The sequence below is a fragment of the Chelatococcus sp. YT9 genome, from assembly GCF_018398315.1.
Taxonomy (GTDB): Bacteria; Pseudomonadota; Alphaproteobacteria; order Rhizobiales; family Beijerinckiaceae; genus Chelatococcus.
Map to the genome: position 1 here is coordinate 1,895,881 of NZ_JAHBRW010000002.1, position 115,343 is coordinate 2,011,223.

Here is a 115,343-nt window from a genome sequence, read left to right on the forward strand (position 1 = left end):
GCGAGATGGTGAAGGCCGAGGCGATGGTCCCGGCAAGGCTGGCGGCGCCGCCGAAGACGACCACGAGAAAGGTGTCGACGATGTAGAGCTGGCCTGCGGTTGGCCCCGTGGAGCCGATCATCGTGAAGGCCGAGCCGGCGATGCCGGCAATGCCGCAACCGATGCCGAAGGTGTAACGATCGACTTTCTCGGTGTTGATGCCCACCGCGCCCGCCATTACACGGTTCTGCACCACGGCACGCACCTGCATGCCCCAGCGCGAGCGATACATCATGACAGCGACGGCGATCGTGATGATGGTCGTCAGGGCCATCACGAAGAGGCCGTTGATCTGGATCTCGATGACATCCGTCACCGGAAGCGAGCCCAGCATCCACTGAGGCAGCTCCACGCCGACCTCGCGCGGACCGAAAACCGACCGGTAGAACTGCTGCAGGATGAGCGAGAGCCCCCAGGTGGCCAGCAGCGTATCCAGCGGTCGCTTGTAGAGCCGTCTGATCATCAGCCACTCCACGGCGACACCGAGGGCGCCGGAGGCAAGGAAGGCCAGGATCATCGCGATGAAGAAGTAGATCGGGACAAGCGCTGGCAGATAGCTGTGAAAGAAGGTGGAGCACATCCAGGTCACATAGGCGCCCAGAATCATGAATTCGCCATGGGCCATGTTGATGACGCCCATCTGGCCAAAGATGATGGCAAGCCCCAGCGCCATCAATAGAAATACCGAAAATAAGATAAGGCCGGCGAAGCCCTGCATCACAAATATCGATGTAAGCTCGCCGAGCGAATAATCGCCGAACATCTCAGCCTCCCGGCCAATGGACTGATGGGGACGATCGTCAATGGGTGAAGGCACGACTTGGGTGAAGACACGACTTACCGCCGCCCAGGCATGAAGCCTGGGCGACCTCCCCCCAGCGTTTCCCGTCTCGATTAGGTCAGCCTTCCCAGCGGCTTATTGGCACCGCTCTATTGGTAGCCCTTGGGAAATGGATCCGGCTCCATCAGCTCGGCTGTCTCGTAGATCACATCATACTGTCCATCGGGGCGCGCGCGTCCAACCCGGGTCTTCGACCACAGGTGGTGATTGGGATGGATTTTGACATAGCCTTCCGGCGCCTGCTTGAATTCCACCCCGGCGGACGCTTCCGCGATCTTGTCCACGTCGAAGGACCCCGCCTTCTCCACCGTCAGTTTCCACAGCCAGGGCCCGAGATAGGCCGCCTGCGTGACGTCACCGATAACGGTTTTTTCGCCCCACATCTTCTTGAAAGCGGAGACGAACTGCTTGTTGTTCGGATTATCGAGCGACTGGAAATACTTCATGCAGGCATAGGCGCCCGCGATGTTTTCACCGCCGATACCATCGATCTCGTCTTCCGTGACCGAAATCGTGACCAGCGTCTGCTTGTTGAGGTCGATACCGGCCGCCTTGAGCTGCTTGTAGAAAGCGACGTTCGAACCACCCACGATAATGGCGTAGATCACGTCCGGCTTCGTCAATTTGATCTTGTTGATGACGGAATTGAACTGCGTATGCCCGAGCGGGAAATATTCCTCGCCGACAACCTTCGTTTTGAGGACGTTCTCGATGTGCTTACGCGCGATCTTGTTGGACGTACGCGGCCAGATATAATCCGAGCCGAGCAGGTAGAAGGTCTTGGCTCCTTTTTCTTTGGAGACCCAATCGAGGCCGGCGAGGATCTGCTGCGTCGCCTCCTGGCCCGTATAGATGACGTTCTTTGACTGCTCCAGTCCTTCATAGAAGGTCGGATAGTAGAGCATGCCGTTATATTGCTCGAAGACGGGCAAAACCGCCTTTCGGGAGGCCGAGGTCCAGCAGCCCATAACCGCCGCGCATTTATCGTTGACGAGCAGCTTCTTCGCCTTTTCGGCAAAGGTCGGCCAATCGCTGCCGCCGTCTTCCTGGATGAACTTGATCTTGCGCCCGAGGACGCCGCCTTCGGCGTTGATCTGCTCGATGGCGAGCTTCTCTGCCTGGACAGAACCCGTTTCAGAGATAGCCATCGTACCCGTTACGGAGTGCAGGATGCCGACGGTGACCTCAGTATCGGTAACGGCAAGGCCGGTCGTGTTGACTGCGGAGGTCGCTGGCGCCTGCGCGAGGGCAGTCCGTGGCAAGGCAAGGCCGGCAAATGGCATGGCGGCCATGCCGAGAAGCATCCTGCGTCGAAGATCTGATTGCGGACGATCCTTATCGTACGCCATGGCAACTTACCCCTCTTGATGTTTTGGGAGCAGGGTCTCGTGCCCCGCGACGCCATCATCGTTGGATAAATGCCGCAGTGCAGCAATACGTAGGATCACGTATACTGCACCGCGAAACACCTGACATACTGGTGCCGGATAACAGGGGGCGGACAGGTATGAGCGGCCAGCAGCGGATCGACCGGGTCCGTCGCGAATATAATCAATGGGTCACGAACCAGACCCTCGAGGATTTCGCGTTGCGATTCACGGCCAAGCGTGCGCGCCGGTGGTCGCCGTTACGCGTCGCCAATACGGCGCTCGGCGCGATCTCGTTTCTTGCCCTGGAGGCGATCGGCGCCGCGACCACGCTCAGCTATGGCTTCACCAACGCGAGCCTTGCGATCCTAGCGGTCAGCACCCTGATTTTCATGACGGGCGTGCCGATTTCCTATTACGCGTCGCGCTATGGCGTGGATATTGACCTGCTGACGCGCGGCGCCGGTTTCGGATACATCGGCTCGACGATCACATCGCTGATCTACGCGTCGTTCACTTTCATCTTCTTCGCCATAGAGGCCGTCATCCTCGCCATCGCAATCGAGATGATGACGGGTCTACCACGGGCCATCGGCTACCTGGTCAGCGCGCTCGTCGTCATCCCGCTTGTCACGCACGGCATCACCCTTATCAGCCGCTTCCAACTGTGGACTCAGCCGCTCTGGATCGTCCTGCAGATCGCCCCCTTCGTCGCCATCATGCATTATGAGCCGGATGTACTGTCAGACTGGACGGGTTTTACCGGGCGCCACGGTGACCTCGGCGGGGGCTTCTCGCTGATCCTGTTCGGCGCCGCCTCCAGCGTCATGTTCTCGCTCGTCGCGCAGATCGGCGAGCAGGTCGACTTCCTGCGCTTCCTGCCGCGGGAGCGCAGCGGAAAGCGGTGGGCCTGGTGGCTGGCCTTGGTTTCCGCGGGACCTGGATGGATCATCATCGGCGCGCTGAAGATGCTCGCCGGTTCTTTCCTCGCCGTCTACGCGCTGAAGCAGGGCGTGACCGAGGAGCAGGCCGTCGAACCGGCCGAAATGTATGTGACGGCCTTCGAGACCATCTTCGGCGATCCACGCGTCGCGCTCTATATCGCCTGTGCCTTCGTCATCCTGTGCCAGCTCAAGATCAATGTGACGAACGCCTATGCCGGATCTATCGCCTGGTCGAACTTCTTTTCTCGCCTCACCCACAGCCATCCCGGCCGTGTGGTATGGCTGGTGTTCAACCTGGGCGTAGCCGTTCTTCTCATGGAGCTCGGCGTCTACCGCGCGCTGGAAAACACCCTCGCACTCTATTCGAATGTCGCCATCGGCTGGGTCGGGGCCATCGTTGCCGATCTCGTCATCAACAAGCCGCTGAAGCTCTCGCCTGCGCATATCGAGTTCAAGCGCGCCCACCTCTACGACATCAACCCCGTCGGCGTCGGCGCTATGCTGATTGCGACCACCGTCGGCATATCGACCTTTTTCGGCCTCGCGGGCGAACTGGCAAAGGCGCTATCGCCCTTTCTGGCGCTCGGCGCCGCTCTCGTCACGGCACCGCTCATCGCCTGGGCGACGAGCGGGAGATATTATCTCGCGCGTACGCCCAAGAAGAGTTGGCAGAAGCGCGACTCGATCAAGTGCTGCATCTGCGAGCACGCCTTCGAGCCCGAGGACATGGCCTCCTGCCCGGCCTATGCAGGCCCGATCTGCTCCCTCTGCTGCTCGCTGGACGCCCGCTGCGACGATCTCTGCAAGCCACACGCGCGCTATCCCGTGCAGATGCGAGCTGCGCTCACACGAATCTTGCCCTCAAAGCTGCATGGCTGGCTGACAGCCGATGTCACCTATTTTCTGGGTGTGTTCTTCCTGGCGGGCGGCGTCATCGCCCTTACACTCACCCTCATCTATCTGCAGAGCACCAGCGATCCATCCGTTGACCCGGCCATCGCCGCCGGCCTTCTCTGGAAAGCCTTCTTCGTTCTCGCCATCATCATCGGCGTAGCTGCCTGGCTATTCGTCCTCGTTCAAGCGAGCCGCACCGCGGCCCAGGAAGAATCCCGCCGGCAGACGACACTCCTGATGAACGAGATCGAGGCGCACAACCGTACTGATGCTGCTCTGCAGCGCGCCAAGGATGCGGCCGAAGCCGCCAACCACGCCAAGAGCCGTTACGTTGTGGGGCTGAGCCACGAGCTGCGGACGCCGCTCAACGCCATCGTCGGCTATGCGCAGATCCTCGAGAATGACACCGCGATCGCCGCAAAGCAGCGCGGGCAGATCCATGTCGTCCGTCGCAGTGCCGATCACCTGTCTGGTCTGATCGACGGCATCCTCGACATATCCAAGATCGAGGCCGGCCGGCTTGATCTCTCACGCGACGAAATCCCCCTGGTCGAATTCCTCGACCAGATCGTCGGCATGTTCAAGCTGCAAGCTGCCGCCAAGGGCCTCCAATTCTGCTTCGACCGACCCGCGAACCTGCCCGCGGTCGTCTATGCCGATGGCAACCGCCTGCGCCAGGTCCTGATCAACCTTCTCTCGAACGCCATCAAGTTTACCGTGGAAGGCAAGGTGACCTTCGCCCTCGCCTACAGGAGCCCGGTCGCCGAGTTCACCATCGCGGATACCGGGCCGGGCATCCCGGCGGCAGATCTGGAGCGAATCTTCGAGCCCTTCGAGCGGGGCGCGGGGCGTCCCGGTCAAATGCCGCCCGGCACGGGGCTTGGACTGACCATCTCGAAGCTTCTCGCCGGCGTGATGGGCGGCAGCATCACCGTGACGAGCGAGCCCGGCATAGGCACTGCCTTCAAGGTCAAGCTGCTCTTGTCGGAAGTGGCGGATCCCCGCCCGATCATCGGGAGCGAGGATCATATCACCGGCTATGTCGGTCCGCGGCGGACGATCTTCGTGGTCGATGACGACCCAGTCCACCACGATCTCATGCGTGAGATTCTCGGTCCTCTCGGCTTCATCATTCTCCATGCGACCCATGGCGAAGCTTGTATCGACATGGCGCACCACGTCCGTCCGGATCTCTTCCTGATCGACGTCTCCATGGCTGGCATGGATGGCTGGGCCCTGGCGCAAGCCCTGCGCGAACAGGGCCAGGATCAGGCGCGCATCGTCATGTTTTCGGCCAGCGCCGTGGAAGCCTACAGAGCCGCAATGGCCCGCCCCTTCCATGATGGATATCTGCTGAAGCCCGTCGAGATCCGCCAGCTCCTCCGCGAAGTCCAGATCCAACTCGGGCTCGAATGGGAGCACGGGGACGATCCCACAGCAACCCTGGCACAAGCTCCCACCGGTCGCTCTCCCCTCCATGCCGCCGACGTCGCTGATCTCAGGCGCCTTGGAGAACTTGGCCATATACGTGGCTTGCAGTCCAGACTGGACGTGATCGGGCGCGCGAACCCCGCGCAACGCGGGACCGTTGCCGAACTCACGCGTCTCGTTGACACGATCGATCTTCCCGGCTTCATGACCGCTCTCGACGTGATGGATCAGCATGACGCATAGCCACGACAGCCGTCGCATCGCCCTTGTGGTCGACGATTCGCCCGAGACCCTGCGTTTACTGACAGACGCTCTCGACGCGGCAGGCTTCACCGTCATGGTGGCGCTCGACGGCGAATCCGCCCTGAAGATTGCGGGGCACATCACCCCGGATGTGGTGCTGCTCGACGCGGTCATGCCCGGGATGAGCGGTTTCACGGCGTGCCGGCGCCTGAAGCAGGAGCCCCCGCTTGCGCATGTCCCGGTCATCTTCATGACCGGATTGACCGAGACCGCTCATATTCTCGAGGGATTGGCCGCTGGCGGCGTCGACTATGTTACCAAGCCGATCGTCATAGACGAGATGCTGGCCCGGATCCGCGTCCATTCGACCAATGCGCGCCTCACCGCAAGCGCGCAGGCCGCCCTCGATACGTCCGGCCGGACCCTGCTCGCCGTCGATATCTCCGGCGACGTCCTCTGGCTCACACCTGTCGCGCGCAAGCGGCTTGGCCCGACCCTCGTTAAGGGCAAGGCGCGACCGTCGGCCCTGCCCGCCGGCCTGGCGCGCTGGCTCCGGGATGTCGCTGCAATTTCCGAGAGTGAGCGCCAAAGGGAACTCGTCACGCCCCTACCCGGCGACCCAAGCTCCACACTGACATTCGTCGGCCGCATGGGGGAGGACGAGTATCTGCTCCGGCTTGGGTCTGGACAGGTCGAGGATGCTCCCGCACGGCTGCGACAGAGCTTCGACCTGACACACCGCGAGGGCGAGGTGCTCTGGTGGATCGCCGCCGGCAAGTCCAACCGCGACATTGCCGCGATCCTCTCCCTGAGCCCGCGCACGGTCGACAAGCATCTGGAGCAGGTCTACCTGAAGCTGCGCGTCGAGAACCGCACAGCGGCCGCCACACTTGCGCTGCGATCGCTCGGCCAGTTGTAGCGAAAGCCACCACCACTACCGGCGCCGAGACGCATCATGCGACAGGCTTCCCGTTCCGGCTTCACAGCAGGTTCTTGTGGAACCGGCCGTCCTTCATGATGGCCATAAAATTCCTCTGCGGATCCTCAAGCAACCGGATGTCGTCGACCGGGTTGCCTGCCACCACGAGCAAATCTGCCAACGCGCCTTCTGTGACGATACCGAGCTTCCCAGGATAGGGATTGCGAAGGTTGGACAGCGACAGGAGCGCGGCATTGCCGGAGGTGGCCATCTGCAGGGCTTCGGCGTTGCTATACCAGTTGGCGAGATGGGTGAGCATCACGTTCTGACGCGGCCCCAGTTCCGGGGAGAACAACACATCGGAACCCCAGGCGGTCTTGATGCCAAGGCGGCGCGCGAATTCATAGATGCGCGGCGTGCCCGCGAAGAGCTGCTGAGCGCGCTCCACGCCTGGCCCGGTCTGTGAGGCGGCGTCCGCCATGGTGAGGAAGGGCTGCGTGCTAAGCCACGCGCCCTTTTCCGCAATCAGGCGCGCCGTCGCCTCATCCATCAAATGGGCATGCTCGATCGACATGACGCCCGCAGCCAGAGCACGCTGAATAGCGCGCGGCGTGTAGGCGTGCACCGCCACATAGGTGTTCCAGTCCATGGCGACATCGACCGCCGCGCGGAGCTCTGCTTCGCTGAAGGTGATCATGTCGAGCGGACTGCGAGGCGAGGACACCCCGCCACCGCCTACCAGCTTGACTTGCGAGGCACCCTGGAGAAGCTGCTCGCGCACGCGCATTTTCAGATCATCGATGCCGTCGACGATCGCGGATCCGCCCGTCAATTCGCCTTTGCTCAACTGGCCGCCATCGCGCGGAATCTCGCTGGGTAGTCGCAGATCGCTGTGTCCGCCGGAGGTGGTGATCATTGCCCCGGACGGAAAAATACGCGGCCCCGGAATGAGGCCTGCGTCGATTGCCTGCTTGAACGAGAACACCGGCCCGCCAAGATCACGAACCGTCGTGAATCCGCGCATCAGGGTACGTTCTGCCTCAGCAGTCGAGATCGCGTAAATGATGCCTGGATCACCATTGAGCAAGATGTTCAGCGGCACCGCGGCGAAGATCGCATGCCAATGCGCGTCTATCAGACCGGGAATGACAACGCCGTTGCGGCACGCGATGATGGTGGCATCTTTGGGTGCGGGCGCATTGGTGAAATCGATCGACGCGATTCGGTTACCCTCGACCAAGATCTGGACGCCGTCCCTGACCGTTCCTGAAACGCTGTCGAACAGGCGTGCCTCGCGAAGGAGGATCTGACCGGGCGTTTGCGCAAGGGTGGTGCGGGGCAACACACTCGCAGCCGCCGTGGCCGCGGCCGCGCCGAGAAGACCGCGCCTCGAAAGCATATCGAGGCGCTGAGAAGCTTTTCGCAAATCGGGGTTGTGACAGGCACATCCGGCGCCATGGACGAGATGACCGTATTTCTGGCCGAACCGCTGCATTGTCTCACTCCCAACTGGTGATCGGCACGGTACCGATCTCGCCTATTCGATGATCGTGTCACCGCCGACTGGTTCGGCGCTGTCGAAGATCATGAACACGATCGGGATACCCGGCTCGGCCGTAGCGTCCGTGCGGCGCGCACCAACCCGGCCGCCCCGCGGAGCCCTATATTCTGCAACGACCTCGCCGAAGGTATTGCGTTGGATTGCAACCTTCTGTCCCGCTTCGACCGCATCGTTGAGCTTCACCAGCAGTTCGACGAAACCGCCATGGGACGCGATGATCGCCAGCATGCCGTCGGCGACGAAGACCTTCGAATCTTCTCCAGTGCGGCCTATCGGGCCGGCAATGATGCGGTGATGCTTGAGAACGTTCATCGTCCCCTCGACGAACAGTGCGATCATATCGAGGTCAAAGATGCGCGGCCGGCCGATCTCTGGCGTGAAGGCCGGAATGCCCGCAGCGATCAACGCATTGGCGAGGAGGCCGGGCTCGGCCGCGTTGTCGAAGATCTGCTCGATTGGATAGAGTTCGGCCATCGCCTTCACCTCGGGCAGGTCCATCCTGGCCAGATGAAACGCGGTCATGTCCATGCCTGTGGCCGATGTGTGGAAATCGATCCCGTAGTCGAGGTTCGCACGCAGCAGCCTGTTGAAGACAAGGCCGGCATGGCGGGTGGGAGCGTCCGGCGCGTCCTCGTCTCCCGGGAAGAGCCGGTTGATATCGATGAGGTCGATGCCTCGCCCGGAATTCGGCCAGCGTCGCTCCATCGCCTCAATAGCCGGTCGCGAAACGTCGAACACGGCAATTACCGTACCGGACATTTGCCCAGGATCGAGCTGGCTCATCACGGTCTGCAAGGTGTGAACCGGGCTCATCTCATCGCCATGAACACCGCTGATCAGACCCACGCGCTTGCCCGGAGCAGCCCCCTTCGCCACCATCACCGACACATACCAATGCTGACCCGTCGGCATCTGCACACCCTGGAAGTAGAAGCTGTGCTTGCCGGGGGCGAGGTCAGAAACGTCGAGCGCACTGATCACACGTTTGCCGTCGATGACGTCGCCGGTAAAGACTGTGCCGGTATTGCCGCTGGGTGCCCCCCCCAGATGGTGCGGGGGCTTGCGCCTGCGCCGCGCCCACTCCCATGCCCGCGACAGCACCGACCGCCGCGACTGAAGCCATCATGAAATCACGGCGGCCTAGATGTTCAGATGGTCCATCGGTCATTTTGCTGCCCTGCATATCAGCGTGAACATCAAAGTGAGTAACCGGTATCACGTGTGATCGGCAGCGGGAAACCCAGCTGGCTCGAAGCCTTTGCCGCAGAAGCCTGGACGGAGGGGAATGCACATCCCTAAGGGCAATCCCGCCCAAAAGTGCATCGGTTCGCTTACTCGCGATGACGTGGAACGGCAGGCGCAGTCAAATCACCCGTGCGCCGAGGATTGGCGCGGACTTGTGGATGATCGGTCACTTGGAGGGGTGAGGATGGCGCCCGTCGTAAATAGCGAAGGCCTGTTTCAACGCGAGTACGGCAGTGCGGATTTCCTCCTCCGAGAACGCGGCGAAGCCCAGCACCAAGCCACTCTGAATTGGCGTCTCGATGGCGTAGCTCGATATCGCGTTGGCTTCCAAGCCTTGGGCCGCGGCGATCTGGGACAGGACCACGTCGTCTTCCGCCCCCTTAAGCCAGGCAGCCACTTGCATACCGGTTTCTACCGGCGCGACGGTAATGCGTTCGCCAAGCTGCTTGTTGAGCGCATCGAGCAGCGCGGTCTGCCTTGGCGCGTAGAGTTTGCGCATGCGAGCCAGATGCCGCGAAAAATAACCGCTGTTCATGAAATCGCTGGTGAGGCGCTGATCGAACATGGGGTATCGGCCGGCCACGGCGCGCGCGCCGACGCAGGCCTCGAGGATCGCATCGGGCACGACGGCGTAACCCAGACGCAGAGATGGGAAAAGCACCTTCCCGAATGTTCCGATATGAATAACCAGATTATTCTCGTCGAGAGTATGCAGGCTAGGCAGCGGGCGCCCACTATATCGTAACTCGCTATCGTAGTCCGCTTCGATAATCCATGCGTGACGCATCTTGGCCCAGTCGATCAACTTCCTCCGCCTCTCGATGCTGAGTGTAACACTGCACGGAAACTGGTTCGAAGGGAAAACATAAGCAGCTCGCGCGTCGGGATGGCTCGCGATTGCTTCCTCGACACACATGCCATGGGCATCGACACGAACGGGATAGACCTTGTTGGAGTGGGTGGCGAGTGACGCAAAGGTGCCCTTGTAGCAGGGATCCTCGCAAAGAATGGGATCCTCCTTGCCGATGACGACGCGCAACACGACGTCGAGAGCCTGGTCGGCGCCGGCGAAGATCAGGATATTGTCCGCCCGGCACTGCACACCACGCGCCAGCCCGAGATGACGCGCCAGCGCCTCGCGCAAAGCCGGATCGCCGCTGGCGCTGCCCTCGCCAAGCAACTCACGCTGGGCCGAATGGGGCAAGTTGCGCAGATTGCGCATGGTCAGTTCGGTCCATTGGCGAATCGGGAAGGCGTCAATGGCCGGAAAATTGGAGCGAAACGGCTTCGCGGGAAGGGAGAGCTGAAGCGCTTGGTTGAGGCTCTGGTAACGATCCAGGTTTGGCGTCTCCGGCAAGGCACCGGCGACGGTGCCACTTTTGTGAACGGGCGATGCCGAGGTGGGCGAAGGGCTCAACACAGCCGAAACATCACTCGACACGAAGGTGCCAGATCCGCGCCCGGCGGTCAGGAGGCCATCGAGCGTCAGATGTTCATAAGCCATCAACACGGTATTTCGGGATACAGCGAGCTTTTGCGACAAGGCCCGCGTCGAGGGCAGGCGCATCCCAGGCTTGAGTACGCCGTCCGCCACCATCTGGGTCAACCGTTCGCAGACCTGTTGGTAAAGTGGCGCCTCTGATTTCGCATCAAGCGGTACCATCAGATCAAGAGCACCGCCGTTGCGATGACGCGCACTACCCACGTTCCGCCTTCCTTTCAATCATCCCCCAGCCCTTCAAAGTGGCACCATCAACTTGGCCCCAAAGCGGCCCTTGTCAACTCCCCGCCGCCTGAGCCAAGTCTACGTTGGAGATTGCGCGAGCGTCCGCATCGATGAGGCGACAGGGCGAAGCCACCTGTGAGCCAAGGCCCGATCGGCGTGGACCACTATCCGCTGATATCTCGGTTTATGATGAGGTTTAAGTACAGTGCAACGTGTACGAACGGGTGTCGAAGTCGGAGGGACCTTCACGGACCTCGTTGCCTTCGAGGGTGACGAGATCATCGTCCACAAGGTCCAGAGCACGCCCAAATCTCCTGATAAGGGCGTGTTCAACGCCCTTGAACAAGCCGGGCTCACCTTTTCCCACATAGAGGATTTCGGCCACGGCTCCACCGTCGCGACGAACGCGGTTCTGGAGCGCAAGGGCGCTCGCATCGCTTTCGTCACGACACGTGGCTTCCGTGATCTCCTCCTGCTCCAGCGCCATGACCGCAGCGCAATCTACGAGCTTGCCTATCAGAAGGCCGTCCCGGTCGTCCGCCGCAGGGACTGCTTTGAGATCTCCGAGCGTGTCCTTGCTGACGGCACCGTCGAGCAGACGCTTGCGCTGGCCGAGGAGGGCGAAGCTCTGGTCGCCCAGCTGAAGGCTGGCGACTATGCGGCGGTGGCGCTCTGCCTGCTCAATTCCTACGCCAATCCCGCGCATGAAATCGCCCTGACAAGCTATCTCCAGGACGCTCTCCCGGGCCTCCTGATCACGCGATCCTCAGTGGTGGCACGTGAGTTCCGCGAATATGAGCGGGCGTCCACGACAGCCTTGTCGGCCTATGTCCAGCCTGTCATCGACAGCTACCTCAAGCGGGTCGAGCAGCGCCTTGACGACGAAGGCTTCCACGGCCGTTTCACGGTGATGCAATCCAACGGCGGACGCTTGCCGGCTTCCGCCATGCGCGAGAATGCCATCACGGCGCTGTTTTCGGGCCCCGCCGCGGGCGTGGTCGGCGCGACCCGACAGGTCGCGAAGTCGGGCTATGGCAATCTGATCACCTTCGACATGGGGGGCACAAGCGCCGATGTCTGCCTTGTCAAGGACGGCAAACCATCGCTGGTGCATGAAACCGCGATCGACCGGCTGCCCGTGCAAGCGCCCATTCTCGATATCGTCACGGTGGGTGGCGGCGGTGGCAGCATCATCTGGATTGACGACGGTGGCATGCTGCGGGTCGGCCCGCAGAGTGCTGGCGGTGATCCCGGCCCCGCCTGCTACGGCTATGGCGGAACCGTGCCGACGATCACGGACGCGCAGGTCATCTGCGGGGCGGTGCGGCCGGAATCGTTCCTGGGTGGGCGCATGAAGCTCGACATCGAGGCCGCGAAAGCAGCGTTGGCTCCAGTCGCCGCTCGCTTCGGCACCAGCATCGAGGGCCTCGCGGACAGCGCCATCAAGCTTGTGAACGCCAATATTGTTCGCGCCATCCAGCTCGTCTCGACCGAGCGTGGCCATGACCCGCGCGATTTCGTGCTGGTACCCTTCGGAGGCGGAGGGCCGCTGCATGCCGCCAGCATCGCCGACGAGCTCGGCATCCGAACGGTCGTCATCGCGCCCAATCCCGGCGTGCTCTCAGCCTACGGTCTCCTCGCATCGGACTACATCAAATTTGCCAGCGCAACCCGCAAGATGCCGCTCGCCGAGGCCGAAACAGCTGGTCGCGCCGTACTGGATGAGCTGCGTGCCGCGTTGACGGCGGATTTCAAGACGATGGAGCTCAAGGGCGAGATCGCCTTTTCCTATATCCTCGACATGCGCTTCGTCGGCCAAGCCTTTGAGGTTCAGGTCGAGATCGACAGTGACCTCAAGGGGCTCGACCGCGCAGCCTTGCTGGATGCCTTCTCGGACACGCATCAGAAGGTCTACAATCACGGCGCCGACGCCGACCGGCCCGTCGAGATCGTCGCCTTCCGCGCGGTGGCCACGGTGGCGGCCGAGGCCATGCCGCGCTTGCGCTTCAAGCCCTCCGACAAGGGCGCCGAAGGTATCTTTCCACTCTTCTCGGAACGGGCATGGCACGACTGCCGACATATCGGCGGCGCCCAGCTGCGCGATGGTGAGCTGAGAGGCCCGCTGATCATTTCGGGAAGTACGTCGACCACATTCGTTCCGGAAGGCTGGGCCGTCAAACTCGACTCCGCGGATAACCTGATCATGTCGAGGGACAACTGATGGCTATCGACCCCACCGACTACGCCGTCCTCAGCCAGGCCTTCGTCGCCGCAGCCAGGGAAATGGGCGGAAAGCTCATTCGTGCGGGCTACTCGACGATCCTTCGCGAGGCGAAGGATGGCTCAACCGGGATCATCGATCGCAAGGGCCGGGTTGTCGCGCAATCGGAATTAATTCCGATGCACCTCGGCTCCATGGGCGCCGTGCTGGAGCCCTGTCTCCAGCTTTATCCCATCGAGACGCTGGAGGAAGGTGACTTCCTCATCAACAACGATCCCTATCACGGGGGGCAGCATCTCCAGGACATCTTCATTTTCACGCCCGTGTTCTTCGAGGGTGAGATTGTCGGCTTCACCGCCTCGGTCGCTCATCACGTCGATATTGGTGGCGCTGAACTCGGCCTCAACATGGCCGCCAAGGAAGTGTATCAGGAAGGCGTTCGCATACCGCCAACGCGCTACAACCTGAAGCGTGACTGGCATGGGGGCAGTTTTCAGCGCCTGCTGGCGGCCAATTTCCGCGCGCCGGACCAGACACTCGGCGACCTCAACGCCCAGTTTGCCGCCAATGCTATCGGCAGCCTGCGTCTGCAGCAGCTTTGTGCCAAATACGGCGCGGCCGTCGTCATGGAGGCGATGGACGAGCTCATGAACTACTCCGAGCGGCGCATCCGGGCGGCCATCAAGGATGTGCCGGATGGTGTCTATGTCGGCGAGGACTGGCTGGACGATTCCTACCCTGGCGGCGCACCCCTGCTCATCCGCGCCAAACTCACAGTGACAGGCGATGCCCTGTCGGTCGATTTCGAAGGAACGGCCGAACAGGTGGAAGGCAACATCAACTGCCCGATTTCCTCAACAATCTCCTCGGCCGTCTGCTGCGTCAAGGCCGTGCTGACCAGCCCGGACATCCCGCTCAACGATGGCGTCACGCGCGTCTTCGAGATCAAGGCGCCTTACGGGAGCATTCTGAACCCCCACCCGCCAGCGGCGGTGCGTGCCCGCACGATGTCGGCGAACCGCGCCTGGTCAGCCGTCATGAAGGCGCTGGCGCAAGTCGCGCCCGATGCGGTGATCGCCGGCGGCGCTGATACGACGACAGCCTTCTGCCTCACCCATCGCAGCGGCGACAAGGTGTCGATCTTCATCGAACCGCTCGGCGGCGGATTTGGCGCGACCAGCCGGCAGGATGGCTGTGACGCGATCGACGCAGCCATGTCGAATTGCGCCAACACGCCCATCGAAGCCATCGACGCCGGGTTCGATTTCTTCCGTATTCGCAGTTACAAGCTCGAGCCTGACTCCTTCGGCGCAGGCCGATTTCGCGGGGGCGCAGGGTTCAGCCGCAGGTTCGAGATCCTTAAGGAAGGCGTCGGATTCGGGATTTATTCCGACCACTACGTGCTCAGCGCACAGGGGCTGGACGGTGGCCAGCCAGGCCAGCCCGGCTTCTGCCGGGTCATTCGCGGCGACGAGGTCTTCAATCTTCCCTCGAAGGGCTCCTTCACCCTTCTTCCGGGCGACTTCCTTGAAGTCGGCTTCCCCGGCGGGGCGGGCTATGGCCCGCCGGAAGAACGGTCCCGCGCTCTGATCGAACAAGACATTGAGGACGGCCTGCAGACTGTCTGAATGCAGCCATCCGAACCCCAGATCCCATGGAAGAAACTCTGCCGACATGATCACTGGCATCATCAAGCTCAATCGGAGCCTTGCGGAGCTCGGCGCGCCGGGAGCGCTCCTGCACGCTTCCTCGCTTCCCGCGACCAGCCAAGGCCGCGCCCTTACCCATGAACTCTTTCGCGACGAGACGAGCGTGCTCAGCGTGGCGACATCCGAATGGGCCGGTGCATTCGCGGCTGCCATCGACCAGCCGTTCCATGAACTTCGCCTCATCGTCAGCGGACGCGCAACACTCACCGGCGTCGACGGGCAAGCCGCGCCGGTCGACACGGGCGAAGCGGTCATCCTGCCCGCGGGCACGCCCGTGAACTGGCGTCAGACCGACAACACCGCCTTCTACTCGGTCCGCTTCACACCGCAGGCCCCTGCGGCCGGTGGGACGCGCGGCGCCATCACCATCAAGCCGCGCAGCATCATGGACATGCGCCCGAGCGCCGCGCCGGCCGCAAACCTCCTCCTCGGTGAGGTCCCGCAACAGGAGTCCCATCCCATCTTCGTTGATGAGACGGGGCAGTGGTCCGTCGGCGTGTGGCGCAGCACAGCCTACCATCGCATGATCGTTCCCTTCCCGAAGCATGAGTTCATGTACCTGCTGGGCGGCGCAGTGAACTTCACGAATGCCGAAGGTGAACATGCGTCTTTCTCCGAGGGCGACACGTTCTTCCTCCCCAAATCCACCGTGTGCGATTGGAAGACCGGTGGAATGTGGAAGCTCTACTGCATTTACGACCCGAAATAGCTAGCTCCTTAGCGCGAATTACTCAGATCCATGCATCATGTCGGCATCATAGGCTTGGGAATGGCGGTTAGACGGCACGTGGCGGCGCTGAGCAGCCTGCGTGACCGCGTCCATGTCGCCGCCGCCTGGAGCCCCACCACGGCGCGGCGCGATGCCTTTGCGGCTACGTATGGGCTGCCGGTAGTCGACGATGTCGCTGCCATTCTCGAGGACAGGAGAATTGATCTTGTTTTCGTGCTGACCCCGCCGCTGTCGCATCTCGATGTTGTCGAACGCTGCGCTCGCGCGGGGAAGGCTATTTTGCTCGAAAAGCCCGCTGACGTGACGGCTGAACGTGCAAAAGCGCTCGTGGCTCTCTGCCATAATTTGGGGGTTCGCCTCGCCGTATGTTTCCAGAACAGGTTTCGCGACACCTACAGGCACCTTGAGAGCATCATCAAAGAGAAGCGCCTCGGCACCCTGATTGCCGCCTCGGCCTACGTACCATGGTGGCGTTCGGCCGCATATTATGCGGAAAAAGGGCGCGGCCAGAAAGCCCATGATGGTGGAGGCGTCCTGCTCAACCAAGGCATCCACACGCTCGACCAGCTCGTCCAGCTGGCCGGCATACCCTTCGAGGTTTCGGCTTACTGCGCAACAAGCCCGATGAGGGCCATCGACACCGAAGACATCGCTGTCGCTGCCTTGCGCTGGGAGACTGGTACGTTGGGGACCATCCAGGCGACCACGGCCGCTTTTCCGGGCACGCCGGAGCGTATTGAGCTGATCGGAACAGCCGGCACGGCCATTCTCACGCGGGGCGAGCTATCCGCTCGTTTCCATGATGGCCAATCCATCCACGCGCGAGAAGCCGATCTCCCACCAGCCGAGGACATCCTTCCACACATCCGGATCATCAGCGACATGCTGGATGCGATGGAAAATAACCGGGAACCGCTTACGAGTGGCGCAAGATCGATTGGGGTACAAAGTCTTGTCGATGCAATGCTCAAATCCGCACAGGAAGGTTCTTCCGTATATGTGTCTTGAAAATATGACGATAGAAAAATATGGATCGAAATCGATTTAATCTTCGCGATTATATTATACAGATAACCTCTGATCCAAAACGGAATTCCAATGGGGAAAACCTCGCTGTCAAGGGAGTCGATCATGCGTAATACAATACCTGGCCAATCATTCAAGCAGGTGCTACGACGTGTTGCGCGTACCGCCGTTCTTGCTTTCGCCGCTTCCAGCGCAGCCATTGCCGCCGCTCATGCGGCAGAGATCAAAATGGTCATGCCTGGAAACTTCGCCAGCATTGACCCGCATCCGGCTACGGCGGTAGCGCTCAATCTCTCGCTCGCGAGCCATATCTACGATTCGCTGATCGTCATGGACCGCGATTCCAAGCTCTCACCTGGCCTGGCCACTTCCTGGAAGCCGATCGACGACCACACCTGGCGCTTTGAACTTCGCCCGAATGTCCGTTTCCCCAACGGCGAGTTGGTGACCCCGGAAGTGATCCGCTGGAACCTTGAACGCATGCGCGCCCCTGAAACGCGCGCGATCAACGCCGTGCGCTATTCTCTGATCAAGGAGATCAAGGAAGTCGGGCCGAACACGTTCGACATCATCACCGAGAAGCCCTTCCCCGCCCTCCCGGCCCAGCTCACGATGTTCTACATTATGTCCCCTACCTGGGCGAAGACCCATGATCCGGCTTACCAGGCCGAGGGGACCGGTCCTTACAAGATGGTCGAGTATAAGGCCGGCGATCGCATCGTCCTCAAGGCAAAGGATGACTACTGGGGTAAAAAGCCGCCTTTCGAGGACGTGACATTCCGCATCATCCCGGAGCCCGCCAGCCGTATCTCGGCATTGCTGGCCGGTGAGGTGGATGTCATCACCATCATCCCGACCGAGGAAGTCGATCGCATCAACAAGAGCGGCCGCGCGACAGCCGGTTCCTTCCCGAGCAACCGTTCCATCATCATCAAATTCGATAGCCTGAAGGCGCCGTTCAAGGACAACAACAAGCTGCGCCAGGCCATCAATTATGCCGTTGACAAGGACGCGATCCGCGAAGCCGTGTGGGGCGGTCAGGGCGCGACCAGCAACTGCCAGATCCTGAACTCGCTCTATTTCGGCTACAACGAGGACCTCAAGCCTTATCCCTATGATCCGGCGAAGGCCAAGAAGCTCCTCTCGGAGGCTGGATATCCCAACGGGCTGACCATCAATTTCGAAGTGCCGCGCGGCCGCTTCCTCGGTGCCGAGGACATTTCGCAGGCCGTCGCCGCACAGCTGGGCGAGATCGGCATCAAGGTCAACATCATCGAGATGGAGTTCTCGAGCTACTTCTCGAAGCTGCAGGCTGGCGGCATGGCCAACCTCGGCTATATGGGCACGGCGTGGCCGACGCTGGATGCGGACGGCGCGCTCACTGCTCTCCTGCCCGGCTTCCCTGACGCCTACTACGAGAACGACGAGTTCGTCGCCCTGATGGATCAGGCGCGCGTGGAAATGGACGTCGAGAAGCGCAAGGACCTGTACAAGAAGGCCACGGCCTCGATGTGCGAGAACCCTCCGGTGCTGTTCATGTATGATCAGCCCACCACTTACGCTGTCTCCAACCGCGTGAAGGGCAAGGCCCGTCCCGATGACTGGATGCGCGCCTGGGAATATGAGCCGGCGAAGCCCTGATCAGGCGAGGCCAACGGGACGGAGCGTTTGCCAAACCTTTCGTGCCGTTCCCAATAGGCCGCGCGGGGCTTGACCGCGCGGTCCCAAGCCGCTTTCTGCGAGGCTCGTACGCAGGTTTCATCGTTCATCCAATCCGACCATCCGATCCGGGGGATGACCACATGAGGACGGAATCGACCACATGCTCCGTTATGTTTCCCAGAGGCTCCTCGAGGGCGTCGGCGTCGTGTTCGGCGTGCTCACAGTGGTCTTCTTGGTCACACGGATGTTGGGCGATCCAGCGGCCCTGCTCCTGCCGCCCGGCAGCAGCCAAGCCGACATCCTGCGGTTCCGCGAGCAGCTCGGCCTCGACCTGCCCCTCTTCCAGCAGTACCTGACCTATCTTGGGCAGGTCCTGACCGGCAATTTCGGGAACTCCTACGTCCACTATCGTCCGGCGTTCCAGGTCATCCTCGAACGCATGCCCGCTACGGTGGGCCTTGCAACGACGGCGTTGGTCATCGGCGTTGTACTTGGCGGCATACTCGGTACACTCGCGGCCTATTTCCGGGACAGCCCCATCTCGACCTTGATCATGCTGCTTGCCCTCATCGGGCAGGCGACACCGATATTCTGGCTCGGCCTCATCCTCATCGACGTCTTTGCCGTATCGCTGCAATGGCTGCCGACCGGCGGGACCGGCGGCTTCTCGCATTTCATTCTCCCCGCCATCACGTTGAGCATGTTCACGGGGGCGTCTGTCGCCCGCCTCCTGCGATCGAGCCTCGTCGACGTCCTGAACGAAGACTACATGCGGACCGCCGAATCAAAGGGTTTGAAGGGTCGGATTGTCCTGTTTCGCCATGCCCTGCGGAACGCCCTGATCCCGACGATCACCATGGTCGGCATCATCGCAGGCGAGCTTCTCGGCGGCGCCGTCATCACAGAGACGGTGTTTGCCTGGCCGGGCGTCGGGCTCGCAATCGTCGAGGCCATCCAGATCAACGACTATCCCGTCATCCAGGCCGGGGTCGTCCTGCTCGCGGTGATCTTCGTGATCGTCAGCATCACGGTTGACCTGCTGTATCTGGCCCTCGACCCCCGCATTCGGCTCACCGCGCAATGAGAGCCGCCATGTCTGATCGCGCAAGCCCTGGCTCCGGCCTTTCACCCGCACGGTATACAAGGAATTTGGCCCAATGAGTGTCGGTTCGGGCGAACTCAGCACCAGCGCTCAGCCATCGGCCGCGGCCGCACCTCCGCAAGCCCGGACACGCCGCTCGCGGCTCCCTGGCATGGCACGGCACTGGGGTGGCCTACTCGGGCTCGTCATCATCGCCTGCGTGGTTTTGGCAGCATTGCTCGCGCCTTATCTGACCGACTACAACCCCGTTAAAATGGATCTGAAGAGCAAGCTGATCGCGCCAACGTGGTTTGGCCCGGGTGGCCATCCTCTCGGCACAGACCAACTCGGCCGCGACGTGCTCAGCCGGATGCTGTTCGGCAGCCATGCGACGCTGCTCGTCAGTTTTTCGGCCGTGCTGATCAGCGCTGGCGTCGGCGTGCTGCTCGGCCTTGTCGCGGGATACCTCGGCGGCTTCACCGATCGCGTCGTGATGCGCCTCTCCGATATCCAGATGGCCTTTCCCGTCATGCTGCTTGCCCTCATGGTGATGGCGGTGGTCGGTCCATCAACGCTCACTCTGATCGCAGTGCTCGCCTTGACCGGCTGGACGCGCTTCGCTCGCGTCATCCGTGGCGAGGTCCTGTCACTGCGTGGGCGCGAGTTCGTGCTCTCGGCCGAGGCCGCCGGCGCGGGCCCCCTACGGATGCTGGGACGTCATCTGCTCCCCAATGTCATGACGCCTGTCGTCGTCATCGCGACGCTGGAACTTGCACGTATCATCCTGATGGAATCCGCCCTGAACTTCCTCGGCCTGGGTGTCCAGCCACCAACGCCTAGCTGGGGACGCATGCTGGCCGACGGCCGCCAGTACATGGCGACCGCCTGGTGGCTTGCGACAGTACCCGGAATGGCAATCATGCTGACGGTCGTGGGCGTCAGCCTCGTCGGCGACTGGCTGCGCGACTACTACGACCCTAAGCTCAAGGGAGGCCGCTGATGAGCCTGTTGACCGACGCGGCCAACGCCTCCGCGGCAACACCTGCCGCCCGCACTCCCGGCGACACTCCGATCCTCGACGTCTCGGGCCTGACCGTCAAGTTCCACACGCCGGTCGGCACCGTCCACGCCGTCAGTGACGTGACCTATTCCGTAAAGCGGGGGGAGACCCTTGGGATCGTCGGAGAAAGCGGCAGCGGCAAGAGCGTGCACGCCTTGTCCATGCTGCGCCTCGTCAAGTCCCATGCGGGTCGGAGCGTCTCGGGACGTGTCAGGTTCGAGGGGACTGATCTTCTCACACTCGACATGACGGCGTTGCGGGCTATTCGCGGCGGCGGCATTGGTTTCGTGTTCCAGGATCCGATGACCTCGCTCAACCCCGTGCTGACAATCGGCCGGCAGCTGACCGAAAGCCTCGAGGAGCATCTTGGATTGCGCGGTCAGGCCGCGTTCGATCGCGCCGTCGAGATCCTCGATATGGTGCGCATCACGGAACCGAAGCGCCGGATGTCGCAGTATCCGCACGAATTATCCGGCGGCATGCGACAGCGCGTGATGATCGGCATCGCGCTGGCCTGCAAGCCACGTCTCCTGATCGCCGATGAGCCCACTACCGCGCTGGATGTGACAGTCCAGGCCGAGATCGTGTCCCTGGTGGCCGAAATTCAACGCGAGCTGCATATGGCGGTTATCTGGATCACTCATGACCTCGGCGTGGTCGCTGGCATGGCGGACACCCTGCAGGTCATGTATGCGGGTCGTGTCCTGGAGCGCGGCCCCGTCGAGGAGGTTTTCCGCGATCCGCGGAATGCCTATACGGCAGGCCTCCTGCAGGCAGCTCTCCTGCAGCCGGTCGGGCCCGTCGGCAAACGGCGCCTCAACACGATCAAGGGCTCACCACCGGATCTCCGCGATCCGCCACCCGGTGATCCGTTCGCACCCCGAAATCCATACGCCACACCGCGCTGCTGGCAGGAGATGCCGCCGCTGGCGCCGGTTCCCGGTGGCAGCCCCGCGCATCTGGCCGCGGCATGGTACGACCTTCGCAACGCCGTGAGGGCCGCGCCATGATGTCATCACCGGATGCGACACAGGCGCTCCTCAGTGTCCGCAATCTTCAGAAATCCTACCCCGTGAAACGCCGCTCGCTGTTCGATAAGCCGAGCCGCAACGTCGTCCTGCATGACATCAATTTCGACGTCTATCCCAATGAAATTCTTGGCCTTGTCGGCGAGTCCGGCAGCGGCAAGAGCACCATTGGGCGTTCGGTCCTGATGTTGCCGCCGCCCACGGCGGGGTCCGTGCGCTTCGAAGGTAGGGAGATGAATGGGCTTTCCCGACGGGATCTGCGGCAAGCCCGGCGCAGCATGCAGATCGTGTTTCAAGACCCCTATGCCGCGCTCGACCCGCGCATGCGGATTGGCGACTTCATCGCCGAGCCAATCGATATCCATGAGGGCGTCAGGGGCAGCGAGCGTGGCGATCGCGTCGCGACCTTGCTAAGGAAAGTTGGGCTCGACCCGGCCGTCGGCCGGCGCTATCCGCATGAATTTTCCGGAGGGCAGCGCCAGCGTATCGCAATCGCGAGGGCAATCAGCCTCAATCCACGATTTATCGTCGCGGACGAGCCGATTTCGGCGCTCGACGTGTCGATCCAGGCGCAAATTCTCAATCTGCTCATGGATCTTCGAGATGAGACAGATCTCTCTTACCTCTTCATCTCGCACGACCTGAGAGTGGTGAAATATTTCTGCGATCGTGTCGCTGTTCTACGTAAAGGCCGCGTCGTGGAGCTGGCACCGGCTGATGAACTATTTCAGAATGCTCGTCATCCCTATACCAGGCGACTGCTTTCCGCCATTCCGATACCAGATCCTCAGCAAACGCAACTGCTCATGAAATCTCCAATCGGCGCTGTGCTCGACGATATGGACGCGCCCTTGCGTGAAGTGTCTCCAGGACATCTTGCTGCGGTCCCTTAGGCGCTGTGCGGCACGCCGCTCCAGCCCGGCGATGACGCGCAGGAGCAAGGTTCCGCAAACATGATGATCGGCGCACAGAGCAAGCCGGCAGACTGACTTCGCCGGCCACGGCCAAGAGCCAGCTCTCAGACGCCGCACGTTCGCGACGAACAGACTTACTCTAGCCGACGCGATTGATACCCTCCGGCGCTGAGTGCCTCGCAAAAACCAGGCTTTCCTCGAGTTCCTCGCGCATCTTGTCCAGATGCCTGATGGCATCCTGCAGGTGGGAGCCGGCCATGCGCTGGGAAATTGCACTCATGCTGAGGGCGGCAAAGGGCCTGCCGCTTCCGTCGCACAAGGCCGTGGCAACCGTTGTTGCACCAAGCTCAGTGAGCCGCCTGATCGCATGTCCCGAGGCGGCGGTTTCCTCCATCTCGGCGAGGAGAATTTCAACCGGGCGCCCGGCATCCCGATAAGCCGCCTTGTTGCGGACGAGAAGCGCCATCGCCTCGTCCTTCGGTAAGCGCGCAAGGACTGCCAAGCCGCCGGCGCCAAGACCGAGTAGCCGGCGCGTGCCGACCTCTGTGAGCAGGGTCTTGACCGGGAAAGAGCCAGAGGTCCGACTGACACACAGCATCTCCGCTCCGGTACGCCGAAGGAAGAACGCCGTGTCACCGGTGAGTTCCGCAAGACGCTCGGTCGCAGCCCGCGCGACAGTTTCCAGATCCGGCGGCGGTCCCAGCTGCATGCAGAGCTGCTGCAGGAGTGGTCCCAACACATATCGCCGGTCCGATGAGCGCTGACGGGCCAGCCCGACATCGACAAGCGCCCGCAACATGCGATGAACTGTCGGCCCGGTTAGTCCTGTGGCCTCTGACAGCTCGGTCATCCCGCTTCCAAGGCTGTTCCGGTTGGCAAGCTCCTTCAGGATCGCCACAGCACGGTAGATGGATTGAGCCCCCTGCTCCATACGCCGCTCCACATTATGGAGTAAAAATAAGATTCGTCCATGTCCATTGACATGATTGCCCATATTATGGTGATCTTCCGCAAGAAAGCAACAAGCAATCCATAATATGGAGTTTATGATGCTGATGCATACCCCGGTCAATACCTCTGCGGGCGCCCGGTTCCGCCAGGCACTTGTTGAGGAACAACCGCTTCAGATCGTCGGCGCGATCAATGCCTATACCGCCATGATGGCCAAGCGGGTGGGGTACAAGGCGATCTATCTCGCTGGCGCCGGCGTCGCCAACGCCAGTTACGGCCTCCCGGATCTCGGAATCACGACCATCAACGATGTCCTCGCCGATCTGCGTAAGGTGTCGGATGCGAGCGACCTGCCTGTGCTCGTCGATGTCGACACAGGCTTCGGCGGCGCCTACTCGATCGCCCGTCTCGTGCGCGGCCTGATCAAGGATGGTGCGGGCGCGATGCATATGGAAGATCAGGTCGCGCTGAAGCGCTGCGGTCATCGCCCGGGTAAAGCGATCGTCTCGAAGGATGAGATGCTCGACCGCGTCAAGGCCGCCGTCGACGCGCGCTATGACGAAAACTTCGTCATCGTCGCCCGTACTGATGCTCTTGCGATCGAGGGTCTCGACGGCGCCATCGAGCGCGCCTGCGCCTACATCGAGGCAGGCGCGGACATGATCTTCGCTGAAGCTTTCACGGATCTCGACCAATACCGCCAACTCGCCAAGGCCCTGAACAAGCCCTATTCAGTCCTCGCCAACATCACCGAGTTTTCGAGGACCCCGAATTTCACGACGCAAGAGTTGCGCGAGGCCAATGTGTCAGCCGCGCTCTACCCGCTGTCGGCAGCGAGGGCGATGAATGCCGCTGCGCTCAATGTCTATGAGACCATCCGGCACGAAGGAACGCAGAAGGGCGTTCTCGATCGGATGCAGACGCGCGAGCAGCTCTACGACTACCTCGACTATCATGCCTATGAACGCAAGATCGACGAACTCTTCGCCGCCAAGCAAGGCTGACGGTGAGCACCGCCGGCTCCAACGCGGGCCGGCGCATCCACTAACGAAATTCTAGGGAGGAAGACATGAGGCTATTGGTCAAGGCGGCGCAGTGTGCAGCCCTCAGCGCTGCTATCGGCCTTAGCGCGGTGGGGATTGCCGGCGCGGAATCGTTCCCGAAGGGTCCCGTGCGCTTCATCGTGCCGTTCAACGCAGGCGGCGGCACCGACGTCGTGGCGCGCGTCGTCGCCGAGGAGATGTCCAAGAACCTCGGCCAGCCGGTTCTCGTCGACAACCGTCCCGGCGCGCAGGGTATCGCCGGAACCAAGGTTGGCGCTATGTCTGCCCCCGATGGCCAGACCATCACCTTCGTGCTGCAGGCGACCCTCGCGCTCAATCCGAATCTTTACAAGGCGACGAACTACGATCCCGTGAAGGACTTCGCGCCGATCTCGCAACTGTCCGCGGCTCCGTATCTGATCGTGGTCAATCCCAGCCTTGGTGTGAAGGATATCAAGTCCCTGGTGGCAAAGGCAAAGGAAGCTCCTGGCAAAATCAACTACGCCAGTGGCGCGGCCGCCGCCCATCTCGCCTCTCTGCTGTTCCAGAAGACGGTGGGTATAAAAATGACGCATATCCCTTATTCCGGCTCCGGTCAGGCTCTGACCGACTTGTTGGCAGGCCGGGTCGGGGTGATGCTCTCGAGCCCGGTTTCCGTTCTGTCGCACATCAAATCCGGTGCGCTTGTGCCACTCGCGGTGACAAGCACGGAGCGCATCCCCTCCCTGCCTGACGTGCCGACCGTCGCCGAGCTGGGCTATCCCGAGTTTGATGTCTCCGGCTGGTATGGCGTCGCGGCTCCCGCCGGCACCGACCCGGCTGTGGTTAGCCGGCTTAACGAGGCCGTCGCCAAGGCTCTCGCCCAGGAAAGCGTGCGCGAGAGCCTCATGAAGGCCGGGGTCGAAGCCAAGGGCTCGACGCCTCAGGAGTTCAAGGCGCTCATCGATGCAGAGATCAAGCGCTGGACCGCACTCATCAAGGAAGAAGGCATCCCTGCCGAATAAGGCTTGGGGGCGCCGGCGCGCTCCCTCTCCCTCAGGTCTCATCAGGAGTTTGCACCGTGCCTCACGCATGGATCGAAGTTTCAGCCAATATTGCCGACGAGCCGGAAATCAGGCAGCTCAAGGAACTCGTTTACGAAGCTGCGCTGGAAACCGGGATTTTTCCCCTCGGCGGGGTGCGCGTGCGCTTCCAGGTGATCGACGACTATCTCGTTGGCGATCGTCACCCGGACAACGCCTTCGTGCACATCGTCCTGCGGATTGGCGCCGGCCGCGACCTCGTCACACGAAAACGCGCTGCTGATGCGGTGTTCGAGCGGGTGTGCACCTTGCTCAAGCCGCTGAATGCGCGCGCGCCGCTCGCCGTAGCCTTCGAGGTCCAGGAGATGAGCGAAGACCTCAACTACAAGTTCAACAATCTGCACGAGCACATCAAGAAGCGGTCGGCGGCCTGAAGCCGCCCGCCAGCTCACGCTCGCGGTATCGCCGAAGGGAGTTTGTCCATGCCGATTACCAAGGACGGCATTGGCGGGATCTTGTTCATCGCCATTGGTCTGACAGCGCTCATGATAGCGCGTCACTATCCGACGGGCTCCGCGCTCAGCATGGGACCGGGCTTCGTACCGATGATCGTTTCCTCGCTTTTGCTGGGATTGGGCGTCCTCCTGTTCTGCCGGAGTATTCTACAGCGCAACGAGACCCAGGAGCGCGTGACGATCGCGTGGCGCCCGCTCCTTCTCGTCACAGGGGCCATCGTCGGCTTCGCCTTGCTCATTCAGTTCGGACTTGTCGTGGCCGTGACCTACCTGGTGATCGCCGCCTGGATTGCCGATCCCAATAGGTCGAGCCGAGCCCTGCCCATCCTCATCGTGGTCGGAATCGGCATGACCGTTCTGATTTTCAAGATCGGTCTCCAACTCCCAATTTCTCTGTGAGGCGGACATGCTCGACGGTCTGATACTCGGCTTCCAGGTCGCCTTGTCGCTCGACAACCTGCTCTACTGCATGATCGGGGTCACGCTCGGCACGTTCATCGGCATGTTGCCTGGGGTCGGGCCGCTGGTGACGATCGCCATGCTGCTACCCATGACTTATGGGCTCACGCCGGTCGCCTCGATGATCATGCTGGCAGGCATCTACTATGGCGCTTCCTATGGTGGCTCATCCACCGCCATCCTCGTTAATTTGCCGGGGGAGTCCTCCTCTGTCGTCACCTGTATCGACGGCTACCAGATGGCACGCAAGGGCCGCGCAGGCGCAGCGCTCGCCATCGCCGCCATCGGCTCTTTTGTGGCCGGCTGCATCGGCACCTTCGGCATCGCCCTCTTCGCACCGATGCTCGGCAGGGCCGCGCTCGCTTTCGGACCAGCCGAATATGCATCACTCATCGTGATGGCCCTGGTGGCGACGTCCGTGCTCGTGCAGGGCGCCTTGGTGAAGGGCCTGCTGATGGCCCTGCTCGGCATTCTCATCGGGCTTGTCGGCATGGATGTGAATTCCGGCGCAATGCGCTTCACGTTCGGCCTGCCGTCGCTGATGGAGGGGATCGACTTCGTTGTCGTGGCGGTCGGCACCTTCGCCTTCGCGGAGATCATCCGGGAACTGCGCCCATCAAAGGACGAGGCACCCGGTCAGGTGGCCCCCGTGGGCTCGCTGATGCCGACGGCAGAGGAACTGCGTCAATCCGTGAAGCCTATTCTGCGCGGTACCAGCGTCGGCATGATCTGCGGCATTCTTCCGGGGATCGGCGCCACCGTCAGCTCCTTCGCCTCTTACATCCTCGAAAAACGTTGCGCCAAGGATCCAAGCCGTTTTGGCCAGGGCGCCATCGAAGGTGTCGCCGGTCCTGAATCGGCGAATAACGCCGCGTCCCAGACGACCTTCATACCGACGCTGACCCTCGGCGTTCCCGGAAGCGCCACCATGGCACTGATGCTGGGCGCGCTGATGATCCACGGCATCACGCCCGGCCCCAATATCATCACCGAGCGGCCGTCGCTGTTCTGGGGCCTCGTCGCCAGCATGTGGGTCGGCAATCTGATGCTGGTGATCCTCAATCTGCCGCTGATCCGGCTGTGGATCGTGCTGCTGAAGGTTCCCTACTCCTGGCTATTCCCGATGATTCTCATCCTCTCGTGCCTCGGCATCTACACGCTGTCGAACGAGCCGATGGACGTGCTGCTCGGTGCCGGCTTCGGTATCTTCGGGTACGTCGTTCTGCAGCTCGGCTTCTCGCTGGCGCCCTTCATCCTTGGTCTCGTACTTGGACCGATGCTGGAAGAAAATCTGCGCCGCGCGCTCCTGATTTCCCACGGTGACCCCCGGATCTTCATCGAGAGCCCGATCAGCGCGGGTTTCCTGCTCGCCTCGGCGGTGATGCTCGCGCTTCTGGTGCTTCCAGCCGTGCGCCGCTCCAAGCCTCATCTTGAGCAGGAAGCCTGAATAGCCCCCCGGAACGGTCGGCTCCTCACCTTCTCCGCCTTTCTCAGGACCTTAGCTATGAAACTTCTCAGCTTTACCGCCGGCAATCACGAAAGCTTCGGCGTGGAACACGCGCGCGGAATCGCGGACCTCGGCGCGCGGACAAGCTTTTCCTCCATGCGCGCGCTCATTGCGGCCCCGGAGGGGCTTCAAGCTGCCCGGCGCGTCGCCACAGAAGCGCCGGTCGACTTCGCGCGCAACGAAATCCGCTATCGGATCCCTGTCCCCGATGCCGACAAGATCATCTGCATCGGTGTGAACTATCCGGACCGCAACGCCGAGTATAAGGACGGATCGGAAACCCCGAAATATCCAAGTATGTTCTTGCGCACTCGCGGATCTTTCACTGGTCACGGCGAGCCATTGATGTTGCCACCGGAATCACCGCAGTTCGACTATGAGGGCGAGATCGTTGTCGTCATCGGCAAGGCTGGCCGCCGCATCGCGAGCGAGAACGCGCTCTCGCATATCTTCGGCGTCAGCATCTGCAACGAGGGCAGCGTCCGCGACTGGATGCGCCACGCGAAGTTCAACGTGACCCAGGGCAAGAACTTCGAGAAGTCGGGTAGCATCGGTCCCTGGGTGGTCCCCGTGGGCGACGCGGGTGAGCTCAAGGAATTGCGCCTCTCCGCGTTTGTCAACGACGAGCTTCGCCAGGACGATGTGGCGGGCCGTATGCTCTTCCCGCTCGACTATCTCATCAGCTATATCTCCGCCTTCACCGCGCTCCTGCCCGGAGACATCATCGTCACCGGCACCCCGACAGGCTCGGGCGCGCGCTTTGATCCGCCGCGCTACCTGGTGGATGGCGATGTCGTCCGGGTCAGCGTTTCGGGGATCGGCACCCTCGAAAACCGCGTGCTGCGTGAGGCCGTTTAAACAGAGACCTCCCATGCTAAGCGAGAGCGACATTTCAACGGCTGCGATGGATCTGGTGAACGCCGAGAAGGAGCGGCGCCAGATCACCCTGCTGAGCCTGCGCCATCCCCAGATGGAGATGGCGGATGCTTACCGCATCCAGGATGCATTCGTCGCTGCCAAATGCGCGGAGGGGGATCGCCACGTTGGCTGGAAGATCGGCCTCACCTCCCGCGCGATGCAGCAAGCCCTCGCCATCGACATACCGGATTCAGGGTACCTGCTGGCCAGCATGCGGTTTGACGATGGCGCCACCATTCCCGTCGGGCGCTTTATCCAGCCGCGCGTGGAGGCCGAGCTCGCCTTCGTGATGAAGCGGGATCCGGGCGTAGGCGCGAGCGTGCATGAGGTCTTGGACGCCACCGACCATGTCGTGCCGGTGCTTGAGATCCTCGACACACGCATCCAGCGCCGTGATCCCGCGACCGGGACGCTTCGAAACGTCTGCGACACGATTGCCGACAACGCGGCCAATGCCGGATACCTGCTCGGCGGGCGTCCCATACGCCCAGGGGATCTCGATCTGCGCTGGGCAGGAGCGATCGTCTCACGAAACGCAGTAGTGGAAGAAACGGGTCTTGGTGCCGGTGTGCTCAATCACCCTGCCAAGGGCATCGCCTGGCTCGCCGACCGGCTGGCCACCAACGGTCACAGGCTTGAAGCCGGACAGATCGTGCTGAGCGGCTCGTTTGTCCGCCCGGTCGAGTGTCCGCCCGGCTCGACGATCAATGCCGACTATGGCCCGCTCGGCACCATTGCCTGCCATTTTGCCTGAGAGGTTTGAATGCCCGCTCCCGCAAACCCCTTCAAGGCAGCATTGGTCGCGCGACTGCGCCAGACAGGCCTTTGGCTAGCGCTCGGCAATGCGCTGAGCGCCGAGCTGGTGGCGCGTGTCGGCTATGACTGGCTAGTGATCGATCTGGAGCACGCGCCGAATGATCTGCGTTCGGCGGTCGCGCAGATGCAGGCCATAGCGCCTTATCCGGTAGAGGCGGTGATCCGGCCGCCGATCGGCGAGACATGGATGCTCAAGCAGCTGCTTGACGGCGGTGCACGAACCTTTCTCATTCCGATGGTGGAAAGCGCGGCCCAGGCGCGCGATCTCGTGGCAGCGGTGCGCTATCCTCCCCACGGGGTTCGTGGTGTGGGCGCGGCATTGGCGCGCGCCTCGGGCTTCGGCGACATCGGAGATTACCTCAAAACCGCGAATGACGAGATCTGCCTGTTGACGCAGATCGAATCCGCCCGCGGTGTAGCCGCCATCGAGGACATCGCGGCGATCGAAGGCGTGGACGGGCTCTTCATCGGCCCCGCCGATCTCGCGGCGGATCTCGGCTATCTCGGTCAGCCTGGACATGAGGCCGTGCGAGTGGCGGTGTGCGACGCTTTGCGGCGCATCAAGGCGGCAGGCAAGCCGGCCGGGATTCTGACGTCCGATCCCGAGCTGCTTAAGCTTTATACCGCAGCAGGCGCGGACTTCGTGGCGATTGGTTCAGACGTCGGTTTCCTGCGCGAGGCGGCCAGTTTGCAGCTGAAAAATTACAATTCAGCATAGGTTGATATCAGAGTACCCGCAGCATCAACCCACTTATTGCGCGAACATAACTTATACTTGTCGACCATTGCACTTTATAACCGAGCGAGCGAAGCGGATTGCTCCGCACGCCGGTTTGGATTTTCACTTCAGCCCAACCCCGCTGGAACGTGGGCCTTTCGTACATCGGCGAGCTCCCGTGCGAGTGTCGCGACAAGTTCAGCAGCACGGAGGGTCCGCGCGAGCGGCGCGCCTTGCCCGGCCCAGTGCGCACCGAAGCCGTGCTCCCCTTTTGCCTTGGCTGCTGCGTGCAAGGCCTTTCCGGCGTCATAGGCGATGGGATAGTCGGGCGGATGCCGCCCTGACGTAAGCTCGTGCAAAGCCGTGAAGCGGTTAGCCAAGGCCCGCGCCGGCCGGCCTGAGATGAGGTGTGTGAGGCGGGTATGATACGCCCCTTCGCCGATCAGAGCTTTACGATAACCTTCATCGGCTGCGGACTCTGGGCAAGGCACGAACGCAGTGCCGAGCTGGGCCGCGACAGCCCCGAGATCAAGCGCGGCGGCGATGCCCGCGCCATCCATGATGCCGCCGGCAGCAATAACGGGCACATTGGTGTGTCGCACGAGCTGCCGTGTCAGGGCAAAGGTGCCCAAACCATCGTCCGGCGCTTTGGGATCGAACATGCCGCGATGCCCCCCTGCCTCAATCCCCTGCGCCACAATAGCATCGATGCCAGCAGCCTCGATCTTGCGCGCTTCATCGAGGCTGGTAGCCGTTGCGAAAAGCGTGATCCCCGCCGACTTCAGGGCAGCAATCGTCTCAGACGGCGGCAAACCAAAATGCAGGCTGACAACCGCTGGCTTCGTCGCCAGCAACAGCGCCAGCATGTCCGCATCGTCTGCGAAGCTCTTATAGATCGTATGCAGCGTCGCGGGTACTTTGGCATCGAACTCGGCAAAAAGCGGGGCTAACCACTCGAGCCAGGCCGCCTCACGGGCGGGATCGGCTATCGCTGCGCCATGCACGAAGACATTGACGTTGAACGCGCGCTCGGTCCTGCCACGCAGTTCCTCGATCATCCTGCTGGCGCCAGCAGCATCCGTGGCACCGATGCCGATGGAACCAAGCCCTCCGGCATTCGACACCGCTGCAGCCAGAGCGGGTGTCGAAACTCCTGCCATCGGCGCCTGAACGATCGGCAATGACACTCCGAGCTTGTCCAGCATTTCCTTCTCCCTTGAAAAGCCAATACGTCATCGCGGGGCCAGACGATCGAGGCCGACGCGACGGAGCGAAAACTTGGCGCTCCCAGTCCCCGCCTTGCCAGCCAGGCGCGGCAGCCTCCAGCACTCCTGGTGACTACCAATCAAGCGCAAGGAGTACTGTCATGCCGTGCTCGCGCCGGACAGAGCCTTTCAAATCGGGACTGAACCTTCGTCCCCATCGACATCCGGCTTGATTTTATTCTCGAAATAAGAATACCTATTATCAAACATTCCGCAATGGAGAATTTTGGGGTGAACCTCGCGGCACTGGCGGTATTTCGGACCGTTGCTCGGGAACAAAGTGTCACCCGAGCTGCCGAACTGCTCGGGCGCGTGCCATCGAATGTCACGACGCGCATACAGCAGCTCGAGACTGAAATCGGCGTGCCGCTGTTCCGACGTGATCAGAAGCGCATGATGCTGACAAAGGAGGGGGAGACGTATCTCGATTATGCTGCCCGCATTCTGAACCTTGCGGAAGAGGCGCAACAGGTCGTCAATCCAACGGTGCCGACTGGCACATTACGTGTCGGCTCGATGGAGAGTACGGTCGCAAGCCGACTGCCCTTACCGCTCGCGAGCTACAATAAACGATGGCCTCAGGTGACGATCGATCTTTCGACGGCGCCGACCCGGCAACTCATCGAGGCGCTATTGGCGCATCACATCGATTGCGCCCTCATAGCCGTGCCAGCAGGAGAATGGTGGCTCGCACCGGACGCTCTGGACAAGGTTCCGGTTTTTCAGGAGGAATTGACGCTCCTTCTACCACCGGGTCATCCGCAAGTCCGTCATGCCCATGAGCTCAAGCCGAAGGCCCTGGCTGCCTTTGCTCCGGGCTGCACATACCGCATGCTGGCGGAGGAATGGTTGACGGGCGTTGGTTCACACAACGAGCCGCTCCGGGTCCATGAGGTGAAATCATACCATGCAATGTTCGCCTGCACCGCTGCGGGCTCCTGCATCAGCATCATGCCCCGTAGTGTTGTGGAGCTCATGCGCCACCTTGGACCTGTGGAAGAGCAAACGCTCATGACGGTCGACACCTATCTGGCTTGCCGCCCCGGCTACTCAACGCCGGCGTTCTCTGAATTCCGTAAGACGCTCGAGGCATTCTCGGACGTCAAGGATCCTAGCGCTGTAAAACAAGCCTAACGGTCGTAATAGTCGCCACAGTCATTTCGCGGTTGGCCGGCCTCCCCGCCACGTGACCCGCGCCGGCCTGACACAGCCGACCCGGCGAGCTTCGGTTCTGCCACCCATTCGACCCCATCAGTCCAGAAGGCGGGCATTCCCGATCGCCAACGCGAGCCCGCATGCCGTCATCGCGGCGCCGGCGACGGCCAGTGCGGGAAAGCCAAAGCCATGGTCGATCAGGGCTCCCCCGACGGCGGCGCCACCGGCATTGCCGAGATTGAACCCAGCGATGTTCAACGACGAGGCGAGCGCGGGCGCCGCCGGCGAGGAGAGCACCACCCGCGTCTGCAACGGTGCAATCGTTGCAAAAGCCGCGACGCCCCAGCAGAACAACAAGAGGTACGTCGGAGCTAGGTGAAACATCGCCCAGCCGAACAATAGCTGGATGAGCGACAGCGCCACCAGGATGGCGATCAATGAGGGCATCAGCGCGCGATCCGCGAGCCGACCACCCACGGGATTGCCGAGGGTGAGCCCCGCCCCGAAAACGAGAAGGGCAATGGCTACCGTATCCGGGGACATCCCTGTCGCGTCACGGAGAATGGGGGCAATGAAGGTGAGGATGACGAAGACGCCCCCGAAGCCGAATACCGTCGTGCCGAGGGCCATCCACAAGCCAGGATTGCGCAAGGCGGTGAATTCGGACGCAAACCCATCCGACGAAGGGGCCGGCATCGGACGGATCAACATGGCGATCGCGACAGCGGCCAGTCCGCCAATGGCGCTGACGCACCAGAACGTGGCGCGCCAGCCGAACATCTGCCCGACGGCCGTTCCGCCCGGGACCCCAAGGATGTTGGCCAGCGCCAAACCGGTAAACATCAGGGCAATGGCGCTGGCCTGCCGCTCCGCCGGGACCAGGCTGGCGGCAACCACCGCCCCCACGCCAAAGAAGGTGCCATGGCAAAGCGCGGCGACGACGCGCGCGACCATCAGCACAGCGTAGTTCGGCGCCACGGCGGCGATGACATTCCCGGCGATGAACAGGCCCATAAGGCCGAGCAGAAGAGACTTGCGCTCGAGGCGGAGGGTGCCCAGCGTCAACACCGGCGCGCCCACCACCACGCCCAGTGCATAGCCGGCAACGAGAAACCCGGCAGCCGGGATGGAGACCTGGAGATCCGTCGCGATCTCCGGCAGAAGCCCCATGATCACGAATTCCGTGGTACCGATTGCGAAAGCTGCCGCAGTCAAGGCGTAGATCTGCAGCGGGAGCGGTGCCCGGGCGGCGCGGTCAGCGGAAGCGGTCATGTTACAGTCTCCTCCGCGCCGCGACGGCACTGGATGCCAGTGGCCTTCGTGGATCCGGCGCCGCCTCGTTGCGTCGCTGCAAGTCATGGTGTGAAAGGTTCAAGAAGTCCGTAGGCCCGAGCGCAAGAACGAAGAGGGCTCAGCCCTTGAACTCAAGAATATAAAGACCGCCATTGTAATCGTTGGTGTAGACCAGCCCAGTCTTGTCGACATAGACATCGCAGTTCTGTATCACCTTCTTGCGGTTGGGGCGCCGATCCACAAGCCGGGCGGGCTCGGGGGGCACAAACGCCCCGACTTCCTCGGGACGGTAGGGATTGCGGATATCGAAGACGCGAACGCCGGCGTTCTGGTAGGTCGCGAAGATGAGCTCCGAGCTGACAAAGCCGTCAGGCCGGTTTTCGTAGATGTTGTGCGGCCCGAAATGGCCGCCCTTCGATCTGTAATCGGCCTCAGCTGGTTCAGGAAAAGTTGAGATGCTGATGGGATTGCCGGGGTCACGCATGTCGAACAACCAGATCGGCTTGAAACCGTCCTCGTAGTTGTCCAGAACCGCCTCGTCAGCCACGACAAGAAGATCTCGATCCGGCAGCATCAAGCAATTGTGCGTGCCACCATTGAAGGGGGGGGACCAGTTCTTGTGCAACTTCAGCGCGGGCTTGGTGGGATCCTTGACATCGATGATGACGAGACCCGCGTCGCGCCAGGCTCCATAGGCGGTATCACCCGACACGGTGGCATGATGGAGCCCTGCACGCCTGTCAGACGCCGGGACCTCCCCGGCGGCCTCGTTCATGCCCGGAAGCCAATACCGTCCCGCCTCCACGGGATTGGCTGGGTCGGACATATCAATAGTGATGAAGATGTAGTCGGTGAAGCCATCGAGAAGAGCCGAGGCGTAGGCGTAGCGTCCCCCAGTGTACCAGATGCGGTGAATGCCTCCGCCGTTGACGGGCATGAAGCCGATCTTGCGAGGCTTCCCCGGTGTGGAGATGTCGTAAACGCTCATCCCCGCGGTCCAGTCGCGCTCCGTCACTGCGCCCGACGCTGTGCCAACCTTCTTGCCGATCTGGCCCGTATAGTAGGCCTTCTCGTCCTGAAATTCGGCTGAGGCGAACATGTCCTTGGCGTTGATCACCAAGAGCAGGTCGCCATAGGTCTGCAGATGGATGTTCCACGTATTGGGTGGCGCTGCTATATATTCGACAGCGATTGGATTACGCGGATCGCGCACGTCGATCACGCTGAAACCTTTTGAGAACATGTGGCCGGTATAGGCATAGCCTTTATTGACCATCAGCTGCACACCGTCAGGCCTGCCGCCCTGGTCGCTATGACCGATGAGCGTCATGTTCTTCGAGAAATCAGGCGTTGGAAGATGCGACGCAGGCATGGGTGAACGTCCTGTTGTTCGGTGTCGGAAGGCATGCACGAAACGCGGCGATCGTTGGAGGCGGCATGAGCCGCCTCCGCGGTCCTCGGGCTACTTCACGCCCCAGATCTTGGCGTAGGCATCGGCGTAGCCGTTGCCCGGATCATAGATGTTCTTCGGGCCACCGTCGGATTCGATATTGGATTTGAGAAAGAGGTGGGCTGGAGCAACGAAGCCGCTTTCCTTTTCCTTGTTAAGGGCGCGGTTTGCTTCATCGACGATCTGCCACCCCTGAAGGATCAGCGGCTCCGCCACGGTCGCGGCCTGATATTCACCAGCGCGGATGCGCTGGAACGCGACCTCGCTGCCGTCACCGGCGGAGATGGCGACCGGATTGTCGCTGCCGCCGAGGCCGGCAGCTGAAAGAGACGGTGCCATGAAATCGAACGTGAGGTCGTTGATGCTCAGCGAGGTCGTCCATTGCTTGCCGTGGCGCTGGAGCAGAGACGTCGTGAGCTGGGGCATGCGGTTCGATGCGTCCGCCAGCGGGGTGTCAACAATCTCAAGGACCTTGCTGTCGCCGCAGGCCTTGATGACCTCCGCCATCGCGTTGGATTTTCTGACGGCGATTTCGTAGGTGCTGTCGGTGAAGATAACGGCACCGACCTTGCCGTTGAGCTCGGCGCACGGATATGACGCCGCCGCGCGCGCGACCTCGAGCGGATCGGTGGTGATGTTGGTGAAGATCGGCAGCTTATCGTGCGGGCCAGATTTGCCGTAGGCGTGCCAGCCGATGACGACGATGCCCTGCTTGGCCGCTTCTTCGATGACCGCGGCCTGCTCCGTCGCGTCGATGCCGCCGAGGACGATGACGTCGGGCTTGGACGCGATCGCCTGATTGAGCGCCGTCGCGCGGCCCGCGACAGAGCCCTGACCGTCGCTTTCTTTGTAGGTCCAGCCAATCCGCGCCGCGGCTGCCTTGACCCCCTCGCCCGCGCCTCGGGCGCCGCCGTTGCGCTGATCGGTGGATACATAAATGATGCTTTTGCCCGGCAGGGCTTTCGGCCCCGTGGTCGGGCCGCTCCAGGGCGCATTCGGCGCGCTCAGTTTGGCGACGAAATCTTTTGCGTCCGATACCGCATCGGCCGATGCGGTGGCGATGCCCAGGACCGAGGCCAAGGCCGAGAGCAGGCCACAGGTTGCGGCGCACTTCAGTTTTCCGGCAGTTTTCATTATGTCTTTCCTCCCGACGTTTATTATCTCCGATAGGTGAATCCCATTTCATCTATCGGCAGATCGATGAATAGCCTGGGGTGAACTCGGTACACGTCGCGCAACAAATCGGCCGTGACGCTTTTGTGCGTAACCGGCAAGTCCAATCGCGATCAGCAAGGTCACGCCATTGAAAAGTGGCTCGATGTAGAAGGCGCCGCCGAATTGCTGAATACCTGAAATACCCACCGCGAGGATCGCGACGCCGACGATCGTGCCCCAGACATTCACTCGCCCGGGGGTGATCGTGGTCGATCCGAGAAAAGCCCCCACAAGCGCCGGCAGCAGATACTCGAGGCCGACGCTCGCCTGACCGATCCGCAAGCGAGCCGCCAGCAGGAGGCCCGCCAGAGCCCCCAGCAATCCTGCCGCGACGAAAGCCCCGATGATGAAGCGCCTGTTCGGAATACCGTTGAGTTCTGCGGCGCGCGGGTTCGCGCCGATCGCGTAGAGACAACGGCCAATCGGCGTATAAGCCATGATGATCCACATCACCACGCTGATGATCAGAACATAGAACGCGACGACAGGGATGCCGAAAGGCTGCCAGGAATAGAGCCCCGTGAAACCTGACGGTAGCATACCGACGATCTGGCGCCCCTCCGTGTACCAGAGGGCGATGGCATAGAGCACCGTGCCCGTGCCGAGCGTCGCAATGAAGGAATCGATGCGCGCGATTTCCACGAGGAGGCCATTCAGCAATCCCAACAGGCACCCGGCCATGAGGACGATGAGAACGGCTACCGGCCAAGGCAATCCCAGACGGGTCTGCAAAGCGATTGCCAGTATATGCCATAAGACGATGCCATAACCGACCGTCAGATCGATGCGCCCCGCAGCCATCGGGATCATCGCGGCCAGCGACAGAATGGCAATGATGGCCTTATCTCCCAATATTGAGCGCAAATTCAACATGGTCGGGAATGTATTCGGCAACAGCACCGAGAAAATAGCGATCAAGAGCAGCGTGCAGATCAAAAGCCCGTAAACCGGAATGAGTCTTCTGATCTTCTGACCAAGCGACATCTGTTCCAGCTCAACAATGGTCGGCTCCAACGCTGTCGATTTGATCGATTGCATATGGCTATCGCCCCCCTGCCTGAATCAAAGCCCCGCTGGCCGAAGAACTATCCGCCATGGACGAGGCCAGAGTGACCGCCTCCACGCTCATGGCCTCCGCGCCGATCTCGCTCTCCAGCTTCCCGCCCCTGAATACGAGAGCGCGGTGGCAAATGGCTGCGACCTCTTCAAAGTCCGTTGAAATCAGCACGATCGCCCGGCCCGCCTGAAGCTGTCGCGCCAGCAACCTGTAGATCTCGTTCTTGGCGCCCACATCGACACCGGCCGTCGGATCTTCGAGGATGAGTACGTCTGGCGTGATACGTATCCACCTTGAGAGCACGACCTTTTGCTGGTTGCCGCCGGACAGACTTTCGATGGGCGCCTCTGGCTCGTTCGGAACGAGTCCGACGTGCCGGCCGGCCTCCCGACATTCCTTCGCCTCGTCCCTCGGCGAACGCCACGAGAAAAGGCGGCTGCCCACGGCCAGGGGATTGAGATACATGTTTTCCCGAATAGAAAGCCCTGGAGCAATCGATTCCGCGAGGCGGTCAGCCCCGATCATCCCCAAGCCCCCGGCGATCGAGCGGCTGGGCGAGGCATGGTCGAGCAGCTTGCCACAGACGGTAATGTCGCCGGCCAACTTCGGCTCATCACCGATCAGGATCCGGCTGACCACCTCGTGACCGGCACCGCGCAGGCCGACAAGGCCAACAATCTCTCCCCGCCGCACCGAGAAAGAAACAGGGCCGACGTTCTCACCCGTGATCTCCCGACACTCCAACACCGCATCCGACGTCGGGGGTGGCGGCAATACGAAGGTATTCTCAAGTGCGCGCCCCATGATGGCGGCTACGAGGCTCTTGGGATCCGCCTGCGCGGTCCGGCGCGCGTCCGCCACTCGCCCGTCGCGCAGCACCAGAAGGCAATCCGAAATCGCGAAGATCTCGTCGAGCCGATGCGAGACGTAAATCATGCTGACACCGCGCTTCTTCAGCGCGCGCAGGACAGAAAACAGCACCTCCACGTCGTCCTTCGGCAAACTGGCCGTCGGCTCGTCAAGAACCAGTATGCTCGCGCCAACGCCTACCGCGCGCGCGATGGCTACGAGAGACTTTTCCGTGCGCGACAGGTCGCTCACCCTTTTTCGCGGATCAATGGCAGGCGCGATATCGCGAAGTGATTGACGCGCCTGCTCCTCGACACTGCCCCAGTCGATGAGCCCCAACCGTCGCTTGAAGCCTTGCGCCAAGGCTATGTTTTCCGCGACCGTCATCCATTCGATGAGCCCAAGGTCCTGGTGCACGAAGGCGATCGCGTAACGGTCGCGTCGTAGATCGTGAGGCTTTCCGTCAAGCAGCACCTCGCCGCTGTCGGCGGTGATGACGCCCGCGAGGATCTTAACGAGAGTGGATTTGCCGGCGCCGTTCTGGCCGAGCAGGGCGAGAATTTCACCGCGCGGCAACGTCAGATCCACATTCTGCACGGCCTTCGTGGCGCCGAACGCCTTGCAGAGGCCCCTTATCGTCAAGGCATCGGACGCAGTCGCGCTGGCCAGATGTGCCGCCCCTGTCGTCATTGCCGCGCCCCTCCCGAGTGGCCCCAACCGAACAACAATGTGATATTGGCTATTTTTCGAAAAAAATATACGAACAATCTTATTTTGGCCAGCGTTCCGTGACAAAGAATTGGGCGACATTGCCGCTCGCAAGCGGGCGAGCGTTGGCATCAATCATGGAGGCCATACTGACGAAAGGCGTAAGCACCGCCGCGAGGCTCGAACGGACGACGCAGCCGTTCGCGCTCATTGCGAGCCCCGCAAGGAAGTTCGTCCAGAACGGTTCCGGGGAGCTTTCCGTCGCTGCCATCGAATGCGACAGGTGGAGCGAATCCTCGAGGGGTGATCGCCTTCACAAGATGATTTTGGTCGTCCGTGGCCAGATTGACGTTGAGGGAGAAGCAGGAGGTTGGCTCGTCGTGCCCAACCACATGATCTTCATTCCCGCGGACCGGGCCTTTAATCTACGCACCTCAGACGGCCTGCGCGCCCATGTGGCGTTTCTCGCGCCGGAAGACCATCCCTGGCACCATCACGGCTGCTGGGTCACCCAGGCCAACCCTCTGGTTCACGAACTGCTCACGCTCATGCTCAGCATGTCGGAGAGGGCTCCCGAAACGGGATCGACCCTGCGCCAATTGTTCAGAACGTTGTCGCACCTTTGCCAGGAATGGTTCTCCAACCCAAAGATGCTATGGTTGCCAGTCGCCAAGTCAGACGAAATGCGGCGTCTCATCAGCTATATCAGCACCCATCTGGCCGACGTGACAGTGGCGTCGGCCTGCGCCGCCTGTCGGCTGGCGCCGCGAACGATGCAGCGCCTCTCTCAGGAAGAATTCTCATTTGGACTGAAATCGCTGATCATTGAGGTTCGAATGATGCGCGCGATGGAACTCCTGGCGCAGGACAGCATGCCCATCGAGACTGTCGCCCAGAGCGTCGGCTATGCGAGCGTCAGCTCATTCACCACTGCCTTCACCAACCGCGCCGGCCATTCACCCGGCGAATATCGGCAGCGCAACCGTGCAGCGCTGCAATCCTGCGGGATCTAGATGGCCAGGTGTGCGGCAACGCGACCAAAATTGGCCCCCGCGCAACACTGGGTAGAGAACGCGGTATGAGGGCTCGCTGCGGCTTCCCACCGTCCAGGGAAAGAGTTTGGCCGGTGATGTGAGGTGATTTTTCATCCGCCAGGAACAGAACTGCCGCCGCGATTCGCAAGGTTTCGCCCAGCGCCGGGATGGCACGGAGCGTGCCCTGTTGGAGCCGGCGACCAGCCGCCGCGACCAAACTCAGGAGAAAGCTCCGCTCAGACGCGGGCTTGCCTCTCGAATCCAGCGCAGCAACAGATGCGAGACAGATCCTAGGCTTTATCGAACCAGGCGCGCCACTGCGGCCATTGCGCGATCATATCGGCGACATAGGCGTAGCCCTCGCCCGCAGGATTGCTGCCATCGCCTGCCTGGGTGAGCGTCATCCAGCGCGGATCTTCCATCAGCGGCGTGTGGAGATCCAGAAACGGCACACCGATTTCAGCAGCAACTTCGGCATATCGGGCGTTGTATTCAGCCTGCCGCGCGTTTGAGAAGCGATACTGAGGGCCGCTCAACAGTTGCGGATAGGGCAGCGCATCGTTCATCGGTATAAGCCCGATCCACAAAGTCGGGAGCCATTGCGATGCCTCCCGGAGAATGGCACGTGCATTGGCCGCCGACTCCTCCAACGGCACTTCAATCCCCCGGCCGACTTCCTCCTTGGCGTCGTTACCCCCAAACATGAAGACAAGCCGGCCGTTGGCGCCGGCTGGAATCCTGGCCTCGCATTCGCGGCGCCAGCGTTCGGCGATCATTCGGGTGGAGTTCCCGCGAATGCCGAGGTTGTACAGGGATATGTCGTGATTTTTCGCCCACTCTCCCGCCACGAGGCGCCCGGTCCAACCGAGCGCCGTCTCATCGCCGGCACCTACGGTGAAAGCGTCGCCGATGAAGCAGATGCGGCTGAAACTGGTCCGGCTTGGAGGAAAGGTCTTCATCATGCGTTCTCGCTTGAGTTGTGCGCGATCAACGTCCGCTGCGCGTTGCACCCGGGTTCCGCGGGCCACTGAGCTGCAGCGGCATGCTGGACAACTCCGTGATTTCGCGTGCAGCCTTTATAATTTCCGCGGCCATCGCGGATCTCAGCGCATCATCGGCAGCGTGGTCGGGAAATGAAACGGATATACTGATATCCGGCTGGCTTGCGTTGCGGGCCGTGATGACCGCTCCGATGGACGTGATACCCGGCGCTGTTGCGCAGGCAACCTGGATCCACCCCGCCTCTCGGCAACGCCTTACATCCTTCAACGTATCGGCAAGGGGGATCGCCTCGCCGGTGACAGGATGAACAACGGACGCCCCAAGCCGCTCGGCGACAACCGCGTCTTCACAGTTTGACAACAAGGACAGACCAAGCGCCGTCTGCTCTGCCGGAAGACGCGAGCCGACATCAAGCACAAGCCGGAGCGGATGGCTGCCCTGCCACTGACGAAGCACGACAACGTCAGCGCCGTCGAGGATGCCAGCGTAGGCCGTGAACCCGAATGTCTCGACAAGGCGTAACAAAGAACGATCGACGAGGTCGAGCACGCTATGTGTCGAGACATAAAGCCCGCCGAGCTGAAGCAATAATGGGCCTACGCTATACTCCCTGCCGCCATCCTGCCGCTCTAAGATCCCGCCCTCGCTCAAAGTCTTCAAAAGCCGCGAGACCGTGCTTTTGGGAATGTCCAGCTCAGCTGCGGCATCCGATACCCGAAGCGTCGGCTTCTGAGGCGAGAGCGATTGCAAAATTCGGATGGCGCTTTCCAGACTGCTCATTATTGCGTCAACCCTGTGATTGTTTCATCTGAAGCAACTGGTTGACAGATTTGGTACAAGATGAGCAGTCTAGCGTCAAGTTGAACCCGCCGCTGCACCGATCGCTCGCAATTCGATCGGTGTGTGGTCCGGTATCGCCAAAATGGAGCATGGGGAATGGTCGGATTTGCAAGGCTAGCGGCAATCGCCCTGGGCTTAGGAGCGGCAGGATTGGGTATGCTGACGCCACTGGCCGTCAAGGCACAGGAGCCTCTGGTGGTGGTAGCCTCAGGCGGGGTGTGGCTCGAGTCAGCCAAAAAGAACTTCGCAACCTGTTATAAGGAGCGAACGGGGCAGTCGCCGGAAATCCTTGTCCTCAATTCGAGCGATGTCATGAGCAAGATCAGGGCGAATCCCAAAAATCCGCCTATCCATGTCGCTCTGCTCAGCGAAATCGACGCCATTCGGGCCGGCCGCGAAGGGCTGCTCGACAAGCTCGACGCCGCCAAGGCGCCAAACCTCAAGGATGTTCCACAGATCTTTCGTGAACAGTGGGACGACTTCGCCACAATTCAGAACTTCGGCGCCATGATTGTCCTTTATAACAAAGACAAGATCCCGACGCCCCCTGCTGATTGGAAGACACTGATCGACGACGTCATTGCCGGCAAGTTCGGCGATCGAGTGTCGTTTCCCGCAGTGACGATGGCCTGGGGACCCATGTTCACCTGGTTTCTCAGCACCCTTTACGGCGGCGACGAGAATGTCGTCTTCGAGAAATACAAGGCGATGGCGCCGCATGTGGCGAAGTTCTGGACATCGCCTGTCGATGCCATGAACATGTTCGCGGCGAAGGAAATTGACCTGCTCGTTTACTGGGACGGGCGTGCGTATTCATTTGCCAACGAGAATAAATGGGCCGGCGCCTACATTCCGGAGCCCGGCGCCTTCCAGTCGGCCGCCATGCTGGCGAAGGTCAAGAACGCGCCGGAATCGGCCTGGACATATATTGACTGCGTCCTGTCGCCGAAGGCCCAGCTGGGCCATGCCGAAACCATCATCTATCCCGTCGTCAATTCCAAGGTCGTCTACCCCGACGCCCTGAAAGCGCAGCTAACTCCGCTCGAGAAGGTGCGTCAGCCTGACTTCAAATCCTTCATCGACAAGATCCCGGCTTGGATTGATCGCTGGAACAAGGAAATCCGCTGATATGGCCCCCGCTAACGGCAGCACTCTGCGATGACGGAAGCAGCTCGTATGAGGCCGGGTGTTGCACCCGGTCTCCTTCTGTCGCTGCCGGCGGTCGTATTCCTTCTTGCCTTCTTCATCGGCCCCCTTGCGCTGAACACGGGGCGCAGTCTTGAGACGCCGGACGGCCTCGGAATCTATCAATATGCGCGCGCTCTCGGCGACCAATATTATCTAGGTGTACTCGGTGTCACGATCGCCCTGAGCATAGCGGTGACTTTGGCAACGCTTGCGCTGGGTTATCCAATGGCTCTTGCCATCGCGCGCTCCTCAGGCCGCACGAAAAGCCTCCTCATCTTCTTGATCGTCACACCACTTCTCATCAATGTGGTAGTCCGTACTTTCGGCTGGATGATCATCCTGGGCCGCAGTGGCGTCATCAATGCGATCCTCAAGGCGCTTAACCTCGATACCGTGAACATCGGCAGCGGCTGGTTTGCGATATGGCTGGCGCTGGTCCATGTCCTCCTCCCCTTCATGGTCTTGTCCATTGCAAGCACGCTCGAAGGTATCGACGGCGCTCTTGAGGAGGCCGCGGCAACCCTTGGAGCTTCGCCTTTCCGGAGCTTCGTTCATGTTGTCCTGCCTCTGAGCGCGCAGGGCGTGATGACAGGCATGCTGCTTGTCTTTGCTTTGAGCATGGGCAGTTTCGTGACAGTCATGCTCATGGGCAGCAACGCGACGATGGTTCTGCCACTCCTCATCTATCAACAACTCAATCTTGCATCGGATTGGCCGTTTGCCGCCGCTCTCGGCAACATCTTGCTCATCACCGCAGTCGCCGTGATCGCCCTCCAGTTGCGCCTCGCCAGATCGAGGGCTAGTCGATGAGACAGGTTGAGAAGCTCGGCAAGGGCTTGAGGACCTACGTCGTCCTCGCTGGTCTGTTCATCATGGCGCCGCAGGCGATCGTTTTTGTGGTCGCCTTTTCGTCAGCGAGCTTTGTGTCTTTTCCGCCTCCCGGCTTTTCGCTGAGGTGGTTCGAACAGGTTCTTGCAGACCCGACATTCATGCGGCCCATGTGGAACAGCGTCGTTCTGGGATTGCTGGCGACGGTCTTTGCCGCCATTGTCGCGGTGCCCGCCGCGATCGCGCTCGTGCGGTACCCCTTTCGGTTCTCTACGGCGATCCAGACCTTTCTCTTGTCGCCGCTTAGCATGCCAGCGCTCATCTTGGCGATCGCGTTGCTGTTCTATCTCAACGCCATCGGGCTCGGTAATACGTTCGCAGGCTTGGTCATTGGCCATGTCGTGATCACGATTCCTTATCTCCTGCGCACGATCGTGGCCGTTTATGCCAGTACAGACCCGCGCATCGAGGAAGCCGCCTATACTCTCGGCTCACCGCCGCTCGCGACCTTCTGGCATGTCACGTTACCTATGCTGCGACCCGCTTTGTTTGCGGGCGGGATGTTCGCCTTTCTGATTTCCTTCGACGAGGTCGCGATTTCGCTGCTGCTGTCCAACGCGCGTTCGATGACGCTTCCGGTTGCGATACTCGGCTATCTCGTCAACAACTACGATCCCGCTGTCGCGGCGATTTCCGTGGTCAAGATGATCATTGTCATCATTGGGCTCATCGCTCTCGAATACACCTATGGACTGCGTAATCTTACCTTGCCGAGCAACCAGGAACAGCGCCGCAATGGCTGAATCTGCTTCCCGCCCGTCGCGCGGACGCATCGCAATCCGGGATGTCGCCAAATCATATGATGGCGCCCCCGCCCTACGCGATATCAATCTCGAGGCGGCGCCTGGGGAATTTATCGCTCTGCTCGGCCCGTCAGGCTGTGGCAAGACGACCTTGTTGCGGTGTATCGCAGGCCTTATCAACGTAGATCGCGGTGACATCCGCGTTGATGATCGTTCGCTCGTCGAAACGGCGCCCTGGAAACGCGACATCAGCGTCGTTTTCCAAAGCTATGCGCTCTTTCCCCACATGAGCGTCGCACAAAATGTCGCCTTCGGCCTCAAGATGAGGCGGCAGGACAAGACCCAGATTGCGAAGCGCGTCGCCCACGCCTTGGATCTCGTTCAGATGACGGCCTTCGCCGAAAGGCGGCCCGCGCAGCTCTCAGGTGGCCAGCAGCAACGCGTGGCGCTGGCGAGGGCCATCGTCGTGGAACCGACGATCCTGCTGCTCGATGAACCTCTTGCAGCGCTTGATGCGAAGCTCAGAGCGTCTGTTCAGATTGAGATACGCAGTCTACAGAAAAGACTCGGCGTCACGACGATACTCGTCACGCACGATCAGGCGGAGGCAATGACGATGTCGGATCGCATTGCCGTGATGAATGCCGGGCGAATCGAACAGATCGGCAAACCACTCGATCTCTACAACCGGCCGGCCACACCATTCGTGGCCGATTTCGTCGGAGAGACCAACAGGCTTCATGGTGAGATCAGGCCGAACTCTACAGCCGGGGCGACGTTCCACGTCAACGGGTCCGCGCACGGATTCCCCCTCCCACCAGCGCAGCTGTCTCCCGGCCCCGCCACCCTTATGATACGCCCGGAGAACATCCGCCTCAGGCACGAGGCGGCGGGGCTGCCGGGCACGGTGGAACATACCGCGCTCATCGGTGATCGGTTTCAGATCACCGTGTCTGCTCTCGGCCTCAGCCTACGCGCGACGATACTGAACAACATTGCAGCAGGTCGCATTCCCGCGCCCGGAGATAGCGTCTCGGTGGCGTGGCGTGCAGAAGACGCGCTGGCCTTCCCCGGCCATGTCTGAGCTCCGGTATCGGAACTTGGGAGAAGTCTGCTCATCGCGTTGTGCCGGGATCATCCACATAGCGCTTTTCAAGACCGTCCCAATAGGACTTGCGCACCACGTTCTGCCGATCCTCAAAAGTCGCCAGCCGATGAAGCAGTGTCTCTACACCCCCTTCCGTGCGAATTCCTGATAAAACATCGCGAATAGCCACGATCGAAGCCTGGAGCGCCGCGTTGGCATAAAGAACGAGCGAAAACCCGATGTCCCTCAACGCGGCTTGAGAGAGAAGCGGCGTTTTGCCGCCAATCACCAGGTTGATGACTTGAGGGGCCGGGAGGCGTTTCACGATCTCCCGCAGCTGGGCCTCGCTTGTCGGGGCCTCGACGAATGTAATATCAGCGCCCGCCTCGATATAGGCTGCGGCTCGGTCCAGCGCTGCCTCGAGACCTTCAACGGCATAGGCGTCCGTTCTCGCGATAATCAGGAGGTCTTCCGTCGACCGGCTATCGACCGCCGCCTTGACCTTTTCACACATCTCGGCCTGCGGAATGACGGATTTGCCCGCGAAATGTCCGCAGCGCTTCGGAAACTCCTGGTCCTCGATCTGCAGGGCATTGGCCCCGGCGCGCTCAAGCAAGCGGACCGTTCGGATCATGTTCAAGGGATTGCCGAAGCCCGTGTCGGCGTCAACGATGAGCGGCAGATCACAACAGTCGGAAATGGCCGCTACCGTATTCGCGACCTCCGTCACAGTCGTAAGGCCGATGTCGGGTACCCCGTAGCCGGTATTGGCAATGCCGGCTCCCGTGACATAGACGGTTTCGTATCCAAGATCCTCCGCGATCCGCGCCGTGAGCGCGTTGGCAGCGCCAGGCGCGAGCAACGCCCGGCGTTCCTCCACGGCCCCGCGAAGTCTTCTTCCACGTTCAAGATGCGTCATGCGCCTGTCGCCTGTGCCTAATCACCATTCCAGGTCAACTTTCTGAACCATCGGACATTTTGTCAACAAATTTGCCTAGCATGCCGCTTTCTCTCGGGAATTTGTGCCATGCCACGCATTTCTGTCGACAGTAATGCTTGTCAGCCTTCGGCTGCTGATTGTCGACATCTCATTGGCGTTCCCCTAAATTCCCGGCATGGACGACACTGTGGGCAGCATGTTTTCGGACGACGCGGATGACGACGGGCAAACATTATCAGATCGGGCCTTCCGCCAGATCAGTGACGCAATCGTGCGCGGCGAGATCGAGCCTGGAGCAAAGCTGAGCGAGCCTGATTTATCGCGCCGTCTCGGCGTCAGTCGCGGGCCCCTGCGCGAGGCGATCAGACGCTTGGAAGAGCGACGCCTCGTGACCCGCTCACCGCGCCTCGGAGCTCGCGTCGTCGTCATCACCCCAGAGATGATCAGCGAAACTTTCGCCATCCGTGAAGTTCTCGAGGGCCTGGCGGCACGCGAGGCGGCGGCGCGGATCACAGACGTCCAGGTGGACGAGCTCTACGCCATGCTCCAGACGCACGAAGTACAGCTCGATCTGGATTCAAGAGCCTATGTTCAGAACGGCGCCGACGAGGACTTCCATTTCGCGATCGTGCGCTATAGTGGGAGCGCGAGCCTTTTTCATCTCTTATGCGATGAATACTACCAGTTGATCCGTCTTTACCGGTATCAGCACGCTATCGTAAGCGGACGCGCGCAGCGTGCGTTCATCGAGCACCAGCGTATCGCAGCCGCGATTGCTGACCGTGATGCGGATTTGGCGGAGATGTTGATGCGCAGGCATATCCAGGCTTCGCGTGCCAACATGGAGAAGGCTCTCGCGGCTCGTGCGGAACACGTTGGAGACAAAGCTTCGACACCACGACGGCGCAAGAGCTAATCTCAAGTGAGACACCTGCGGTGCAGTCTTCAGGCCGCGGGGCTCGCCGACCGAGCCATCAAGCCGCCAGCGAGGGGATGCGTCCGGGCGCTTCGGACCGATGTCGGCACGCCGATCCTGTGCTAACCGAACACTCTGTCGAGACCATATGTGTCGCGCCGCATCACAGACCTGTGACGCGGCGCGCGGATTTCAAACGGATCCCAAGGAGGAAGACCAGTTCCTCCCGGTCGCTTTGCGAACCCGTGAGGGCTCACGTGCCGCTCATCGGCGAGAGGCGGCAAGTAATGGCAGCGGCTCGGCCCGGCCCACGATAAAAGCATAGGAAAATGCGCCGAGAACCGCGAAGCCCGCCGCCACCGCAAAGGACGGCGTGTAGTCTCCATGGAACTTGTCGAGCAGGAATCCAAACATGAACGGGCTGACGATGCCGGCGATATTGGACGCGAAGTTCTGGATACCACCGATCGAGGCGACGTGGTGTGAGCTCGGCGCCACATCGGCCGGCAGCGACCAGATGCCGGTCGCGGCGACGGCGAGGCTGCTGTAGGAAATGGCGAGGAAGAACAGCGCCATATAGATCGAAGACGCAAAGGCAGCGGGCAGGATGGCCGCCCCGCCCAGCAGTCCGCCCACCATCACGACCTTGCGCACCACGGTGACATTGGCGCCGCCCCGGATGAGACGGTCGGCGTAGGCGCCGGCCGCCCATGCCGCCACGACCGCTGCAAGCCCGGGTAGCATGCCGAGCGTGCCGAGCTGTGCCAGATTGAGACCTCGGGCGTTCTTGAGATAGTCGGGGAACCAGGTCAGGAAGAAGTAGATGACGAAGTTCAGGCAGAAGAAGCCTAGCATCATCCCCCAGACCGTGCGGTAGCGGAACAATTGGGACCAGCGGATCTTGGCGGCCTCGCTGTCGTCGCTCGCCTCGCTCCGGCTGCCGTTCTCGGCGATATACTGGCGCTCAAGATCATTGGCAGATGAATGCTCGGTTGGATCGCGATAGTACCAATACCAGACGCCGGCCCAGATGAGACCAACCACACCCAGAACGACGAAGGAGTAGTGCCACGTGGTCAGGGCGATCAGGCTGGTCACGATCGGAAGCGACAGGACCGTCCCCACGCGCGAGCCGGAATCGATCACCGCCGTTGAGAATGCGCGCTCGCCGACCGGAAACCAGCGGGAAGCAGCCTTTGTGGCGCTCGGATAGGCCGGCGCCTCACCGGCGCCCAGCATGAAGCGGAAGGCGAAGAACCCCCAGAAGCTCTTGGCGAGCGGCGTCAACGCGGTGAAGATCGACCACCAGATCGCTGCGAGCGTGAAAGCCCGGCGCGATCCGACCTTGTCCGTGAACCAGCCGGCCAGCAGCATCATGCCGTCGTAGGCCCAGAAGAAAGCCCCCAGAATAAGGCCTTTTTCGGTGTTCGAGAGATTGAGCTGGAGCTCGGCGTCGATATAAGGCAGGGCCACGCTCATATTGGCCCTGTCGAGATAGTTGATGACAAGCCCAAAGAAACACAACGTCAATATGACGTAGCGAATCCGCGTGGCGCCGGCAGGCGCTTTGGCGCTGCCCCTGGCGGGTGCGACATGCTTCATGAGAAGCTCCCTTGAGTATTTCCTATGACCCTCGCCAGCTCTTGGTGACCGGCCCACGCCGGCCACCGCGATGTCTTGCAACGAGGGAATTCATTGTGCCTGCAAGCCAAAAAAACGGTCCGTCGGAAGCCGTCAGCCTCCGAAACGATAGTTCTCAAGGCTCTCAGGCTTCATCTCGATCGAAAACCCAGGCGCGCTCGGCGGCATATAGGCCGCATCGCGCACGACACACGGATCCTTGAAGTGCTCGTGCAGATGATCGACATATTCAATGACCCGCCCTTCGCGCGTGCCCGCGACACAGACGAAGTCGATCATCGACAAGTGTTGCACGTATTCACACAAGCCGACACCACCCGCGTGCGGACAAACGGGCAGGCCGTATTTGGCGGCCATCAGTAGAATGGCCAGAACTTCGTTCACGCCGCCGAGGCGGCACGAGTCGATCTGCACCACGTCGATCGCGCCGCGCATGATGAACTGCTTGAACATGATGCGGTTCTGGCACATCTCGCCGGTCGCCACCTTGACCGGGTCGACCCCTTCTCGAATTTTCCGGTGGCCCTCGATATCGTCGGGACTCGTTGGCTCCTCGATGAACCAGGGCTGAGCAAACGCCAGCTGGCGGACGTGCTCGATAGCCTCGCCTACCTCCCAGACCTGGTTGGCGTCAATCATCAATTGCCGGTCCGGCCCGATGACCTCCCGCGCGATGCGCAGGCGACGCTTGTCGTCCTCGATATCCCGGCCAACCTTTAGCTTCACATGGTTGAAGCCTTGGTCGACGGCCTCCTGGCACAATCGACGCAACTTCTCGTCATCATAGCCGAGCCAGCCGGCCGAAGTCGTGTAGCAGGGATAGCCTTCACGTTCGAGAACGGCGATCCGCTCCGCCTTCCCGGGTTCCTTCTCCCGAAGCATGGCCAAGGCCTCGTCAGGCGTAATGCAATCCGTAAGGTAGCGGAAATCAATGGTCCGGACGAACTCCTCCGGCGTCATATCGGCAACGAGGCGCCACACCGGCTTGCCCGCCATCTTGGCGATGAGGTCCCACATGGCATTGACGACAGCCCCAGTGGCGAGATGGATAGCCCCCTTGTCCGGGCCGATCCAGCGCAGCTGACTGTCGGATGTGACATGCCGCCAGAAAGAACCGAGGTCCGCCTGCACATCCTCGAGCGACAGTCCAACGACGAGATGCGCCATGGCCTTAATCGCGGCGCAGCAAATTTCGTTACCCCGGCCGATGGTGAACGTCAGTCCATGGCCCTCGAGGTCAGGACGGTCCGTCTTCAGAATAACGTAGGCCGCGGAATAGTCCGGATCGGGATTCATGGCATCCGATCCATCGAGGTGCTGGGAAGTCGGAAAGCGAAGATCAAGCACCTTGAGGTCGACGATCTTGGTCATGACGATTCTCCGATACGGCGCCGGAGTGCGCCGATCACGCACGCAAAGCAAGGCTCCCGACCATCATCAGCTAGGCCAAACAGGCCATATCGCGCTCATGAGAATGCGCTTCTCGTTTAGGTACACGGTACCGCCTCCCTTACAAGCACGCATCATCGTCGTTGACGGACCAAATATGAACATTATATTCATATGTCAATAAACGACCGCGCCTACGACGTGCGAGGGGGGACCGGGTTGACAAGCGCCATCGACGATTCCAGCAAGACGATGAGCCGTGAGGAGCTCTATCGCGCACCGGCGCTCGACAAGGGCCTCGATATTCTGGAACTGCTGGCCTCGCGCTCCGATGCGCTGACCCGAGCGGAAATCGTCAAGGAGCTGGGTCGCGGCGCGAGCGAGATCTACCGGATGCTCGAGCGGCTGGTCGCCCGGGGATACGTCTACCGATCAGTTGAGGGAGATCGGTTCTCACTGAGTATGAAACTCTTCGTGCTTGGCCAGCACCATCCGCCTCTGCGGCGCCTCACGTCACGCGCGGCTCCCATGATGGATGCGTTCGCGCTGGAGGCCGGCCAGTCCTGCCATCTTGTGGTGCGAGAGCGCGACGCCGCCGTCGTCGTAGCCAATGCAGCCGCGTCGGGTGACTGGGTATTCACCGTCCGTGTCGGCACTCCGATCGATCTGCTGGCGACGAGTTCAGGCCAACTTTTCCTCGCCTTCCAGGACCACCAGTCCCGATCGGAGCTTGTTGCGCATTGGAGGGGCACGGAAAGAGAAGACGCCTTCCGCAAGCTCGAACCGCTGTTGAGCGACTATCACGAGGCGGGTTATCGCATCGACAAGAGCCAGCAGATATTCGGCGTGAGTGACATCAGCGTGCCCATCCTTTCGTCGGAGGGTCATGCGATTGCAATACTGACTTGTCCCTACATCCAGAGGATGGGCGAGCAGCCTGCCGATATGCAGCGCACACTCGCAATGCTGCAGGGCGTCGCCCGCGAGCTCAGCGTATAGAGAATTGGCGGAAAGGCGGGGCACGCCCAGCCGCATCCTCCCCGTACATTCACGCCGCGCTCGCCGGCAATCATAGGCACAACTGCGTCCGATTCAGGCGCCGCCCTGCCCCGCAGCGCAGAGCATGATCATCTCGACTTTGAGATCGGGGCTCGCCAGTCTGGCCTCGAAACACGCCCGGGCCGGAGGCGTGACGTCTGCGACCCACTCGTCCCACACGGCATTCACCGCGTCCTTGTCATTCATATCGGCGACGATGATCGCGACGAACAGGAGCTTGTCTTTGCCGCTGCCGATCTCGGCGAGCCTGCCCTCAGCCTTCGCGAACAGCTGGCGCGCCTGGTCTCCCGCGGGTAACGTACCGTCGTAAGGCGCCTGCGGCGTGACCGCGAAATACCCGACGCCATTATGGGTCACGGCGATGCTCGCCCGTGCGCCGACGCCGAAATGCTGAACAAGATTGGATATATCGCTCGTCGTCATCGTCTTCCTCTCTCAGCAGGCTGACGCCCGGCGCCTGCCTGCAGCGCCCTCGTAGCTCAGGAACGAGCCGGTCTCAAGCTTCACAGGGCGAGACCGATTAGGCCGTCCGGTTCAAGGAGCGCGATTGCCATGGCCAAGTTTGCCGGACAGCTCCCGCGCGCCTTCAACGACGATCTTGGCCAGCCTCATTTGCTGCTCCTCATCAAAGCGATATTTAGGAATTGCGATATTGAGGACCGTGGCAACCTTGCCGTTGAAATCATAGGCCGCCGCTGCGACGCCGCAGGATTCGAGTTCGTTCTCCTCGAAATTGAGCGCATAGCCGCTGTGCCGTATCCGGGCGATTTCAGCCGCCATCCTCTCGGGATCGACAATCGTATACTCGGTAAAGCGCTCAAGCGGCGCCGCCAGAATGGGGCGCACCTCACTGTCGGGAAGAAACGCCAGGAAGATTTTACCAACCGCTGTGGAGTGAGCAGGCACCGCCTTGCCGCGCCATGTGTAGTGCACAACGGTTCGCGTTCCCAGGACCTGCTCCACCATGACCGCTTCCTGCCCGTTCCAGAGGGCAAGACTGACCGTCTCGCCTGTCGTATTGGCGATACGCTCCAGCACCGGCCGGCCTATGGCGATAACATCCATCGCGCCGAGCATGGGCCCGGCGAGCGCGACGACCCCAAGCCCGAGACTGATCCGGCCGTGGGTAGCGTCGCGCTGAATGAAATGATGATTTTCGAGGGTCCGGAGAAGACGCGAGACCGTGCTCTTGTGCAGGCCGATGCGCCGCGCGAGTTCGTTGACGCCCAGCGGTTCGGCACTCGTCGCGAGCGTTTTCAACACGGCCAAGGCATGATCGACCGCCGCGATGCTTTGGAATCCCCCCTGCCTCTCCGCCACCCTTCGATCCAAGCTGCCCTCCATTAATGCCTCTCGCTTTTTGCATGGCAGCGCGAAAGTCACGTTGACAATCATTTTAGCTCTAGTTTAGATTTGTTGAAGACGCAACAGTGTTGCGAGTGTCGCAACACCTAAGAATACTGCTGCAGCATCGAATGATCTGCAAGTAGATGAGCGCAGACGGGAACGATATTTCATTCGCTGTTCATTCGGATAAAGAAATCCGACGTATTCTTTTAGCGTACACAGTCAATATCCGATCTTCCGGAATATTGTGATCTGGTGAATTGGTTTGAATTCTAGGTGGATTTTCGTGTCGTCGCGCCGACGGAATTTTTTACACCCATACCGCGTTTGAGGCGAACTTATAAAGATACCATCGGCGTGAACTGACGGTCTTTGGGACCAAGCAACCAGACCACGGCGTGTGACAACCAGCCAGCCGACGAGAGAGATAACACCCGATGGATCTCTTATTGCAGGTAATCACCAACGGGTTAACTGTGGGCGGGACCTATGCGCTGGGTGCGATCGGTGTATCCCTTGTATTCGGCGTCCTGAATATTATCAACTTTGGGCAAGGCGCTTCCTATACGGTCGCGGCGTACATTGCGATGATCCTCATGGTCAGCGCGGGGGCTCCCGTTGTCCTCGCATTTGCCGGTGGCATCATCGCGGCTTTTGTTGTCGGCTGGATTGTCGAGCGCATCGCCGTGAGGCCCCTCAGGGACCAGCCATTGCTGATGTCGCTGATTACGACTATGGGCCTCGGGCTCATTATCGAAAACCTGGCCCATTTCATCTTTGGTCCGCAAACGCAGCCGCTTTCTCCGACCCTCACCGCGGATGTGTTCCAGCTTGGCATGATCACGGTGAGCACATGGGAACTCGTGACGCTCGCGGTGGTCGTCGCAGCCATCGCTTGCCTGCACTATGTGCTGCATCACACGGACTTCGGTACGGCGGTGCGTGCGGTCGCCGAGGACAGGCGCGCCGCGCAGCTCCTTGGCATTGATGTCGATCGCCTGATCGTGGTGTCCTTCTGCATTGCCTCCGCGATGGGGGGCGCAGCGGGTGTGCTCGGCGCAGCACTTTACAATTCGATCTATCCTACCATGGGTTCGCTCAGCATGACGAAGGCCTTCGCGGCCTCCGTGCTCGGTGGGATGGAGCAGATCGCGGGAGCCATCGTCGGCGGTCTCCTGCTCGGGATAGCTGAATCCGTCACGAGCGTCTATTTCTCCTCAGCCTGGCGCGACGCCATCGCCTTCGGTCTTCTCGTCGCCGTGCTGGTCGTCAAGCCGACGGGGTTGCTCGGTCGGCGCGGACTTGACAAGGTCGAGCGGACGAACCTCAGCATTTTCCCGCTTCCCCCCGTGCCTAAGCTTGATCTGCGGCAGCCCCTGCTGGTGCTGCCCATTGTCATTGCAGCTGCATTACCCCTGGTCGTCACGGACGCGTATTACCTGCGCGTTCTCACCATCATGGCAATGTCCGGCACGATCGCCCTCAGTCTTAACCTCATCGCGGGCTTTGCCGGGCTCATTTCCCTAGGGCACGCTGCCTTCTATGGCTTCGGCGCCTACGCAACCGCCATCCTGAGCACAAGGTATGGCGTGCCGACCTGGATCAGCATGGGCCTTGCCATTGCCGCCACTGGGGTCTTCGGGGCCCTGTTCGCCTGGCCAATGATGCGCCTGCGTGGTCACTACGTCGCCATGGGAACTTTCGGCTTGTCCGGTGTTGTCTGGATGGTCATGCTGAACTGGATAGACCTCACCCGCGGCCCGATGGGTATTCGTGCCATTCCCGCGCCGAGCTTCTTCGGAAACGAGCTGCGAGGCGTAGGATTTTACTATCTTATACTGGTAATTCTGATCATCTCGACCCTGGTGGTTCTCGCACTGCTCAATTCACCGTTCGGCCGCGCCCTGCGTGCCATGCGTGACGACGAACTGGGAATGGCAAGTGTTGGTGTCGACCCACGCGTCGTGAAGGCGAAAGTGTTCATCGTTTCGGCGGCGATCGCTGGCGCAGCCGGCGCATTCTGGGCGCATTACATCAGCTTCATCAGCCCGGACAGCTTCACCCCCGTCGTCTCCATCTCGTACCTCGCGATGGTTGTGCTGGGCGGCCTCGGCAGCGTGCCAGGCGCCATCTTCGGCGGGGCTGTCCTTGCCGCACTTCCCGAGCTCCTACGCTTCGCTTCCGAATACAGGCTCGCGATTTACGGACTGATCATGGTCCTCATCATCCTTTTCCGGCCGCAGGGCCTCCTCGGCCGGCGTCACGGCACGCCCAAACGCAAGGCGCCCATGGCACGCAGCGCAGTCGTGAAGGAGGTCGGTTGATGGAAAACGCCCTCCTCGCGGTCACCGATCTGAGCCGGCGCTTTGGTGGGCTGACCGCAGTCGATGGCTTGAGCTTTCACGTCAATGACGGCGAAATCGTCAGCATCATCGGCCCCAACGGCGCCGGCAAGACAACCGCGTTCAATCTCATCACCTGCATCTATCCGCCCTCCGCAGGCGCGATTTCCTTCGATGGTTCGAGCCTTGTCGGACTCCCGCTGCATCGCATCGCCGCAGCCGGCATAGGCCGAACGTTCCAGAACCTTCGCGTGTTCGCCAATCTGACCGCACGTGAAAATGTACTCGTCGGCCTGACCCGGCAGGCGCGCGCCTCATTTCTGGAAACCCTGTTTCACGGCGGGCGCGTCCGTGCGGAGGAAAAGCAGCTTGCAGCGGAAGCAGATCGCCTGATCGCGCTGCTTGAGCTCGGGCCGGTGGCGGACCAGTTGGTGCGCAATCTCCCTTACGGCGACCAGCGGCGCGTCGAGATCGCCCGTGCCCTGGCTACCAATCCCCGAATCCTTCTCCTCGACGAACCCGCCGCCGGGATGACACCGCCGGAAATCGAAGACCTGAACCTGCTCATCAGACGTCTGCGGGACGAACTCGGAAAGACCGTGCTCATGGTCGAGCATCACATGAGCCTGGTGATGGAGATCTCGGATCGCATCATCGTCATGGATCAGGGGCGCAAGATCGCCGAAGGCACGCCGGACGAGGTGCGCAGCAATCCGCTCGTCATCAGCGCCTATCTCGGATCGGGAGTAGTCTAGCGATGTTGCTCGAAACGCGCGATCTCCACGTCTCCTACGGGCCCATCGTTGCCGTCCGCGGTGTGTCTCTCGCCATTCCCCAGGGCCACATCGTCTCGATCGTGGGCGCGAACGGCGCCGGCAAAAGCACGATTGTACGCGCCATCTCCGGCGAACTGACCCCCGCGCGCGGCGAGGTGGTCTATCGCGGCAGTTCCCTCACCGGTATGCCAGCCTTCCAGGTGGCGCGTCAGGGCATCGTGCAATGTCCCGAGGGGCGGCGCGTCTTTGCCGGCCTCTCGGTGATGGAAAACCTGCGTCTCGGCGCCTATGGGCGGGGACAACTCGCGCAAGCCACCAAGACCCTGGAGCGCATCTTCACGATCTTTCCACGGCTGAAGGAACGGCGGACGCAGACGGCCGGCACCCTGTCGGGCGGCGAACAGCAAATGCTCGCCATCGGCCGGGCGATGATGGCCGCGCCGGACATTCTGCTTCTCGATGAACCCTCCCTCGGCCTGGCACCGATCCTCGTGCAGGCGATGTTCGAAGCAATTCGCGCCATCAATGCTGGTGGCACCTCCGTCCTGCTCATCGAGCAGAACGCGTTCATGGCTCTCAACGTCGCGCATTACGCCTATGTGCTCAGAACCGGGACAGTCGTCGCCGAGGGCCCGGGCACCGACCTTCTCAAGGATGAAGACACCATCCGTGCGTACCTCGGCTGACATTCCGATCCGAACGTCCGCACAAAACTGGAAATGACACGACAGATGGACACGACCCTTTCGATAGCGATCGACGTCGGCGGAACCTTCACCGATGTCGTGGGTATGACGGACGGCGGCGAGATGACCCTGATCAAGGTTCCGAGCACGCCTGCCAATCCCTCCCTTGGTGTTGTCGACGGCATGACGCGCCTGCTCGGTGGAACAGCCCTCACGCCCGCCAACGTCACGCGTTTCATTCATGGCACCACCGTCGCAACCAATGCGGTCGTGGAACAGAAAGGCGCCGTGACCGGACTTCTCACCACCGAAGGCTTCGAGGACGTGCTGGTCATCGGGCGTCAGAAGCGCTCCGAACTCTATAACCTCTTCATAGACGCCGAAACGCCAGGCTTTCTCGCGCCACGTCGGCGGCGCATCGGCATCCGCGAACGCATTGCGGCCGATGGCTCCATCCTCAAGCCACTTGATGAGGACGGCGTACGCGCCGCCGTGCGCGAGCTGGTTGAAAGCCAGGGCGCCGAGGTCATCTCGGTCTGCTACCTGTTCTCGTTTCTTCATCCCGCCCATGAATTGCGGACGAAGGCCATCATCAACGAGATGTATCCGCATCTGCCGGTTTCGCTGTCGTCGGCCATCGACCCTACCTTCCGCGAATACGAGCGAACACTGGTGACGACTTTCGACGCCTATGTCCGCCCGAAGGTCGCCAACTACATCGATGCATTGGAAGGCAAGCTCACTGAGACGGGCGTGCCGGCGCGACTTGAAATCATGCAATCCCGCGGCGGCATCGCGGCCGCACGCACGGCGGTCGAGCGACCGGTCAGCCTGCTGCGCTCGGGCCCGGCCGCCGGCGTCGTCGCCGCGCAGATGGTGGGAGAGCTGTGCGGTGAAAAGAACCTGATCTCCAACGACATCGGCGGCACGACGGCCGACATCGGCCTCGTCGTCGACGGCAAGCCGCTGACCTCGGCAGAAGGCAAGGTGCTTAAATACCCGCTACGTATCCCCATGCTCGATGTCGTCTCGATCGGCGCCGGCGGCGGCAGCATCGCCTGGCTCGACGAAGCGTCCAGCCTGCATGTCGGGCCGCAGAGTGCGGGCTCCGTGCCCGGGCCGGCCTGCTATGGCCAGGGCGGCACGGAGCCGACCGTAACCGATGCCTCGATCGTGCTCGGCTATCTCAATGCGGACTACTTCGCGGGCGGCCATGTCAAGCTCGACTCCTCCGCTTCCCACCGGGTCATCGAGACCATGGGCGCGCGCCTCGGCATGAGCAAGGTGCGCGTCGCGCATGGTATCCATACCATCCTCAACAACCGCATGGCCGACGAGATCCGCCTGCTCACCATCGCGCGCGGCTATGATCCGCGCGAATTCGCCCTGATCGTTTTGGGCGGCGCGGGCCCTCTGCATGGCAGCGCGCTGGCGCGTGCATTGCGCATCCCCCGCGTCATCGTTCCGTTCGCCCCGGGCGTTCTCTCCGCATTCGGGCTCCTCGTGTCCGACATCGAGCACGATCATACCGCGTCGTTCCGCCAGCCGGCGACGGGGCTCCCCTTCACGGAGCTGGCCGAAGCGTTCGACAGGCTGGACCGTGCCGGGCGGGAGCGCATGAGGCAGGAAAACATCGCCGACGCACGCGTGGGCGTGCGCCGTTATGCCGAGATGCGCTACGTGGGCCAGTCCTACGAGCTGGAGATCCCGATCACAGCAAGTTTCGACGACGCGTTGATCGACGGCCTCATCGCGGCCTTCCACGAACATCACGAGCGGGTCTATCGGCAACGCAATCCCGCGGCCGCGGTCGAATTCGTCAATCTGCGCACTGTGCATTTCGCAACGGTTCCCAAAATCCGCCTCGAGCCCCCGAAGCCCGGCCCGTCTTGGGAGAAGGCACAGCGCGGCGTCCGCGCGGTCTACCTCAGCGATCAGGATCGCCACGTCGACATCCCGGTCTATCGTCGCGATCAGCTACCGATAGGCGTCAGGCAGGCAGGGCCGTTCATCGTCGAACAGCTGGATAGCACCACAGTCGTGCTGCCGGGTGAAACCGCCTTGGTCGAGCCCAACGGCAATATCATCGTGGAGATGCCGACCGATGCGTGATCCGACGCCAGAACCTTGGACGCTCGGGCCGGTGGTGGTCACCGGTGGCACGGGCCACGTGGGTCTTGCGATAGCGGAAGCCTTCGTGGCGGCTGGCGCGACGACCATTGCCATCGGCTCGACCGAGGCCCGCGCCACGGCCGCGGGCGCGCGCCTCGCTTCCCTTGGCGATGGTCATGGCCTCGCAGCCGATATGGGCGATCCGACCACCGTCAGCCGGGTGCTCGACGACATCACCCAACGCTTCGGCACTCCGGCTGTGCTCGTCAACGGCGCCGGCATCAACTTTAACCGCATGATCCGCGACATAACGGAGGCCGAGTTCGACCGCCTCTTCCGGGTCAACGTCAAGGCGATGCTCTTCACCAGCCGCGATGCCTGCGAGCGCATGGCGAAGGCCGGCATCCCCGGTCGCGTCGTCAACATCACCTCCGGCAACTATCGCTACGCCCGGCCCGACGCGGCGCTCTACAGCGCGACCAAGGCGGCCATGGAGATGCTGACCCGGGGGCTGGCGCTGGAATACGGTGCTTTCGGCATTGCCATCAACGCAGTCGCTCCGGGGCTGGTCGATCGGCCGGGCTTCACCGATCCGGCCTTTCTGAGGGTCGCGGACTACTATCGCAGCCAGAGTGCCAACCACGTCTTGGCGACGCCCGAAGCCGTCGCCGGCGCCGTGATGTTCCTTGCTTCCGCGGGCGCCGCGGCTATCGCCGGCGACACCATCGTCATCGACGGCGGCTTCTCCGCCGGCCGACTAGACTTCCCGCGCCGCTCATCCTGAAGGATCCGTGATGATGCTCAACAAGACCGAAGCTCGCGGCGACAGCCTGACCGTCGATCCCATCACCCTGGAGGTGATCCGCAACCGCCTCGATGTCGTCGCCGCGGAGATGGAGGGCACGCTGATCCGCAGCGCCTTTTCAGTCGTTCTGAAGGAGGGAGCCGACTGCTCCTGCGCGTTGTTCACCGTGAGCGGCGACACCATGGCCCAGTCGGTCGCGCTACCGCAGCACCTCGGGGTGCTGGCCGCCACAGTGAAGTCGCTGCTGCGCGCCTTTCCTCCGGAGACGATGGAGGAAGGCGACGTCTACATCATGAACGATCCCTACGATGGCGGCACGCATCTGCCTGACATCACCGCGCTGACGCCGGTATTTTCATCAGGACGCTGCGTCGCGATGGCGGCCTCCATGGCCCACCATTCCGATCTCGGCGGCATGGCGATCGGCAGCCTGCCACCGGACGCCACGGAGCTCTTCCAGGAAGGTATCGTCCTGCCACCAATCAAGCTGATCGCGCGCGGCGTATTCGACGAGCAGATCCGCGGCATTCTCTTGAAGAACGTGCGCATGCCGGCCTTCCTGGAAGCAGACCTCGGCGCGCAGTTCGCCTCGATCAAGATCGGTGCAGCGCGGTTCGCCGAAATTTGCGAGGAGTTCGGCGAGGACACCGTGCTCGCCTATATCGATGAACTGATGGACCGCTCGGAAGCACTCACTCGCGCTCGCATCGCCGAGATCCCCGACGGGAGTTATACCTTCATCGACTATATCGACAACGACGGCATCGTGCTCGACAAGCGTGTCAAGATCCAAGCGACCTTGACCATCAAGGGCTCCGACATCCATGTCGACTTCACAGGCACGGATCCACAGGTGGCTGGCGCCGCCAATGCCGCCTTCTCCCATGCCGCCTGCGTCACCTATTACTGCGTGCGCTGCATCACCGACCCGCGCCTGCCCAACAATGCCGGCTGCTTCCGCCCGATCAGCGTGAGCCTGCCGGCTGGTACCCTGGTCAATCCGCGCCATCCGGCGCCGGTCAACGCCCGTACCATGACAGTGTGCCGCATGACGGATGTCATCTTCGGCTGCCTCGCGCAGGCAGCGCCGGAACGGGTCCGGGCCTCTTCCAGCGGCATGCAGGGCGTCAGCTTCTCCGGACGTCGTGCCTCCGACGGCCGCGCCTATGTCTATCTGGAACTCTTCTGCGGTGGCATGGGCGCGCGACCGACGAAGGACGGCGTGGATTATATCGAGACTGACATCACCAACATGATGAATGCGCCGACCGAGGCGGTGGAGCTCGAATATCCGCTGCGCATCCATTCAATGCGGTTGAAGACCGACTCCGGCGGTGCGGGCCTCCATCGCGGAGGCCTCGGCATGCGCAAGGTCTTCGAGGTGGTCGAAGGCCCGCTCGAGGTCACCCATCGCGGTGATCGCCATTTCTCACGCCCCTGGGGTCTGAAGGGCGGCAGGCCCGCCATGCCCTGGTCTTCGGTCATCAAGCGCACCGACGGCAGTGAGCACAAGGTGCCCGCGCGTGAACGCTTCACGCTGCGCACCGGCGACATCCTGGTGTCGGACACGGCGGGCGGCGGCGGCTATGGCGATCCATTGAACCGCCCTGCCGCCCGCGTCGCCAATGATGTGGCCGAGGCGCAGATCTCCCTCCCCGCCGCGCGGACAGACTATGGCGTCGTCCTTGATGAGGCCCTCCACGTCGATGTTGCCGCGACCGAAGCGCTGCGGGCTCGCATGACGGCCGAACGCGGCGCCATCACCTGGACTTTTGATCGCGGCGAGGACGGTCGCGACTGACCAACACGGCAGTGACCACCAAGACACCACAGGAGCAACAGATGACCGACCTTTCCACCACGGCCGCAGCTGATATTCAGGTCAGCGAGCGCCTGCAGAGCATCCGCGTCAAGACCGACTATCTCGGCAATTACCAGAGCGTCAATCACGTACGCGACCTCCCTCCGATCTATGTCGATGAGCCGGTCGAGCTCGGCGGCAAGGACAGCGGCCCAACGCCGCTCGAAATGACCCTATGCGCGCTGAACTCCTGCACGGCCATGATCATGAACATCCTGCGCAAGGAGATGAAGTTCGAGATCACCGGCGTGCGCCTCGAAGCTGTCGCCCAACATGACGTTCGCCGTGCCGAGATGCGGCGCACCGGCAAGCTGTTCTCGCAGGTCGAGCCTATTGCTTACCACTATCACAAGATTGACCAGAAGGTTTTCATGAAGACGCCGGAGTCCGACGAGCGCCTTGCGAAGTTCCGCTCTGAGGTCGAGCGGCTTTGCCCCCTTTATCATCTTATGACTGATGCAAAGGTCAATATCGTCTCGGAATGGGTACGCGAATAGATCTGCATGAATTCGAGGAAGAACACAGTCGATATGTTCGAGATACGATAACAGTCTGGCGCCTCGCGCCTCGCCATCCAGAAGGGGACCTGACATGTCGCTTACGAGAAGACATATTGTAAAACTTGCGACGGCCGGCGCAGCGGCAGGCCTTTTCCCTGCCGCAACCTTCGCGCAGGGCGCGAAGAAGACGCTCACGCTTGGCCTCTCCGCGCCCATCACAGGTAATCAGGCGCAATATGGCGAGGATATCAAACGGGGCGCGGAACTTGCGATCGCCGAACTCAACGCCAAAAACACTGTCCCGGAAACCACATTTCAGCTCGCCGTAGAAGATTCGAAGGGCGATCCGCAGGAAGCGGCCAATGTTGCGCAGAAATTCGCCGCGCGTGGCGACATCACGGCGGTGATCGGCGACTTCTCGAGCACCGCGTCGCTGGCGGCCGCGCCGATCTATCAGCGCGCCGGCATCATCATGATCACGCCGACCGCCTCGCATCCTGATATTACCAAGACAGGCAACTTCATCTTCCGGAATACGCCGATTGCCGCCACCGAGGCGGATGCCACAACGGACTGGGGCACCAAGGACCTCGGTTTCAAGAAAATCGCCATTGTCGGCCGCAACGATGACTATGGCCGCGTCTATGGCGAGTTGTTCAAGAAGCGCGCTGTCGCCAACGGTGCGACTGTCGTCGGCGAGGACTATATCAACGCCGAAACTCCGGATCTGAAACCAACGATCACAAGCCTGCGCGCCCGTCAGCCTGACTGCGTGCTGCTGGCACTGTTCCAGGTGGAGGCGGCGCTTCTTTTCCGGCAGTCTCGCGAGATGAACTTCCGCCCCACCTTCATGTCTGGTGCCGGGCTGTTCAATCCGCAGGTCATCAGCCTCGCGCGTGAAGCCGCGAATGGCCTCCTTCTCGTCTCGACCTATCATCCCGCGTCCGATCGCGCGGAGGTGAAGAGCTTTGTCGATCTCTTCAAATCCAAGTATTCGACTGTCCCGAGCAAGTTTTCGGCCCATGCCTTCGATGCAGTAAGCCTGATCGCGAATGCGGTGAAAACAGCGGGCTCGCCGAACACCACGCGGATCCGTGATGCGCTTGCCGCAACCAAGGATTTCGCCGGCGTCACGGGCGTGATCTCGATCGATCCCGACCGCGAGATCATCCTCGCCCTGCAACGCGTCATGGTGAAGAACGAGGAGTTCGTGCCCTGGGTGAAGTCCTGACCATGGCCGGGACAGAGCGTCCCGTCGCCATCGTGACAGGCGCGGCCCAAGGCATGGGCCGCGCCCACCTGGTGGGATTGAGCCGGGCGGGCTTCCGGGTCGCATGCGTGGATCACGCCGCCGATGCGCTCAAGGCTGTTGTCGCGAACTTGGGCGCGGAGGCTCCGGATCTTCTCTGCGCCCAGGCCGACGTGACGTCGGAGGCGGCGATTGCTGAAAGCTTCTCCCGCCTCATCGAGGAAGCCGGACGCTGCGACGTGCTCGTCAACAATGCCGGCGGCGCCACGACGGGAAAGGGCCTTGCGGACATGACACTTGGCGAGTTCGAGGCGGAACTCCGCCTCAATCTCACCAGCCAGTTCCTCTGTATTCGCGCCGTGCTGCCAGCCATGAAACGGCAAGGCGCCGGCAGCATCATCAATATCGCCTCGACATCCGTCTTCAGCGGCATCACGGCCGCGCTTCACCGGTCGTCGTCGTCGGCCAATCTCGTCGGCTATGTCGCGGCCAAGGGAGGCGTCGTCGGCCTGACGCGGGCACTGGCGCGGGAGCTCGGACCGACAGGGATCCGCGTCAATGCGGTGGCCCCCGGTTTCACACCGACACCACGCGTCAAGGCGGCATTCCCCGCGGAGGCGGTTGCGCGGATGGTCAGCGACCAGGCCTTCGCGCGTGTGCAGGAGCCCGATGACGCAACGGGCGCCGTCGTTTTCCTCGCCTCGTCCGCATCACGTTTCGTGACGGGCCAGGTCATCCGCGTCGATGGCGGAGGGAGCATGGGATGAAGGGACTATTGGACGACAAGACGATCATCATCACGGGCGCGGGCTCGAATGTCGGCCGCGCCGCCGAGCAGCTGTTCCTCGCGCACGGCGCGCGCCTCGCCCTGGTTGATCGCGATATAAGCCGCGTCAGCACGACATCGGACGCACCTCCGGACAATCGTCTCGTCATCGCAGCCGATTTGACGGATGCCGCCGCCAATGAGCGTGTGGTCGGGCAGGTCGTCGCGCATTTCGGCCGGATCGACGGCCTTTGCAATACGTTCGGGATCGACCCGCCCATGGCAAAGGGCACCCTCGACACGAGTGAAGCGGACTGGAACAGGATCATCGCGGTCAATCTCACAGCCGTATTCCTGGCCTGCCGCGCCGTGTTGCCAGCCATGCGCGCCGGCGGAGGCGGAAGCATCGTCAACATCGGCTCGCAGGGCTCGTTGCTGACGCTGCCGGGCATGACCGCCTATGGCGTTTCAAAGGCCGGCGTTCTGCAGCTCACGCGTCAGATTGCCTCCGACCACGGCGCCGACGGCATCCGCGCCAATTGCATCTGCCCCAGTGGCTTGGAGCAGCCCTCCGCCGACCGTCTCCAGATCCTCACGGATGAGCAGTTGGCGCGCCGCGCGGATGCGATGAAGCGGCTCTCACCCCTCGGGCGCGTGTGCACACCGGATGACGTTGCCAAGGCCATGCTGTTCTTCGTCAGCGATCTCTCATCCTTTACGACCGCCGCGGCGCTCCCGGTGGAAGGTGGCGGCACCGCCGTCATCCGTTTCTAGGCGCTCCACTCCGGCGGGGTCGGAGCGGGGCTCCAGGATATTGTTTTGACGCATGATCTTCCGAGAGGCCGAACCGCATTTCGGGATCATGCCGCAGCACCGGGAAGGCGTCACCATGCGTTGGGGACTGATAGGTGCGGGCGCCCATGCCCTGCAGAAAATCGCGCCTGCGTTGGAAAGTGCAAAAGGCGCGAGCCTGAGGGGCGCGCTTGGCAGCTCGCCTGAGAAATCCGCGCGTTTTGCGGCCGAAGCCGGCGGCATCGCTTATCCCTCGCTGGAGGCGATGCTGGGAGATGGCGAGATCGATGCCGTCTTCATCGCTACCCCCAACGACCAGCACCGCGAACAAACCGAGAAGGCAGCCGCGGCAGGCAAGCATGTTCTCGTCGAGAAGCCGATGGCGCTAACCGAAAGTGACTGCCAGGCGATGATTTCTGCTTGCGAACGGGGCGGTGTCGCGCTCGGCATCGGCTTTCAGCAACGCCATGCACCGGTGCATCGTGCCTTGCGCGAACTCATCGCCTCTGGCGAACTCGGCGATATCGTTCTGGTGCGCGGCGAGTGGCACACGGCCTACGGCCCATGGACGAACTGGCGCGCCGATCCGGCGAAATCAGGCTCCGATATTCTCGGCGCCGTCGGCGTTCATGTCTTCGATCTCCTCGGTTTCCTGGTCGGCGCCGATGTCGCGGAGACCGCTTCCATCGTCGATCGCGCGGCCGATACGGGCCTCGACCAGACCATCGCCGCCGCGTTGCGCTACGCGAATGGTGCGATGGGAACCGTGACGATCACACGGCGCGCCCGGGCCGCCCTCAATAGCATCCACGTGCTGGGCACGAAGGGAGCGGCGAGCGGCATAGGCACGCTCGGGATGGCACCGACCGGGCGCCTCGAGATCACCCGCGAAGGGCGCAGCGAGACCCGCGAGTTTCCGGTGGTCGATCTCTATGCCGCGCAATTCGAGGCTTTTGCCGAGGCGGTCGCGGCGGGACGCCCACCCTCGGCGAGCGGCGTGGACGGGTTGAAGTCGGTCGCGCTGTCGGCCCGGCTTCTGAAGGCGTAAGACCATGGCAACGCGCTATACCGCCAGTCACTGGGGGCTCTATGAGATCGAAGAGCCGGGCAACGGCCGGCCCGAGCTGCGTCCCTTCAGCGGCGATCCGGATCCCTCTCCTATCGGGCTCGACCAACTGGGCAACGCCGTCGCGCGGCTGCGCGTCGCGCGGCCTGCCATACGCCGCTCATTCCTGGAGAAGGGACCTGGAGCTCGGCCTGACCAACGTGGCCGCGAACCTTTTGTCGAAGTCTCGTGGGAGGAAGCCCTCGATCTTGTCGCCGGGGAGCTCACGCGCATTCGGGCAGAGCACGGCAATGAGGCGATATTCGGCGGTTCCTATGGGTGGTCGAGCGCCGGCCGCTTCCACCATGCCCAGAGCCAGGTGCACCGCTTCCTCAATACGATCGGCGGCTATGTTCGGCATGTCGATACCTACAGCCTAGCCGCCGGCCGGGTGATCATGCCGCATGTGGTGGGGCCTATCGACGATCTCCACGCCGAACATACGTCCTGGGACGTCCTCGCCGCGCATACACGTCTCTTCGTCTCCTTTGGCGGTGTGCCGCTGAAAAACTCACGCGTCTCTCCCGGCGGCGCGGGGCGACACCGCGTCAAGGAGGCGCTGGCGGCCATGGCCGCGCGCGGCACCCGCTTCATCAACATCAGCCCCGTCCGCGAAAATCTGGTCACCGACGGTGATGTGGAATGGATCCCGATCCGGCCCAACACCGACATATCCGTCATGCTCGCGCTTGCCTACCAGCTCTTCATGACGGGGCAAGCGGACGAAGCGTTTCTGGCGCGCTGCTGCGTGGGTGGCGACGCCTTCCGCGACTATGTGCTTGGTTTGTCCGACGGCACTGCGAAGACGCCGACCTGGGCGGAGACGCTGTCCGGGGTGCCGGCGGCAAGGATCATCGAGCTTGCCCAGGAGATGGCCGGGACACGCACCCTCCTCAACGTCGCCTGGTCCCTCCAGCGCGCCGAGCACGGCGAACAACCGTTCTGGGGCATCGTGGCGCTCGCCTGCGTGCTCGGGCAGGTCGGCCTGCCCGGCGGTGGTTTCGGGCTCGGCTATGGCGCCATGAACGCCATCGGCAGCCCGCATCCTCGCCTGAAAGGCCCGTCCCTTCCGCAGGGCCACAATCCCGTCACCACCTTCATCCCCGTGGCACGCATCGCCGACATGCTTCTCAACCCCGGTGACCGCTTCACCTACGAGGGAAAAACGTATCGCTATCCGGACATCCGGCTCATCTACTGGGCCGGCGGCAATCCCTACCATCACCACCAGGACCTGGCACGCCTGCGCCGGGCCTGGGCCAAGCCCGACACCATCATCGTCCATGAGCAGTTCTGGAATGCGCATGCGCGCATGGCGGATATCGTGCTGCCCGCGACCTTGGCGGCTGAGCGCAACGACATAGCCTTCGCCACGCGCGAAGGAGTGCTGGTCGCGATGCACAAGGCCGCCTCGGCCCATGCGGAAGCGCGCGACGACTTCGCGATCTTCAGCGATCTTGCCGGCCGCCTCGGCGCTGGCGCGGCCTTCACCGAGGGGCTGGACGAGAGGGCGTGGCTCGCGCGCCTCTACGAGACCTTCGTGGCGAGCGCTGAAGCCAACGGCATCGTCGTGCCCGACTTTCCGACCTTCTGGGAACGCGGCTTCATCGACCTCGCCACCTACGACCACCCCGTCGTTTTTCTCGACGAGTTTCGCCGCGATCCCGTGGCCCACCCGCGGCCCACGTCATCAGGGCGTATCGAACTCTTCTCCGCGACGGTCGCCGCCGCCGGAGCCGCAGACTGCCCCGGACATCCCGCCTGGCTGCCCCCCACCGAGTGGCTGGGCGCGCCGGCCGCCGCGCATTGGCCGATCCACCTTGTGTCGGACCAGCCGGCGCGCCGGCTGCACAGCCAGCTCGACCATGCGCCGTGGAGCGTCGCCGGAAAAGCCGGTGGCCGCGAGGTCGTTCTGATCAACACCATGGACGCGGCCGCGAGAGACATCGCCGATGGCGACGTTGTCGAGATCTTCAATGGCCGAGGCACCGTGCAGGCGGTGGCCGCGGTCAGCGAGGATATCGTGGCGGGGGCCGCCCGCCTCGCGACAGGGGCATGGATCGATCCGGCCGAAGACATCGACGCGCATGGCAATCCTAATGTCCTGACGGCCGATCGGCCGGCATCAAGCTTCTCGCAAGGCTGTGCCGCGCTGAGCTGCCTCGTCGAAATCCGGCGTTGCGCGGCGCCTCTCCCGCCGACAGCGCACAAGCTCCCTCCCCTCATTCACGACAACGGCGTCCGCAACGCGCGCTGATATCCCGAGGAACACGCCATGACGACCACCCCAAACGCGCCGCATCTGCCTGAGAAATCGGATCTGCCAAGCCGCCATGTCACCCTCGGCGTCGAGCGGGCACCGCATCGCTCGTTTTATTACGCGATGGGCCTTGGACCCGATGAGGTCGCGAAGCCGTTCGTGGGCGTTGTCAGTTGCTGGAACGAGGCCGCGCCCTGCAACATCGCGCTTGATCGCCAGGCGGCCGCCGTGAAGGCTGGTGTTGCCGAATGCGGCGGCCTCCCGCGCGAATTCTGCACGATCACGGTGACCGATAGCCTTGCCATGGGCCATGAGGGCATGAAGTCCTCGCTGGTCAGCCGCGAAGTCATCGCCGATTCCGTGGAAGTTTTCATACGCGGCCACTCCTATGATGCGCTCGTCTGCGTCGGCAGTTGCGACAAGTCCTTGCCCGGAATGATGATGGCCATGCTGCGGCTCAACATCCCAGCCCTCTTTCTCTACGGCGGCTCCATTCTGCCGGGCCGCCATCGGGGCCGCGACGTCACCGTGCAGGACGTCTTCGAGGCGGTGGGCGCGCGGCAGGCCGGCACCATGACCGACGAGGAACTGCATGAGCTGGAATGCGTGGCCTGCCCCTCGGCTGGCACCTGCGGCGGGCAATATACGGCCAATACCATGGCTTGCGTGTCCGAGGCCCTGGGCGTTGCCTTGCCGGGCTCAGCCTCGCCGCCAGCCGTCTATGAAAGCCGCGACCGGGTAGCGCGCCAGAGTGGTCGCTCCGTCATGGATCTCCTGTCCCATCGCATACGGCCCCGCGATATCGTGACCCGCAAGGCGCTGGAAAATGCCGCGCGGGTCGTCGCGGCCTCCGGGGGCTCGACCAACGCGGTTCTGCATCTCCCCGCCATCGCCAACGAAGCCGGCGTCGACTTCACCCTTGATGACATCGGCCGCATCTTCGCGACGACCCCCTATCTTACGAGCCTGAAGCCCGGCGGCAAATATGTCGCAAAGGATCTTTACGATGTCGGGGGCGTCCCGGTGATCATGAAGGCCCTGCTCGACGCCGGACTTCTGCACGGTGATTGCCTGACCGTGTCCGGCAAGACGGTGGCGGAGAACCTGGCCGAGACCCTGGTGCCACCGGGGCAGGATGTGGTGAAGCCCGTCAGCGAGGCCTATTCGCCGACCGGCGGCCTGGTCGTGCTCAAGGGCAACCTTGCTCCGGAGGGAGCCATCGTGAAGGTGGCCGGGCTCACGACCTCGATCTTCAAGGGAACGGCGCGCTGCTTTGAATCCGAAGAAGAGTGCTTCGCGGCGGTCGAAAGCCGCGCCTACAAGGATGGGGACGTTCTGGTCATTCGTTACGAGGGACCGCGCGGCGGGCCAGGTATGCGCGAGATGCTGTCGACTACGGCGGCGCTCGCCGGCCAGAACGTCGGCGATCGTGTCGCCCTGATCACCGACGGCCGCTTTTCCGGCGCGACGCGCGGCATCAGCGTCGGCCACATCTCGCCGGAAGCCGCCGTCGGCGGCCCCATCGCACTGCTGCGTGACGGGGATACCATCATTATCGATGGAGAGCGGGGCCAGCTCAGCGTGGATGTGACGGATGAGGAATTGGCGGAGCGCAGGAAGGCGTGGGTGCCGCGCCAGACGCGCTACGGCAGCGGCGCGCTGTGGCGCTTCGCCCAGCTCGCGAGCTCCGCCGCGACCGGCGCGGTGACGCACCCGGGTGCGAAGGCCGAAGTCTTCGACTATTCTGAGATTTAGGGCGGAGTTTCGTCGCGATTGGTCGCTACACCACCCCCGTCATGACCGGGCGCGTCACTGCAGTCCGGCCTGGCCGGCTCCAGCGTGTCCGACGCGTGCCTCGGCAACAGTCGAGTTTCGTGGCCCGCCCGATCGAGACCAGCACCTCACCGTCCTTCGGGGCCTCGCACCAACGGGCTGCGCGGACGCTACGAACACGCGGTCTGACATGAAGCCTCGTCGGACTGTTCCCCTCCCGATTGGCCGTCATGTTCGTGGTACCCGGGCTCGGGCCCTTCGGCCCGCCTTGGAATGACACAGGGGCTCCGTATAAGATCCGCATGGTTTAACAACCTCGCGTGTGACTTAAGCCCCCGTCATGATAAAGACCCTGCCCATTGGTTGAGGCAGGGTTTTTCATGCTCGGCCCGGCCTGTTTCTTTATGAGATTTTTATATCCGCGGCTTTCCGGCGCTCTCGAACCTTTATGGCCTTCAGTGCCATATATCCGGCCATGCCGATGGCCACGGCCGCCGGGCGTGGAGGCCTTGATATGGATGTTATTTTTATTGGAGTATCGGTATTTTTCTTCCTACTTGCATATTCCTATACTTGGATATGCGACGCACTCTAAAGAGTATGCGACATGCTGCTTGAATACACCTTGGGCGGTGCGGTAGCCCTCCTTCTCACTGCCTATCTGACCTACGCTCTCGTTCGCCCCGAGCGGTTTTAGCGCCAGGCTGAGCCGGCGCCCGCGCAGTTCTCGTGATCAACCTTGCCATCGCACGGCATGGGTCGGAGAAGCCCGCGCTTCGCGGTGGGATCCGGGCGTCGTTGGCTGTGCGCGAAGACCAAACAAGCGAAAGCAATGATCATGACCCTTAACGGGTGGATACAAATCATCGTCTACTGCGGGATCATCATCCTGCTGGTCAAACCCCTCGGCAACTATCTGACCCGCATCTTCAACGGTGAGCGGACTTGGTTGAGCACGGCATTGGGGCCGCTTGAGCGTGGCCTCTACCGCTTGGCCGGCACGCGAGATCAGGACGAACACCATTGGACAACCTACACGGCCGCACTTCTATTGTTCAATGTCGCAGGATTGATCGTCCTCTACATGGTGCAACGCCTGCAGGATATCCTCCCCTTCAATCCGGCGGGAATGGCTGCCATTCCGCCGGATCTCGCCTTCAACACCGCGGCGAGCTTTGTCACCAACACCAACTGGCAGTCCTATGGTGGCGAGACCACCATGTCCTATCTGACGCAGATGGTGGGCCTGAACGTGCAGAATTTCGTTTCAGCCGCGACCGGAATTGCTATCTCCATTGCGCTGATACGAGCCTTTTCAAGAAAATCCGCCAGAACTCTCGGTAATTTCTGGTTCGACCTCACGCGTTCCATTCTCTACATCCTGCTGCCGATCTGCGCGGTGGGTACACTCGTTCTGGTCTGGCAGGGTGTGCCGCAGAACCTCTCGCCTTATACGGTCGCGACGACGCTGGAAGGCGCGCAGCAGACGATCGCGCAGGGTCCCGTCGCCTCGCAGATGATGATCAAGCATCTCGGAACGAACGGTGGAGGCTTCTTCAACGCCAATGCGGCCCACCCCTTCGAGAACCCAACTGCGCTGACCAATCTCATCCACATGGTCGCAATCCTCGCGATCGGCGCGGCGCTCACCAACGTGTTCGGCCGGATGGTCGGTGATCAGCGGCAAGGCTGGGCGATCTTCGCCGCCATGGGTGTGCTTTTCATCACGGGCGTCGTGGTCTGCTACTGGGCCGAGGCCGCCGGCAATCCCCTCGTCCATGCCCTCGGCATCGACGGCGGCAACATGGAAGGCAAGGAGGTCCGCTTCGGCATCGCCCTGTCGGCGCTGTTCGCGGTTATCACCACCGCCGCGTCCTGCGGCGCGGTCATCGCCATGCATGACAGCTTCATGGCTCTCGGCGGCATGGTGCCCCTCGTCAACATGATGCTTGGTGAGATCATTGTCGGCGGGGTCGGCGCCGGGCTCTATGGCATCATGCTGTTCGTGGTCGTGGCGATCTTCGTGGCCGGTCTCATGGTCGGCCGCACGCCGGAGTATCTCGGCAAGAAGATCGAGGCGAAGGAGGTCAAGATGGCGATGCTCGCCCTGCTCATCCTGCCACTTCTCATGCTGGGCTTCACAGCGATCGCGACCGTGCTTCCGGCAGGCCTCGCCGGCATCGCCAATCCCGGCCCCCACGGCTTCTCCGAAATCCTCTATGCCTATGTATCGGCGGCGGCGAACAATGGCTCGGCCTTCGGCGGCCTCACCGCCAATACACCCTGGTACACGGTCAGCCTTGGCCTTGCGATGCTGCTCGGCCGCTTCTTCATGATCGTGCCGGTGATGGCCCTGGCGGGATCGCTCGTCGGCAAGAAAGCCGCACCGCCGTCGGCCGGGACGTTCCCGACCCACGGGCCGCTCTTCGTCGGCCTCCTCATCGGGGTCATCGTCATCATGGGCGGCCTGGAATTCTTCCCGGCGCTGGCGCTGGGGCCGATCGTCGAACATCTCGCCATGCTCGGGGGAAAGGCATTCTGATGACAGCCGCTTACCGTCCGCGCGCCTCGAGCATCATCATCGCGATGATGCTCGTCACCCTCGCGATCGCATTTCTCATCGCAACGTTTGCCACCCTCCTGGCCGCTGCGTGATCCGGCCGCTAGGCGCTGGACCATTCGCTGGAGCCTCTCATGAGCCAGTCCAAATCCACGAGCCTGATCGATGCTCGTATCCTTGTTCCCGCTCTCGGCGATGCCGTGCGCAAACTCAATCCGCGCAGCCTCGCGCGCAACCCGGTGATGTTCGTCGTGGCGGTCGTATCGGCACTCACCACTATTCTGTTGATCCGCGATATCGCGATCGGTGGGCAGGACGTCGCCTTCTCCTTCCAGATCACGCTCTGGCTGTGGTTCACGGTCCTGTTCGCCAACTTTGCCGAGGCGGTCGCCGAAGGACGCGGCAAGGCGCAGGCGGATTCGCTGCGTCGCACGCGCAGCGAAACGCAGGCCAAGCTGCTGACCGGCGAGAGCCGCGCCGGCTACAAGCTCGTGCCGGGAGCGAGCCTGAAGGTCGGTGATTGCGTGCTGGTCGAGGCAGGAGACATCATTCCCTCCGACGGCGAGGTCATCGAGGGTGTCGCCTCGGTGAACGAGGCGGCGATCACGGGCGAATCCGCGCCCGTGATCCGCGAGTCCGGTGGTGATCGCTCGGCCGTGACCGGAGGCACACAGGTCCTGTCCGACTGGATCCGCGTGCGTATCACGGCGGCCGCCGGCTCGACCTTCATCGACCGGATGATCGCGCTCGTCGAGGGCGCGGAGCGCCAGAAGACGCCGAACGAGATCGCCCTCAACATCCTGCTCGCCGGCATGACCTTGATCTTCGTCTTCGCCGTGGTGACCATCCCGAGCTTTGCCGCCTATGCCGGCGGCTACATTCCGGTGATCGTGCTCGTCGCCCTGTTCGTCACGCTCATTCCGACCACCATCGGCGCGCTGCTGTCGGCCATCGGCATCGCCGGCATGGATCGCCTGGTGCGCTTCAACGTGCTCGCCATGTCCGGCCGGGCTGTGGAGGCGGCCGGCGACGTCGATACCCTCCTGCTCGACAAGACCGGCACGATCACGCTCGGCAACCGGCAGGCGACCGACTTTCGGCCGCTGCGCGGCATCAACGAAGAAGAGCTCGCCGATGCGGCTCAGCTCGCCTCCCTGGCCGACGAGACGCCGGAAGGTCGCTCGATCGTCGTCCTGGCCAAGGAGAAATACGGGATACGGGCGAGGGACATGGCGAGCCTGCACGCCACCTTCGTGCCCTTCACCGCGCAGAGCCGCATGAGCGGCGTCGATCACGACGGCACGACCATCCGCAAGGGCGCCGTCGACGCAGTGCTCAAATATGTCGGAGACGCGGGCCTCACCGCGGGCCGGCCGCCCGCCAGCGCCGACAGCCTACGTGAGATCCGCGCCATCGCCGACGAGATCGCGCGGGCGGGCGGCACGCCGCTCGCCGTCGTGAAGGACGGCCGGCTGCTCGGCGTCATTCACCTGAAGGACATCGTCAAGGGTGGCATTCGCGAGCGTTTCGCGGAACTGAGGCGGATGGGCATCCGCACTGTCATGATCACCGGCGACAACCCGATGACTGCCGCTGCCATCGCCGCCGAAGCGGGCGTCGACGATTTCCTCGCCCAGGCGACACCGGAGAACAAGCTCTCCCTCATCCGCGAGGAGCAGGCCAAGGGCAAGCTCGTCGCGATGTGCGGCGACGGCACGAACGACGCCCCCGCACTCGCCCAGGCGGATGTCGGCGTCGCCATGAACACCGGAACGGTGGCCGCGCGCGAAGCCGGCAATATGGTCGATCTCGATAGCGACCCGACGAAGCTCATCGAGATCGTCGAGATCGGCAAGCAGCTCCTGATGACCCGAGGCGCACTGACGACCTTCTCCATCGCCAATGACGTCGCGAAGTATTTCGCGATCATTCCGGCGATGTTCCTGGCGTTCTACCCGCAACTCGGCGCGCTTAACATCATGGGCCTCGCGACGCCCCAGAGCGCCATCCTGTCCGCCATCATCTTCAACGCGCTCATCATCATCGCGCTGATCCCGCTGTCGCTGAAAGGCGTGAGATATCGCGCCGTCGGCGCCGGCAGTCTCCTGTCGCGCAACCTCCTCATTTACGGCCTCGGCGGTGTGATCGTCCCGTTCATCGGTATCAAGGCGATAGACCTCGTCATCACCGGCCTCGGCCTCGTCTGAAGGACAGCCACCATGTTCAAGCAACTGCGCCCCGCGCTCGTGATGATCACGGCCTTCACGGTGCTCACAGGTCTCATCTATCCGCTCGGAATGACAGGCATCGCCCAGGCTCTGTTTCCCTATCAAGCCGGCGGCAGCCTCGTGGAGCGTGACGGCAAGGTGATCGGCTCCGCCCTGATCGGACAGGCCTTCACAAGCGACCGTTATTTCCACAGCCGCCCATCCGCCGCCGGGGCCGGCTATGACGCCGCGAATTCGAGCGGCTCGAACCTCGGCCCGACCAACGCAAAATTGATTTCGCGCATCAAGGCCGAAGCGGAGGCGCTGCGGACGAGCAACCCGCAGGCGGATATCCCGATGGATCTGGTGACAGCCTCGGGCAGCGGCCTCGATCCCCATATCTCGCCGGAAGCGGCTTATTTCCAGGCAGCGCGCGTCGCCAAGGCGCGCGGCCTGGAAGAGGCCGCCGTCCGCGCTGTCATCGCCCGCCATGTCGAGGGCCGCCAATTCGGGCTGCTCGGCGAGCCTGTCATCAATGTGCTCGCCCTCAATCTGGACCTTGACGGTACGGTTGCGCGTTAAGATCCCGTGTGGGATCGCAGGACCTGGATCGCCGCGAGGATTAAGCTAGACGTGATGCCTGAGGAAATCACCAATCGTGAAGGCCGCCCCTCGCCGGATGCGCTCCTCCAGGCAGTGTCCGTGGGCACGCGCGGGCGGCTGAAGATCTTCCTCGGCGCGGCCCCCGGTGTCGGCAAGACCTACGAGATGCTGAGCGCCGGCCAAGCGGCAAAAGCCGACGGCATCGACGTTGTCGTGGGCATCGTCGAGACCCATGGGCGCAGGGAGACGGAGGCCCTGCTCCCGGGGCTCGAAATGGTGCCGCGCGCGCGCATCGCCTACAAGGGGCAGATCCTTGAGGAGATGGACCTCGATGCCTTGATCGCCCGGCGGCCGGCGCTCGTCCTTGTCGATGAGCTCGCCCATACCAACGCGCCGGGCAGCCGCCATCCCAAGCGCTATCTCGACGTCCAGGAGCTGCTCGATCGTGGCATCGATGTCTTCACGACACTCAACATCCAGCATGTCGAGAGCTTGAACGATGTGGTCGCGCAGATCACGCGGATCCGCGTGCGGGAGACCGTACCGGATTCGATCATCGATCGCGCCGACAATATCGAGATCATCGACATCACACCCGATGATCTCATCAAGCGCCTCAACGAAGGCAAGGTCTATCTGCCCAAGACGGCGAAGCGGGCTACCGCAAACTATTTCTCTCCCGGCAACCTCACCGCCCTGCGCGAGCTGGCCCTGCGCCGCACAGCGCAACGGGTCGACGACCAGTTGCTCAGCCACATGCAGGCGCATGCCATTCCCGGCCCGTGGTCGGCGGGGGATCGGGTGCTTGTGTGCGTGGACCAGCAGGCGCGCGGCCCTTCGCTGGTGCGCTATGCGCGGCGGCAGGCAGACCGGCTGCGCGCGCCCTGGGCCGCGCTCCATATCGAGACCGGCGGTTCGACCACCTTTTCCGAGACAGAGCGGGACCAGATCGCAACCACGCTGAGGCTCGCCGAACAGCTCGGCGGCGAAGCACTCACCATACCGGGCCAGGATGTGGCGCAGGATATCCTGCACTATGCGACGGCCAACAACTTCAACCACGTGGTGATCGGCACGCCCAAAAAGCCGCGCTGGCGGGAGCTCTTGTTCGGCTCGGTCTCCCACGATCTCATCCGCGACGCTGGCGACATCAGCATCCACGTGATCTCCGGCGACGAGAGGGAGGTCTCGCCCGGTCGCGGCGTCCGCGTGGTCGAGCCGCGCGGGCTCAACGTCAGGCCCTTCGGCCTGGCGCTTGTCCACATCGCGATCGCCACCGTATTCGGGTCGTTGCTCACCCACATTCTCGACGTGCGCAACATCGCGCTCGTCTTCCTGATGGCGGTGCTCACAGCCGCGGTCACGGCGGGGTTGGGGCCTGCGCTTTTTGCTTCGATTGTCGGTGCGCTGGCGTTCAATTTCTTCTTCCTGCCGCCACTTTATACTCTCGACATCGGTGATCCTGAGAGCGTCATCGCGCTCTTCTTCTATCTTGGCGTCGCCGTCATTGCGAGCAATCTGACGGCGCGCGTGCAGCGTCAGGCGACAGCCGCTCGCCAGCGCGCCCGCACCACGGAAGATCTTTATCTTTTCTCGAAGAAGCTTGCGGGCGCGGGTACGCTCGATGACGTGCTGTGGGCGACCGCCCATCAGATGGCCGCCATGCTCAAGCTGCGTGTGGTCATTCTTCTGCCGGAGGACGATACCATCGCCGTCAGGGCCGGTTATCCTCCTGATGATACGCTCGTCGATGCCGACATCGCCGCCGCGCGCTGGGCCTGGGAGCACGACCGGCCGGCCGGTCGTGGCGCGGATACGCTTCCCGGCGCCAAGCGCCTCTACCTGCCATTAAAGACCGGCCGCAAGCCTGTCGGGGTGGTCGGGCTCGACAATGACCGCCAGGGCCCGCTCCTGACGCCGGAGCAAAGGCGCCTGTTCGATGCCCTCGCCGACCAGGCAGCGGTTGCCATCGAGCGCATCGAGCTCGTTGCCGACGTCGACCGCGCCCGTCTCGCCGCCGAAGCCGACAGGCTGCGCTCCGCCCTGCTCACCTCAATATCGCACGATCTCAAGACCCCCCTTGCCGCCATCATGGGCGCGGCCGGCACGCTGCGCGACTATGGCGGGTCCCTGCCTGTCGGCGATCAGGCGGACCTTCTTACCACCGTCGTTGATGAATCGGAGCGACTGAACCGCTTCATCGGCAACCTCCTCGACATGACGCGTATCGAATCCGGCGCCATGGCGCCGAACACGTCGCTGCATTATGTCGGCGACATAGTGGGTGCGGCCGTGCGGCGCGCCGCGAAGATACTCACCAACCACCGCATCATCATCAATATTCCACCAGCGCTTCCCATGGTGAAGCTGGACGCGGTTCTGTTCGAGCAGGTTCTCTTCAACCTGATCGACAATGCCACGAAATACGCGCCGGCGGGCTCGTTGATCCGCATTCAGGGATCAGCTGAGGGCGGCTTCCTGTCGTTGCACGTGATCGACGAGGGACCGGGCATTCCGCCTGGCGATCTCGAACGGATCTTCGATACCTTCTACCGCGTGGCGAAGACTGATCGGGTTTTGGCGGGCACCGGTCTAGGCCTCACCATTTGCCGCGGCTTCGTCGAGGCCATGGGGGGAACCATCACGGCGATGAACAGGACAGATCGCTTGGGAGCGATCTTCCTCATCCGCCTGCCCCTGGTGAATGACACGCCGGAGATGGACGATCTGCGATGACGACAACCGCTGTGAAGATCCTCGTCGTGGACGACGAGCCGCCGATCCGCAAACTCCTGCGGCTTGGATTGACGGCCGAAGGCTTTGCGGTGAGCGAGGCCGCCAGCGCTCAGGCTGCGGCTGAAGCCATCGAGACCGACGCACCGGATCTCGTCATCCTCGATCTCGGATTGCCGGACAAGCCGGGCCATGTGCTGCTGGAAAGCTGGCAGGCGACGCGACCCGCGACACCTGTGATCGTCTTGTCCAGCAGGACTGACGAGACCGGCATCGTCCAGGCTCTGGAACAGGGCGCTGCCGACTATGTGACCAAGCCTTTTGGGATGCGCGAACTCGTCGCGCGCATCCGGGTGGCATTGCGCCACAAGCTGCAGCAACAGGGCGAGAAGCCCATTTTTCAGACGGGGGAGCTCTCGGTCGATCTCGTGAGGCGGATCGTCCGGATCGCCGGCCAGGAGGTAAAGCTCTCGCCCAAGGAATACGAGATCCTCCGGGTTCTCGTGCAGCATGCCGGCAAGGTGCTGACCCACCAATACCTGCTCAAGGAAGTTTGGGGCGCCTCGGCGGACGTCCAATATCTGCGCGTCTATGTTCGCCAGATTCGCCAGAAGATCGAAGCCGCGCCCGACCAGCCGCATTATCTCATCACGGAAACCGGCATCGGCTACCGCCTGCGCGATGCCGATCAAGCGTGATCATTCCGCCACGAATGGCCATGACGGCCACAACGGATTCTGACATACCACGGGTCAATCGATGAAAATTGCGCAGTTTCTAAATCCGCAGGACGTCATCTCCAATCTGGCAGCCACCAGCAAGCCGCAGCTCCTCACAGCCCTGGCACGGCTTGCGGCGAGCAAGCTCAAGGTGGACGAGGAGGGCATCGCCAGCGCGTTGATGCAGCGTGAGGCCCTGGGCTCCACCGGGATCGGCGATGGAACCGCCCTGCCCCATGCCACGATTGCCGGCATCGCCGCGCCCTTCGGGCTTTTCGTGCGACTGCAGAAAGCTATAGATTTTGAAGCCGTCGACGAGGTGCCAGTCACGCTCGTCTGTCTGCTGCTCCTGCCGCCGGAACGCAGCGCAGCCCATCTCAGTGCCCTTGCGGCTATGGCTAGAAAGCTGAGCTCAAAGGAACGTCGCGCAAAGCTCCGTGGCGCAAAATCGTCCGACGCGCTTTACGCGATCCTGACAGAGGAGGACTGATCTCGTGTGGGACAGTTGCTGCTGGTCACGTGATCAGAGCCGTCTCGTTCTTGCGGGACAGGCCGCAGGCTTGAGCCTGGGGACCAAACTGGCGCCGCATTGAAAACGAGCGATGGTGCGCTCGCGTTTTCCCGCATCGGGGCACCGGTTCTGGTCCTGGATGCTCCACTGACACGACACTCTGGGACGACGAGCGGCTCCAGCGCGCCAGATACATCGCAGCCTCTCCCGGCTATGCGATCTGCTTGCGGTATTGAACGAACCCAGAGCGTTCAGCCACCTTGTCGTAGAGCATCATCGCTTGGCTGTTCGTCTCGTGAGTCAACCAATAGACCCGGGGCGATCCCACCTTCTGAGCTTCCCCGTAAACCGCTTCGATCAGCTGACGGCCTATGCCGAGGCCTCGCGCGCTAGGGCTGGTGAACAGGTCCTGCAGATAACAGACCGGGGCGATCATGCTGGTGTTGCGGTGGAAAATGTAATGGACCAGGCCAAGCAACTGACCCTCACGCTCGGCGACGTGGGCATGCACCGGCTCGTAATGATCAAAGAAGCGTTGCCAGGTTGCGTGGGTCACGTCCGGGGGAACGACGCGCTCGTAGAAGCTGTTGTAACCTTCCCAAAGTGGGAGCCACTGATCCCTGTCATCGTGCATGATGGGCCGGATGGTCGCGTCTGTCATGCTCATATCCTTGCGGTCAAAGGCCGAAAGTGCCTGCGTGCATCGGGCGGCATGCCCTCCAATATAGATGCCCCCGATGAGATCGGGCCTGAAAAGAAAGCTGTATGGGCGCCAAAGAAGCTGTCCGGAATTCGCGTGCTGAACGTCGCGGGCCCGATTACAATGCTCTGAACGCAACGCAATGATGGCCAACAGCAATGACGACGCTTCTCGGGGTTTCCGGCAGCCTGCGCAAGGGATCTTACAACACTGCCCTGCTGCGAGCCGCCGGGGAGCTTGTTCCCGAAGGCGCATCCCTCGTCGTCGGAACCATCCAGGGCATCCCCCTTTATAACGCCGATGACGAGGAAGAGCATGGCATCCCCCCGGCCGTTCATATCCTGAAGGAACAGCTCGCAGCCGCCGATGGTCTGCTCATGTTCACCCCAGAATACAACAATGGCTTGCCGGGTGTCTTCAAGAACGCCATCGACTGGCTAACGCGCCCGAACTCTGACATCGATCGCCTGTTCAAGGGCAAGCCTGTCGCGATCGTCGGAGCCTCGCCGGGCGGTTTCGGCACCATTCTCAGCCAGAGCGCTTGGCTGCCCGTGCTGCACACCCTGGGGACCAAGCCGTGGTTCGGCGGGCGGCTTCTGGTCTCCCGGGCGCATACGATTTTCAATGCTGATGGCGAGCTGCAGGACGAAGCGATCAAGCAGCGCCTCGCCCAGTTCCTCGCGGGATTCGCCGCCTTCGCCAATCCCGGCGCGTGACCCCTGGTCCGATCAGGTGAAGGCGTGAGACCGCGCGAGGCGCTCGCCCCAGCCCTCACCCTCGACCCACCGAAGTAACCCATCTCGGGTCGCCGTTGACGGATCCCGCAGCGCTATCGCTTTCCAGCCCAGGCAGAGCATGCAGGAGAGCACCGGCGCCTTCCCGATGAACGGCACATGCGCGATGGCGTCGAGGGTCGGCATCCCTGTGCCAAGCATCAGCACCGCGTCAATGTCCTGGCCCTCAAGGCTTCTGACCGCCTTCTCGGCCGCCATTGCATCGAGGCTATAGATCGGGTGGAAATCGCTCGATTCGCGGTAGGCGCTCGCCTCGGCCGCCACGGTGAAGCCGCGCGATTCCCAGTAGCTTGCACTCTCGGCGTCAAGGGCCGAGTTATAAGGGGAGACAAGGCCGATCCGCTTCGCGCCCAAGGCCCGTAACGCATCGACAGAGGCGGTCGCCCCAGTGAAGGCGGGAACACCCGCGCGCGTTTCAATATCGGAGATCAACGCGTCTTCGCTATCCTTGCCTATCAGATAGGACGCTCCCGTGCAGGCGATTGCAATCCCATTGATGGGCGCGTTCGCGAACTGCGCCAAAGGCGCAGGAAACTGGGCCATATAGTCAAGCAGCCGCGCCGTGATGGTATCCTTTCCGCTCACCATCCGCGCATTGATCCAGGCGTAGCCCGGGGGGGTCAGCAGGGCAATTTCCGGTTCGACCGTGGTGTTGGCCTGGGGCGTGAAGACGCCAAGAAGCCCCTTCGGTGCATAGGCGACTGACATGGCACTCAATTCCTCGCGATCGGCGCTCGCCATCAAAAATAAATTTGCCACGGAAAATGTATTCCGTTTAGTTGTATTAAACAACAGACATCTTATTCGCCGGAATGGGAATGCATCGCCATGATTGAGACCGCGGCTCCAAGGGCACGCGCTATCGAGAGACAGGCCAGCGGGGTTGCGCCAAGCCAGGGCGCTATCCGGATGGAGCAGTTGGAAAAGTGGTATGGGACGCGTGATGCCAGGGTGCACGCGCTTGCGCCGACTGACCTCACGATCCCGGAGGGCGAGCTTCTTGTGCTGCTCGGCCCGTCCGGCTGTGGGAAGACCACGCTGCTGCGCATGATCGGCGGATTGATCGAGCCGACGTCGGGCAACCTCCTGGTCGAGGGCCGCCCTCTTTGGCGAGACGGCGCTCGGCAAAACGAGGTCCTGTCCGAACTCGGGATGGTGTTCCAGGAGGCCAATCTCTTCCCCTGGCTCACGATCGAGGACAACGTCGCGCTGCCGCTCGAACTGAAGGGCGTCCCGAAGGCCGAACGTCGCGCGGCCGCAGCGAAATTGCTCAAGATGGTAGGCATCGGCGGCTTCGAGAAGCGCTGGCCACGGGAGCTCTCAGGCGGCATGCGCCAACGCGCGGCCATCGCGCGGGCCCTATCCTACGACCCGCACATCCTCCTGATGGACGAGCCGTTCGGCGCCCTCGACGCCATGACGCGAGACCAGATGAATCTTGAACTGCAGCGCATCTGGAGCGAGACCGGCAAGACCGTGGTTCTGGTGACACATTCGATCAGCGAAGCGGTGTTCCTGGCTGACCGGATCGTCCTCTTGTCGCCGCGGCCGGGAAAGATCGACACGATTGTCGATGTCGACCTGCCGAGGCCAAGGACGGGCGAGACACAAGGCTCGCCGGCCTTCCAGGACTATGTCCGCAGGCTACATCACCGCCTGGCCGAGATTTCCTGAAACCCGTCACGCCGCTTCGACTTTGCGCAGGAGCGCATGATGAATAAGCAGTCCATCTTCCATCCCTCCAATAGGACCAAGCTCCTTCCCTACGTCACGACGCCGGTGCTGGTGGTCCTGATCATCCTGATCTGGCACAGCTACGTTGCGATATCGGGGGTTTCGCCCTTCATCCTGCCGAGCCCTCGATCGGTTTGGACGGCCTGGGTCGCCATGCTTTACGACCCGCGCGCGTGGAACCACACCCTCATGACGGTCTATGCGACGCTTACGGGCTTCGCCTGGGCGCTTGTCATCGGGGTCGGGCTGGGGGTTCTGATCGGCCGTTTCCGGTGGCTTGAACAAACGCTCAATCCGTTCATCGTAGCGACGCAGGTGGTGCCGAAGGTCGCCTTCGTGCCCCTGTTCGTCGTCTGGTTCGGCTTCGGACTCACCTCCAAGGTCATTGTCGCCGCGGTCCTCGCCTTCTTCCCCATCCTCACCAATACGGTGCTAGGGGTGAAATCGGTCGACGCCGGTCATCGAGATGTCGCCACCAGCCTCAATGCAACAAGCTGGCAGCGTTTCCGCCGGCTCGAGCTGCCCTCTTCCCTTCCCTATATCCTGACCGGCATGGAGGTCGGCATCGTGCTCGCCATCATCGGCGCGATCGTCGGGGAATATCTCGGCGGGACGCAGGGCCTCGGCTATATGATGATCGCCCGCATGAACGCCTTCGCGACCAACGAACTCTTTGCGGTCATCATCCATATGACGCTGCTCGGCTTCATCTTCTATTTCGCCATCGGCGCCCTGCGCCGCGTCCTCATTCCGTGGCACCAGTCCACTCAGCGCTGACACCGGGCGCCGGCCAGACCGGCGTCCCATTCATGGCACGGCCATTGACGTGGCGCCTGCTTGCATGACAATGCGCCCGATTGAAATGAGGCGGCGCTGTCTGCCGCCCAGGGACGGATGATGGTGGACACAAGCAAGGAGATCGCAAAAGGACGCCGCGCCGGCCAGCCTCGCATCCAGCCCCTCTACCACCAGATCTACATTCACCTTCGTCAACTGCTGACAGAGACTGAACTCGACACCAGCAAGGCGCTTCCGTCTGAACCCGCGCTTGCCGCCCGTTATGGCGTGAGCCGGGTGACAATCCGCAAAACCCTTGACCAGTTGGAGAGCGAGGGGTTGGTCAACCGCGTTCATGGCAAGGGAACCTTCCCTGCTCGCGCCTCCGGCCCCCAGGACAAGGCGAATATATCGAGCGGGCTCGACAACCTGCTGTCATTCGAGGCGCGCACCAGCGCGGTCAATCTCGGCTGGGAGATGGTAACGGCCGATGAGCCCATCGCGCGGCAGCTGGATAGCCGCGTCTGCCTGCGCATCACACGCCTGCGCAGCCGCGAGGGCGCGCCCATGTCATTTACAACGCTGCATGTTCCCGAGCGTTACGCGCATCTCCTCAACGAGGAAGAGACAGCGGACGAGCCCATCGTGCGGGCGCTGGACCGGAAGGGCGTCTCCGCCCAGCGCGCCGAACAGGTCATTAGCGCCATAGCCGCGTCGGCCATGTTGGCCCGCCAGCTTCACGTGAAGGCGGGATCGCCCCTCATCGTCATGCGGCGTGTGCTCTTCGACCAGAGCCACGTCCCGGTGCTCCACCAGGAAAGCCGCTATCCGCCGGATCGATTCGAGTATCGTATGACGCTCAGCCGCCTGAGCGTCGGGCCCGTCGCACAATGGGGCCCGACTGCATGAGATCCAAGGACCAAGGTCGGGACGAGGCGTCCAGTCGCATCAGCTCTTGAGAGCCTGGTCGATATAGGTGTTGGTATAGAAGACCTCCGGATTGGTCTCCTTGGACATGTCGGAGGCACGCAGGGTCGCCAGTCCCTCGGCCCATAGCTTCGGCACATTGCGCATGAGATTATCGCGGCCCTGGGACAGCCAGAGTTCATTGGCAGACGTTTTCACGATCGCCGCGAGTTCCTGCTTGTTATCGAGACGAGCAATCTCGAACATCTTGGCGGCACGATCGAAGATCGGCCCTGTGGGCTGTGTGATCAGCTCGTCCACCGATCCCTTGAGCGCCCGCAGAATCCGAACAAACTGATCGGGGTTCTTGTCCAGCGCTTCGCGCGTGGCGGCGTAACCCTGCCCCGGCATCGGCGCATAGCGATCCGTCGACCATACCTCGATTGGCTCACCCATCTCTCGCAGAGCCACAACCACATTGATCGAGCAGATGAAGCAATCGATACGGCCCGCCTTGACGAACTGGAGCGCTGCCGGCGTATCGCCCGACACCTCCCGCTTCACCTCGGATGGGGCAATCCCGACTTTGTGGAGCATGAGGTCGAGGAAGATCTCCGTCGATCCACCGACGGATACGAGACCAACCGTCTTGCCCTTCAGGTCTTCCGCGCCCTTGATCGGCTTCGCCTTAGGCGACACCACATGGAACGTGGAGCCCTGGTAGAGCGTCGAGATGCAGACGAGATTTGCGGGAGAAGCGGCCATGGCCCGCATTTGCTCGATCGAGGAAATGCGGATGAGGGCTGTCTTGCCGGCGATGAGCTGCTGCAGCGCCTGCGAGCCGCCGCGCCCGGCCTGAAGATCGACGTCCAGTCCTTCCTTCGCAAAGAAGCCACCCGACACGGCATTCATCATTTCGATGAAATTCGGCCCAAAGGCGAAGGGCGTCAGGATGGTGATCTTGCTTTTCTCCTGCGCCCGGAGAATGGCGGGCGCACTGAACATGGTGGCCCCGGCTAGGGCGGTTTTCAAAACGAGGCGACGCGTTGGCATGATGTCCTCACTCTGGTGTTATTGTCGGCTTCAGGATTTCATCCCGATCTTTTTCACGGTGATCGGGGCGGTGGGAACAGTGACTGTTTTGATCTCGGTGTAGAATTGCTCGCTGGCTTGGCCGCCCTCCCGGCCGACACCAGAATCCTTGTAGCCGCCGAAGGGCGCGCGCAGCTCGCGCGTCATTGTCGTGTTCACCCAGACAACGCCCGATTTCAGGTCGCGCGTAGCGGCCTCGACTGTCGGCAGGTGATCCGACCAGAGATAAGACACGAGCCCGAATGTCGTGTCATTGGCCATTCGCATCGCCTCGTCGTAGCTATCGAAGGTGAGGAACGCAGCAAAGGGGCCGAAGATTTCGTCCTGGCAAACGCGCGCGTCGTTCGAGCGGGCAAGCACTGCCGTCGGTTCCACGAAATAGCCGCCCGCGAGATCGCCCTCCATGGTCGCAGCGACTCCACCGGTCAACACCTCCGCGCCCTCGGCACGGGCAATATCCGCAAAGGACAACACGCGGTCGCGATGGGCGGCTGACGCCAGCGGACCAAGCTCGGTCGCATCAAGCATGGGATCTCCGATCCGGATCTGGCGTGCACGCGCAACGAAGCGGGCGATGAAGTCATCCGCGATCGAACGCTCCAACAGAATGCGTGATCCCGCAAGGCATTGCTGGCCATTATTCGAGTAAATGCTCACCAGCGCCGCATCGAGCGCCCGGTCGATGTCGGCCGAGGCAAAGATGATGTTGGCGCTCTTCCCCCCAAGCTCCAACGTGCAGGGCTTCAGGCGCTGTGCGGCGAGCGCCATGATGTGGCGGCCGGTCTCCGTGCCTCCGGTGAAACTCACACGGTCAATGCCGGGATGTTTCACCAGGGCCTCGCCGGTGACAGGCCCCCGGCCATTGACGATATTTACGACGCCCGGCGGAAGGCCGGCCTCGTGCAGGAGTTCGACGAAGCGACGCAACGCCAGCGGTGTTTGCTCCGAAGGCTTCAGCACGCAGGTATTGCCGAATGCGATTGCCGCAGCCACCTTCATCGAGGCAAGGGCAGTCGGCGCGTTCCAGGGTGCAATGAGGGCAGCGACACCAACCGGTTCGCGCACCACAAGGGAGCGATAGCCGGCGCTCTGATCGTAGACGTCCCCCTTCGTCTGCCCGATATATTCGGCAAAGAACCGAAAGTTATAAGCAGCACGCTTGATCTGGCGCTCGCGCAACTCCCGCATCGAGACGCCGAGATTGAGGCATTCGAGCCGCGCCAGTTCCTCCGCATGATCGAGGATCCGCGCGTTGATCGCGAGCAGCATCTCCTGGCGCTTCTCGACCGGAAGACGCGCCCAGGCGCCGTCATCAAAAACGCGACGGGCTGCCTGAACTGCGAGATCGACCTCGGCGGCGTCCGCCTCCAGGAGCTCGGCGATCTGGCCGCCCGTGGCAGGGTAATAGACCGGCATCCGATAGCCCGACGCAGGCAGAACCCGGCCATCAATGAGGCTTGTGACCTCGGTCGTATGAAGCGTGATCGGCGCGATAGCGTTCATTGCGTCAAACCATCAGCAGGCCGCCGTTCACGTGCAGGGTCTGGCCCGTCACGTACGCGGAGGCGTTGGAAAGGAGAAAGAGAATGGGCCCGACGACGTCTTCGGCGGTTGCAAGCCGCCCCAGAGGCACGGTCCGCAGATAGGCGTCGAGGTCGAGGCGCGTGGGCTTGCCATCGTCATCGCCACCGCGCCCCGTGCCACCTCGAAGGAAGGCGGTATCCACGGCCGAGGGGGCGACCGCATTCGCGCGAACATGGGGCGCGCCTTCCTGAGCGAGGAGCCGCGTCAGAGCGAGTACGCCAGCCTTCGAGACAGAGTAGGGCCCATAGCCCGGCGTTGGCTTAAGTGCGAGACCTGATGATGTGTTGACGATCGCTGGCGCCGTACCCCGCCGCAACAGAGGCATCGCGGCCCGTGCAATATGGAAGGCCGATAGCAGATTGCCATCGATCACTTCCTGCCAAAGCTCATCCGGCATCTCAGCGATCGGATGCCGCTCCCGCGCGAAGCCGACGAGGTTGACGAGCCCGTCGAGTGCGTCGACACGCTGCGCCACAGCCGTGAAGGCCTCTTTTACTGAGGCGCCGTCACTGGCGTCGAAGGCGAAGGCCGGCACGCCGGAGGGCGGTCGTTGCCGCTCGATGGAAGCTGCGAGATCGAGGACAACCGGAGCAGCCTGGCGATCGAGAAGCGCCCGGACAAGCGCCCGGCCGATGCCGCCACACCCACCGGCAACGACGATCCGCCGCCCTGTCCAATCACCGTCCATTCCGCTCTGCCTCGCCGCGATCGCGCAACTCGTGCTTGATCGTCGTCCCTAAGTTGTTTTATTGATAATACAACACAAGAGCGCGTCAAGCCTGAAGAACCGAGATGAAGGCGAAGATGGATAGAATCACGCGGTACGACTGCGATGTGGTGGTCGTCGGCGGTGGCCCTGTTGGCCTCTGCCTTGCCTTGCTGCTTGCCAGGAAAGGCATCGAAGTCACCGTTGTGGAAAAGGAGCCGGACGTCTCCCTCGACCTTCGAGCCTCCACCTTTCATCCACCGACGCTCGATATGTTGGAGGGACTCGGCCTTGCTGAGACTCTGGTGGCGCAGGGGCTCGTCTGCCCGCATTGGCAGATCAGGCTACATCCCGACGGCGACAGGGCGATTTTCGACCTTTCCGTGCTGGACAAGGACACGACGCATCCCTACCGCCTGCAATGTGAGCAGTGGAAACTCTCGCTCGCTCTCATGGACGCGCTGAAGAAGGAGCCCCGGGCACGCGTCCTATTCAGCCGTGAAGTGACAGGCTTCCTCCAGGATGAAGACGGCGTGACGGTATCGCTCGACAGCGGCGAGGGAGCAGACCACGGCAATGCGAAAGGCAATGGGGAGACCATCCGGGCGCGGCTCGTGGCCGGAACGGACGGCGCGCGGAGTACAATCCGCAAGGAACTTGGCCTCGAATTCGCTGGGCTGACCTATCCCGAAACAACGCTGCTCGTCACGACTCACTTCCCGTTCGAGGAGCATCTGGAAGGGATTTCCAACGTCTCCTATTGCTGGAAGGCGGATGGCAATTTTGCGCTTCTGAAGGTGCCCGGCCGCTGGCGCGTTTCGATCTATCCGCGCGAGGACCTGCCGATCGAGGAGCAGCTGACCGAAGAGGCCATCGAGGCGAGCCTGCAGGTCATCGTGCCGCGCAGCGAGCGGTATGAGGTGATCGAGAAGCGGCCGTACCGCGTCCACCAGCGCATCGTCCCGTCCTATGTTCACGGACGGGTCGTGCTGGCGGGCGATGCCGCCCATCTCAATTCACCCTCCGGCGGCATGGGGCTGAACGGCGGCATCCACGATGCCTTCGAGCTGGCCGCCGCGCTCACCGCGATCCTGCAGGACCACGCCCCCCTGGATCGCCTTGACCTTTATGATCGCCGCCGCAGGCCAATCGCCCGTGATCAGATTCTCGCCCAGGCCGACGCCAACCGGGCACGCATGCGAGAAAAGGACCCGGAAAAGCGCCGCGAGATCCTTGCGAACCTGCAGGCGATCACCCGGGATCCCGAGCGGCTCTACGCCCATGTCCTGAAGAGCTCCATGATCGACGGCCTGCGCTTGGCAGCCGCCATCCAGTGAGATTCGGGGGAGCGATGCATAACGTCAGCATTCCGCAGTCGGTCGTTGCACGCGTGGTGGCCCGCCGCGGCACGGCGCATCCCTATGCGAACTTCGATCCCAACCGCACGGCCCTTGTCGTCATTGACATGCAGAACGCCTTCATGATGCCGGAGGTCGCGCATGCGCTCTGCGCCAATGCGTCCGCCATCGTGCCGAACATCAACCGGCTGGCAGCGGCCCTGCGCGAGGCCGGCGGCAAGGTGTTCTGGATCAAGAACACCCACGACGAGGCCTGCTTCACCGAATGGTCCGTGATGTACGACCTTCTCCTGCCCGCCATGCGCGCCAGGCGGGTCGCGGCGATGACGGAGGGCTCGGTGGGGCATGAGCTGTGGGCCGGGCTCGATGTGCGGCCGGAGGACGCAATCGTCCGCAAATCGCGCTATTCCGCCTTCATCCAGGGCTCGTCCGATCTGGCGGAACGGCTGCGGGCGCAAGGGCTCGATACCGTGCTCATCACCGGCACCGTCACCAACACCTGCTGCGAGAGTTCCGCGCGGGATGCCATGATGCTTAATTTCAAGACCATCATGGTGACCGATGGCAATGCAGCCCACACCGATGAGGAACACAACGCCTCCCTCACCGGCTTCTACCTCAATTTCGGCGACGTCATGTCGACCGATGAGCTTGTGGCGGCGATGACAGCGCGTCGATAGGAACCGCCGGCCCTGATCCCTCCCCCTTTGGGGAGGGTGGCCTCGCGTCAGCGAGGTCGGGGGGGTACGGGCCGGGAACGATCCTCCACCCGCGATACAGCTGTTGCCGCTTTCCTCCGGGTCCGAGCCAGTCGCTCCCCACCCAGCGCCTGCGCCGCCACCCTCCCCAGGGGGGAGGGATCAGCGGCGCGGATGACAACAACGTCGCTTCCGCGCCGCAGCGGACTTGCTGCCGCCGCCTCATCCGGCACTTGACGACGCTTCAACCGACCAGTCCGCAAGGTGAGCCGAGATCGCCTCTTCCAGGGCCGCATGGGCCTTGTCCGACTGCGCTGCGAGCGCAGACACGGCCTGCGCGTCAGCATCAAGCCGCGCCTCGGCCGCGCCGATTTCGCGCAGGATGGCCTCGGGCGCCGGCCCGCCGTAGATGCCGCGGCGGCGCACGAAGGCGGCCGGGTCCATGGCGTCGGCGAAGACCGCTTCCGGCAGTTTTGGCGCGGCGATCCCCAGCGTCTCGGCGGCCCTGTCGAGGGAGGCCGACGTTGCCTTGTCCGGCGTCACGCCTGCCTCGATGTTCTGGCGCACGAAGACGCTGACGATCTGGTGCGAGGTCCGCCAGTCGATCGCCCGCTCGCGCACCAGCGCCGAGGCGAGATCCGTGACCTGCGCCCAATTGGCGCCTGCGAGCGTCCGCATGCGCTCCACGCGCACCTTGAGGTCGCGCATCAGCGGCCCCAAGGTCTCCAGCCGCACGCCGAGGCCGCGGCCGAGGTCCCAGAGAATGGCCTGGCTGTTGCGCCGCTCCATGATGGGGAAACCCGTCGGCCCCTTCTCTGCCATCATCACGGTCGCGACAATGCCCAGAGACTGGGCGGCGACGCCCTTGATGTCCTCGAGCCCGTCGGGGTTCTTCTTCTGCGGCATGATGCTGCTCGTGCCGCAATAGCGGTCCGGCAGTTCCACCATGGCGAATTCCACGGTCGACCAGAGGAAGAGGTCGTCCGCCAGCCGCCCGATGTTCTGCGCGAGCACGGCGAGCACGCCGGCATAATCCATCTCAAGGTCGTGGCTGAGGATGGCGTCCATCGTGTGCGACAGCGGTGCGTCGAAGCCGAGGAGATCCGAGATGCGATGGCGATTGAGCGGAAAATCGCTGCCGGTCATGATCGCAGCGCCCGCCGGAGAGCGGTTCACCCTGCCGTAGAAGGACAGGAGCCGCTGGGTGTCACGGGCGAAGACCTCCTCGAACATCGTCAGCCAATGCGCGAAGGTCGTCGGCTGGGCGTGCTGGCCGTGCGTGTAGCCCGGCATCACGGTCTCGCGGTGCTGGCGGGCCAGCGCCAGCAACGTGCCGCGCAGCTCGGAGAGTGCAGCAAGCATGCGCTGGACGTGGCCGCGGAAGGTGATGCGGCGCGCCACTTCGACGAGATCGCCGGAGCTGCGGCCGAGATGCAGCCGGCCGCCGATGTCCTCGCCGAGCGTCTTGGTGAGATAGTGTTCGCCGGAATGCATGCCGCCATCGGCCTCGGCACGGGCCTTCTCCACGCCCTCCCCTTCCATCTGGCGAAAGGCCTTCAGCATCGCGACGCCGGTTGCGCGCGGCACGATGCCTTCCTCGCTCAACATCAGGGCGTGGGCCTTGTCGAAGGCATGGATGGCGTGGACGGATTCACCCAGAAGGCTCGAACGGTGGAAATCGAGATGAGCGAGCGGCTCCTCGGTCAACCGGGCTCCTGCGGTACGGAAACCGCGATAGTCCGTCGTCTTGCTCATGATGAACTCTCCGCAGAAACGGTCGCAACAATTAAGATGTCAGGCGCTGGCAAGGGCCGCGCTCACTTCATCAGGCGCGCGCGCCAGGACAATGCCTTCTCCAGCCGCGTGATGAGGTAGAACAGGATGGCGCTGATCGCGACGATCAGGGCGAGCGCCGCGAAGAGCTTGGCGGTCGAAAGCGAGGCGTTGTAGGCGAGTAGCAAATAGCCGAGCCCGCGATTGCCCACGACCCATTCGCCGACCACGGCGCCGATCACGCTGACGGTCAAGGCAAGCTTCAGCCCGGCGAAGATATGCGGCACCGCCGAGGGCAGGCGCACATGCCGGTAGACCTGCCAGAAGCGCGCATCGACCGAATGCATCAGTTCGAGATGACCCTTGTCCGTGCCCTCGAGCCCCGTCACGGTATTGATGAGAACGGGAAAGAAGGCGAGCAGCGCGATGATGAAGATCTTCGGCTCGACGCCGACGCCGAACCACAGGATCAGCAAGGGCGCGATGGCGATCTTCGGGATCGTCTGCGAGGCGACGATCAGCGGATAGAGCGCGCTGCGAACCGGCGGCAGGAGCATCATGATAATCGCGAGCCCGACGCCGAAGATTACGCCCACGGCATAGCCGGCCGCCAGCACGCCGAGCGTAGTCCACATATTGTCGATCAGCTCACGCCAGTTTTCGATGGCAGCGCGCACGATCACCGAAGGAGCAGGCAGGATGAACTCCTTGATGCCCCAGGCGATGCTCGCCCATTCCCAGAAGGCGAGGATCGCAATGATCGTTATTCCGGGTAGGAAGCGGTTGAACCGGTCCATGTGCTTGCTCCCAACCTAGCGCATGTTGCTGACGAGGTGGTGATGGATCGTCTCGGTCGCGCGGGTGAGCTCCGGCCCGAAACGTTCCGCCGCCCGCCTGTCGCGCGGCATGTCGATGGCGATGTCGGCGACGACACGTCCCGGCCGGGGCGCCATCACGAACACCCGGTCGGAGAGATAGACGGCCTCGGCAATGGAATGCGTCACGAAGATCACCGTGAGGCGGTTCTTCGACCAGATGCGCACGAGCTCGTCATTCATGCGCTCGCGGGTGAGTTCGTCCAAAGCGCCGAACGGCTCGTCCATCAGCAGGATCTTCGGCTTCAGCGCGTAGGCACGGGCGAGCGCCGCGCGCTGGCGCATGCCACCGGAGAGTTCATGCGGATAGTTGTCGATAAAGCCGCCGATGCCCACCATCTCGGCGAGGTCCTTGACCTCCTGGCGCGAGACCGGCCTTGCGGCGATATCCCCGAGCAATGCGATGTTCTCGCCAATGGTCTTCCAGGGCAGGAGCGTCGCGTCCTGGAACATCTGCCCGACGAGGCGGCCGCGCCGGAGCTTGGCCGGCGGCTCGCCGTCGATGGTGAGCGTGCCAGAGGTTGGGGCCAGCAGATCCCCGAAGATCTTCAGAAGCGTAGTCTTTCCGCAGCCCGAGGGGCCGATCAGCGAGATAAACTGGCCGTTCTCGATGGTGAAGGAAACATCCTCCAGCGCCGTGACTGGCCCGCTGCCGTGGCCCTTGTAGGTCAGGTTCAGGTTCTTGCCGACGATGGATTGCTGTCCAGCAGTCATGAAGCCATCTCCGTGGCGGGGCGGGGCAAGCCGCTCATGGCATAGTTGGCGCGTCCGATGGCGACGAGGGCGCCATCGGGGCCGAACACGTCGATATCGACGAAGGCTATGCTCCGCCCGCTCTTGCGGATCGTCGCCCGCGCTGTCAACGCCTCGCCGACGATGGGGCGGAGATAATCGACGCGGAAATTGATGGTCGGGGGCGCGGCCCCGTGCAGCATGATGAGCGCAACGTCCCCCGCCGTGTCGATCATCGCCGAGACGACACCGCCATGCCAGCGCCCTGTGCTTCCAGCCGAGCGCTCGAATTCCGGCTTCAGCGCCATCCTGAGCGTCAAGGTGCCGGCAGCCACGTCCATCTCATGCAGTTCAAGGCCGAGAAAGGCGATGAAGGGCGAACGGGCGAGCCAGCCCGACACCTCGGCGGGCGAGAGCGGCTTGACCGCTTCCGCCGCCCCCTTGCTTGCTCCGGCGGTCATTGGCGCATCATCTGTCATGGGCGGATCAACACTTTGCCGAGCACGCGCCGGTTCTCGACGCGCTCGAAGGCTTCCGCCGCGTTTTCGAGCGTGAAGATCTCATCAATCAAAGCCTTCAGCTTGCCGTCGCTGGCGAGCTTGAGACAGCCCTCGATATCCTCCTTCATATAGGCATTCGAGCCGAGCACCTTGAGCTCGAAAACCCAGATATAGCGGATGTCCTCCTTGGGATCGAAGCCCGCGGTGGCGCCGCAGGTGAGCAAACGCCCGCCGACCCGCAAGGTCTGCAGGGATTTCACCCAGGTATCGCCACCGGTATAGTTCACGATGACATCAAGGCCATTGGTGGCGCGCGGCCCGCGCCGGCTCGGCTTCCCGTAAAGCTTGTGGACTTCTTCCAGAAAATCCGTCTCGTGATAGTTGATGACGTGGTCGGCGCCGAGATCCTTGAGGCGCATCAGCTTGTCGGCGGACGAGGCGAATGCCACCACCTCGCAGCCGGCGAGCTTGGCGAGTTGCACGCAGCATACGCCGACACCGCCGCTGGCGCCGAGAATGCCGACCTTCTCGCCGGACTTCACGTCACCGTTGGTGTACATCATGCGCAGCGCCGTCGCATAGGCGGTCGGCATCACGGCGGCGGTGTCGAAATCCACATTGTCGGGAATACGGATGAGCTGATGCGCGGGCACTGCGCAGTATTCTGCGAGGCCACCATCCATTGTCTCGCCTACAACGCCCCGGCTCAGGCGGTTGATGGGATCGATCACCACGCGATCCCCTACCTTCCAGCCGTCGACGCCAGTGCCCACCTCGACGATCTCGCCAGCCACATCGAGACCCGGCACGACCGGCAGGCGGAGCGTGATGCCCGGCATGCCACGGCGGGTGAAGATGTCGTGGTAGTTCAGCGTCGAAGCGCGCACGCGCAGCACGACGCCGCCAGGCTGGACGACGGGATCCGGGTAATGCGCGTCATACACGCATGCCTCCGGGCCACCGTGTTCCTTGATGTAGAATGCCTTCATGGCAAGCTTCCTCGCTTGTTGGTTTTATGACGTCAGCGCCAGCGCGCGTTCCGTCAGGGCTCGCCTGTCGACCTTGTTGGTCGAGGCGAGCGGGAGTTCCGGCACGATGAAGACGCGCCGCGGATGCTGATAGGCTGGGCCGTTGGCGAGCGCGAAAGCCTTCACCTCTTCCTCGGTCACGCTTTCGCCGAGCTTCGGCACGACGAAGGCGACCGGCTTCTGTCCCTTGATCGCGTCAGGCACCGGCACGACGCAGACCTCGGCAACAGCGGGCAGTTGCATCAGCATGGCCTCGACATCACCGGGAAAGACATTCTCGCCACCGCAGACGAACATGTCATCGGCGCGGCTCACGAAGAAATAGAAGCCGTCGGCGTCCCGCTCGAAGATATCGCCGGTGATGTAGAAGCCATCATCGGTCATCGACTGCGCGGAGAGTTCGGGCTTGTTCAGATAGCCCATCATGACGGCACGGCTGCGGATCTGCAGGACACCCTTGTCCGGCCGCACCTTGCCGTCGTCGACGAGCCGCAGTTCCACCGCCGGATGCGCATAACCGACCGACATGTCGGGCTGAGGGAGGCCGTCCGGGTGCGGGCCGAAGAAGATCGGCCCCGCCTCGGTCGTGCCGAAGCCATTGACCACCTTGGCACTGGTGAAAATCCGCCTGATGTCGGCCATCAGCTCCGGCGTCGCCGGCGCGGACGAGACGCGCACCAGCTTGACCTTGGAAAAATCGAGCTCCGCGATGAGATCGGTGCGGCGGGCGAGCATCGCGATCATGGTCGGCACGGCCGTGATCATCTCGACGCCATAGGCGGCGATTGCCCGCACGAAGGATTCCACCTCGAAGCTCGGCAGCAGGATCACCGTGCCACCGCTGCCGAGCGTCGCCTGCGACGAGGCAAGACCGTTCTGGTGATAGAGCGGCGCCGCGACGATGGTGCGCTGGCCGGCCGGGCTGTTGGCGCTGGTGCGGTGATCGAGCGCCCACAGATGCCCCTGGTGGGAGAAGATCACCCCCTTCGGCACACCGGAGGAACCGGACGTGTAGATGATCATGGCGATGTCCTGCGGCCCCGGTTCCACAGCCGTGAAGGGACCGGGATCGCGGAATTCTGTCAGGACTGCGCTCTCGCTTTCATCACCCATGCGAATGCATTCGTACTGCGCCGGGACGAGCGGCTCGCGCGGCCCATCACAGAACACCAACCGGGCGTCGCTGTCCTCCAGAATGAAAGCCACCAGAGACGGCGGCAGCTTGTAGTTCACCGGCACGACCGTGATGCCGGCCCGGAGCGCTCCGAAAGCGATGGCGATGAAATGCACACTGTTGGCGGCGACGATGGCGATGCGCTCGCCGGGCCCGATGCCACGCCGCACAAAACCGCGCGCATAAGCTGATATCAGCGCGTCGAGCTCCGCATAGCTGTAGCTGCGCGGCTCGGCGGACCCGAGATCGATGATCGCGGCCTGCTCGGCCGGAACATGGGTCGACAGGGCCGCGCCGAGATTGCTGAACATCACCATCAGAAAAGTGCCTTTACTTCTGGAAGACCACGGCGCCGCCGGCGATCACCGTATGGACCGCATCGTTCTGGTCGATGAGCACGTAGTCCGCGTCGAACCCGGGGGCCACCTGGCCCTTGCGCGCATCGAGCCCGAGCACGCGCGCAACATTGGTCGTCATGGGCTGCAGAGCCTGATCGAGGGGCAGGCCGAGTTCATGCACCAGCCGCATCAGATCCCGGAAGAGCACGCTCGGCGGCACCGTGCGGTAGCCGGTGAGCCTGCCATCGGCATCCCGCACCGCGGCCGGGATGTTTCCGTCGGTGGAGACCGTGATTTGCGCCAGCGCAACGCCTCGCTCCAGACAGATGCGGATGGCGTCGGGAACATCGACGCCCGTCGGGTTTCCATCCAGCCTGGAGACGCAGCAGGTCATGTCGATGGTGCCGCCGCGCAAGGCGAAGGCGATCGCTTCCTCGAAGACCGGAGAGAAATCCCGCGTGCGGTTGACATGCGTCGGGATGATCTGGTCGATCGGCATCTGCAGCTCGTCCACGAGCCGGACGAGAGGTGCCAGCGCCTCATCGAGCGAGCCGACATGGCAGTGGAGCACCGCCCGCTTGCCGGACATGGCCCGCGCCCGCATCACCTGGCCCGCGAGGTCGGCCAGCGCATTCCAGTCGCGGTTGGGATGCAGGCGCTCCGCGACCGCGCTTTTGGCGCCGATCACCTGATCGATGAAGGACACATCGGCGCAGATGCTGTCGAGAAGATGCTGGGCGGGCAGCGGCATGCCCCCGGTATAGATAAAGGCCGTCACGCTCTCGGCGCGCAGTTCATGCGCTTTGCGAAGCAAAAACCGTAAATCGCGGGTTTCATTGTCAACGCCGAGCAGGCCGACCGCCGTCGTGGTGCCAGCGGAGAGTAGCTGTCGCGCCGTCAGTTCCTCGACGCGCCCGAGAGGCCCGTTGGCATCGCCGCCGCCGACGAAGTGTATGTGCTGGTCGATGAGCCCCGGAATGAGCCGGAGCCCGCGCGCATCCATGTGCGTAACGCCGTCAAGGCTTGCAACCTGCCGCGCTGCGTCCTCGCCGAGCCAGAGAGTCCGGCCGGCAGCAGCAACGACGGACGTCGTACCCAGCGCGGCCGGCGCATAGACCTCCGCGCCTTCGATCACCAGGCAGTCAGTCGCCTTCGACGGTTTTGACACGAGCTTGCAACCTTCTCCTAAACGCTCGGCGCAATCGCCCTGAGCCGCTGCCGTCGAACGGCGTGGCACCGGGGCATAGCGGAACGGCCCTAGACACGCAAAAGGCACCCACGTGTCATCGACGCGGGCGCCCCTTGGAAACGACCCGCCTATTTCTTGGCCGGCAGATAGTCGTTCGTATAGAGATCCGACACCTTATAGCCAGGCTTCAAGACGCCGCCGTCCGCAAGGCCGCTGTAGAGATTGTTCCAGGACGTATCGTCCATCCAGCCCCAGCCGTGTTCTTTCGAACGCGGGCTCTCCGTCAGATCGGCGATGATCTTGATAGCCTGCGGCAGCGTTTCCTTGGGCTGCGTCGGATCGATACGGCCCATCATCGCCACGGTGGCCGGGATGTCGGCGGATGCCTCGGCGTAGCCCCGGGCGGTTGCCGCCAGGAAGGCCTTCACGGCGTCGGGGTTCTTGGCGAGGAAGTCGCTGTTGGCCATGATGACATGACCAAGGATCGGATATTCATCCGTGTTGAACGGTAGGAACAGCGGCTCGACGCCTTTCGCCTTGACCTGCAGCGCATGGGCGAACTCGAAGCCCGTGCAGCCGTCGGCCCGTTCGGCGAGCATCAGGGTGCAGACCGTCTGGGGATCGACCGAGAGCACCTTGACCTTGTCGGTCATGTCGCTGCGCTTCAAGGCAGCGCGAAGCAAGGTGGCGAGCGTCGTCGAATCCGACGTCACGATTGTCTTGCCGCCGAGATCCTTGAAGCTCGTGACCGGTCCCTTGGCCTTGTCGACGATGACGCCGGTCGCGTCCTTCTGGAGATGATTGGCGATGACCTTGATGGGCAAGCCCTGAATGCCGCCGGCCAGGGCCGAGTCGGCCGCCGCGATCCCGAGTTCGGACTGCGCCGCGCCGGTCGCCTGCACGGCAAGCGGCGACCCGCGCAGATACTGGAAACTCACGTCGAGCCCCGCATCCTTGTAGTAGCCCTTCTCGTCCGCCCAGTACAAGCCGTACCAGGACAGCTGCGGCACGTTGAAATGCATCGAGATCTTGACGGGCGTCGGGGTCTTGGTCTGCGCCAGAGCGACTGACGCGGCCGACACGGACAGGCCAAGCGCAAGACACAGGGACAGGAAACGCGGGAACTTCATGGATTACCCCTCTGGCGATCGCTTTATCGGAACGCGGCCTCACATGGCCGGCCTTTTCGAGTGAACGCCGATGAGGACGCCCACCGATGATCAGACACGGCTGTCATTGCAGCTATGAAGCAAGAGCGGCGACAGGGGCACAACTGATTATTCGTCAGCAAAGACATGACGTAACATCATGTTTAAAAATAGGGCGCGCTGCATAAACGCGCATCAAATCGCCAATCGATGAAAATTCTTCAGGCGATCGCTGACAATCGATCACTTCACCCGGCTCTTCTTCGATGCCTAACTAGCCGCATGAATTGGCTAGGAGCGTTCCGTGACATCTCTCGATCTTCTACCCCCGGGCCTTGTCGTCAATACCATGAAAGGCGATGTCGCCGAGCATCGCGCTGGCGCGTGGCTCACCTGGGACGGGACGCTTGACCTCGACTGCGCGATCGTCGGCGTGCCCTATGATGGAGCCTCGGTCGTCCGCACGGGCTCCCGTCATGGGCCTGACGCGGTGCGCCAGGCGATGATGTATTTCACCACCTATTCGAGCCGAGATCGCCGCGCCATGACCGATTTCCGCGCCGCGGACATCGGCGATATCGAGGTCGTTCTCACAGATATGGAAGGCACCTTCGCGCGCATCACCGAGACGGTGCGTCAGCTCGTTACGCGCGGGATCGTGCCGGTGATGATCGGCGGTGATCACTCCATCGCCTTCCCCAACCTGCGTGGCGTCATCGAGGCCATGGGACCGAGCAAGAAGCTCGGCGTCATCCATTTCGACGCCCATCACGACCTGCGCAAGGCCCACCTCGGGGCCGAGTCGAGCGGCGTGCCGTTCCGCAAGACCCTCGAGCTTCCCGGCACCCTCCTCAACGGCCGCAACCTCGTGCAGGTTGGCATGGCGGAATTCACCAATTCGCCGCAGCTCGACGACTACGCGAAGGACATGGGCGTCACGGTCATCTCGGGCCTGGAGGTACGCGAGCGCGGCATCGCCGCCGTCGTCGAGCAGGCCCTGGCGATCGCCGGTGAGGGGACGGACGCGATCTATCTCTCGGTCGACATCGACTGTCTGTCCCATGCGCAGGCGCCGGGAACCGCCGCACCCAACCCCTTCGGGCTCGATCTCCACGACGTGCAGTTCGCCATGCGCAAAATCGCGGCGAGCAACAAGCTGATCGGCGCCGATCTCGTGGAAATCTCGCCGCCCTTCGACCCGCGCAATATCACGGGCGCCAGCGGTGCATCACTGATCCTCAGCCTGCTCTATGGGTTGTCGTCACGCACCCCGGCGGCTTGATCACTCTCGCCGTTGAGCGTCAGCAGCTTCCCGAAGCGGCTCATCAGCCAATGCAGGAAGAGACGATTGCTCGAACGCTCCAGCCGGTAGCCGTCGCAGACGACATACCAGCCGCCGGTCGCCTGGATCATGGCCGCAAAGGGTCGCATGAGGCTTCCTTCCCGAACATGGGCCATCGACAGGGTATCGCTGACGAGGACGACGCCGGCGCCCTCGACTGCCATGTCCATGGCAACGCTGAGGTCGTTGCAATAGAGATGCCGGCGGTAGAGGCTGAAATCATGCTCGCCCTCGTCCGCCAGCCAGCGGCGCCATTCGGAGCCGTCATCGCGGTGGAGAAGCACCACATCGCGCAGATCCGCCGCACGCGTCAACGTACGCCCGGCTCGCTGGAACAGGAGCGGGCTGCAGGCGGGCGCGATGGAGACATTCTCCAAGAGGAAGGAGCGCTTGCCCGGCCAGTCCCCGGTCCCGAACTGGATGCCGATGTCCGCGTCCGCCACCTCCGCCACGCGGTCATTCTCCGAAAGGTGGATATGGCATTCGATCGCCGGATGGTCCTCGCAGAAGGCGGGCAGATTCCGGGCGAGCCATTTGCTGGCGAACATCGGCGAGCAAGCGATCATCAGACGTCCGCCCTCGGCGTCCGCGTCAACAAGGCTGTGCGCGGTGCGGGCGATGTCCTGCAAAGCCGTTCCCACGGAGCGCGCGAAGATGCGGCCGGCATCGGTGAGGGCCACGCCGCGGCCGGATTTCTCAAAGAGGTCGAAACCGAGAGCTTCCTCCAGCTTACGCAACTGGTGGCTGACCGCACTATCCGTCAGGTTCAGCTCGGTGGCTGCCTTCGTCAGGCTGCCGTGACGCGCCGCCACATCGAATGTGCGCAGCGTGGCGAGCGGCAGGTTACGCGCGACCATGCAGCCCGTCCTTGCCCGAATGCCGCTGCCGGTCGTCTGCCATGGGTCCCACCATCTGCCTCTTCCTGGTCGTCTCTAGCATAACCACGACAGGTAATCGCCCTGCTGGTCTCCGCATCCCTTCCACCCTCGAGGCCTCCCGATGATGAAACATCCCGCCCCCGCCAATCCCGCGCCACCCGCCCCGGAGTTTCCCTGGCCGCAGGGCAAGCGTTGCGCCCTGTTTCCAGCCTTCGATGTGGATGCGGAGTCGGTCTGGCTCGGCGGCGACCCCGCCAATGCCGATCGCCACGTCACCCTCTCCTACGGCGGATATGAGGCCCGCGTCGGCATCCCGAAGATCCTCGAACTGCTGGCGCGCCACGAGGTGCGCGCGACGTTCTTCGTGACCGGCTGGGCGGTCGAGGCCCATATCAGGAGCTGCGAGGCCATCCTCGCCGCCGGCCACGAAATCGCCCACCACGGCTATCTGCATCTGAAGCCGGACGCAGAGCGCTTCGATGTCATGATCGAGGAAATCGACCGGGGCCTCGACGCCATGCGCCGCGTGCTGGGCATCACGCCGGTCGGCTACAGGGCGCCATGGGGCGAGAGCTTCCCCGCCCTTCTGCAACTGCTCGTGGACCGCGGCATCCGCTATTCCAGCTCCTGGCGGGACGACATCCGGCCCTATCGCCATGTACTGCCCGGCGGTCCGGGGCCCGTCGAGATCCCCGTGAATTACAGCTTCGACGACTGGAGCTACGGCCTGACCCATCGCTCCAGCCCCCGGGCGCTCTTCGGCCGCGAAGCGGTGCTCGCTATCTGGCGCGACGAATTCGACCAGACGCGGGAATGGGGCGGCGTCACCACCATGGTCATGCATCCGCAGGTGACCGGGCGGCCGATGCGCATCCGCATCCTCGACGATTTCCTGACTCATATCCGCACCTATGACGATGTCTGGATCGCAACGGGCCGCGAGATCATGGAGCACTATGAAGCCTGCGAGGCGGGCGCCGGCGATACGGCCCGCGTCAGCCGCCCGCTCTCAGAATGATCTTACCCACATGCCGCCCCGTCTCCATGTAGCGATGGGCGGCGGCGGCCTCGGCCAGCGGGAAGACCCGGTCAACCACCGGTTTGATGCGCCCGCTTTCGAGATGGGGCCAGAGATCGCGCCGTACGCCGGTGACGATACGATCCTTGGCGGCGGCGGGCCGGTCCCGCAATGACGTGGTGAACAGCGACGCACGTTTCGCGAAGAGTGCAGCGAGCGAGAGCGACACCTCGCGGCCGCCCTGCAGGCCGATGATGGCGATGCGCCCGTCCTTGGCAAGCGCCTCGATATTCTTCGGGAGATAGGAAGCGCCCATGTTGTCGAGAATGACATCGGCGCCGTGCCCGGCCGTGTGGGCGAGAACCTCGCGCGCGAAATCCTCGGTCCGATAGGAGATCGCGCGGCTCGCGCCGAGCTCTTGGCACCGCCGCAGCTTGTCCTCGCTCCCCGCGGTCGCCAGAACCTCCGCCCCCAAGGCCTTGCCGGCCTGCACCGCAAACGAGCCGATGCCGCCCGTGCCCCCATGGACCAGGAGGACTTCCCCCGGGGCCAGCGCGCAGGTGTCGATGATGTTGGACCAGACCGTCGCGGACGCCTCGGGAAGTGCTGCCGCCGTCACGAGATCGACCCCGCGCGGCAGGGGCAGGAGCTGGCTGGCTGAGACCGCCGCCCGTTCAGCATAGCCTCCGCCGGGGACCAGCGTGCAGACCCGGTCGCCGATCATCCAGCCCGTGACATCCGTGCCGATCTCGATGATCACGCCGGAGCATTCGATGCCGAGGACGGTCGGCAAGGCAACGCCCTTGGTATAGGTGCCGTTGCGCTGCATGAGGTCGGCATAGTTCAGCGCCGCGGCCTCCACCGCGATGACGACCTCGCCGGGGCCAGGCGTGGGATCGTCTATCTCCGCGAGACGCAGGACATCCGGACCGCCGGTTTCGGAGAGTATTACGGCACGCATGATCGCCCCCTATCGTGTCAGTCGCGATCAGACATAAGTGATCCCGCACTGACATGCTTGCAATTTCAGCCTCAACAACGGCCGGCCGCATCAAGCCGGCGCTAGAGCGACCGTTGGTGCAGGCGTCGCGGCGGCAGCCGAAGTGGCGTGGATGGCGCCGCGCGGCGCCAGATGGATCCCCGCCAACATGCAACGCACGGAACCGCCCGCGAGCTCGATGGTCGGCACATCGAGGGGCAGCAGAGCGACGTGGCGTTGCAACCGGGCGCGCTGTCCGTCGTCGAGCGCGGCGAGCGCCCGGGACGACAAAGCGAGGACCCGGCCGTCTCGCCCGTCGAGCTCGATGGCATTGCCAGCGAACTCGGTGATCTGATCAGGGGTGAGATCGATCACATCGCGCCCCGTCGTCTTGAAGCGCTCGGCAATCTCGGCCCGCCGCTCCAGCCTCGAGATCGCGGAGAGGCCGACCATGCAGAAATCCGTGCCGATGCACATCAGGACATTGGTGTGGTAGATCGGCCGGCCGTCGCGATCCGCCGCATCGAACACCACCGGCTCGAAGTTGAAATGCGTGCAAAAGCGTTCAAGCGCGACTTCGTTGGTGCGGTTGGACCGTGCGGCATAGGCAACGCGCTCGATATGGTCGAGCACCATCGCGCCGGTCCCCTCAAGATAGACCGAATCCTGCTCCAGGCCGGAATAGTCGATGACATCCTGCACGCGGTAGCGATGCTTCAGCATCTCGATGACATCGCCGCGCCGCTCCCGCCTGCGGCTGGGCGAGAACATGGGATAGAGAGCGACGTGGCCGCCGGCATGGGTCGAGAACCAGTTGTTGGGGAAGACCGAATCCGGAGTGTCGCGCGTCTCGTCCTCGAAGAGATGAACCGTGATCCCCGCCGCGGCAAGCTGATCCACGGCGCAACTCACCTCGTCATAGGCCGCCTTCGCGATCGCCTCGGCCGTGCGCGCGCTGTCCTGCGCCTGGAAGGCATTGTCATGGGCGGTCGCGGGGTTCGGCGAGAAGTGGTGCGGGCGGATCATGACGACGCTACGCGGCGCTTGGACGGACAGTTTATGGGCCATTATCGCGCCCCTCCAGCCGAACTCACGGCCGTCGCGCCATGGTGCCTTGCAATTAGCCCGAAGAGATCGCGTGGATCTTCGGGTTCTGTCACCAGATCGATCTCATCGAAGAAATCCGTGCCGGCCACCCGATCTCGCAGATAACGCAACGCGGAAAAGTCCTCGGTCGCGAAACCGACGGAATCGAACAGCGTGATCTGCTCCGGCGCGCGTCGGCCGGGCACTTCGCCGGCAATGACGCGCCAGAGCTCGGTCACCGGGAAGTCGGGATCCATCTGCTGGATCTCGCCCTCGATGCGCGTCTGTTCGGGAAATTCGACGAAGACATCCGCGCGCAGCAGGATGTCGCGGTGCAGCTCCGTCTTCCCCGGGCAGTCCCCGCCAACCGCGTTGATATGCACGCCGGCCCCGACCATGTTGTCGCTCAGGATGGTCGCGTTCGACTTGTCGGCGGTGACGGTCGTGATGATGTCGGCACCCAGCACCGCTTCTTCGGCGCTCGCCGCGCTGGTGATCGCGAAGCCATAGCCTGCGAGGTTGCTGCGGAACTTGGCGGCGGCGGCCGGATCGATGTCGAAGACCCGCAGCTTGCGTATGCCCAAGAGGGCCTTGAAGGCGAGCGCCTGGAACTCGGACTGCGCGCCGAGACCGATGATCGCCATGCTGGATGCATCCGGGCGGGCGAGATAGCGCGCCGCAAGCGCCGACGTTGCCGCGGTCCGCAAGGCGGTCGTGATGGTCATTTCCGACAGGAGCCTGGGGTAACCGGTCGCGACGTCGGACAGGACACCGAAAGCGGTGACGGTCTGCAGGCCGGACCGCGTGTTCTTTGGATGGCCGTTGACGTATTTGAAGCCGTAGAGCGCGCCGTCGCTCGCCGGCATGAGCTCGATGACCCCGTCCCGGGAGTGGCTGGCGACCCGCGGCGCTTTCTCGAACGCGGCCCAGCGGCGGAAGTCCTCCTCGATATAGCCGGCCAGCCCGACCAGGAACGGCTCGACGCCGATCGTCTCGACCAGCCGGATCATGTTATCGACACCGACATACTGGACCATGGCCGCCTCCACGCGCTGATATCACCTGGGAAATTGTATCCCGAGCGAATTGCAGCCAAAATTGATAAGCTGTACAAAGATCCCCAATATTTTGAGCAAATTGCTCAACCAAAACGCGCATATCGAACACATGCATATCTTCGATGACCTTGATCGCCAGTTGATCGCCGCCTTGCGTGAGGACGGGCGGGCCCCGATATCGAAGCTCGCGACGATTCTCGGAATCTCGCGCGCCACCGTGCAAAGCCGCCTCGACCGGCTGCTCGAAAGCGGGGCGGTGCTCGGCTTCACCATCCGCTCAAGGCACGATTACGATGACAACACCATCCGGGCGATCATGCTCATCGAGGTGACCGGCCGCTCGACCACTGCGGTCATCAAGCAGTTGCGCGGCCTGCCGGAGCTGCATTCCCTGCATACCACCAACGGCGCCTGGGACCTGGTGGCGGAGATCCGAGCATCGAGCCTGAGCGATTTTGACCGCGTGCTGCGCGAGGTGCGCACGATCAACGGGATTTTGAACAGCGAGACCAGCATCCTGCTCTCGTCGGTGGAATAGACGGACATCAGCGCGCCAATTTGCTGTGAGATGCCAGAATATGGCCCTGAGCCGCGGTTGCGAATCGCCCCGGCTCCGGCGCAGCATCGCGGCAATAGCCGGAGGATCGATGGCATCGGCACACCAACCCAATTTCTTCGCGCTGCTCGAGGTGGAAATCGACGCGCTGGGAACGGAAGCGCGGGAAAAACCACGCCGCAAGGCACGGACAAAAGCGGGTGGCCCTGTGCCGCTTCCGGGCCGTCTGCCGGTGGTCGCCTACGACGCGCAGCAGGAAGCCTGGGCCAGCGAACTGGAACAGTCCGGCCGGTATCGCATCCTGCGCCAGTTGCGGTTCAGGCCCGTCGTCTCTCGCGCGCCCCTGCCGGATGAGAAGGTGGCCGTCATCGTCGATGTGGAAACCACGGGCCTCGACCACACCAAGGATGAGGTAATTGAACTCGGCATGGTCGCTGTCACTTACAGGGACGACGGCAGCTTCGGCGATGTGATCGCAACATTCAGCGAATTGCGCGAGCCGAGCATTCCCATCAGCGCAGAAAGCGTGCGCATTACGGGGATCACGCCGGAAATGGTTGCCGGCAAGGTTCTCGACCTTGATGCCATCACCCAGTTCATCGAGCCGGCCTCGCTCATCATCGCCCATAATGCGCGCTTCGACCGGCCATTCTGCGAGAAATTGGCGCGAGGCTTCGACGTCAAGGCCTGGGCCTGTTCAGCTTCGGAGATCGACTGGGCGAGTTTTGGCTTCGAGGGCGTCAAGCTCGGCTATCTCGTCGGCCAGTCCGGCTGGTTCCACAATGGCCATCGCGCGGTGGACGATTGCCATGCCTTGCTCGAAGTGCTTGGAGCACCGCTCAAGGACGGCAGGGGTCCGGCCTTCTCCAGACTTCTCGCCAGTGCTCGCCGCGCTCGCTATCGCATCTGGGCCGAATACAGCCCCTTCGACATGAAGGATGTCCTGAAGGGGCGCGGCTATCGGTGGAACGACGGCTCAGATGGACGTCCCAAGTCCTGGTGGGTCGAGACCAGCGACGAGGCTCTCCAGGCCGAGTTGCAATTCCTGCGGACCGACATCTACCAGCGTGATGCCGACCCGCGTGTTGACCGCATCACCGCTTTCGAGCGCTTCAAGTCCGCGCGGTGATCGCGGTACGTCAGGCGTTGTTCAGGAACTGCTGATAGCGCTCCTTGGTCTCGTCATTCATGGGATAAAGCCCAGGCAGTGCCACGCCGCGATCCACCTCCTGCATGATCCAGGCTTCCATACGCTCCTGATCGACCGCCTCGGCCGCGACCGCCTCCACGAGCGCGGCGGGAACGACGACCGCGCCGTCATCGTCGACCACGATCACATCGTCGGGGAAGATGGCGACGCCGCCGCAGGCCACCGGCTCCTGCCAGCCGACGAAAGTGAGGCCTGCAACGGAAGGCGGCGCGGCGACGCCCTGGCACCACACCGGCAGACCTGAGGCCTCGACGCCGGCGATATCACGGACTACGCCGTCGGTGATGAGGGCCGCCACGCCGCGCTTGGCCATGCGCGCGCAGAGAATGTCGCCGAAGATTCCGGCGTCGGTCACGCCCATCGCGTCAACGACGGCGATCACGCCATCCGGCATCGCCTCGATAGCGGCGCGCGTCGAGATCGGCGAGGCCCAGGACGCGGGGGTGGCCAGATCCTCACGTGCCGGCACGAAGCGAAGGGTGAAGGCGGAGCCGACGAATTTGCCCTGGCCTGCCCGCAACGGCTTAGCACCGCGGATCCAGACGTTACGCAATCCCTTCTTCAGCAATACGGTCGTCAGCGTCGCGGTGGAGACGCCTTCGAGCGTCACGCGCAGGTCAGAGGAAAGCGCCATCGAGTTTGTCCTCGCCAGAAGTGAGAGACGTATGACTACGTCGCTCGTGGGCGGGGGACAAGGGCGACCGCTTAGAGTTTCGCGACCGTGTATTCCGTTTCGATCGACGACGCATGCATCTGATGATCGAAACCATAGATGTGGATGGAGATCGCTTCGCTATCGCCGCAGTTCTCCATGCGGTGGATATTCGGCCCGGACGGCAGCATGCAGGCAACGTAGCCCGGTGCGCGGTCATGCACCTCGACGGGCACAGCCTGGGTCGCGTTGATGGCGCGGTACCAGGTTTCGCGGATGACCCCACTGACGACGCCAAAGCAGCAGGAGCAATGATGGTCGTGAATGGAGGTGGCGCAACCTGGGCTCCAGACCATCGCCCAGATGCTGACCTGGGCATCGCCGGCCAAGAGATTGCGGGCATAGCCACCGGGCTTGCGCTGCAATGGCAGCCCCGCGAACGGATCGGCCTGTGCGACGAGATCCTCAAGCACCCGGCGCGCCGCCTTGAGGTAATCCCGCGATAGAGTGTCGGAGTCAGTGTGCAGACCACGCAGGAGCGCACTGCCACGCATCTCGTTGATCAACAGTCCCTGCATGACAATTCCCTCTCCAGCAACTCAAGGGGAATTTTACAGCCGAACCAGGGAAATAGATTTGCGAGTTTGCGCGCAAATGCCAGCACTATGAGAAACCGATTTCCGATTTTCCGATGATTGGAGAACCGTTTTGCAACTCGGGAGAGCGCATTGACACCCAATTCCATCTGCCCATACTGCCGCGCATGAAACTTGATGCCTTTGACCGGAAGATTCTGGCGCTCCTACAGGAGGATTCGAGCCTGCCCCTGGCAGAGATCGCGGCACAGGTCGGCCTGTCGCAGACCCCGTGCTGGCGACGCATCCAGAAGCTCGAGGCAAGCGGCATCATCCGCAAGCGCGTGGCGCTCCTTGACCGCAAGCAGCTTGGTGTCGGCGTCACGGTCTTCATTGCGGTCAAAACCAACGTCCATTCGCTCAAATGGCTCGAACAGTTTCATGATGCTGTCCGAGAGCTCCCGGAGATCATCGATTTCTACCGGATGAGCGGCGATATCGATTATTTGCTCAAGGCCTATATCGCGGACATCAGTGCCTATGATGCGCTCTACAAGAAACTGATCTCGCGGATCGAGCTGAGCGACGTGACATCCATGTTCGCCATGGAGGAGCTGAAATCGACCACCGCGATATCCCTCGCCGGTGCCGGCGCGTCCTAACCCCAACCGATGTTCCGGGGACGGCGACGGTAAACGGGATAACGCGGGGCGCGCTCAACGCAGGAAACGACGGAAGCGACGCAGCGCGAGGAAGAACAGCACCCCACCGATCAGCAGAAGCGCCGCGAATTGCGGCCAGACGACAGAAAAACCCGCGCCTCTGAACAGGATCGCTTGCGCCAGCATCACGAAATGAGTGTTGGGCGCCGCCAGCATGATCGTCTGGATAATCTCCGGCATGCTCTCCCGCGGCGTGGTGCCACCGGACAGAACCTGCAGCGGAAGCAGGACGAGCATCAGCAGCAAGCCGAACTGCGGCATCGAGCCGGCGACGGTCGCCAGAAAAATTCCCATCGATGTCGTGGCAAAGAGTTGCAACGCCGTGCCCGCCACGAACAGCGCGACAGAGCCTTGAATGGGAACGGCGAGAAGGCCTTGGACAATGAAAATGATGGACAAGCTGGATGCCACGAGGACCACCAGCCCCATTGACCAGACCTTGCTTACCATGATCTCCGTCGGGGTGACTGGCATGACGAGGAGATGCTCGATCGTGCCATGCTCACGCTCCCGGATCAGCGCTGCTCCGGTCAGGACTATGGACAGCATCGTGATCGACGAGATGATGTTGTTGATGGCCCCGAACCAGCCTTTGTTGAGCTGGGGATTGAACCGCGCGCGCAGGGCCAGGGCGACGGGGACGTCTGCTTCGCCGCGATGGCGGTTGAGGAATTCTGTCACCTCGCCGGAGACAATCGCCTGAATGTAGCCCCCACCTGTGAAGGCCTGAGACATGCGCGTCGCATCGATGTTGAGCTGGATCGTTGGCGATCGGCCGGCGAGGAGATCCCGCTGGAAATTCGGGGGAATATTGATAGCGAAGGTATCCAGGCCTTCGTCCATCCGCGCGTCCATCTCATGCGGACTGATGACTCGCGGCACCACGAAATAGGGTGGATAGAAAGCGGTCAGGATGCGGGAAGAGACAGGCGACTGGTCTTCGTCAACGATCGCGATTGCCGCGCGATTGAGCGTTTCCGGCACGGCCGTGGCACCCGTATAAACGGCGAGCGTAAACGAATAGACGATCAGGATCAGGAGCATCGGGTCGCGGACCAACCCCCGAAGCTCCTTCACACCGAGATTGACGATATTCGCGAGCCTCATGCTCAGCTCGCCTGTTTCTTGAGAAGCAGCGTGCCGAGCCCGAACAGGACCGGCACAGCGATGACAAGAGGCACAAAGGAACTCGCCAGATCGCTGAAATCGAGCCCCTTCGAGAATGTGCCCCGCGAAATCGTCATGAAATAGGTCGTCGGGTAGATTCGCCCAATGAAGGCCCCCGCCCCCTCCAGCGATGAAACGGGATCGATCATGCCGGAATACTGGACAGCCGGTATAAGAGTGATCAGCGCCGTACCGAAGATCGCCGCGATCTGGCTATTCATGAAGGCCGAAATGACAAGCCCCATCCCGGTTGTGAAGATCACGTACAGGAAAGCCGCCGCGGCATAGGTAGGAAAACTGCCGGTGAACGGCACCTGGAACACGAAGACCGCAAAGGCTGTGAGCATCACGAAATTCAGCATTGCCAGCGCGATATAGGGGAGCTGCTTGCCAAGCAGGAACTCCATCTTCGTGACCGGGGTGACATAGAAATTGATGATCGAGCCGAGCTCCTTCTCGCGCACGACGCTGAGGACAGCGAGCATGGCGGGGATCATCAGGAGCAAAAGCGGGATGACGGCCGGGACCATCGCGACAAGGCTTTGCACATCCGGGTTGTAGCGATAGCGAATTTCGAGCTGGAAATCGCCGACCGTAGCTGCGTTGCCATAGAGCTGGCGTGCTTTCTGAGTGAGCCAGGTCTGGTGCATGCCCTGCACGTAACCCCGGACCGTCTCGGCGCGCTGCGGCATGGCGCCGTCGATCCACGCCCCCACCTCGACCGCCCGGCCTCGCGCGACATCACGGCCGAAGCCTGGGGGGATCTCGATCGCCAGGCTGATATCGCCGCTCGCCATCCGGCGGTCCAGGTCATCATAGCCCGTGATGGGCGGCCGTTCTATGAAGTAGCGTGAGCCCGCGATCTGCTGGACGTAGTCCCGGCTAACGGTGGTATCGTCGCGATCGAGCACCGCGAAGGTCAGATCCTCAACGTCCATATTGATGCCGTAGCCGATGACGAACATCAGCAGGACGGAGCCCAGGATCGCCAGCGTCGCACGGATCGGATCGCGTCGCAGTTCCAGCGCTTCGCGTTCGCTATAGGCGAACATCCGCCGGATATCGAAGAAGCGGCGCTTCGGAGCCACCGTCTCCCTTACGCCTTCCGACACCGGGGCGGCCTTAACGGCTTTCACCTCCAGCGATGGCTTGGGAACGGCACCCGGCCTGAGCGATGCATCATTGATGGCATCTTCCAAATAGCCGACGAACGCTTCCTCAAGCGTCGCTGCGGACCGCTTCTCCACGATGGCCTTCGGCGTATCGCTGATCAGCACCTTGCCGGCATGCATCAGCGAAATGCGATCGCAGAGTTCGGCTTCGTTCATGAAGTGGGTCGATACAAAGATCGTGACGTTATCTTTGCGCGACAGGTCGGACAGGATCTGCCAGAAGCCGTCGCGCGCCACCGGATCGACGCCGGATGTCGGCTCGTCGAGAATGAGGATATCCGGTGAATGAATAAGGGCCACTGCCAGAGACAGCCGTTGGCGGATGCCAAGCGGGAGGGCGTCCGGCAAGCTATCGAGCACGTCCTCGAGATCGAAACGGTTTGTCATGTCCGCGATGCGGGCGGGGATGTCAGCTTCGGGCAGGTTGAAGAGGCGCGCGTGGAGCTCGAGATTCTGCCTGACCGTCAGTTCAGTATAAAGCGAGAAGGCTTGGGACATGTAGCCGACACGACGGCGCACCTCGATATCCCGCGGGTCGACCTCCCGGCCAAACAGCCGGGCAATGCCATCACTGGCCGGCAAAAGTCCGGTCAGAACTTTCATCGTCGTGGTCTTGCCACAGCCATTCGACCCGAGGAAGCCGAAGATCTCGCCGCGCGGGATCCGGAAACTCACGTCGTTCACAGCGGTGAAGTCACCGAAGCGGACGGTGACATGCTCGGCCTCGATCGCGATCTCGGCGTCCGCCCCGTCAGCGCGCGGCGGGATGACCACCGTCTTGTGATCTCGCCGTTCATCCTCCGGCAATAACGCAATAAAGGCCGCGTCGAGGTTGGCGGTTCCGGTCTGCTCAAGGAGCGTCGCCGGGGAGCCAGTGGCCAGCACTTCCCCCGCGTTCATCGCGACGAGCCAGTCGAAGCGCGCGGCCTCCTCCATGTAGGCCGTCGCGACGATGACGCTCATGCCGGGCCTGTCCCGTCTGATGTCGTCGATCAGTTCCCAGAACTGCCGCCGCGACAACGGATCCACACCCGTCGTCGGTTCATCGAGGATCAGAAGATCCGGATCATGGATGAGTGAGCAGCAAAGGCTCGTTTTCTGCTTCATGCCACCGGACAGCTTTCCAGCTGGGCGGTCAGCGAATTGCTCCATGCCGGTGCGCTGGAGAAGCTCCGCTATGCGTCGCTCCCGCTCCTTGCGTCCATGGCCAAAGAGGCGGCCGAAGAAATCGATGTTCTCGAAGACGGAAAGGGTTGGATAAAGGTTCTTGCCGAGTCCTTGCGGCATATAAGCGATGCGTGGGCAGGTGGCGAGGCGATGGGCGGCATCGGCAATATCGCCACCGAGAACATGCACGCTACCTTGCTGGACCGCGCGGGCGCCGGCGACCAGGGAAAGCAGGCTCGACTTGCCGACGCCGTCGGGCCCGATCAGACCAATCATACGCCCGGCAGGTACGTCCAATGTCAGATCCTTTAGCGCACGCACCTTGCCATAGGCGAGATTGACGGCGTTCAGGCGGACAACCGGATCAGAGACGGGCGATGGCTTCTCAGCCGGAGGCCGGGTCATTGAACCAGCGTTCCCGACAGGCGTGCAGGCCATTCGGCGCTCGGGTCAAGCCGGATATAGGCCATCCCGGGCAGCCCGGTTTTCACATACTGGATGTATTTCTTCAGAAGCTCCTGCGGGATACGCGCCTTGACCCTGAACATGAGCTTCTGCCGCTCCTCCTCGGTCTCGACGGTCTTGGGCGTGAACTGAGCGACATCGGACACAAAGGTCGCCTTGGCGGGGATGACATATTGCGGCGCGGCATCGAGGACGAGGCGCACATCGGTGCCGATCGCGACGCGCCCGGCCTGCGCCGTCGGCAGAAAGAAGGTCATATAGACCTCGCTGAGATCGACGAGATTGAGTACACGACCGCCAGCCGAAAGGACTTCGCCGGGCTGGGCGACGCGGTACTGCACGCGCCCGTCGCGCGGAGACCTCAGCACCGCATCATTGATATCGGTCGTGATGCTTTCAATTTGCGCCTTAGCCGCGTCAACGGCCGCTTCCGCATCGATGACCTGCGCCTTGGCCGCACCGATCGCGGCCTCCGACGCAGCAAGTTGAGCCTTCGCTGCGCTGATCGCGGCGCGCGCGCCTTGGGCTGCAGCCCTGTCGTCATCCAGCGTTTGCTGCGAGGTGGCGTTTGTCTTGATCAGCTGCTCGGAGCGCGCCAACTTGCGATCTGCCGTATCCAGTTCGGCTTCGCGCTGCGCCACGACCGCTTCAGCCGCCGTTCGCTCCGCTTGCCGCTGCGTGACAAGGCTGCGCGCGGTATCGATGCTGATCTCAGCACGACGTAACTGTGCCTCAGCCTGGCGTCGTTGAGCCTCCAGCTGGTCGGTGTCCATACGAGCCAGCACCTGGCCGGCTACGACGAGATCTCCCTCATCAACGAGAATCTCCCGAATTCGGCCCGGTGTTTTCGTCGAGATGTCGATCTCGACGGCTTCGATGCGACCGTTGCCGGATGCGATACCAGCCGGAAGGTCACTTCCTGTGAGTTTCTGCCAGCCATAGTAGGCTGCCCCGATGACGATCACTGCCAGAACAGCGAACAGCCACGGTCTTTTACTCCAGGTCATGACATCGACTCCGTATTACGCAGCGGCTCAAAGGTACGGTGTAAGACGAGCAAATGTCATCCCACTTCAACGACCGGTCCAGAGTTTCCATACTGCCCCACAAGGTAGCAGGCCGCCAAATTCTCACCTGGGCCATGCGCCGAGCCGCGACGAAGCCATCGGAAGGCTACGATAAGCGGCGTCACAGGTGAGAAGCTTTTCGGCTGATCCCGAGGAGGACTGGCAGCTTTCGCCCACCCCATGCGGGCTTCCCGGACATAGCGAGGCTCGACATGGCTGCACGTCAGAATGCCGGCTGGATTTTTTTTCCCAAGTCGCCAAGCCTCCAGGGATTGGGCGCGATACTCCAATGCAGGCTGTCGCCCCGAACGCCTGGCGCGCGAAGTCCGGATGGAAGCAGAATAGTGAACCGTAGGTATGACCGGTTGGATTCCTCTCGGCGCCGGCGCAAGGTGCGCCGTTGCGAGGGCTTTCGAATCGTTCATGGTCTCAGTCTTAGAGCGCCCGTGAGGGTTAGACTAACGGACGAGCAACAAACCACTTTGACACATGTCAACGCGGGTCAACAGCTGTTGACTGATTGTCGGCGATGGAGCTAGCCTCGCTGCAGAGGTTTGTTTCTAACGTCGACTTGCGGGTAGCACCGCTGGAGCAATGAAAAAGCCCGAGATCAACCACTTGCGGTTTGTTCTGCAATAAAGAGTATAAGGTGCGGCCAAGATATCGCCGATTATCTGAACTAGGATAAAGACTTTCTCGCAACAGGCTATAGTCCCCTTACAAAGTCGAGCTTCTCATGGGAACTGCAGCAGTCTGCCTACCGCCGCCCGCTTCGACGCGCTCCCGCATTCTCAATGCGGCAATCAAGCGTTTCGCGCGGTTCTCCTATGAGGAGACTGGCCTACGCGACATCGCCGACGACGTCGGCGTCGATGTCGCCTACGTGCATCGCAGCTTCGGCTCCAAGGAAAGACTGTTCGCGGAAGCTGTGCGCGCTACGGCACAGGCCGAGCGCATATCCGCCCTGGGTGAAGCAAACTTCCCGAGTGAGCTCGCGCGGGAGTTCCTGGCGGAGGATCCCGAAACAGAGCACGGTGTCCGGCCGCTCGATATTTCCGTGCGTTCCCTCTCAAGTGCCTCGGCTGCGTCGGTTCTGCGCGAGTTCAT

100 protein-coding genes (2 of these 100 only partly in view) are annotated in these 115,343 nt (G+C 62.5%); 59 read left to right on the top strand and 41 right to left on the bottom strand.

Annotated elements, in window-relative coordinates; all coding sequences use genetic code 11:
- Both urtB and urtA read right to left on the bottom strand, forming a co-directional pair.
- Positions 1 to 802: the 5' portion of an urea ABC transporter permease subunit UrtB gene (gene urtB, locus KIO76_RS28575; protein WP_213326944.1), read on the bottom strand. The gene continues 125 nt to the left of window position 1, outside the view; 802 of the gene's 927 nt are visible here — the first part of the coding sequence; its start codon is at positions 800 to 802; the stop codon falls past the left edge of the window.
- Positions 803 to 969: 167 nt separating this feature from the next.
- Complete coding sequence (urtA, locus tag KIO76_RS28580) at positions 970 to 2,229, bottom strand: urea ABC transporter substrate-binding protein (RefSeq protein WP_213326945.1); 1,260 nt, start codon at positions 2,227 to 2,229, stop codon at positions 970 to 972.
- Between the two features lie 158 nt (positions 2,230 to 2,387).
- Between urtA and KIO76_RS28585 the strand changes: the two genes are divergently transcribed.
- Together KIO76_RS28585 and KIO76_RS28590 are read left to right on the top strand one after the other, a co-directional pair.
- On the top strand, positions 2,388 to 5,759 hold the full coding sequence (locus KIO76_RS28585) for a hybrid sensor histidine kinase/response regulator (protein WP_213326946.1): 3,372 nt from the start codon (positions 2,388 to 2,390) through the stop codon (positions 5,757 to 5,759).
- The gene (locus KIO76_RS28590) at positions 5,749 to 6,678 is read left to right on the top strand and encodes a response regulator transcription factor (protein ID WP_213326947.1); all 930 of its coding nucleotides are present in this window, start codon (positions 5,749 to 5,751) and stop codon (positions 6,676 to 6,678) included. The genes KIO76_RS28585 and KIO76_RS28590 overlap by 11 nt, the downstream gene beginning before the upstream one ends.
- A gap of 61 nt (positions 6,679 to 6,739) precedes the next feature.
- Here KIO76_RS28590 and KIO76_RS28595 read toward each other — a convergent pair whose 3' ends face one another.
- The 3 genes from KIO76_RS28595 to pdxR all read right to left on the bottom strand — a co-directional run bounded on the left by KIO76_RS28595 (position 6,740) and on the right by pdxR (position 11,189).
- Positions 6,740 to 8,173 (bottom strand): metal-dependent hydrolase family protein, encoded by a 1,434-nt coding sequence (locus tag KIO76_RS28595; RefSeq protein ID WP_213326948.1) that lies wholly within the window; start codon positions 8,171 to 8,173, stop codon positions 6,740 to 6,742.
- A 42-nt stretch (positions 8,174 to 8,215) separates the two neighbouring features.
- Positions 8,216 to 9,340 carry a M14 family metallopeptidase gene (locus KIO76_RS28600; protein WP_213326949.1) on the bottom strand — a complete coding sequence of 375 codons (1,125 nt, stop codon included), beginning with the start codon at positions 9,338 to 9,340 and terminating at the stop codon, positions 8,216 to 8,218.
- A 310-nt stretch (positions 9,341 to 9,650) separates the two neighbouring features.
- The gene (gene pdxR, locus KIO76_RS28605) at positions 9,651 to 11,189 is read right to left on the bottom strand and encodes a MocR-like pyridoxine biosynthesis transcription factor PdxR (protein ID WP_213326950.1); all 1,539 of its coding nucleotides are present in this window, start codon (positions 11,187 to 11,189) and stop codon (positions 9,651 to 9,653) included.
- 226 nt (positions 11,190 to 11,415) lie between these two features.
- Here pdxR and KIO76_RS28610 point away from each other — a divergent pair, with 226 nt between their 5' ends.
- The 9 genes from KIO76_RS28610 to KIO76_RS28650 all read left to right on the top strand — a co-directional run bounded on the left by KIO76_RS28610 (position 11,416) and on the right by KIO76_RS28650 (position 22,620).
- Positions 11,416 to 13,431 (top strand): hydantoinase/oxoprolinase family protein, encoded by a 2,016-nt coding sequence (locus KIO76_RS28610; RefSeq protein ID WP_213326951.1) that lies wholly within the window; start codon positions 11,416 to 11,418, stop codon positions 13,429 to 13,431.
- Positions 13,431 to 15,059 carry a hydantoinase B/oxoprolinase family protein gene (locus tag KIO76_RS28615; RefSeq protein ID WP_213326952.1) on the top strand — a complete coding sequence of 543 codons (1,629 nt, stop codon included), beginning with the start codon at positions 13,431 to 13,433 and terminating at the stop codon, positions 15,057 to 15,059. The genes KIO76_RS28610 and KIO76_RS28615 overlap by 1 nt, the downstream gene beginning before the upstream one ends.
- A gap of 46 nt (positions 15,060 to 15,105) precedes the next feature.
- Positions 15,106 to 15,849, top strand: a complete 744-nt coding sequence (locus KIO76_RS28620; RefSeq protein ID WP_213326953.1) for a cupin domain-containing protein — start codon at positions 15,106 to 15,108, stop codon at positions 15,847 to 15,849.
- 30 nt (positions 15,850 to 15,879) lie between these two features.
- A complete protein-coding gene (locus tag KIO76_RS28625) occupies positions 15,880 to 16,878 on the top strand; it encodes a Gfo/Idh/MocA family protein (protein WP_283771534.1) in 999 nt (332 codons plus the stop codon).
- A 123-nt stretch (positions 16,879 to 17,001) separates the two neighbouring features.
- Positions 17,002 to 18,537, top strand: a complete 1,536-nt coding sequence (locus KIO76_RS28630; protein WP_213326955.1) for an ABC transporter substrate-binding protein — start codon at positions 17,002 to 17,004, stop codon at positions 18,535 to 18,537.
- Between the two features lie 181 nt (positions 18,538 to 18,718).
- Positions 18,719 to 19,642 (top strand): ABC transporter permease, encoded by a 924-nt coding sequence (locus KIO76_RS28635; RefSeq protein ID WP_213326956.1) that lies wholly within the window; start codon positions 18,719 to 18,721, stop codon positions 19,640 to 19,642.
- Between the two features lie 73 nt (positions 19,643 to 19,715).
- A complete protein-coding gene (locus KIO76_RS28640; RefSeq protein WP_249730071.1) occupies positions 19,716 to 20,639 on the top strand; it encodes an ABC transporter permease in 924 nt (307 codons plus the stop codon).
- Positions 20,639 to 21,709: an ABC transporter ATP-binding protein gene (locus KIO76_RS28645; RefSeq protein ID WP_213326957.1), complete on the top strand. Its 1,071-nt coding sequence runs from the start codon at positions 20,639 to 20,641 to the stop codon at positions 21,707 to 21,709. Before KIO76_RS28640 ends, KIO76_RS28645 begins: the two co-directional genes overlap by 1 nt.
- Complete coding sequence (locus KIO76_RS28650; protein ID WP_349629436.1) at positions 21,706 to 22,620, top strand: ABC transporter ATP-binding protein; 915 nt, start codon at positions 21,706 to 21,708, stop codon at positions 22,618 to 22,620. The genes KIO76_RS28645 and KIO76_RS28650 overlap by 4 nt, the downstream gene beginning before the upstream one ends.
- Before the next feature lie 160 nt (positions 22,621 to 22,780).
- On the opposite strand, the gene KIO76_RS28655 is transcribed toward KIO76_RS28650, so the two are convergent.
- The gene (locus KIO76_RS28655; RefSeq protein ID WP_213326958.1) at positions 22,781 to 23,572 is read right to left on the bottom strand and encodes an IclR family transcriptional regulator; all 792 of its coding nucleotides are present in this window, start codon (positions 23,570 to 23,572) and stop codon (positions 22,781 to 22,783) included.
- Positions 23,573 to 23,690: 118 nt separating this feature from the next.
- Between KIO76_RS28655 and prpB the strand changes: the two genes are divergently transcribed.
- The 8 genes from prpB (at position 23,691) to KIO76_RS28695 (ending at position 30,590) form a co-directional block, all read left to right on the top strand.
- Positions 23,691 to 24,596, top strand: a complete 906-nt coding sequence (gene prpB / locus KIO76_RS28660; RefSeq protein WP_249730072.1) for a methylisocitrate lyase — start codon at positions 23,691 to 23,693, stop codon at positions 24,594 to 24,596.
- Between the two features lie 65 nt (positions 24,597 to 24,661).
- On the top strand, positions 24,662 to 25,639 hold the full coding sequence (locus tag KIO76_RS28665; protein WP_213326959.1) for a Bug family tripartite tricarboxylate transporter substrate binding protein: 978 nt from the start codon (positions 24,662 to 24,664) through the stop codon (positions 25,637 to 25,639).
- A gap of 56 nt (positions 25,640 to 25,695) precedes the next feature.
- A complete protein-coding gene (locus tag KIO76_RS28670) occupies positions 25,696 to 26,091 on the top strand; it encodes a 5-carboxymethyl-2-hydroxymuconate isomerase (RefSeq protein ID WP_213326960.1) in 396 nt (131 codons plus the stop codon).
- Positions 26,092 to 26,139: 48 nt separating this feature from the next.
- Positions 26,140 to 26,571 (top strand): tripartite tricarboxylate transporter TctB family protein, encoded by a 432-nt coding sequence (locus KIO76_RS28675; protein ID WP_213326961.1) that lies wholly within the window; start codon positions 26,140 to 26,142, stop codon positions 26,569 to 26,571.
- Between the two features lie 7 nt (positions 26,572 to 26,578).
- Positions 26,579 to 28,078 carry a tripartite tricarboxylate transporter permease gene (locus KIO76_RS28680; protein ID WP_213326962.1) on the top strand — a complete coding sequence of 500 codons (1,500 nt, stop codon included), beginning with the start codon at positions 26,579 to 26,581 and terminating at the stop codon, positions 28,076 to 28,078.
- Positions 28,079 to 28,135: 57 nt separating this feature from the next.
- A complete protein-coding gene (locus tag KIO76_RS28685; RefSeq protein WP_213326963.1) occupies positions 28,136 to 28,996 on the top strand; it encodes a fumarylacetoacetate hydrolase family protein in 861 nt (286 codons plus the stop codon).
- A 13-nt stretch (positions 28,997 to 29,009) separates the two neighbouring features.
- Positions 29,010 to 29,810 (top strand): 2-oxo-hept-4-ene-1,7-dioate hydratase, encoded by an 801-nt coding sequence (hpaH, locus tag KIO76_RS28690; protein ID WP_213326964.1) that lies wholly within the window; start codon positions 29,010 to 29,012, stop codon positions 29,808 to 29,810.
- A gap of 9 nt (positions 29,811 to 29,819) precedes the next feature.
- Positions 29,820 to 30,590: an HpcH/HpaI aldolase family protein gene (locus KIO76_RS28695; RefSeq protein ID WP_213326965.1), complete on the top strand. Its 771-nt coding sequence runs from the start codon at positions 29,820 to 29,822 to the stop codon at positions 30,588 to 30,590.
- 128 nt (positions 30,591 to 30,718) lie between these two features.
- Here KIO76_RS28695 and KIO76_RS28700 read toward each other — a convergent pair whose 3' ends face one another.
- Positions 30,719 to 31,795, bottom strand: coding sequence for an NAD(P)H-dependent flavin oxidoreductase (locus KIO76_RS28700; protein WP_213326966.1), 1,077 nt, complete (start codon positions 31,793 to 31,795; stop codon positions 30,719 to 30,721).
- 291 nt (positions 31,796 to 32,086) lie between these two features.
- Between KIO76_RS28700 and KIO76_RS28705 the strand changes: the two genes are divergently transcribed.
- Positions 32,087 to 32,989 (top strand): LysR family transcriptional regulator, encoded by a 903-nt coding sequence (locus KIO76_RS28705; RefSeq protein WP_213326967.1) that lies wholly within the window; start codon positions 32,087 to 32,089, stop codon positions 32,987 to 32,989.
- A gap of 117 nt (positions 32,990 to 33,106) precedes the next feature.
- On the opposite strand, the gene KIO76_RS28710 is transcribed toward KIO76_RS28705, so the two are convergent.
- The 5 genes from KIO76_RS28710 to KIO76_RS28730 all read right to left on the bottom strand — a co-directional run bounded on the left by KIO76_RS28710 (position 33,107) and on the right by KIO76_RS28730 (position 39,564).
- Complete coding sequence (locus KIO76_RS28710) at positions 33,107 to 34,282, bottom strand: MFS transporter (protein WP_213326968.1); 1,176 nt, start codon at positions 34,280 to 34,282, stop codon at positions 33,107 to 33,109.
- A 139-nt stretch (positions 34,283 to 34,421) separates the two neighbouring features.
- The gene (locus KIO76_RS28715) at positions 34,422 to 35,675 is read right to left on the bottom strand and encodes an LVIVD repeat-containing protein (RefSeq protein ID WP_213326969.1); all 1,254 of its coding nucleotides are present in this window, start codon (positions 35,673 to 35,675) and stop codon (positions 34,422 to 34,424) included.
- A gap of 90 nt (positions 35,676 to 35,765) precedes the next feature.
- Complete coding sequence (locus tag KIO76_RS28720; RefSeq protein ID WP_213326970.1) at positions 35,766 to 36,887, bottom strand: substrate-binding domain-containing protein; 1,122 nt, start codon at positions 36,885 to 36,887, stop codon at positions 35,766 to 35,768.
- 48 nt (positions 36,888 to 36,935) lie between these two features.
- Positions 36,936 to 38,006: an ABC transporter permease gene (locus KIO76_RS28725; protein WP_213326971.1), complete on the bottom strand. Its 1,071-nt coding sequence runs from the start codon at positions 38,004 to 38,006 to the stop codon at positions 36,936 to 36,938.
- A 4-nt stretch (positions 38,007 to 38,010) separates the two neighbouring features.
- Positions 38,011 to 39,564 carry a sugar ABC transporter ATP-binding protein gene (locus KIO76_RS28730; protein WP_249730073.1) on the bottom strand — a complete coding sequence of 518 codons (1,554 nt, stop codon included), beginning with the start codon at positions 39,562 to 39,564 and terminating at the stop codon, positions 38,011 to 38,013.
- 338 nt (positions 39,565 to 39,902) lie between these two features.
- Here KIO76_RS28730 and KIO76_RS28735 point away from each other — a divergent pair, with 338 nt between their 5' ends.
- Entirely contained in the window at positions 39,903 to 40,595 is a 693-nt protein-coding gene (locus KIO76_RS28735; protein WP_213326973.1) for a helix-turn-helix domain-containing protein, read from the top strand.
- Between the two features lie 311 nt (positions 40,596 to 40,906).
- Here KIO76_RS28735 and KIO76_RS28740 read toward each other — a convergent pair whose 3' ends face one another.
- A complete protein-coding gene (locus KIO76_RS28740; protein ID WP_213326974.1) occupies positions 40,907 to 41,578 on the bottom strand; it encodes a GDSL-type esterase/lipase family protein in 672 nt (223 codons plus the stop codon).
- A 25-nt stretch (positions 41,579 to 41,603) separates the two neighbouring features.
- Positions 41,604 to 42,398 (bottom strand): IclR family transcriptional regulator, encoded by a 795-nt coding sequence (locus KIO76_RS28745; protein ID WP_213326975.1) that lies wholly within the window; start codon positions 42,396 to 42,398, stop codon positions 41,604 to 41,606.
- Between the two features lie 156 nt (positions 42,399 to 42,554).
- Here KIO76_RS28745 and KIO76_RS28750 point away from each other — a divergent pair, with 156 nt between their 5' ends.
- The 4 genes from KIO76_RS28750 to KIO76_RS28765 are packed head-to-tail and all read left to right on the top strand — an operon-like array spanning position 42,555 to position 46,361.
- Entirely contained in the window at positions 42,555 to 43,586 is a 1,032-nt protein-coding gene (locus tag KIO76_RS28750; RefSeq protein ID WP_213326976.1) for an extracellular solute-binding protein, read from the top strand.
- Positions 43,587 to 43,634: 48 nt separating this feature from the next.
- On the top strand, positions 43,635 to 44,456 hold the full coding sequence (locus KIO76_RS28755) for an ABC transporter permease (RefSeq protein WP_213326977.1): 822 nt from the start codon (positions 43,635 to 43,637) through the stop codon (positions 44,454 to 44,456).
- Positions 44,453 to 45,277, top strand: a complete 825-nt coding sequence (locus KIO76_RS28760; RefSeq protein WP_213326978.1) for an ABC transporter permease — start codon at positions 44,453 to 44,455, stop codon at positions 45,275 to 45,277. The genes KIO76_RS28755 and KIO76_RS28760 overlap by 4 nt, the downstream gene beginning before the upstream one ends.
- Positions 45,270 to 46,361 (top strand): ABC transporter ATP-binding protein, encoded by a 1,092-nt coding sequence (locus KIO76_RS28765; RefSeq protein ID WP_213326979.1) that lies wholly within the window; start codon positions 45,270 to 45,272, stop codon positions 46,359 to 46,361. Before KIO76_RS28760 ends, KIO76_RS28765 begins: the two co-directional genes overlap by 8 nt.
- A 31-nt stretch (positions 46,362 to 46,392) precedes the next feature.
- Here the strand turns inward: KIO76_RS28765 and KIO76_RS28770 are convergent, their stop codons facing one another.
- Entirely contained in the window at positions 46,393 to 47,283 is an 891-nt protein-coding gene (locus KIO76_RS28770; protein WP_213326980.1) for an isocitrate lyase/PEP mutase family protein, read from the bottom strand.
- A gap of 196 nt (positions 47,284 to 47,479) precedes the next feature.
- Between KIO76_RS28770 and KIO76_RS28775 the strand changes: the two genes are divergently transcribed.
- The gene (locus tag KIO76_RS28775; RefSeq protein WP_249730074.1) at positions 47,480 to 48,220 is read left to right on the top strand and encodes a GntR family transcriptional regulator; all 741 of its coding nucleotides are present in this window, start codon (positions 47,480 to 47,482) and stop codon (positions 48,218 to 48,220) included.
- Positions 48,221 to 48,484: 264 nt separating this feature from the next.
- Here the strand turns inward: KIO76_RS28775 and KIO76_RS28780 are convergent, their stop codons facing one another.
- Together KIO76_RS28780 and KIO76_RS28785 are read right to left on the bottom strand one after the other, a co-directional pair.
- On the bottom strand, positions 48,485 to 49,822 hold the full coding sequence (locus KIO76_RS28780) for an MFS transporter (protein ID WP_213326981.1): 1,338 nt from the start codon (positions 49,820 to 49,822) through the stop codon (positions 48,485 to 48,487).
- A 132-nt stretch (positions 49,823 to 49,954) separates the two neighbouring features.
- Complete coding sequence (locus KIO76_RS28785; protein WP_213326982.1) at positions 49,955 to 51,232, bottom strand: L-fuconate dehydratase; 1,278 nt, start codon at positions 51,230 to 51,232, stop codon at positions 49,955 to 49,957.
- Between the two features lie 192 nt (positions 51,233 to 51,424).
- On the opposite strand from KIO76_RS28785, the gene KIO76_RS28790 reads away from it, so the two are divergent.
- Complete coding sequence (locus tag KIO76_RS28790) at positions 51,425 to 52,249, top strand: IclR family transcriptional regulator (RefSeq protein ID WP_213326983.1); 825 nt, start codon at positions 51,425 to 51,427, stop codon at positions 52,247 to 52,249.
- 93 nt (positions 52,250 to 52,342) lie between these two features.
- On the opposite strand, the gene KIO76_RS28795 is transcribed toward KIO76_RS28790, so the two are convergent.
- Together KIO76_RS28795 and KIO76_RS28800 are read right to left on the bottom strand one after the other, a co-directional pair.
- A complete protein-coding gene (locus KIO76_RS28795; RefSeq protein ID WP_213326984.1) occupies positions 52,343 to 52,732 on the bottom strand; it encodes a RidA family protein in 390 nt (129 codons plus the stop codon).
- A gap of 111 nt (positions 52,733 to 52,843) precedes the next feature.
- Positions 52,844 to 53,629, bottom strand: a complete 786-nt coding sequence (locus tag KIO76_RS28800; protein WP_213326985.1) for an IclR family transcriptional regulator — start codon at positions 53,627 to 53,629, stop codon at positions 52,844 to 52,846.
- Positions 53,630 to 54,093: 464 nt separating this feature from the next.
- On the opposite strand from KIO76_RS28800, the gene KIO76_RS28805 reads away from it, so the two are divergent.
- From KIO76_RS28805 to KIO76_RS28900, 20 genes are all read left to right on the top strand, one after another.
- A complete protein-coding gene (locus KIO76_RS28805; protein WP_213326986.1) occupies positions 54,094 to 55,980 on the top strand; it encodes an ABC transporter permease in 1,887 nt (628 codons plus the stop codon).
- Entirely contained in the window at positions 55,980 to 56,753 is a 774-nt protein-coding gene (locus tag KIO76_RS28810) for an ABC transporter ATP-binding protein (RefSeq protein ID WP_213326987.1), read from the top strand. Before KIO76_RS28805 ends, KIO76_RS28810 begins: the two co-directional genes overlap by 1 nt.
- 5 nt (positions 56,754 to 56,758) lie before the next feature.
- Positions 56,759 to 57,460: an ABC transporter ATP-binding protein gene (locus tag KIO76_RS28815; RefSeq protein ID WP_213327164.1), complete on the top strand. Its 702-nt coding sequence runs from the start codon at positions 56,759 to 56,761 to the stop codon at positions 57,458 to 57,460.
- A 45-nt stretch (positions 57,461 to 57,505) separates the two neighbouring features.
- Positions 57,506 to 59,572 carry a hydantoinase/oxoprolinase family protein gene (locus KIO76_RS28820; protein WP_213326988.1) on the top strand — a complete coding sequence of 689 codons (2,067 nt, stop codon included), beginning with the start codon at positions 57,506 to 57,508 and terminating at the stop codon, positions 59,570 to 59,572.
- Positions 59,565 to 60,356 carry an SDR family NAD(P)-dependent oxidoreductase gene (locus KIO76_RS28825; RefSeq protein ID WP_213326989.1) on the top strand — a complete coding sequence of 264 codons (792 nt, stop codon included), beginning with the start codon at positions 59,565 to 59,567 and terminating at the stop codon, positions 60,354 to 60,356. Before KIO76_RS28820 ends, KIO76_RS28825 begins: the two co-directional genes overlap by 8 nt.
- 10 nt (positions 60,357 to 60,366) lie before the next feature.
- Positions 60,367 to 62,178 (top strand): hydantoinase B/oxoprolinase family protein, encoded by a 1,812-nt coding sequence (locus KIO76_RS28830; protein WP_213326990.1) that lies wholly within the window; start codon positions 60,367 to 60,369, stop codon positions 62,176 to 62,178.
- Positions 62,179 to 62,219: 41 nt separating this feature from the next.
- Positions 62,220 to 62,735 carry an OsmC family protein gene (locus KIO76_RS28835; protein ID WP_213326991.1) on the top strand — a complete coding sequence of 172 codons (516 nt, stop codon included), beginning with the start codon at positions 62,220 to 62,222 and terminating at the stop codon, positions 62,733 to 62,735.
- A gap of 94 nt (positions 62,736 to 62,829) precedes the next feature.
- Positions 62,830 to 63,969, top strand: coding sequence for an ABC transporter substrate-binding protein (locus KIO76_RS28840; protein WP_213326992.1), 1,140 nt, complete (start codon positions 62,830 to 62,832; stop codon positions 63,967 to 63,969).
- Positions 63,970 to 63,971: 2 nt separating this feature from the next.
- Positions 63,972 to 64,754, top strand: a complete 783-nt coding sequence (locus tag KIO76_RS28845) for an SDR family NAD(P)-dependent oxidoreductase (protein ID WP_213326993.1) — start codon at positions 63,972 to 63,974, stop codon at positions 64,752 to 64,754.
- On the top strand, positions 64,751 to 65,527 hold the full coding sequence (locus tag KIO76_RS28850; RefSeq protein WP_213326994.1) for an SDR family NAD(P)-dependent oxidoreductase: 777 nt from the start codon (positions 64,751 to 64,753) through the stop codon (positions 65,525 to 65,527). The genes KIO76_RS28845 and KIO76_RS28850 overlap by 4 nt, the downstream gene beginning before the upstream one ends.
- Before the next feature lie 52 nt (positions 65,528 to 65,579).
- Complete coding sequence (locus KIO76_RS28855) at positions 65,580 to 66,593, top strand: Gfo/Idh/MocA family protein (protein ID WP_213326995.1); 1,014 nt, start codon at positions 65,580 to 65,582, stop codon at positions 66,591 to 66,593.
- A gap of 4 nt (positions 66,594 to 66,597) precedes the next feature.
- The gene (locus tag KIO76_RS28860; RefSeq protein WP_213326996.1) at positions 66,598 to 68,907 is read left to right on the top strand and encodes a molybdopterin-dependent oxidoreductase; all 2,310 of its coding nucleotides are present in this window, start codon (positions 66,598 to 66,600) and stop codon (positions 68,905 to 68,907) included.
- Positions 68,908 to 68,925: 18 nt separating this feature from the next.
- The gene (gene ilvD, locus KIO76_RS28865; protein WP_213326997.1) at positions 68,926 to 70,665 is read left to right on the top strand and encodes a dihydroxy-acid dehydratase; all 1,740 of its coding nucleotides are present in this window, start codon (positions 68,926 to 68,928) and stop codon (positions 70,663 to 70,665) included.
- A 625-nt stretch (positions 70,666 to 71,290) separates the two neighbouring features.
- Positions 71,291 to 71,380, top strand: coding sequence for a K(+)-transporting ATPase subunit F (gene kdpF, locus KIO76_RS28870; protein ID WP_213326998.1), 90 nt, complete (start codon positions 71,291 to 71,293; stop codon positions 71,378 to 71,380).
- A 141-nt stretch (positions 71,381 to 71,521) separates the two neighbouring features.
- Positions 71,522 to 73,225, top strand: coding sequence for a potassium-transporting ATPase subunit KdpA (kdpA, locus tag KIO76_RS28875; protein ID WP_213327165.1), 1,704 nt, complete (start codon positions 71,522 to 71,524; stop codon positions 73,223 to 73,225).
- Positions 73,226 to 73,377: 152 nt separating this feature from the next.
- Positions 73,378 to 75,450: a potassium-transporting ATPase subunit KdpB gene (gene kdpB / locus KIO76_RS28880; protein ID WP_213326999.1), complete on the top strand. Its 2,073-nt coding sequence runs from the start codon at positions 73,378 to 73,380 to the stop codon at positions 75,448 to 75,450.
- Between the two features lie 12 nt (positions 75,451 to 75,462).
- On the top strand, positions 75,463 to 76,032 hold the full coding sequence (kdpC, locus tag KIO76_RS28885; RefSeq protein WP_213327000.1) for a potassium-transporting ATPase subunit KdpC: 570 nt from the start codon (positions 75,463 to 75,465) through the stop codon (positions 76,030 to 76,032).
- A 54-nt stretch (positions 76,033 to 76,086) separates the two neighbouring features.
- Positions 76,087 to 78,789, top strand: coding sequence for a DUF4118 domain-containing protein (locus tag KIO76_RS28890; protein WP_213327001.1), 2,703 nt, complete (start codon positions 76,087 to 76,089; stop codon positions 78,787 to 78,789).
- Positions 78,786 to 79,484: a response regulator gene (locus tag KIO76_RS28895; protein ID WP_213327002.1), complete on the top strand. Its 699-nt coding sequence runs from the start codon at positions 78,786 to 78,788 to the stop codon at positions 79,482 to 79,484. The genes KIO76_RS28890 and KIO76_RS28895 overlap by 4 nt, the downstream gene beginning before the upstream one ends.
- A 61-nt stretch (positions 79,485 to 79,545) precedes the next feature.
- Positions 79,546 to 79,995 (top strand): PTS sugar transporter subunit IIA, encoded by a 450-nt coding sequence (locus tag KIO76_RS28900; RefSeq protein WP_213327003.1) that lies wholly within the window; start codon positions 79,546 to 79,548, stop codon positions 79,993 to 79,995.
- 232 nt (positions 79,996 to 80,227) lie between these two features.
- Here KIO76_RS28900 and KIO76_RS28905 read toward each other — a convergent pair whose 3' ends face one another.
- The gene (locus KIO76_RS28905; protein WP_213327004.1) at positions 80,228 to 80,677 is read right to left on the bottom strand and encodes a GNAT family N-acetyltransferase; all 450 of its coding nucleotides are present in this window, start codon (positions 80,675 to 80,677) and stop codon (positions 80,228 to 80,230) included.
- 197 nt (positions 80,678 to 80,874) lie between these two features.
- Here KIO76_RS28905 and KIO76_RS28910 point away from each other — a divergent pair, with 197 nt between their 5' ends.
- Complete coding sequence (locus KIO76_RS28910; RefSeq protein WP_213327005.1) at positions 80,875 to 81,432, top strand: NADPH-dependent FMN reductase; 558 nt, start codon at positions 80,875 to 80,877, stop codon at positions 81,430 to 81,432.
- A 12-nt stretch (positions 81,433 to 81,444) separates the two neighbouring features.
- On the opposite strand, the gene KIO76_RS28915 is transcribed toward KIO76_RS28910, so the two are convergent.
- On the bottom strand, positions 81,445 to 82,218 hold the full coding sequence (locus KIO76_RS28915; RefSeq protein WP_213327006.1) for a maleate cis-trans isomerase family protein: 774 nt from the start codon (positions 82,216 to 82,218) through the stop codon (positions 81,445 to 81,447).
- Positions 82,219 to 82,338: 120 nt separating this feature from the next.
- Here KIO76_RS28915 and KIO76_RS28920 point away from each other — a divergent pair, with 120 nt between their 5' ends.
- The 3 genes from KIO76_RS28920 (at position 82,339) to KIO76_RS28930 (ending at position 84,930) form a co-directional block, all read left to right on the top strand.
- Positions 82,339 to 83,184, top strand: coding sequence for an ABC transporter ATP-binding protein (locus tag KIO76_RS28920; protein ID WP_213327007.1), 846 nt, complete (start codon positions 82,339 to 82,341; stop codon positions 83,182 to 83,184).
- A gap of 39 nt (positions 83,185 to 83,223) precedes the next feature.
- Positions 83,224 to 84,021 carry an ABC transporter permease gene (locus KIO76_RS28925; protein WP_213327008.1) on the top strand — a complete coding sequence of 266 codons (798 nt, stop codon included), beginning with the start codon at positions 83,224 to 83,226 and terminating at the stop codon, positions 84,019 to 84,021.
- 123 nt (positions 84,022 to 84,144) lie between these two features.
- Positions 84,145 to 84,930 (top strand): GntR family transcriptional regulator, encoded by a 786-nt coding sequence (locus tag KIO76_RS28930; protein ID WP_213327009.1) that lies wholly within the window; start codon positions 84,145 to 84,147, stop codon positions 84,928 to 84,930.
- A gap of 39 nt (positions 84,931 to 84,969) precedes the next feature.
- Here KIO76_RS28930 and KIO76_RS28935 read toward each other — a convergent pair whose 3' ends face one another.
- The 3 genes from KIO76_RS28935 to KIO76_RS28945 are packed head-to-tail and all read right to left on the bottom strand — an operon-like array spanning position 84,970 to position 88,291.
- Positions 84,970 to 85,980 (bottom strand): ABC transporter substrate-binding protein, encoded by a 1,011-nt coding sequence (locus KIO76_RS28935; RefSeq protein ID WP_213327010.1) that lies wholly within the window; start codon positions 85,978 to 85,980, stop codon positions 84,970 to 84,972.
- A gap of 30 nt (positions 85,981 to 86,010) precedes the next feature.
- Positions 86,011 to 87,522, bottom strand: a complete 1,512-nt coding sequence (locus KIO76_RS28940) for an aldehyde dehydrogenase (protein WP_213327011.1) — start codon at positions 87,520 to 87,522, stop codon at positions 86,011 to 86,013.
- A 4-nt stretch (positions 87,523 to 87,526) separates the two neighbouring features.
- Complete coding sequence (locus tag KIO76_RS28945) at positions 87,527 to 88,291, bottom strand: SDR family NAD(P)-dependent oxidoreductase (protein ID WP_213327012.1); 765 nt, start codon at positions 88,289 to 88,291, stop codon at positions 87,527 to 87,529.
- A 116-nt stretch (positions 88,292 to 88,407) separates the two neighbouring features.
- Between KIO76_RS28945 and KIO76_RS28950 the strand changes: the two genes are divergently transcribed.
- Positions 88,408 to 89,646, top strand: a complete 1,239-nt coding sequence (locus tag KIO76_RS28950) for an FAD-dependent oxidoreductase (RefSeq protein WP_213327013.1) — start codon at positions 88,408 to 88,410, stop codon at positions 89,644 to 89,646.
- A gap of 14 nt (positions 89,647 to 89,660) precedes the next feature.
- On the top strand, positions 89,661 to 90,347 hold the full coding sequence (locus KIO76_RS28955) for an isochorismatase family protein (RefSeq protein WP_213327014.1): 687 nt from the start codon (positions 89,661 to 89,663) through the stop codon (positions 90,345 to 90,347).
- Between the two features lie 240 nt (positions 90,348 to 90,587).
- Here the strand turns inward: KIO76_RS28955 and argH are convergent, their stop codons facing one another.
- From argH to KIO76_RS28995, 8 genes are all read right to left on the bottom strand, one after another.
- Entirely contained in the window at positions 90,588 to 92,120 is a 1,533-nt protein-coding gene (argH, locus tag KIO76_RS28960; RefSeq protein ID WP_213327015.1) for an argininosuccinate lyase, read from the bottom strand.
- A gap of 62 nt (positions 92,121 to 92,182) precedes the next feature.
- Entirely contained in the window at positions 92,183 to 92,935 is a 753-nt protein-coding gene (locus tag KIO76_RS28965; protein WP_213327016.1) for an ABC transporter permease, read from the bottom strand.
- A 15-nt stretch (positions 92,936 to 92,950) separates the two neighbouring features.
- Entirely contained in the window at positions 92,951 to 93,727 is a 777-nt protein-coding gene (locus KIO76_RS28970; protein WP_213327017.1) for an ABC transporter ATP-binding protein, read from the bottom strand.
- Positions 93,724 to 94,206, bottom strand: coding sequence for a PaaI family thioesterase (locus tag KIO76_RS28975; RefSeq protein ID WP_213327018.1), 483 nt, complete (start codon positions 94,204 to 94,206; stop codon positions 93,724 to 93,726). Before KIO76_RS28975 ends, KIO76_RS28970 begins: the two co-directional genes overlap by 4 nt.
- 14 nt (positions 94,207 to 94,220) lie before the next feature.
- The gene (locus KIO76_RS28980) at positions 94,221 to 95,234 is read right to left on the bottom strand and encodes a zinc-binding dehydrogenase (RefSeq protein WP_213327019.1); all 1,014 of its coding nucleotides are present in this window, start codon (positions 95,232 to 95,234) and stop codon (positions 94,221 to 94,223) included.
- Positions 95,235 to 95,258: 24 nt separating this feature from the next.
- Positions 95,259 to 96,764: a class I adenylate-forming enzyme family protein gene (locus KIO76_RS28985; RefSeq protein ID WP_213327020.1), complete on the bottom strand. Its 1,506-nt coding sequence runs from the start codon at positions 96,762 to 96,764 to the stop codon at positions 95,259 to 95,261.
- 13 nt (positions 96,765 to 96,777) lie between these two features.
- Positions 96,778 to 97,953, bottom strand: a complete 1,176-nt coding sequence (locus KIO76_RS28990) for an amidohydrolase family protein (RefSeq protein ID WP_213327021.1) — start codon at positions 97,951 to 97,953, stop codon at positions 96,778 to 96,780.
- Between the two features lie 149 nt (positions 97,954 to 98,102).
- The gene (locus KIO76_RS28995; RefSeq protein WP_213327022.1) at positions 98,103 to 99,104 is read right to left on the bottom strand and encodes an ABC transporter substrate-binding protein; all 1,002 of its coding nucleotides are present in this window, start codon (positions 99,102 to 99,104) and stop codon (positions 98,103 to 98,105) included.
- A gap of 322 nt (positions 99,105 to 99,426) precedes the next feature.
- On the opposite strand from KIO76_RS28995, the gene KIO76_RS29000 reads away from it, so the two are divergent.
- Entirely contained in the window at positions 99,427 to 100,404 is a 978-nt protein-coding gene (locus KIO76_RS29000; protein ID WP_213327023.1) for an agmatinase family protein, read from the top strand.
- Here KIO76_RS29000 and KIO76_RS29005 read toward each other — a convergent pair.
- The gene (locus KIO76_RS29005; protein WP_213327024.1) at positions 100,371 to 101,321 is read right to left on the bottom strand and encodes a LysR substrate-binding domain-containing protein; all 951 of its coding nucleotides are present in this window, start codon (positions 101,319 to 101,321) and stop codon (positions 100,371 to 100,373) included. The genes KIO76_RS29000 and KIO76_RS29005 overlap by 34 nt on opposite strands.
- A gap of 142 nt (positions 101,322 to 101,463) precedes the next feature.
- Here KIO76_RS29005 and KIO76_RS29010 point away from each other — a divergent pair, with 142 nt between their 5' ends.
- Positions 101,464 to 102,360 (top strand): polysaccharide deacetylase family protein, encoded by an 897-nt coding sequence (locus tag KIO76_RS29010; RefSeq protein ID WP_502761909.1) that lies wholly within the window; start codon positions 101,464 to 101,466, stop codon positions 102,358 to 102,360.
- Here the strand turns inward: KIO76_RS29010 and KIO76_RS29015 are convergent.
- From KIO76_RS29015 to ocd, 3 genes are all read right to left on the bottom strand, one after another.
- The gene (locus KIO76_RS29015) at positions 102,338 to 103,321 is read right to left on the bottom strand and encodes an NAD(P)H-quinone oxidoreductase (RefSeq protein ID WP_213327025.1); all 984 of its coding nucleotides are present in this window, start codon (positions 103,319 to 103,321) and stop codon (positions 102,338 to 102,340) included. The two genes, KIO76_RS29010 and KIO76_RS29015, sit on opposite strands and share 23 nt — an antisense overlap.
- Before the next feature lie 90 nt (positions 103,322 to 103,411).
- Positions 103,412 to 104,407 (bottom strand): citrulline utilization hydrolase CtlX, encoded by a 996-nt coding sequence (ctlX, locus tag KIO76_RS29020; RefSeq protein ID WP_249730077.1) that lies wholly within the window; start codon positions 104,405 to 104,407, stop codon positions 103,412 to 103,414.
- Entirely contained in the window at positions 104,407 to 105,462 is a 1,056-nt protein-coding gene (ocd, locus tag KIO76_RS29025) for an ornithine cyclodeaminase (RefSeq protein ID WP_213327026.1), read from the bottom strand. The genes ctlX and ocd overlap by 1 nt, the downstream gene beginning before the upstream one ends.
- 130 nt (positions 105,463 to 105,592) lie before the next feature.
- Between ocd and KIO76_RS29030 the strand changes: the two genes are divergently transcribed.
- Both KIO76_RS29030 and KIO76_RS29035 read left to right on the top strand, forming a co-directional pair.
- On the top strand, positions 105,593 to 106,021 hold the full coding sequence (locus tag KIO76_RS29030; RefSeq protein ID WP_213327169.1) for an Lrp/AsnC family transcriptional regulator: 429 nt from the start codon (positions 105,593 to 105,595) through the stop codon (positions 106,019 to 106,021).
- A gap of 109 nt (positions 106,022 to 106,130) precedes the next feature.
- Positions 106,131 to 107,168: a 3'-5' exonuclease gene (locus tag KIO76_RS29035; RefSeq protein WP_213327027.1), complete on the top strand. Its 1,038-nt coding sequence runs from the start codon at positions 106,131 to 106,133 to the stop codon at positions 107,166 to 107,168.
- 10 nt (positions 107,169 to 107,178) lie between these two features.
- Here KIO76_RS29035 and KIO76_RS29040 read toward each other — a convergent pair whose 3' ends face one another.
- Complete coding sequence (locus KIO76_RS29040) at positions 107,179 to 107,883, bottom strand: ribonuclease activity regulator RraA (RefSeq protein WP_213327028.1); 705 nt, start codon at positions 107,881 to 107,883, stop codon at positions 107,179 to 107,181.
- A gap of 71 nt (positions 107,884 to 107,954) precedes the next feature.
- Complete coding sequence (locus tag KIO76_RS29045; RefSeq protein ID WP_249730078.1) at positions 107,955 to 108,479, bottom strand: cysteine dioxygenase; 525 nt, start codon at positions 108,477 to 108,479, stop codon at positions 107,955 to 107,957.
- A gap of 185 nt (positions 108,480 to 108,664) precedes the next feature.
- On the opposite strand from KIO76_RS29045, the gene KIO76_RS29050 reads away from it, so the two are divergent.
- Positions 108,665 to 109,138, top strand: a complete 474-nt coding sequence (locus KIO76_RS29050) for an Lrp/AsnC family transcriptional regulator (RefSeq protein ID WP_213327029.1) — start codon at positions 108,665 to 108,667, stop codon at positions 109,136 to 109,138.
- A 54-nt stretch (positions 109,139 to 109,192) separates the two neighbouring features.
- On the opposite strand, the gene KIO76_RS29055 is transcribed toward KIO76_RS29050, so the two are convergent.
- Genes KIO76_RS29055 through KIO76_RS29065 form a run of 3 tightly spaced genes read right to left on the bottom strand, consistent with a single transcriptional unit; the run spans position 109,193 to position 114,176 of the window.
- On the bottom strand, positions 109,193 to 110,305 hold the full coding sequence (locus KIO76_RS29055) for an ABC transporter permease (RefSeq protein ID WP_213327030.1): 1,113 nt from the start codon (positions 110,303 to 110,305) through the stop codon (positions 109,193 to 109,195).
- Between the two features lie 2 nt (positions 110,306 to 110,307).
- Positions 110,308 to 113,109 carry a ribosome-associated ATPase/putative transporter RbbA gene (rbbA, locus tag KIO76_RS29060; RefSeq protein WP_213327031.1) on the bottom strand — a complete coding sequence of 934 codons (2,802 nt, stop codon included), beginning with the start codon at positions 113,107 to 113,109 and terminating at the stop codon, positions 110,308 to 110,310.
- Positions 113,106 to 114,176 carry an HlyD family secretion protein gene (locus KIO76_RS29065; protein WP_213327032.1) on the bottom strand — a complete coding sequence of 357 codons (1,071 nt, stop codon included), beginning with the start codon at positions 114,174 to 114,176 and terminating at the stop codon, positions 113,106 to 113,108. Before KIO76_RS29065 ends, rbbA begins: the two co-directional genes overlap by 4 nt.
- Before the next feature lie 796 nt (positions 114,177 to 114,972).
- Between KIO76_RS29065 and KIO76_RS29070 the strand changes: the two genes are divergently transcribed.
- On the top strand, positions 114,973 to 115,343 hold the 5' portion of the coding sequence (locus KIO76_RS29070; protein WP_213327033.1) for a TetR/AcrR family transcriptional regulator. The gene runs 208 nt beyond the window's last position; only the first 371 of its 579 coding nucleotides appear in the window; it begins with the start codon at positions 114,973 to 114,975; the stop codon falls past the right edge of the window.

Bases quoted from the DNA above. Each gene is read 5' to 3' on its own strand.
- urtA (WP_213326945.1), bottom strand. From the start codon at position 2,229: ATGGCGTACGATAAGGATCGTCCGCAATCAGATCTTCGACGCAGGATG.
- KIO76_RS28585 (WP_213326946.1), top strand. From the start codon at position 2,388: ATGAGCGGCCAGCAGCGGATCGACCGGGTCCGTCGCGAATATAATCAA.
- KIO76_RS28590 (WP_213326947.1), top strand. From the start codon at position 5,749: ATGACGCATAGCCACGACAGCCGTCGCATCGCCCTTGTGGTCGACGAT.
- KIO76_RS28595 (WP_213326948.1), bottom strand. From the start codon at position 8,173: ATGCAGCGGTTCGGCCAGAAATACGGTCATCTCGTCCATGGCGCCGGA.
- KIO76_RS28615 (WP_213326952.1), top strand. From the start codon at position 13,431: ATGGCTATCGACCCCACCGACTACGCCGTCCTCAGCCAGGCCTTCGTC.
- KIO76_RS28620 (WP_213326953.1), top strand. From the start codon at position 15,106: ATGATCACTGGCATCATCAAGCTCAATCGGAGCCTTGCGGAGCTCGGC.
- KIO76_RS28625 (WP_283771534.1), top strand. From the start codon at position 15,880: ATGCATCATGTCGGCATCATAGGCTTGGGAATGGCGGTTAGACGGCAC.
- KIO76_RS28630 (WP_213326955.1), top strand. From the start codon at position 17,002: ATGCGTAATACAATACCTGGCCAATCATTCAAGCAGGTGCTACGACGT.
- KIO76_RS28635 (WP_213326956.1), top strand. From the start codon at position 18,719: ATGCTCCGTTATGTTTCCCAGAGGCTCCTCGAGGGCGTCGGCGTCGTG.
- KIO76_RS28640 (WP_249730071.1), top strand. From the start codon at position 19,716: ATGAGTGTCGGTTCGGGCGAACTCAGCACCAGCGCTCAGCCATCGGCC.
- KIO76_RS28645 (WP_213326957.1), top strand. From the start codon at position 20,639: ATGAGCCTGTTGACCGACGCGGCCAACGCCTCCGCGGCAACACCTGCC.
- KIO76_RS28650 (WP_349629436.1), top strand. From the start codon at position 21,706: ATGATGTCATCACCGGATGCGACACAGGCGCTCCTCAGTGTCCGCAAT.
- KIO76_RS28655 (WP_213326958.1), bottom strand. From the start codon at position 23,572: ATGGAGCAGGGGGCTCAATCCATCTACCGTGCTGTGGCGATCCTGAAG.
- prpB (WP_249730072.1), top strand. From the start codon at position 23,691: ATGCTGATGCATACCCCGGTCAATACCTCTGCGGGCGCCCGGTTCCGC.
- KIO76_RS28665 (WP_213326959.1), top strand. From the start codon at position 24,662: ATGAGGCTATTGGTCAAGGCGGCGCAGTGTGCAGCCCTCAGCGCTGCT.
- KIO76_RS28675 (WP_213326961.1), top strand. From the start codon at position 26,140: ATGCCGATTACCAAGGACGGCATTGGCGGGATCTTGTTCATCGCCATT.
- KIO76_RS28680 (WP_213326962.1), top strand. From the start codon at position 26,579: ATGCTCGACGGTCTGATACTCGGCTTCCAGGTCGCCTTGTCGCTCGAC.
- KIO76_RS28685 (WP_213326963.1), top strand. From the start codon at position 28,136: ATGAAACTTCTCAGCTTTACCGCCGGCAATCACGAAAGCTTCGGCGTG.
- hpaH (WP_213326964.1), top strand. From the start codon at position 29,010: ATGCTAAGCGAGAGCGACATTTCAACGGCTGCGATGGATCTGGTGAAC.
- KIO76_RS28695 (WP_213326965.1), top strand. From the start codon at position 29,820: ATGCCCGCTCCCGCAAACCCCTTCAAGGCAGCATTGGTCGCGCGACTG.
- KIO76_RS28700 (WP_213326966.1), bottom strand. From the start codon at position 31,795: ATGCTGGACAAGCTCGGAGTGTCATTGCCGATCGTTCAGGCGCCGATG.
- KIO76_RS28710 (WP_213326968.1), bottom strand. From the start codon at position 34,282: ATGACCGCTTCCGCTGACCGCGCCGCCCGGGCACCGCTCCCGCTGCAG.
- KIO76_RS28715 (WP_213326969.1), bottom strand. From the start codon at position 35,675: ATGCCTGCGTCGCATCTTCCAACGCCTGATTTCTCGAAGAACATGACG.
- KIO76_RS28720 (WP_213326970.1), bottom strand. From the start codon at position 36,887: ATGAAAACTGCCGGAAAACTGAAGTGCGCCGCAACCTGTGGCCTGCTC.
- KIO76_RS28725 (WP_213326971.1), bottom strand. From the start codon at position 38,006: ATGCAATCGATCAAATCGACAGCGTTGGAGCCGACCATTGTTGAGCTG.
- KIO76_RS28730 (WP_249730073.1), bottom strand. From the start codon at position 39,564: ATGACGACAGGGGCGGCACATCTGGCCAGCGCGACTGCGTCCGATGCC.
- KIO76_RS28735 (WP_213326973.1), top strand. From the start codon at position 39,903: ATGATTTTGGTCGTCCGTGGCCAGATTGACGTTGAGGGAGAAGCAGGA.
- KIO76_RS28740 (WP_213326974.1), bottom strand. From the start codon at position 41,578: ATGATGAAGACCTTTCCTCCAAGCCGGACCAGTTTCAGCCGCATCTGC.
- KIO76_RS28745 (WP_213326975.1), bottom strand. From the start codon at position 42,398: ATGAGCAGTCTGGAAAGCGCCATCCGAATTTTGCAATCGCTCTCGCCT.
- KIO76_RS28750 (WP_213326976.1), top strand. From the start codon at position 42,555: ATGGTCGGATTTGCAAGGCTAGCGGCAATCGCCCTGGGCTTAGGAGCG.
- KIO76_RS28755 (WP_213326977.1), top strand. From the start codon at position 43,635: ATGAGGCCGGGTGTTGCACCCGGTCTCCTTCTGTCGCTGCCGGCGGTC.
- KIO76_RS28760 (WP_213326978.1), top strand. From the start codon at position 44,453: ATGAGACAGGTTGAGAAGCTCGGCAAGGGCTTGAGGACCTACGTCGTC.
- KIO76_RS28765 (WP_213326979.1), top strand. From the start codon at position 45,270: ATGGCTGAATCTGCTTCCCGCCCGTCGCGCGGACGCATCGCAATCCGG.
- KIO76_RS28770 (WP_213326980.1), bottom strand. From the start codon at position 47,283: ATGACGCATCTTGAACGTGGAAGAAGACTTCGCGGGGCCGTGGAGGAA.
- KIO76_RS28775 (WP_249730074.1), top strand. From the start codon at position 47,480: ATGGACGACACTGTGGGCAGCATGTTTTCGGACGACGCGGATGACGAC.
- KIO76_RS28780 (WP_213326981.1), bottom strand. From the start codon at position 49,822: ATGAAGCATGTCGCACCCGCCAGGGGCAGCGCCAAAGCGCCTGCCGGC.
- KIO76_RS28785 (WP_213326982.1), bottom strand. From the start codon at position 51,232: ATGACCAAGATCGTCGACCTCAAGGTGCTTGATCTTCGCTTTCCGACT.
- KIO76_RS28790 (WP_213326983.1), top strand. From the start codon at position 51,425: ATGTCAATAAACGACCGCGCCTACGACGTGCGAGGGGGGACCGGGTTG.
- KIO76_RS28795 (WP_213326984.1), bottom strand. From the start codon at position 52,732: ATGACGACGAGCGATATATCCAATCTTGTTCAGCATTTCGGCGTCGGC.
- KIO76_RS28805 (WP_213326986.1), top strand. From the start codon at position 54,094: ATGGATCTCTTATTGCAGGTAATCACCAACGGGTTAACTGTGGGCGGG.
- KIO76_RS28810 (WP_213326987.1), top strand. From the start codon at position 55,980: ATGGAAAACGCCCTCCTCGCGGTCACCGATCTGAGCCGGCGCTTTGGT.
- KIO76_RS28820 (WP_213326988.1), top strand. From the start codon at position 57,506: ATGGACACGACCCTTTCGATAGCGATCGACGTCGGCGGAACCTTCACC.
- KIO76_RS28825 (WP_213326989.1), top strand. From the start codon at position 59,565: ATGCGTGATCCGACGCCAGAACCTTGGACGCTCGGGCCGGTGGTGGTC.
- KIO76_RS28830 (WP_213326990.1), top strand. From the start codon at position 60,367: ATGATGCTCAACAAGACCGAAGCTCGCGGCGACAGCCTGACCGTCGAT.
- KIO76_RS28835 (WP_213326991.1), top strand. From the start codon at position 62,220: ATGACCGACCTTTCCACCACGGCCGCAGCTGATATTCAGGTCAGCGAG.
- KIO76_RS28840 (WP_213326992.1), top strand. From the start codon at position 62,830: ATGTCGCTTACGAGAAGACATATTGTAAAACTTGCGACGGCCGGCGCA.
- KIO76_RS28845 (WP_213326993.1), top strand. From the start codon at position 63,972: ATGGCCGGGACAGAGCGTCCCGTCGCCATCGTGACAGGCGCGGCCCAA.
- KIO76_RS28850 (WP_213326994.1), top strand. From the start codon at position 64,751: ATGAAGGGACTATTGGACGACAAGACGATCATCATCACGGGCGCGGGC.
- KIO76_RS28855 (WP_213326995.1), top strand. From the start codon at position 65,580: ATGATCTTCCGAGAGGCCGAACCGCATTTCGGGATCATGCCGCAGCAC.
- KIO76_RS28860 (WP_213326996.1), top strand. From the start codon at position 66,598: ATGGCAACGCGCTATACCGCCAGTCACTGGGGGCTCTATGAGATCGAA.
- ilvD (WP_213326997.1), top strand. From the start codon at position 68,926: ATGACGACCACCCCAAACGCGCCGCATCTGCCTGAGAAATCGGATCTG.
- kdpF (WP_213326998.1), top strand. From the start codon at position 71,291: ATGCTGCTTGAATACACCTTGGGCGGTGCGGTAGCCCTCCTTCTCACT.
- kdpA (WP_213327165.1), top strand. From the start codon at position 71,522: ATGACCCTTAACGGGTGGATACAAATCATCGTCTACTGCGGGATCATC.
- kdpB (WP_213326999.1), top strand. From the start codon at position 73,378: ATGAGCCAGTCCAAATCCACGAGCCTGATCGATGCTCGTATCCTTGTT.
- kdpC (WP_213327000.1), top strand. From the start codon at position 75,463: ATGTTCAAGCAACTGCGCCCCGCGCTCGTGATGATCACGGCCTTCACG.
- KIO76_RS28890 (WP_213327001.1), top strand. From the start codon at position 76,087: ATGCCTGAGGAAATCACCAATCGTGAAGGCCGCCCCTCGCCGGATGCG.
- KIO76_RS28895 (WP_213327002.1), top strand. From the start codon at position 78,786: ATGACGACAACCGCTGTGAAGATCCTCGTCGTGGACGACGAGCCGCCG.
- KIO76_RS28900 (WP_213327003.1), top strand. From the start codon at position 79,546: ATGAAAATTGCGCAGTTTCTAAATCCGCAGGACGTCATCTCCAATCTG.
- KIO76_RS28905 (WP_213327004.1), bottom strand. From the start codon at position 80,677: ATGACAGACGCGACCATCCGGCCCATCATGCACGATGACAGGGATCAG.
- KIO76_RS28910 (WP_213327005.1), top strand. From the start codon at position 80,875: ATGACGACGCTTCTCGGGGTTTCCGGCAGCCTGCGCAAGGGATCTTAC.
- KIO76_RS28915 (WP_213327006.1), bottom strand. From the start codon at position 82,218: ATGTCAGTCGCCTATGCACCGAAGGGGCTTCTTGGCGTCTTCACGCCC.
- KIO76_RS28920 (WP_213327007.1), top strand. From the start codon at position 82,339: ATGATTGAGACCGCGGCTCCAAGGGCACGCGCTATCGAGAGACAGGCC.
- KIO76_RS28925 (WP_213327008.1), top strand. From the start codon at position 83,224: ATGAATAAGCAGTCCATCTTCCATCCCTCCAATAGGACCAAGCTCCTT.
- KIO76_RS28935 (WP_213327010.1), bottom strand. From the start codon at position 85,980: ATGCCAACGCGTCGCCTCGTTTTGAAAACCGCCCTAGCCGGGGCCACC.
- KIO76_RS28940 (WP_213327011.1), bottom strand. From the start codon at position 87,522: ATGAACGCTATCGCGCCGATCACGCTTCATACGACCGAGGTCACAAGC.
- KIO76_RS28945 (WP_213327012.1), bottom strand. From the start codon at position 88,291: ATGGACGGTGATTGGACAGGGCGGCGGATCGTCGTTGCCGGTGGGTGT.
- KIO76_RS28950 (WP_213327013.1), top strand. From the start codon at position 88,408: ATGGATAGAATCACGCGGTACGACTGCGATGTGGTGGTCGTCGGCGGT.
- KIO76_RS28955 (WP_213327014.1), top strand. From the start codon at position 89,661: ATGCATAACGTCAGCATTCCGCAGTCGGTCGTTGCACGCGTGGTGGCC.
- argH (WP_213327015.1), bottom strand. From the start codon at position 92,120: ATGAGCAAGACGACGGACTATCGCGGTTTCCGTACCGCAGGAGCCCGG.
- KIO76_RS28965 (WP_213327016.1), bottom strand. From the start codon at position 92,935: ATGGACCGGTTCAACCGCTTCCTACCCGGAATAACGATCATTGCGATC.
- KIO76_RS28970 (WP_213327017.1), bottom strand. From the start codon at position 93,727: ATGACTGCTGGACAGCAATCCATCGTCGGCAAGAACCTGAACCTGACC.
- KIO76_RS28975 (WP_213327018.1), bottom strand. From the start codon at position 94,206: ATGACCGCCGGAGCAAGCAAGGGGGCGGCGGAAGCGGTCAAGCCGCTC.
- KIO76_RS28980 (WP_213327019.1), bottom strand. From the start codon at position 95,234: ATGAAGGCATTCTACATCAAGGAACACGGTGGCCCGGAGGCATGCGTG.
- KIO76_RS28985 (WP_213327020.1), bottom strand. From the start codon at position 96,764: ATGGTGATGTTCAGCAATCTCGGCGCGGCCCTGTCGACCCATGTTCCG.
- KIO76_RS28995 (WP_213327022.1), bottom strand. From the start codon at position 99,104: ATGAAGTTCCCGCGTTTCCTGTCCCTGTGTCTTGCGCTTGGCCTGTCC.
- KIO76_RS29005 (WP_213327024.1), bottom strand. From the start codon at position 101,321: ATGGTCGCGCGTAACCTGCCGCTCGCCACGCTGCGCACATTCGATGTG.
- KIO76_RS29010 (WP_502761909.1), top strand. From the start codon at position 101,464: ATGATGAAACATCCCGCCCCCGCCAATCCCGCGCCACCCGCCCCGGAG.
- KIO76_RS29015 (WP_213327025.1), bottom strand. From the start codon at position 103,321: ATGCGTGCCGTAATACTCTCCGAAACCGGCGGTCCGGATGTCCTGCGT.
- ctlX (WP_249730077.1), bottom strand. From the start codon at position 104,407: ATGGCCCATAAACTGTCCGTCCAAGCGCCGCGTAGCGTCGTCATGATC.
- ocd (WP_213327026.1), bottom strand. From the start codon at position 105,462: ATGGTCCAGTATGTCGGTGTCGATAACATGATCCGGCTGGTCGAGACG.
- KIO76_RS29030 (WP_213327169.1), top strand. From the start codon at position 105,593: ATGCATATCTTCGATGACCTTGATCGCCAGTTGATCGCCGCCTTGCGT.
- KIO76_RS29035 (WP_213327027.1), top strand. From the start codon at position 106,131: ATGGCATCGGCACACCAACCCAATTTCTTCGCGCTGCTCGAGGTGGAA.
- KIO76_RS29040 (WP_213327028.1), bottom strand. From the start codon at position 107,883: ATGGCGCTTTCCTCTGACCTGCGCGTGACGCTCGAAGGCGTCTCCACC.
- KIO76_RS29045 (WP_249730078.1), bottom strand. From the start codon at position 108,479: ATGCAGGGACTGTTGATCAACGAGATGCGTGGCAGTGCGCTCCTGCGT.
- KIO76_RS29050 (WP_213327029.1), top strand. From the start codon at position 108,665: ATGAAACTTGATGCCTTTGACCGGAAGATTCTGGCGCTCCTACAGGAG.
- KIO76_RS29055 (WP_213327030.1), bottom strand. From the start codon at position 110,305: ATGAGGCTCGCGAATATCGTCAATCTCGGTGTGAAGGAGCTTCGGGGG.
- rbbA (WP_213327031.1), bottom strand. From the start codon at position 113,109: ATGACCCGGCCTCCGGCTGAGAAGCCATCGCCCGTCTCTGATCCGGTT.
- KIO76_RS29065 (WP_213327032.1), bottom strand. From the start codon at position 114,176: ATGACCTGGAGTAAAAGACCGTGGCTGTTCGCTGTTCTGGCAGTGATC.